The 115,343-nt window shown below is 54.3% G+C and carries 105 protein-coding genes and 4 tRNA genes (2 of these 109 cut by a window edge); 57 read left to right on the forward strand and 52 right to left on the reverse strand.

Annotated elements, in window-relative coordinates:
- Window positions 1-1,499, forward strand: partial view of a hypothetical protein gene (locus ACSC94_RS03375; protein ID WP_435641656.1) — the 3' end only. Its footprint begins 2,377 nt before the window's first position; only the last 1,499 of its 3,876 coding nucleotides appear in the window; the start codon falls outside the window, past its left edge; it ends in the stop codon at window positions 1,497-1,499.
- A gap of 32 nt (window positions 1,500-1,531) precedes the next feature.
- Complete coding sequence (locus ACSC94_RS03380; protein ID WP_435641657.1) at window positions 1,532-2,443, forward strand: EamA family transporter; 912 nt, start codon at window positions 1,532-1,534, stop codon at window positions 2,441-2,443.
- On the opposite strand, the gene ACSC94_RS03385 is transcribed toward ACSC94_RS03380, so the two are convergent.
- On the reverse strand, window positions 2,409-3,185 hold the full coding sequence (locus tag ACSC94_RS03385; RefSeq protein WP_435641658.1) for a glucosamine-6-phosphate deaminase: 777 nt from the start codon (window positions 3,183-3,185) through the stop codon (window positions 2,409-2,411). The genes ACSC94_RS03380 and ACSC94_RS03385 overlap by 35 nt on opposite strands.
- Before the next feature lie 150 nt (window positions 3,186-3,335).
- On the opposite strand from ACSC94_RS03385, the gene ACSC94_RS03390 reads away from it, so the two are divergent.
- Complete coding sequence (locus tag ACSC94_RS03390) at window positions 3,336-4,274, forward strand: TIGR01459 family HAD-type hydrolase (protein WP_435641659.1); 939 nt, start codon at window positions 3,336-3,338, stop codon at window positions 4,272-4,274.
- Between the two features lie 35 nt (window positions 4,275-4,309).
- Here ACSC94_RS03390 and ACSC94_RS03395 read toward each other — a convergent pair whose 3' ends face one another.
- On the reverse strand, window positions 4,310-5,281 hold the full coding sequence (locus ACSC94_RS03395; RefSeq protein WP_435641660.1) for a patatin-like phospholipase family protein: 972 nt from the start codon (window positions 5,279-5,281) through the stop codon (window positions 4,310-4,312).
- 162 nt (window positions 5,282-5,443) lie between these two features.
- On the opposite strand from ACSC94_RS03395, the gene ACSC94_RS03400 reads away from it, so the two are divergent.
- From ACSC94_RS03400 to ACSC94_RS03445, 10 genes are all read left to right on the forward strand, one after another.
- Window positions 5,444-5,716, forward strand: coding sequence for a hypothetical protein (locus ACSC94_RS03400; RefSeq protein ID WP_435641661.1), 273 nt, complete (start codon window positions 5,444-5,446; stop codon window positions 5,714-5,716).
- Between the two features lie 11 nt (window positions 5,717-5,727).
- A complete protein-coding gene (locus ACSC94_RS03405) occupies window positions 5,728-7,500 on the forward strand; it encodes an ABC transporter ATP-binding protein (protein WP_435641662.1) in 1,773 nt (590 codons plus the stop codon).
- The gene (locus tag ACSC94_RS03410; protein WP_435641663.1) at window positions 7,500-8,342 is read left to right on the forward strand and encodes an alpha/beta hydrolase; all 843 of its coding nucleotides are present in this window, start codon (window positions 7,500-7,502) and stop codon (window positions 8,340-8,342) included. Before ACSC94_RS03405 ends, ACSC94_RS03410 begins: the two co-directional genes overlap by 1 nt.
- Window positions 8,343-8,437: 95 nt before the next feature.
- Window positions 8,438-8,905 (forward strand): CBS domain-containing protein, encoded by a 468-nt coding sequence (locus tag ACSC94_RS03415; RefSeq protein ID WP_435641664.1) that lies wholly within the window; start codon window positions 8,438-8,440, stop codon window positions 8,903-8,905.
- A gap of 5 nt (window positions 8,906-8,910) precedes the next feature.
- Window positions 8,911-10,254, forward strand: a complete 1,344-nt coding sequence (locus ACSC94_RS03420) for an SLC13 family permease (RefSeq protein WP_435641665.1) — start codon at window positions 8,911-8,913, stop codon at window positions 10,252-10,254.
- Between the two features lies 1 nt (window position 10,255).
- Window positions 10,256-10,747, forward strand: coding sequence for a DUF192 domain-containing protein (locus ACSC94_RS03425; protein WP_435641666.1), 492 nt, complete (start codon window positions 10,256-10,258; stop codon window positions 10,745-10,747).
- A gap of 24 nt (window positions 10,748-10,771) precedes the next feature.
- A tRNA-Pro gene (locus ACSC94_RS03430) sits at window positions 10,772-10,848 on the forward strand.
- Between the two features lie 168 nt (window positions 10,849-11,016).
- Window positions 11,017-11,274 carry a GIY-YIG nuclease family protein gene (locus ACSC94_RS03435; RefSeq protein ID WP_435641667.1) on the forward strand — a complete coding sequence of 86 codons (258 nt, stop codon included), beginning with the start codon at window positions 11,017-11,019 and terminating at the stop codon, window positions 11,272-11,274.
- 19 nt (window positions 11,275-11,293) lie between these two features.
- Window positions 11,294-11,602, forward strand: a complete 309-nt coding sequence (locus ACSC94_RS03440) for an ETC complex I subunit (RefSeq protein ID WP_435641668.1) — start codon at window positions 11,294-11,296, stop codon at window positions 11,600-11,602.
- 14 nt (window positions 11,603-11,616) lie between these two features.
- Window positions 11,617-11,693: transfer RNA gene (locus tag ACSC94_RS03445), tRNA-Arg, on the forward strand.
- Between the two features lie 488 nt (window positions 11,694-12,181).
- On the opposite strand, the gene ACSC94_RS03450 is transcribed toward ACSC94_RS03445, so the two are convergent.
- The 6 genes from ACSC94_RS03450 to ACSC94_RS03475 form a co-directional block, all read right to left on the reverse strand.
- Complete coding sequence (locus ACSC94_RS03450; protein WP_435641669.1) at window positions 12,182-13,033, reverse strand: sulfurtransferase; 852 nt, start codon at window positions 13,031-13,033, stop codon at window positions 12,182-12,184.
- Window positions 13,030-14,202, reverse strand: coding sequence for an adenylate/guanylate cyclase domain-containing protein (locus tag ACSC94_RS03455; RefSeq protein ID WP_435641670.1), 1,173 nt, complete (start codon window positions 14,200-14,202; stop codon window positions 13,030-13,032). The genes ACSC94_RS03450 and ACSC94_RS03455 overlap by 4 nt, the downstream gene beginning before the upstream one ends.
- An 89-nt stretch (window positions 14,203-14,291) precedes the next feature.
- Window positions 14,292-15,431, reverse strand: a complete 1,140-nt coding sequence (gene chrA / locus ACSC94_RS03460; RefSeq protein WP_435641671.1) for a chromate efflux transporter — start codon at window positions 15,429-15,431, stop codon at window positions 14,292-14,294.
- A 45-nt stretch (window positions 15,432-15,476) separates the two neighbouring features.
- Window positions 15,477-15,551, reverse strand: a tRNA-Asn gene (locus tag ACSC94_RS03465).
- Window positions 15,552-15,675: 124 nt separating this feature from the next.
- Window positions 15,676-16,641 (reverse strand): magnesium/cobalt transporter CorA, encoded by a 966-nt coding sequence (gene corA / locus ACSC94_RS03470; RefSeq protein ID WP_435641672.1) that lies wholly within the window; start codon window positions 16,639-16,641, stop codon window positions 15,676-15,678.
- 67 nt (window positions 16,642-16,708) lie between these two features.
- Window positions 16,709-16,782: transfer RNA gene (locus tag ACSC94_RS03475), tRNA-Cys, on the reverse strand.
- A gap of 406 nt (window positions 16,783-17,188) precedes the next feature.
- On the opposite strand from ACSC94_RS03475, the gene ACSC94_RS03480 reads away from it, so the two are divergent.
- The 5 genes from ACSC94_RS03480 (at window position 17,189) to ACSC94_RS03500 (ending at window position 23,374) form a co-directional block, all read left to right on the forward strand.
- On the forward strand, window positions 17,189-17,848 hold the full coding sequence (locus tag ACSC94_RS03480; protein WP_435641673.1) for a protein-L-isoaspartate O-methyltransferase family protein: 660 nt from the start codon (window positions 17,189-17,191) through the stop codon (window positions 17,846-17,848).
- A 43-nt stretch (window positions 17,849-17,891) separates the two neighbouring features.
- Window positions 17,892-19,583 carry a TolC family outer membrane protein gene (locus tag ACSC94_RS03485; protein ID WP_435641674.1) on the forward strand — a complete coding sequence of 564 codons (1,692 nt, stop codon included), beginning with the start codon at window positions 17,892-17,894 and terminating at the stop codon, window positions 19,581-19,583.
- A 76-nt stretch (window positions 19,584-19,659) separates the two neighbouring features.
- Window positions 19,660-20,274 (forward strand): DUF2497 domain-containing protein, encoded by a 615-nt coding sequence (locus ACSC94_RS03490; protein WP_435641675.1) that lies wholly within the window; start codon window positions 19,660-19,662, stop codon window positions 20,272-20,274.
- Between the two features lie 54 nt (window positions 20,275-20,328).
- Window positions 20,329-22,989: a valine--tRNA ligase gene (locus ACSC94_RS03495; RefSeq protein ID WP_435641676.1), complete on the forward strand. Its 2,661-nt coding sequence runs from the start codon at window positions 20,329-20,331 to the stop codon at window positions 22,987-22,989.
- 34 nt (window positions 22,990-23,023) lie between these two features.
- The gene (locus ACSC94_RS03500; RefSeq protein ID WP_435641677.1) at window positions 23,024-23,374 is read left to right on the forward strand and encodes a hypothetical protein; all 351 of its coding nucleotides are present in this window, start codon (window positions 23,024-23,026) and stop codon (window positions 23,372-23,374) included.
- A 53-nt stretch (window positions 23,375-23,427) separates the two neighbouring features.
- Here ACSC94_RS03500 and rpmE read toward each other — a convergent pair whose 3' ends face one another.
- The 4 genes from rpmE to ACSC94_RS03520 all read right to left on the reverse strand — a co-directional run bounded on the left by rpmE (window position 23,428) and on the right by ACSC94_RS03520 (window position 25,836).
- Entirely contained in the window at window positions 23,428-23,670 is a 243-nt protein-coding gene (gene rpmE / locus ACSC94_RS03505; RefSeq protein ID WP_014102706.1) for a 50S ribosomal protein L31, read from the reverse strand.
- Window positions 23,671-23,826: 156 nt separating this feature from the next.
- A complete protein-coding gene (gene fbaA / locus ACSC94_RS03510) occupies window positions 23,827-24,924 on the reverse strand; it encodes a class II fructose-bisphosphate aldolase (protein WP_435641678.1) in 1,098 nt (365 codons plus the stop codon).
- A 108-nt stretch (window positions 24,925-25,032) separates the two neighbouring features.
- Window positions 25,033-25,272 (reverse strand): hypothetical protein, encoded by a 240-nt coding sequence (locus ACSC94_RS03515; protein ID WP_435641679.1) that lies wholly within the window; start codon window positions 25,270-25,272, stop codon window positions 25,033-25,035.
- 9 nt (window positions 25,273-25,281) lie between these two features.
- Window positions 25,282-25,836, reverse strand: coding sequence for a MarR family transcriptional regulator (locus ACSC94_RS03520; protein ID WP_435641680.1), 555 nt, complete (start codon window positions 25,834-25,836; stop codon window positions 25,282-25,284).
- Window positions 25,837-26,035: 199 nt separating this feature from the next.
- Between ACSC94_RS03520 and ACSC94_RS03525 the strand changes: the two genes are divergently transcribed.
- Window positions 26,036-27,586: a hypothetical protein gene (locus ACSC94_RS03525; RefSeq protein ID WP_435641681.1), complete on the forward strand. Its 1,551-nt coding sequence runs from the start codon at window positions 26,036-26,038 to the stop codon at window positions 27,584-27,586.
- 48 nt (window positions 27,587-27,634) lie between these two features.
- Window positions 27,635-29,137, forward strand: a complete 1,503-nt coding sequence (locus ACSC94_RS03530; protein WP_435641682.1) for a hypothetical protein — start codon at window positions 27,635-27,637, stop codon at window positions 29,135-29,137.
- A gap of 53 nt (window positions 29,138-29,190) precedes the next feature.
- Here the strand turns inward: ACSC94_RS03530 and gap are convergent, their stop codons facing one another.
- Window positions 29,191-30,201 (reverse strand): type I glyceraldehyde-3-phosphate dehydrogenase, encoded by a 1,011-nt coding sequence (gene gap / locus ACSC94_RS03535; protein WP_435641683.1) that lies wholly within the window; start codon window positions 30,199-30,201, stop codon window positions 29,191-29,193.
- 165 nt (window positions 30,202-30,366) lie between these two features.
- Here gap and ACSC94_RS03540 point away from each other — a divergent pair, with 165 nt between their 5' ends.
- Both ACSC94_RS03540 and ACSC94_RS03545 read left to right on the forward strand, forming a co-directional pair.
- Entirely contained in the window at window positions 30,367-31,050 is a 684-nt protein-coding gene (locus ACSC94_RS03540; protein ID WP_435641684.1) for a class I SAM-dependent methyltransferase, read from the forward strand.
- A gap of 5 nt (window positions 31,051-31,055) precedes the next feature.
- The gene (locus ACSC94_RS03545; RefSeq protein WP_435641685.1) at window positions 31,056-31,943 is read left to right on the forward strand and encodes an alpha/beta fold hydrolase; all 888 of its coding nucleotides are present in this window, start codon (window positions 31,056-31,058) and stop codon (window positions 31,941-31,943) included.
- Between the two features lie 130 nt (window positions 31,944-32,073).
- On the opposite strand, the gene tkt is transcribed toward ACSC94_RS03545, so the two are convergent.
- Window positions 32,074-34,080, reverse strand: a complete 2,007-nt coding sequence (gene tkt, locus ACSC94_RS03550) for a transketolase (protein ID WP_435641686.1) — start codon at window positions 34,078-34,080, stop codon at window positions 32,074-32,076.
- A 305-nt stretch (window positions 34,081-34,385) separates the two neighbouring features.
- Between tkt and ACSC94_RS03555 the strand changes: the two genes are divergently transcribed.
- The 5 genes from ACSC94_RS03555 to ACSC94_RS03575 all read left to right on the forward strand — a co-directional run bounded on the left by ACSC94_RS03555 (window position 34,386) and on the right by ACSC94_RS03575 (window position 37,259).
- Entirely contained in the window at window positions 34,386-34,631 is a 246-nt protein-coding gene (locus ACSC94_RS03555; RefSeq protein ID WP_435641687.1) for a hypothetical protein, read from the forward strand.
- Between the two features lie 4 nt (window positions 34,632-34,635).
- A complete protein-coding gene (locus tag ACSC94_RS03560; protein WP_435641688.1) occupies window positions 34,636-34,989 on the forward strand; it encodes a cell division protein ZapA in 354 nt (117 codons plus the stop codon).
- 39 nt (window positions 34,990-35,028) lie between these two features.
- Complete coding sequence (locus ACSC94_RS03565) at window positions 35,029-35,526, forward strand: hypothetical protein (protein ID WP_435641689.1); 498 nt, start codon at window positions 35,029-35,031, stop codon at window positions 35,524-35,526.
- 319 nt (window positions 35,527-35,845) lie between these two features.
- Window positions 35,846-36,424, forward strand: a complete 579-nt coding sequence (locus ACSC94_RS03570) for a 5-formyltetrahydrofolate cyclo-ligase (RefSeq protein WP_435641690.1) — start codon at window positions 35,846-35,848, stop codon at window positions 36,422-36,424.
- Window positions 36,425-36,440: 16 nt separating this feature from the next.
- Entirely contained in the window at window positions 36,441-37,259 is an 819-nt protein-coding gene (locus tag ACSC94_RS03575; RefSeq protein WP_435641691.1) for a TIGR00282 family metallophosphoesterase, read from the forward strand.
- A 93-nt stretch (window positions 37,260-37,352) separates the two neighbouring features.
- On the opposite strand, the gene ACSC94_RS03580 is transcribed toward ACSC94_RS03575, so the two are convergent.
- Window positions 37,353-37,919 (reverse strand): hypothetical protein, encoded by a 567-nt coding sequence (locus ACSC94_RS03580; protein WP_435641692.1) that lies wholly within the window; start codon window positions 37,917-37,919, stop codon window positions 37,353-37,355.
- A gap of 21 nt (window positions 37,920-37,940) precedes the next feature.
- Window positions 37,941-38,579, reverse strand: a complete 639-nt coding sequence (locus ACSC94_RS03585) for a response regulator (protein ID WP_435641693.1) — start codon at window positions 38,577-38,579, stop codon at window positions 37,941-37,943.
- Window positions 38,580-38,854: 275 nt separating this feature from the next.
- Between ACSC94_RS03585 and ACSC94_RS03590 the strand changes: the two genes are divergently transcribed.
- From ACSC94_RS03590 to tolB, 10 genes are all read left to right on the forward strand, one after another.
- On the forward strand, window positions 38,855-39,607 hold the full coding sequence (locus ACSC94_RS03590) for a YebC/PmpR family DNA-binding transcriptional regulator (RefSeq protein WP_435641694.1): 753 nt from the start codon (window positions 38,855-38,857) through the stop codon (window positions 39,605-39,607).
- A 17-nt stretch (window positions 39,608-39,624) separates the two neighbouring features.
- The gene (gene ruvC, locus ACSC94_RS03595; protein WP_435641695.1) at window positions 39,625-40,134 is read left to right on the forward strand and encodes a crossover junction endodeoxyribonuclease RuvC; all 510 of its coding nucleotides are present in this window, start codon (window positions 39,625-39,627) and stop codon (window positions 40,132-40,134) included.
- Window positions 40,135-40,256: 122 nt separating this feature from the next.
- Window positions 40,257-40,547, forward strand: coding sequence for a GIY-YIG nuclease family protein (locus tag ACSC94_RS03600; protein WP_435641696.1), 291 nt, complete (start codon window positions 40,257-40,259; stop codon window positions 40,545-40,547).
- Window positions 40,548-40,568: 21 nt separating this feature from the next.
- Window positions 40,569-41,207, forward strand: a complete 639-nt coding sequence (ruvA, locus tag ACSC94_RS03605; protein ID WP_435641697.1) for a Holliday junction branch migration protein RuvA — start codon at window positions 40,569-40,571, stop codon at window positions 41,205-41,207.
- Entirely contained in the window at window positions 41,204-42,244 is a 1,041-nt protein-coding gene (ruvB, locus tag ACSC94_RS03610) for a Holliday junction branch migration DNA helicase RuvB (RefSeq protein WP_435641698.1), read from the forward strand. The genes ruvA and ruvB overlap by 4 nt, the downstream gene beginning before the upstream one ends.
- A 118-nt stretch (window positions 42,245-42,362) precedes the next feature.
- Window positions 42,363-42,809, forward strand: coding sequence for a tol-pal system-associated acyl-CoA thioesterase (gene ybgC / locus ACSC94_RS03615; protein WP_435641699.1), 447 nt, complete (start codon window positions 42,363-42,365; stop codon window positions 42,807-42,809).
- Window positions 42,775-43,584: a protein TolQ gene (tolQ, locus tag ACSC94_RS03620; protein ID WP_435641700.1), complete on the forward strand. Its 810-nt coding sequence runs from the start codon at window positions 42,775-42,777 to the stop codon at window positions 43,582-43,584. The genes ybgC and tolQ overlap by 35 nt, the downstream gene beginning before the upstream one ends.
- Window positions 43,585-43,586: 2 nt before the next feature.
- Window positions 43,587-44,027, forward strand: coding sequence for a protein TolR (gene tolR / locus ACSC94_RS03625; RefSeq protein WP_435641701.1), 441 nt, complete (start codon window positions 43,587-43,589; stop codon window positions 44,025-44,027).
- A gap of 59 nt (window positions 44,028-44,086) precedes the next feature.
- On the forward strand, window positions 44,087-45,064 hold the full coding sequence (locus tag ACSC94_RS03630) for an energy transducer TonB (RefSeq protein ID WP_435641702.1): 978 nt from the start codon (window positions 44,087-44,089) through the stop codon (window positions 45,062-45,064).
- Between the two features lie 16 nt (window positions 45,065-45,080).
- The gene (gene tolB, locus ACSC94_RS03635; protein ID WP_435641703.1) at window positions 45,081-46,412 is read left to right on the forward strand and encodes a Tol-Pal system beta propeller repeat protein TolB; all 1,332 of its coding nucleotides are present in this window, start codon (window positions 45,081-45,083) and stop codon (window positions 46,410-46,412) included.
- 143 nt (window positions 46,413-46,555) lie between these two features.
- Here the strand turns inward: tolB and ACSC94_RS03640 are convergent, their stop codons facing one another.
- From ACSC94_RS03640 to ACSC94_RS03720, 17 genes are all read right to left on the reverse strand, one after another.
- Window positions 46,556-47,044, reverse strand: a complete 489-nt coding sequence (locus ACSC94_RS03640) for an RNA pyrophosphohydrolase (protein WP_435641704.1) — start codon at window positions 47,042-47,044, stop codon at window positions 46,556-46,558.
- A gap of 131 nt (window positions 47,045-47,175) precedes the next feature.
- Window positions 47,176-48,309: a divergent polysaccharide deacetylase family protein gene (locus ACSC94_RS03645; protein WP_435641705.1), complete on the reverse strand. Its 1,134-nt coding sequence runs from the start codon at window positions 48,307-48,309 to the stop codon at window positions 47,176-47,178.
- A gap of 83 nt (window positions 48,310-48,392) precedes the next feature.
- Window positions 48,393-49,892, reverse strand: coding sequence for a S41 family peptidase (locus tag ACSC94_RS03650; RefSeq protein WP_435641706.1), 1,500 nt, complete (start codon window positions 49,890-49,892; stop codon window positions 48,393-48,395).
- Window positions 49,893-49,929: 37 nt separating this feature from the next.
- Window positions 49,930-51,132 (reverse strand): murein hydrolase activator EnvC family protein, encoded by a 1,203-nt coding sequence (locus ACSC94_RS03655; protein ID WP_435641707.1) that lies wholly within the window; start codon window positions 51,130-51,132, stop codon window positions 49,930-49,932.
- 19 nt (window positions 51,133-51,151) lie between these two features.
- Window positions 51,152-51,598, reverse strand: coding sequence for a 23S rRNA (pseudouridine(1915)-N(3))-methyltransferase RlmH (locus ACSC94_RS03660; protein ID WP_435641708.1), 447 nt, complete (start codon window positions 51,596-51,598; stop codon window positions 51,152-51,154).
- A 68-nt stretch (window positions 51,599-51,666) separates the two neighbouring features.
- Window positions 51,667-52,071, reverse strand: coding sequence for a ribosome silencing factor (rsfS, locus tag ACSC94_RS03665; RefSeq protein ID WP_435642145.1), 405 nt, complete (start codon window positions 52,069-52,071; stop codon window positions 51,667-51,669).
- A 271-nt stretch (window positions 52,072-52,342) separates the two neighbouring features.
- On the reverse strand, window positions 52,343-52,960 hold the full coding sequence (locus ACSC94_RS03670; RefSeq protein WP_435641709.1) for a nicotinate-nucleotide adenylyltransferase: 618 nt from the start codon (window positions 52,958-52,960) through the stop codon (window positions 52,343-52,345).
- A gap of 122 nt (window positions 52,961-53,082) precedes the next feature.
- Window positions 53,083-53,577 (reverse strand): F0F1 ATP synthase subunit B family protein, encoded by a 495-nt coding sequence (locus ACSC94_RS03675; RefSeq protein ID WP_435641710.1) that lies wholly within the window; start codon window positions 53,575-53,577, stop codon window positions 53,083-53,085.
- An 11-nt stretch (window positions 53,578-53,588) separates the two neighbouring features.
- A complete protein-coding gene (locus tag ACSC94_RS03680; RefSeq protein ID WP_435641711.1) occupies window positions 53,589-54,242 on the reverse strand; it encodes a F0F1 ATP synthase subunit B family protein in 654 nt (217 codons plus the stop codon).
- A 52-nt stretch (window positions 54,243-54,294) separates the two neighbouring features.
- The gene (locus ACSC94_RS03685) at window positions 54,295-54,519 is read right to left on the reverse strand and encodes an ATP synthase subunit C family protein (protein ID WP_435641712.1); all 225 of its coding nucleotides are present in this window, start codon (window positions 54,517-54,519) and stop codon (window positions 54,295-54,297) included.
- A 68-nt stretch (window positions 54,520-54,587) separates the two neighbouring features.
- On the reverse strand, window positions 54,588-55,337 hold the full coding sequence (locus tag ACSC94_RS03690; protein WP_435641713.1) for a F0F1 ATP synthase subunit A: 750 nt from the start codon (window positions 55,335-55,337) through the stop codon (window positions 54,588-54,590).
- A 44-nt stretch (window positions 55,338-55,381) separates the two neighbouring features.
- Window positions 55,382-55,759: an AtpZ/AtpI family protein gene (locus tag ACSC94_RS03695; protein WP_435641714.1), complete on the reverse strand. Its 378-nt coding sequence runs from the start codon at window positions 55,757-55,759 to the stop codon at window positions 55,382-55,384.
- Window positions 55,756-59,229 carry a chromosome segregation protein SMC gene (gene smc, locus ACSC94_RS03700; protein ID WP_435641715.1) on the reverse strand — a complete coding sequence of 1,158 codons (3,474 nt, stop codon included), beginning with the start codon at window positions 59,227-59,229 and terminating at the stop codon, window positions 55,756-55,758. The genes ACSC94_RS03695 and smc overlap by 4 nt, the downstream gene beginning before the upstream one ends.
- A gap of 48 nt (window positions 59,230-59,277) precedes the next feature.
- A complete protein-coding gene (locus ACSC94_RS03705; RefSeq protein WP_435641716.1) occupies window positions 59,278-60,027 on the reverse strand; it encodes a DsbA family protein in 750 nt (249 codons plus the stop codon).
- 287 nt (window positions 60,028-60,314) lie between these two features.
- Window positions 60,315-63,188, reverse strand: a complete 2,874-nt coding sequence (locus ACSC94_RS03710; protein WP_435641717.1) for a nicotinate-nucleotide--dimethylbenzimidazole phosphoribosyltransferase — start codon at window positions 63,186-63,188, stop codon at window positions 60,315-60,317.
- Window positions 63,189-63,254: 66 nt separating this feature from the next.
- Window positions 63,255-64,058, reverse strand: coding sequence for an inositol monophosphatase family protein (locus tag ACSC94_RS03715; RefSeq protein WP_435641718.1), 804 nt, complete (start codon window positions 64,056-64,058; stop codon window positions 63,255-63,257).
- A gap of 100 nt (window positions 64,059-64,158) precedes the next feature.
- Window positions 64,159-64,644 carry a DUF721 domain-containing protein gene (locus tag ACSC94_RS03720; protein ID WP_435641719.1) on the reverse strand — a complete coding sequence of 162 codons (486 nt, stop codon included), beginning with the start codon at window positions 64,642-64,644 and terminating at the stop codon, window positions 64,159-64,161.
- Between ACSC94_RS03720 and mutY the strand changes: the two genes are divergently transcribed.
- Both mutY and ACSC94_RS03730 read left to right on the forward strand, forming a co-directional pair.
- Complete coding sequence (gene mutY, locus ACSC94_RS03725; protein WP_435641720.1) at window positions 64,643-65,779, forward strand: A/G-specific adenine glycosylase; 1,137 nt, start codon at window positions 64,643-64,645, stop codon at window positions 65,777-65,779. The two genes, ACSC94_RS03720 and mutY, sit on opposite strands and share 2 nt — an antisense overlap.
- Window positions 65,780-65,828: 49 nt before the next feature.
- A complete protein-coding gene (locus ACSC94_RS03730; protein ID WP_435641721.1) occupies window positions 65,829-66,809 on the forward strand; it encodes a DUF4852 domain-containing protein in 981 nt (326 codons plus the stop codon).
- An 11-nt stretch (window positions 66,810-66,820) separates the two neighbouring features.
- On the opposite strand, the gene ACSC94_RS03735 is transcribed toward ACSC94_RS03730, so the two are convergent.
- Both ACSC94_RS03735 and ACSC94_RS03740 read right to left on the reverse strand, forming a co-directional pair.
- Complete coding sequence (locus tag ACSC94_RS03735; protein ID WP_435642146.1) at window positions 66,821-67,903, reverse strand: site-specific DNA-methyltransferase; 1,083 nt, start codon at window positions 67,901-67,903, stop codon at window positions 66,821-66,823.
- A 300-nt stretch (window positions 67,904-68,203) separates the two neighbouring features.
- Window positions 68,204-68,821 (reverse strand): ribonuclease HII, encoded by a 618-nt coding sequence (locus ACSC94_RS03740; protein ID WP_435641722.1) that lies wholly within the window; start codon window positions 68,819-68,821, stop codon window positions 68,204-68,206.
- A gap of 191 nt (window positions 68,822-69,012) precedes the next feature.
- Between ACSC94_RS03740 and ACSC94_RS03745 the strand changes: the two genes are divergently transcribed.
- Window positions 69,013-69,816, forward strand: a complete 804-nt coding sequence (locus tag ACSC94_RS03745) for a hypothetical protein (protein ID WP_435641723.1) — start codon at window positions 69,013-69,015, stop codon at window positions 69,814-69,816.
- 160 nt (window positions 69,817-69,976) lie between these two features.
- Here the strand turns inward: ACSC94_RS03745 and pepN are convergent, their stop codons facing one another.
- From pepN to rplU, 4 genes are all read right to left on the reverse strand, one after another.
- Window positions 69,977-72,577, reverse strand: a complete 2,601-nt coding sequence (pepN, locus tag ACSC94_RS03750) for an aminopeptidase N (RefSeq protein ID WP_435641724.1) — start codon at window positions 72,575-72,577, stop codon at window positions 69,977-69,979.
- Between the two features lie 193 nt (window positions 72,578-72,770).
- Window positions 72,771-73,838 carry a GTPase ObgE gene (gene obgE / locus ACSC94_RS03755; RefSeq protein WP_435641725.1) on the reverse strand — a complete coding sequence of 356 codons (1,068 nt, stop codon included), beginning with the start codon at window positions 73,836-73,838 and terminating at the stop codon, window positions 72,771-72,773.
- 79 nt (window positions 73,839-73,917) lie between these two features.
- On the reverse strand, window positions 73,918-74,202 hold the full coding sequence (gene rpmA, locus ACSC94_RS03760) for a 50S ribosomal protein L27 (protein ID WP_435641726.1): 285 nt from the start codon (window positions 74,200-74,202) through the stop codon (window positions 73,918-73,920).
- A 46-nt stretch (window positions 74,203-74,248) separates the two neighbouring features.
- Window positions 74,249-74,539, reverse strand: a complete 291-nt coding sequence (gene rplU / locus ACSC94_RS03765) for a 50S ribosomal protein L21 (RefSeq protein WP_014102759.1) — start codon at window positions 74,537-74,539, stop codon at window positions 74,249-74,251.
- A gap of 177 nt (window positions 74,540-74,716) precedes the next feature.
- Between rplU and ACSC94_RS03770 the strand changes: the two genes are divergently transcribed.
- The 10 genes from ACSC94_RS03770 (at window position 74,717) to ACSC94_RS03815 (ending at window position 91,361) form a co-directional block, all read left to right on the forward strand.
- The gene (locus ACSC94_RS03770; protein WP_435641727.1) at window positions 74,717-76,252 is read left to right on the forward strand and encodes a sensor histidine kinase; all 1,536 of its coding nucleotides are present in this window, start codon (window positions 74,717-74,719) and stop codon (window positions 76,250-76,252) included.
- Between the two features lie 2 nt (window positions 76,253-76,254).
- A complete protein-coding gene (locus ACSC94_RS03775; protein WP_435641728.1) occupies window positions 76,255-76,668 on the forward strand; it encodes a response regulator transcription factor in 414 nt (137 codons plus the stop codon).
- 142 nt (window positions 76,669-76,810) lie between these two features.
- Window positions 76,811-77,698, forward strand: coding sequence for a mechanosensitive ion channel family protein (locus ACSC94_RS03780; RefSeq protein WP_435641729.1), 888 nt, complete (start codon window positions 76,811-76,813; stop codon window positions 77,696-77,698).
- Between the two features lie 209 nt (window positions 77,699-77,907).
- Complete coding sequence (locus ACSC94_RS03785; protein ID WP_435641730.1) at window positions 77,908-80,706, forward strand: calcium-binding protein; 2,799 nt, start codon at window positions 77,908-77,910, stop codon at window positions 80,704-80,706.
- A gap of 54 nt (window positions 80,707-80,760) precedes the next feature.
- Window positions 80,761-82,449, forward strand: a complete 1,689-nt coding sequence (locus ACSC94_RS03790) for a peptidase domain-containing ABC transporter (RefSeq protein ID WP_435641731.1) — start codon at window positions 80,761-80,763, stop codon at window positions 82,447-82,449.
- Window positions 82,446-84,713 (forward strand): peptidase domain-containing ABC transporter, encoded by a 2,268-nt coding sequence (locus ACSC94_RS03795; RefSeq protein WP_435641732.1) that lies wholly within the window; start codon window positions 82,446-82,448, stop codon window positions 84,711-84,713. The genes ACSC94_RS03790 and ACSC94_RS03795 overlap by 4 nt, the downstream gene beginning before the upstream one ends.
- 14 nt (window positions 84,714-84,727) lie before the next feature.
- Window positions 84,728-86,074, forward strand: coding sequence for an HlyD family type I secretion periplasmic adaptor subunit (locus tag ACSC94_RS03800; protein WP_435641733.1), 1,347 nt, complete (start codon window positions 84,728-84,730; stop codon window positions 86,072-86,074).
- A gap of 30 nt (window positions 86,075-86,104) precedes the next feature.
- Window positions 86,105-87,052 (forward strand): response regulator, encoded by a 948-nt coding sequence (locus ACSC94_RS03805; protein ID WP_435641734.1) that lies wholly within the window; start codon window positions 86,105-86,107, stop codon window positions 87,050-87,052.
- A gap of 148 nt (window positions 87,053-87,200) precedes the next feature.
- The gene (locus tag ACSC94_RS03810; protein ID WP_435641735.1) at window positions 87,201-88,289 is read left to right on the forward strand and encodes an efflux RND transporter periplasmic adaptor subunit; all 1,089 of its coding nucleotides are present in this window, start codon (window positions 87,201-87,203) and stop codon (window positions 88,287-88,289) included.
- A gap of 3 nt (window positions 88,290-88,292) precedes the next feature.
- Window positions 88,293-91,361 (forward strand): efflux RND transporter permease subunit, encoded by a 3,069-nt coding sequence (locus tag ACSC94_RS03815; RefSeq protein ID WP_435641736.1) that lies wholly within the window; start codon window positions 88,293-88,295, stop codon window positions 91,359-91,361.
- On the opposite strand, the gene ACSC94_RS03820 is transcribed toward ACSC94_RS03815, so the two are convergent.
- From ACSC94_RS03820 to ACSC94_RS03870, 11 genes are all read right to left on the reverse strand, one after another.
- Window positions 91,362-92,411 (reverse strand): aldo/keto reductase, encoded by a 1,050-nt coding sequence (locus ACSC94_RS03820; protein WP_435641737.1) that lies wholly within the window; start codon window positions 92,409-92,411, stop codon window positions 91,362-91,364. It lies immediately after the preceding gene.
- 5 nt (window positions 92,412-92,416) lie between these two features.
- Window positions 92,417-94,144 (reverse strand): SulP family inorganic anion transporter, encoded by a 1,728-nt coding sequence (locus ACSC94_RS03825; RefSeq protein ID WP_435641738.1) that lies wholly within the window; start codon window positions 94,142-94,144, stop codon window positions 92,417-92,419.
- Window positions 94,145-94,207: 63 nt separating this feature from the next.
- Window positions 94,208-94,807 carry a hypothetical protein gene (locus ACSC94_RS03830; protein WP_435641739.1) on the reverse strand — a complete coding sequence of 200 codons (600 nt, stop codon included), beginning with the start codon at window positions 94,805-94,807 and terminating at the stop codon, window positions 94,208-94,210.
- A gap of 60 nt (window positions 94,808-94,867) precedes the next feature.
- The gene (locus ACSC94_RS03835) at window positions 94,868-95,941 is read right to left on the reverse strand and encodes an NADH:flavin oxidoreductase/NADH oxidase (protein WP_435641740.1); all 1,074 of its coding nucleotides are present in this window, start codon (window positions 95,939-95,941) and stop codon (window positions 94,868-94,870) included.
- Window positions 95,925-96,371, reverse strand: coding sequence for a Fur family transcriptional regulator (locus tag ACSC94_RS03840; RefSeq protein ID WP_435641741.1), 447 nt, complete (start codon window positions 96,369-96,371; stop codon window positions 95,925-95,927). The genes ACSC94_RS03835 and ACSC94_RS03840 overlap by 17 nt, the downstream gene beginning before the upstream one ends.
- 2 nt (window positions 96,372-96,373) lie before the next feature.
- On the reverse strand, window positions 96,374-97,684 hold the full coding sequence (locus tag ACSC94_RS03845; protein ID WP_435641742.1) for a pyridoxal-phosphate dependent enzyme: 1,311 nt from the start codon (window positions 97,682-97,684) through the stop codon (window positions 96,374-96,376).
- 2 nt (window positions 97,685-97,686) lie between these two features.
- The gene (locus ACSC94_RS03850) at window positions 97,687-99,210 is read right to left on the reverse strand and encodes a pyridoxal-dependent decarboxylase (protein ID WP_435641743.1); all 1,524 of its coding nucleotides are present in this window, start codon (window positions 99,208-99,210) and stop codon (window positions 97,687-97,689) included.
- A 1-nt stretch (window position 99,211) separates the two neighbouring features.
- Window positions 99,212-100,180 carry an ATP-binding protein gene (locus tag ACSC94_RS03855; protein ID WP_435641744.1) on the reverse strand — a complete coding sequence of 323 codons (969 nt, stop codon included), beginning with the start codon at window positions 100,178-100,180 and terminating at the stop codon, window positions 99,212-99,214.
- Window position 100,181: 1 nt separating this feature from the next.
- Complete coding sequence (locus ACSC94_RS03860; RefSeq protein ID WP_435641745.1) at window positions 100,182-101,354, reverse strand: cysteine desulfurase family protein; 1,173 nt, start codon at window positions 101,352-101,354, stop codon at window positions 100,182-100,184.
- A gap of 92 nt (window positions 101,355-101,446) precedes the next feature.
- Window positions 101,447-102,484 (reverse strand): hypothetical protein, encoded by a 1,038-nt coding sequence (locus tag ACSC94_RS03865; RefSeq protein WP_435641746.1) that lies wholly within the window; start codon window positions 102,482-102,484, stop codon window positions 101,447-101,449.
- Window positions 102,485-102,528: 44 nt separating this feature from the next.
- Complete coding sequence (locus ACSC94_RS03870; RefSeq protein ID WP_435641747.1) at window positions 102,529-102,915, reverse strand: DUF2946 family protein; 387 nt, start codon at window positions 102,913-102,915, stop codon at window positions 102,529-102,531.
- Window positions 102,916-103,092: 177 nt separating this feature from the next.
- On the opposite strand from ACSC94_RS03870, the gene ACSC94_RS03875 reads away from it, so the two are divergent.
- From ACSC94_RS03875 to adiC, 6 genes are all read left to right on the forward strand, one after another.
- Window positions 103,093-104,229, forward strand: a complete 1,137-nt coding sequence (locus tag ACSC94_RS03875) for an AI-2E family transporter (protein ID WP_435641748.1) — start codon at window positions 103,093-103,095, stop codon at window positions 104,227-104,229.
- Between the two features lie 155 nt (window positions 104,230-104,384).
- A complete protein-coding gene (locus tag ACSC94_RS03880; protein WP_435641749.1) occupies window positions 104,385-105,377 on the forward strand; it encodes a M48 family metalloprotease in 993 nt (330 codons plus the stop codon).
- Window positions 105,378-105,437: 60 nt separating this feature from the next.
- A complete protein-coding gene (locus tag ACSC94_RS03885; protein WP_435641750.1) occupies window positions 105,438-106,772 on the forward strand; it encodes an amino acid permease in 1,335 nt (444 codons plus the stop codon).
- A gap of 107 nt (window positions 106,773-106,879) precedes the next feature.
- Window positions 106,880-108,280 (forward strand): alginate export family protein, encoded by a 1,401-nt coding sequence (locus ACSC94_RS03890; protein ID WP_435641751.1) that lies wholly within the window; start codon window positions 106,880-106,882, stop codon window positions 108,278-108,280.
- A gap of 35 nt (window positions 108,281-108,315) precedes the next feature.
- Entirely contained in the window at window positions 108,316-110,664 is a 2,349-nt protein-coding gene (locus ACSC94_RS03895) for an Orn/Lys/Arg decarboxylase N-terminal domain-containing protein (RefSeq protein ID WP_435641752.1), read from the forward strand.
- Window positions 110,665-110,682: 18 nt separating this feature from the next.
- Window positions 110,683-112,167: an arginine/agmatine antiporter gene (gene adiC / locus ACSC94_RS03900; protein ID WP_435641753.1), complete on the forward strand. Its 1,485-nt coding sequence runs from the start codon at window positions 110,683-110,685 to the stop codon at window positions 112,165-112,167.
- Window positions 112,168-112,215: 48 nt separating this feature from the next.
- Here the strand turns inward: adiC and ACSC94_RS03905 are convergent, their stop codons facing one another.
- Complete coding sequence (locus tag ACSC94_RS03905; RefSeq protein ID WP_435641754.1) at window positions 112,216-112,662, reverse strand: CBS domain-containing protein; 447 nt, start codon at window positions 112,660-112,662, stop codon at window positions 112,216-112,218.
- Between the two features lie 257 nt (window positions 112,663-112,919).
- On the opposite strand from ACSC94_RS03905, the gene ACSC94_RS03910 reads away from it, so the two are divergent.
- Window positions 112,920-114,740, forward strand: a complete 1,821-nt coding sequence (locus tag ACSC94_RS03910) for an N-acetylmuramoyl-L-alanine amidase (RefSeq protein WP_435641755.1) — start codon at window positions 112,920-112,922, stop codon at window positions 114,738-114,740.
- Here ACSC94_RS03910 and nhaA read toward each other — a convergent pair.
- Window positions 114,728-115,343, reverse strand: the 3' portion of a protein-coding gene (gene nhaA / locus ACSC94_RS03915) for a Na+/H+ antiporter NhaA (protein WP_435641756.1). 752 nt of this gene lie beyond the right edge of the window; the window shows 616 of its 1,368 coding nt (coding positions 753-1,368); the start codon falls outside the window, past its right edge — the gene reads right to left on this strand; the stop codon is at window positions 114,728-114,730. The two genes, ACSC94_RS03910 and nhaA, sit on opposite strands and share 13 nt — an antisense overlap.

Here is a 115,343-nt window from a genome sequence, read left to right on the forward strand (position 1 = left end):
CCTCGGCCGCTGTGGTCAGTGTCCGTGAAGCGTTGGAAAAAACCGCAACCGGTTTTGAACCACTCTACACTAAAACAGTGGAGCAGGTTGGCGATATGCAGAAACGGTTCGAAGTTCTGCGCCAGACTTACGACGACAGCGCGACCAGCAACCTCGACAAGCTGAAACAGATTGGCATCGTCTTTGATGATCGTCTGCAATCCTTGCGCGGTGGCGCGGATCAGGCGGCAAAGATCCTGAAAATCTCCAGCGAAGATCTGCAGGAACGCGTGATGGATATTGAATCCGCCGCCCGTTCGGCCAGCGACAAGATGCGCGACATTCAAATGTCGCTGGGCGATCAGTCGTCCGACATCCACCTGATCACCGATCAGGCGTTGCTGAAGATTGAAAGCATCCAAAAAGCGATTAACGAGCAATTCCACGAATTGTCCGAAGCGGTGGGCCAGGCCCTGACCCGTATCGACACCGTGGGCGATGCGTTGGGCAAATCGGCGGAAACCGTCGATCTGGCCGCCGAACGCGCCGTGGCCCGTTATACGGAAGTGGGCGAAATGGCCCGTGCCGAAACGGAAGAACTGAACCAGGCCTCGGCCAAATCGGTCAAATTGACCGAAGTGCTGGTAACGCAGGTTCAGGCCGAAGCGGAAAAACTGCTGACATCGTCCCGCGATACGCTGGTCGAGCTGAAGAAGACCAGCGATGGTTTCGCACAGCGCAGCCGCGAAGTATCCGAACAGATGAAGGCGTCTTTGCAGACATCGCAATCCTATGGCGCCGAATTGCGCCAGCAGGTTTCGATTGTGGCCGAAGCCTCCGCCGAAGCCGGGGACAAGGTCAGCCGCGTCGTCTCCGACCTGAACAGCCGTTTGGACGATATTCGCACCGCCACCACCGATACGATGGTGAAGGTCGAAAAAGTCCGCGATGGCCTGTCGGTCGAATCCGATCGTTTGATTGCGGTTTCTTCCTCGGCCATCAAAGCCGCGGACGAAGCGGCCGATACGTTCAGCCGCCAATCCAATGCCCTGTTCAAAGCGGTGCAGGATGCGGCAGATCATGCCGAGAAAATCCGCACAATGGATGCCCGCATCCAGCGCGAAGCGTTCCTGTCAGCGGCAAAATTCATCGTGGAATCCCTGCATTCCCTGTCGGTGGATTTCACCCGCATGCTGGACGGCGAAGTGCCGGAAAAGACATGGAAAGCCTTCCAGAAGGGCGATGTCGGGGCCTTTACCCGCCGTCTGTCCCAGTTGGGCGACGAATTACCGATGGACAAATTGCGCGAAAAATTCGCAAGCGACAGCGAATTCCGTACCTATGTCCAACGCTTCCTGCGCCAGTTCGAAGACATGTTCGAACAGGCCAGCGCGAACGATCATGGCGACCTGTTGTCCTCGACCTTCGCATCCAGCGATCTGGGCCGCTTGTATGTCGTCCTGTGCGGTGCGGCTGGCCGTGACGCAAAACTGACCCGCGAAGATCGCCGGGTTGCGTAATATGAGTTAAAGGGCGAAGGGGCCCGGCTTTTATGAGTTGGGTTTTCTTCGCCTTTTTGCCGCCCTTTCTCTGGACGATGAACAATGTCATCGACCAGATGCTGGCCCGGGATTTGTTTCACCGCTCGGCCTTTTCCTTCCTGATTATTTCCGGGGCTTTGACCCTGCCAACCGCCATTTTCATGGCGGTGGCCCACCCGCAGGTTTTTGACATTCCGTGGGAAACTGTTTTGCTGCTGTTTGTGGGCGGGTTGTTCGGTTTTGCCGGGGCGTGGCCCTATGTCATGGCTATTCAGAATGATGATGCCGCCAGCGCGGTGCCCATCCTGCAAACCGTTCCGGTGTTCGTTTATTTGATGGGGTTTTTCCTGCTGGGGGAAACGCTGAATGCGGTCAAGCTGGCCGGGGGTGGGCTGGTTGTTGCCGGGGCGATGGTGTTTGCGTGGAATCCAGATACGCGGAAACTGCACGCGCGGACATTGATCCTGATGCTGATCAGCGCGCTGATCTGGGCGGCGTATGGTGTGTGGATCCGGTACTGGACCCAAGATTTGCACTGGGTGACGGTGATGTTCTGGATCTACGTCGCGTGGGTGATCTTTGGTGCCGTTGGGTTGGCGTCGGTGCGCGAAATTCGCAATGATGCGCGGCTGATCCTGAAATCCGGGAAATTTCTGACGGTTCTTCTCCCTCTGTTAATGCTCCAGCAGGTGATGCTGTGCCTTGCGGATCTGGCCACGGCCAAGGCGATGTCGATTGCGCCCACGGCGGTGCAGGTGTCGCTGTTCAACGGGTTACAGCCGGTCATTATCATGATTTTGTGCGGCATCTTCTACCGCTTCCGCCCGGATGTGTTTGAACCCATTCGCATGGGGCCGCGGCTGTATTACCGTTTGGTCTGTGTGGCGGTTATGTTTGCGGGGATGGTTCTGCTGCTGAAATAGCCGCCTGATCCGCGATAATCGTGACATTCCGCATCCGCCGTAACGCCGTGGCGGGCAGGGCGGTTGAAATCGGGTCGTGCAACATACGGTGCAGAATATCGGCCTTGTGTGACCCCTGCACCAGCAAGATGGTTTCCCGCGCCTGCATAATGTGGCCGAGGCCGAGCGTGTAGGCTGTATGCGGCACGTGATCAATTCCACCCCAATAGGCCGCATTAGCGGCCAGGCTATCCGCCGACAGGTGGATCAGGCGTGTCTGCGCATCAAACGCGCTGCCCGGTTCGTTAAACCCGATATGGCCGTTGGTGCCCAATCCCAAAACCGCAATATCAATGCCGGATTCATCCAGCAGCGCATCCATACGCGCGCATTCGGCGGATGGGCTGGGGGCGGCGCTGTTAAAAATTGTGCGGTGGGATGACGGGATGGACAGGGGCTTCAGAATATCGCGGTCCAGCCAGTTGGAAAATAACCGGCGATCATCCGGAGCCAGCCCCGCATAATCATCCAGCGCAACATAATGGAACCGGTCCCACAAATCGCGGCGGTGGGCGTGGTGCGCAATCAATTCACGGTACAGGCCCAGCGGGGTGGACCCGGTCGGCAAAACCACGCGGATCGGGCCGTTTTTGGCCGCTGCCCGGTCCTGCATTCGGTCCAGCGCCCCCATGAAAATATCCGCCGCCAAGGTGTGAAAGGCGGCATTGTTGGGGGCAATTTTGAGGGTCGGGGCCGTGTCCATTCCTCCTTTATGGCATTTAACGCATTGATTTTCAATAAGATTTTAGAATTTGCGTATTGTTCCGCCCCCGTATGCCGTGATAATCTTTTGGTAGGATTTATCGCCTATTCTTGATCCTAAGTTATTGACGCATAAGGGGCATCACACGTTATGGGCAAGACCAAATTCTGCCAGGGCATTTCGGATATTTCAGACAGCTATATGGCGTTCATCATCGACCAATGGGGCGTGCTGCATAATGGCGAGCGCGCTTATGATGGCGTGATCGATTGTTTGAAGGAACTTAAGGGCCGCAAGAAACAGATTATCATTCTGTCGAACTCCGGCCGCCGCGCCAGCGAGAATGCCGACAAGCTGAAAGAAATGGGCATTGGCCCCAGCCTGTATGATCAAATCGTCACGTCCGGCGAACTGACATGGCAGGGTCTGCACGACCAGAATGAAGGCGTGTTTGAAAATATCGGCACGAAATGTTTTCTGATCAGCCGTAACAATGATCGATCCATCATTGATGGTCTGCCTGAAATTGAATTGGTGCATGACATCGAAGAAGCGGACTTCCTGTTGATCAGCGGGTCCGATGCGCCGGAAAAAAATATGGTTGATCATTATGAACCGATTTTGAAGAAGGCCATTCGTCGCCGTTTAAAAGCGATTTGCGCCAACCCGGACAGTCGCATTCTGATCGGTGCCAATTCCGCCCTCGGCCCCGGCATGATTGCCCGCCGGTATGAAGATTTCGGCGGTGTCGTGCATTATATCGGCAAGCCGTTTAAGCCAATTTTCCAGCATTGCGTGAAATTGCTGCAGGAAAAACAAATTTACCCCGGTGAAACCGTGATGATCGGTGACACGATGGCGCATGATATTGTCGGCGCCGCAGCCATGAACATTGATACGTGTCTCGTCCGGGCCGGATTGCATCTGGGTGCGTTCAAACAAGCCCATACGCCATCCGAAGTGGACAAGGTTCTGAATGTTCTGGTTTTGCAATACCACAACGTGCGCCCGACTTATCTGGTCAACACGATGGTCTGGGGTAAGGCTTTGCCGGATCGAAAGCACAAGAAGCGTAAAGTGACCGCTTAAATTTTTTATCCCCGCTGCGGCGGGGATAATTTTTTTTAAGATGATTTCGGCGGGATCAGGATATTCACCGCCGCATGAATTTCATCCAGCGCCCGTTCGGCGGCCAATTCGCCCTCATGAATCATCTCACGCGCGCGTTCAAATTCCAGCATGCCAATATGCCCGATGCGCGGGCGGATATGCACATCTGGCGGGTCACCCGCCAGACGGGATCGCGTTAAACGGTCCTGAATAATCGTCAATGCGGATACCATCACGCCGAACAGGCTGGGGGCATTGGGTTCGCGGTTGAAAATGCGGCGGCCCAGCCCGGCGGCAAAGGGTTTTTGGTCTTCCGGATCGACATGCTCCGGGTTGAACACATCGAAACCCAGAACGCTTTGATATGATGTGCCCGGGCGGCGTGATTTGCCGATCATATCGGCGTTCAAATCCACGGCGATGGTCATGTGCGCGCCGTATGAATGCAGCGGCGATACCGGAACCGGGTTCAATAACGCGCCATCAACCAGCAAGCGATTGTCTAAATCCACGGGCGGAAACACACCGGGCAGGGCGAATGACGCGCGCATCGAATCCACCAGCGATCCACGGCGCAGCCAGACCTCGTGCCCCGTGGCCAGATCGGAGGCAACGCAAACCAGCGGGATGGGCAAATCCTCAATCATCATCTTACCGAAATGATCGTCCAGAATGGCATTCAAACGGTGCCCGCCAATGATCCCGGCGCTGCGCACCCGGAAATCCAGATAACGGAAAATTTTGCGGCGGTTCAGGGACAGGGCCCAATCTTCCAACTCAACCAGTTTCCCGGCCAGATACGCCCCGCCGACCAGCGCGCCAATGGATGTTCCGGCCACCAGACCGGGGCGAATACCATGGCGGGTCAGGGCCTTTAACACGCCGATATGCGCAAACCCCCGCGCCATCCCGCCACCCAGAGCCAGCCCGATCAACGGGACAGAGGATGGAGGTTGTTTTTGTGTTGAATCAGGGGCTTCCGGCACTTTTTATGGTCCTTTCAGGCTGGCGCAGCGCAGAAATTCATTGTATCACAATCACGCTATAAACAGACAAAGCGGGGGTAAAGGCGGGTTTTTCTTGCTGTGGCCGCGGTGGCGGCGTATGCAATTCATCCCGTTTTATGGATAAAAACAAGGAATTCAATCATGCGTTTTTCGCTGCTTTTCAGCATTCTGGCTCTGGCCGCACCGCAGGCTTTTGGTATTGCCCGGGTCACCATGGCGTTCCAGCGCGCCCAGGCCCAATGTGGTTCACAAGGCCCGTTAAAAACATGGCGTTCTTACCAAGACGACCATCCAAATAATCATGTAAAATATGACGCGCGTATGCGGGGCAATGCGGGTAAACTGCATTCCTTCGTTCCGCCCTGCCGCCCGTCGCGCAAAAAGGGTTACACGCAGCCGCGTAACTTTCACTAAGGACTGATGTTTTGACCACCACGCCCCAGCCGACTTCGCCGAAACGGGATTCAACCTATGTCATGGTGCGCCGTCTGGTGCGCGATTATGTGCGGCCGTATTTCGGTACGCTGGGGTGGGCGATCCTGTTCATGCTGATCGGTGCGGGGACGACGGCGGCGTTTGCCGGATTGATCGAACCCGTGATGGACCATGTGATGGTGGCCCAGAACAAGGGCATGATCCTGCCGCTGGCTGCGGGCATCCTGCTGTGCTTTTTCCTCAGCGGTATGGCCACCTACGGCCATTCTGTTTTGATGAACAAAGTGGGCCAATATATCCTGACCGATATTCAACGTGATTTGTTTGCGCGTTTTATGGGTATGGATCTGGCGTTCTTTCATTCCAACCCCAGCGGCCAATTGCTCTCGCGCATTATCAACGATGTCAGCGTGATGCGCGCGGCGGTGGCCGATGCGCTGACTGGGATCGGGAAAAGCTTCCTGACGCTGATTTTCCTGGTTGGCGTGATGTTTTATCAGGATTGGAAACTGTCCCTGATCGCCTTCACGGTGTTTCCGCTGGCGGCGGGCATGGTGGCCTATGTCGGGCGTCGCCTGCGCAAAGTGTCCGGGAATATTCAAAATGAAACGGCGGGTCTGTCCGACATGCTGTCGCAAATCTTCCTCGGCGTGCGTCAGGTGAAAGCCTACGGCATGGAAGGGTATGAATCCGAACGGGCCGGGCATGCGATTAAACGCGTGCGGAATTTGGTGATGAAATCGGTGCGGATCGGCAATCTGACCGTTCCGGTCAATGAAACGCTGATTGGTTTGGCTGTCTTCGGCATTATCGTCTACGGCGGCTATAAAATTGTCGACGGGCAAACGACCGTGGGGTCGTTGATGTCGTTTATTGCGGCCTTTGCGTTGGCGTATGAACCGATCAAGAAGCTGGCAAAACTGAACAACTCCCTGCAAATGGGGTTGGGCGCTACAGAACGCGTGTTCCAGATGATCGATATGAAACCCGCCATTCGCAATATGCCGAACGCGGTGGAATTGAACACGCGTATGCCGGAAATTCGTCTGGAAAACGTGGTGTTCCAGTACGAAGGTGGCGATGGCCCGGCCTTGCAGGGTGTGACCCTGATTATCCCACCGGGCAAGGTGACGGCCTTGGTTGGCCCGTCCGGCGGTGGTAAATCCACCATCATGAATTTGATCCCGCGTTTCTATGACGTGAACGAAGGCGCGGTCAGTGTGGATGGATATGATGTCCGCGAACTGACCATGGAATCTCTGCGCCGTCATATCGCGCTGGTGTCACAAGATATTACGATTTTTGACGATACGGCGATGGCCAACATTGCCTATGGCCTGCAAGGGGCGACGTTGGACGAGGTAAAGGCGGCGGCACGTGCGGCCGAGGCCGATACGTTTATCAGCGCACTACCCGAAGGGTACAACACCCGCCTTGGCGAAAACGGCGTGAAATTGTCCGGCGGCCAACGCCAGCGCATTGCCATTGCCCGCGCCATTTTACGCGATGCGCCGATTTTGTTGCTGGATGAGGCGACATCTGCACTGGACAATGAATCCGAACAGGCGATCCAGCGCACGCTGAATAAACTGCAAACCGGACGCACGACGCTGGTGATCGCCCACCGCCTGTCCACTGTGCAGAACGCGGACCAGATTGTCGTTTTGAAAGACGGTAAAATCGCGGAGCAGGGCAAGCATGATGATTTGCTGGCACAAGGTTTGATCTATGCCCGGATGTATCAGGCGGGATTGAAGGAATAATGATCGCCTTCCTCAAACGCTACACCGCAAAGGATTTTAAACGCATGGCTTTTGCGACTTTATGCGGCTATATCGCGCTTCTGGTTATCCTTTATGCCACACAGCGTAATTTCATCTACATTCCTGACCGCCATATGGAAGCGCCGGAATTTTATGGCGTTCAGGATTATCAGGTTGTTCCGGTGACAACCGATGACGGCCTGACATTATCCGGCTGGTACCATGCGCCATCATCACCGGATCGGCCTGTCATTGTCTATTTCCACGGCAATGGCGGATCGTTGATCCAGCGGACAGAGCGCGCCAATTTATATGCACAGGCCGGATATGGCGTGTTGTTCGGTGAATATCGCGGTTATGGCGGCAACCCCGGAAAACCCAGCCAAAACGGCTTGTTTTCCGATGCACGGGCCTATATCGACTGGCTCCGCGCGCGGGGTGTGGCCGAGAACAATATCATTTTGTACGGCGAATCTTTGGGGACTGGTGTCGCAACCTACGTTGCGGCGGAATATGCGACAGGGGTGCGCGGGCTGGTTCTGGAATCGCCGTATACATCGCTGAGCGATATTGGGCGGATACGGTTTTTCTTCGTTCCCATTGATCTGTTGATGAAGGATAAGTTTGATACGAAATCACGCATTGGATCGGTGAAAACGCCCATTCTTGTCCTGCACGGATCGCGCGATATGGTCGTCCCGTTCAAATATGGCGAGCGTGTTTTTGAAGTTGCGCCGCAGCCCAAATATTTCCACGAATTTCCCGAGGCCGGGCATAATGATTTGTACGCAAATGGTGCGTGGCCCGTGGTGCGTGGTTTTATAGACGCGCTGCCGCAATAAAACGTCATTGCCATAATTCCAATTCATCCGCTTTGGCTTGCCTCATATAGAGGCGAACGCGTACCATGTGCGTTGCTGACCAAGGGGGAATTCCAATGCCGTGTATGAAAGCCATGTTAACCGATGTTATCAGCGTCCGCCCGGATCAAACCGTGGCCGATGCGATCCATTCATTTGAGGATCAGCATTTGCGGTCCGTTCCAGTGGTGGATGCGGATGGAAAATTCCACGGCATGTTGAGTATTCACGACCTGATGAAATTCCTGATCCCGCCATCTTACTTTCTGGCGCATGTGCCATGGCATCTGGATTTCATTATGGGGGCGACGGAAGACAAAGCCCGCATTCTGGCCGATTTGGAAAAAAAGACGGTGCGTGAATTGATGAACGAAGAAATCGTCACGGCCAAACCCGACACGCCAATTTCCGAAGCCATCCGCCTGTTGTTCCAGAATGGCAGCCCGCTGCCCGTCGTGGACCAGAATAAAAAATTGGTTGGTCTGGTGTCGGAACAATCGGTTTTGCAGCATCTGAAAGACACTTTGCACGATAAAGGGGAGTAAGCCCGATGGTTGTCGATCACGCCGCCGTGCCCGAAGTGTTGTTCGGGATGAATCCGATGATGGTGTCCACCGCCATCCTTATTTTTGCCTATGCCTTTATCATTTCCGAAAAAATCAACCGCACCATCATTGCTTTGCTGGGTGGGGCGTTGATGATTTTTATGGGCGTGTTGAATCAGGATATGGCGATCAAGGGGGTGGATTTCAACACCATTGCCTTGCTGACCGGGATGATGGTGATTGTATCCATCACCGAAAAAACCGGTGTGTTTCAATATGTGGCGATTTTATCGGCCAAGGCCGTAAAAGCCAACCCGCGCGCGTTGCTGGCCGTCATGGGCATTATCACGGCGGTGTTTTCGGCATTGCTGGATAACGTGACGACGGTTTTGCTGACGGTTCCCATTACGTTGCTGTTGACCGATCAATTGAAAATCAATCCGTACCCGTTTTTGTTTGTACAAATTTTTTCTTCCAATATCGGTGGTACGGCCACGCTGATCGGGGACCCACCAAATATCATGATCGGGTCGCAGGTGGGCCTCAGCTTCATGGATTTCGTCAATAATGTCGGGCTTCCGGCGTTGGTGTGCCTGATCTTTATCATGGTGTTTTTTGATTTCTTCTGGGGCCGGAAAATGGTGGCGGCGGAATCCGCGCGCGCGGCCATTATGCGTTTCGTTCCGGTGGAAGCGATCGAGGATAAGGGGCTGTTGATCAAATCGCTGCTCGTTCTGGCGCTGGTTCTGGCCGGATTTATTCTGGGCCATGACCATGGGTTGATGCCGGGCACGGTGGCACTGGCCGGGGCGGCCTTGCTGATGCTGCTGCAATGTGCCGGGCTGAGTGCGGAAAAACAGTCGCACAAGGTGCATGAATCATTCCAGAGCGTGGAATGGGGCACCATTTTCTTCTTCATCGGCCTGTTCGTTCTGGTCTCTGGGGTTGAGGTGGCCGGGGTTTTGAACCTGATGGCGACCAAGCTTCTCGACATCACCAACAATGATTTGTTTATGGCCAGCATGATGGTTTTGTGGTCATCGGCGGTGTTGTCGGCGATTGTTGATAATATTCCGTTTGTGGCCACGATGATCCCGTTGATTAAATCGACCACGGCGGCCTTTGGCGGGCCGGACGCGGTGATGCCACTGTGGTGGAGCCTGTCGCTCGGCGCCTGTCTGGGCGGGAACGGATCGTTGATCGGGGCCAGTGCCAACGTGATGGTGGCGGGCTTTGCCGAACGGGCGGGGCACCGTATTTCATTCCTGAAATTCATGGCGCTGGCGTTCCCGCTGATGCTGGTGACGATTGCGATTTCAACGGTCTATGTCTGGTGGGCGTTTTTCTAGAATGATGAAATTTGTTTTGGTGGCCCTGATGGCTCTGGCCCTTCCCGCCGCGTCGGCGTGGGCGCAGCAGGACGTGCCCGTTGATTATTCATCCCCGCTGGTGATCGCCACGGCGGATGGGGCGCGCCACGAATTCATGGTCGAGGTGGTGGATTCCGGCCCCGCCCGGATACAAGGCCTGATGTTCCGCAATTCCATGCCGCCCAAGGCCGGAATGCTTTTCCTGTTCCCGGAAAGCACTGAACGTTCTTTCTGGATGAAAAACACGCTGATCCCGCTGGATATCGTTTTTATTCAGGGGAATGGGGTGATTCACCATATTCACGAAGGGGCCAAGCCGCTGGATTTGACCCCGATTCCGTCCAATGGCCCCGTGCCCGTGGTGCTGGAATTGAATGCGGGGACGGCCAAGGCTCTGGGGATTAAGGCCGGGGACCGGGTTCTGCACCCGGACGTGGCCAATTCGCTTGCTACAGACGCAGGAAACCAGTAAAACACCCCAGTCCGATGGGAATCACGGGGCGTAGCGCAGTCCGGTAGCGCGCCTGCTTTGGGAGCAGGATGCCGGGGGTTCAAATCCCTCCGCCCCGACCACCCTTCGCCCTTACGGGCTTCGGGTGGCTTACGCCTCGGAGCGTAAGCGGAGGGGCGCAAGCTGGCCGAAACCGTTTAGGCCGAAGGAGTGCCGCCCGAAGCTCCGCAGGAGCGAAGGGGGGCGATGAAGGGCCGAGAGCTGTCTAGCCTCTCGGTGTGTTGAGGAAGATGTATTACGTCTACCTGATCCAGAGCATAAATTCTCCCGAACAGCGCTATATTGGTTATACCAAAGACCTGCAATCACGCATGCGGGCGCATAATGCAGGTGAATCCTCGCATACGGCTAAATTTTGTCCTTGGGAATTGGTGGTTTATCATGCATTTAAAGATAAAGATGCCGCGCAGAAGTTTGAGCATTATTTGAAAACAGGGTCGGGTCAGGCATTCGCAAATAAGCGTTTTTGGTGTAAAACCGATGCGTAATTAAGGATGAGCGGGAATCATGAAAGTCACCATCTTCAAGCCAAGTCGTAATGTCATGCAAGCCGGGCTGGGTAAAACCAAGCTTTGGGTGCTGGAATACAATCCGGCGACGCCGCGTGGGCCGGAGCCGCTGATGGGCTGGACGGCCTCTGGTGACACGTTGAATCAGGTGCGCCTGACTTTTGCCAGCATGGACGAAGCCATTGCCTATGCGCAGAAAAAGGGCTGGGAATACGCCGTTCTGCCCGAGCATACCCGCCGCGTTGTTCCGCGTAACTATGTCGATAATTTCGCATATGTTCCGCCTGAAAAAAGCGCCAAAGCCTAAATTCCACTCAAGAAGCGCCCGTAGCTCAACTGGATAGAGCATCCGCCTTCTAAGCGGACGGTTGCAGGTTCGATTCCTGCCGGGCGCGCCATTTTCTGCCTAACCAATAGGGGTTTTATAACGGTGCATGATGATGCGCCGTTTTTGCTTTTTGGGCTGAATTTGGATTCCGCACAAAAAAAGGTCCGGAGAACCTTTTGGGAACTCCGGACAAACGGCGGTAATAGAGGGTGTGTAACTCTTTTGTAGCCCAATACCGGAACCGGTGCAACACAAAAAACACCAAAAGGCAGTTTTTTTCTGCCATATCCGAAACTATCTGCAGTAAATACAAATAAACGAGTAATAGTGTTTAAAAAATATAGTACTCGAATACATTTTTCTTATTCATCAAGTTAATGAAACTGGTGTTTTGAATATATAGATTGGCTGTTTTCTTTGTCTGAATTACTTGTATTCCAGTAAATACAGTAGAAAACGGTTCGGATGTGGGTGTGGGTGCGCCCCGATACTTGCCGTGCGGGGAAGAGGCTAGGCTAAACTTGTGAATAGGAAGTTAAAGCGGCGCGGGGGTGAAAATCAGCCCACAGAAATGGCGGAGTTCAGGGCTTTTTGTCCCCATTCACACCATGATCCGTCATAGACGGCCACGTCATTCCGGCCCATTTCATGCAGGGCGAGGGCCAGAACGCAGGCGGTGACGCCGCTGCCGCAGCTGGTGATGATTTGCTTTCCGGCTCCGGCGCGAATCATCTCTGCCGTGGCGGGATGATTGGGGATTAAGCGGGCTGTGCCGGGATCAATCATGTCCATAAAGAACAGGTTGCGGCTGTTGGGGATATGGCCCGATGTTAAATGCGGGCGCGGTTCGGCAACGGTGCCGGCAAAGCGGTCCGGGCTGCGGGCATCGAGGATCAAATATTCGTCAGGACGCGTGCGGGCGTCATCAACAGCGGCATGGTTGCAGACCAGATGCGGGCGATAGGCGGCGCGGAATGGCGTTGCGGCGGGTGTCGGTGTGGACGCCGGGCCAACATTCATGGGCAGGCCCATCGCCACCCACAGCGGCAATCCGCCATTCAATACGCGCACATTATCGTGCCCATACAGACGGAACATCCACCATACGCGCGCGGCGGCCATGGCGATGCCGCTTTGGTCGTAGATGACAATCTGGCTGTCATTCCGAATGCCCATGGCGGTGACGGCGGCGGCAAAATCATCCGCATCCGGCACCATATGGGGCAGCGGATTATCATGGTCCGCCACGTCATCAATATCAAAGAAAACGGCATTGCCGATGCGGGCCTGCGCATAAACGGGGTTCATCACGCCGTATGTCGCATCGACCAACACCAGATTGTCCGGGGCCTCGGCCAGCAAACGGGCCAGATCCTGTGGTTCAATCAAGGCGGAAGAGGGCGTGGTCATGCGGCGGCCGCGGTGGCGTTACGGTTTTGGCCGTTGATCGTGTAAACGGTAATGCCTTCGGTTTTGCCACGCACGGCCTGATGGCCCATGGCTTCCAACTGGGCTTGCCAGTTCTGGCTCAGGTCACGGAGCAGCGCATCCGACAGCAGAATTTTCGTGCCCAGTTCCTTGTTCATCTGTTCCAGACGGGCGGCGGTGTTGACTACGTCGCCATACACGCCGAGGAACAATTTTTCTTCGCCAATTTGTTGCAACACGACCGGGCCGGAATGGATGCCAATGCGGAAATCAGGCACGATTTTGTAAAGCTTGCGGTATTCATGGCGGCTGGAATCCAGTTGCGCGCGCAGGGCGATCACGGACATCAGCGCGCGGTCCGCCTGTTTACGGGGCCATAAAACCACCAGCCCGTCGCCCGTGTAATTGACGATATCGCCGCCATGGATACGGAAGATAGCGGTGGCATCGAAAATAAAGCGGGCAATCAAATCCATTGCTTCTTTCGGGGCCAACCGTTCGGCATTTGCGGATGATCCCACCATATCGAGGAACATGACAATGCGTTCGCGTTCCACCGGGTGGTGGTATGTCCCGGACAGGAATTGCACGAAGTGGTTCGGCCCAACCATGCCAATGATTTTCAGCAATCCAATCGAAATGGTCGGCACGGTCACGGCGATGGCCAGGAAATACATATAAAATTCCGTCGGCAGCCGTTCAACCAGCGGCATCAGGCCATAGATGAAAACGGTCAAGCCAAAGCTAGCCGACAAAGCGGCGCCCAGCATGATGATATACAGCCCCAGACGTTGGCTGGGCGATGCGCGGCGCAGCGACAGGCCGTGGATGGATTGCGTAATCTCAATATAAATCAACCAGCACAGGCCATAGAGCGCCCAGAACGTCAAATGCACCTTGTCATCCACGGGCAGGGACACATCGCTGAATTTCAAAATGCCGAACGCGGCCATGGCGGTGATAACAAAAACACTCAAGCGCGTGGCAAAGAAGAACAGGGCCGTCGCGCCAATCAACGCACATTCACCCCAGTAAATCAGCGCCAGCGACCCGACATGCAATTGGTCCATATAAAACGCACCCAGCGGAACCAGATTGAGCAGGATCAGCAGGGGGATCAGGAATTTCGGGCTGAGGAGGAATTTAGGCATTGGTGTGCTTTACAACTCGGTTGTCGTGTTCGTCCATCGGCCCCGCACACCGTTTTTATTATTATGGGGCCATTTATCACTGCAATCTATCATAGCGAAAGCCCAAACCCAAGGCATCCCGATACAATAAGCGTCACGGGAATAACCCATTTCCAACGAATCAGGCTGATGGCGGCCAGTGCGGCCAGAGCCAGCACGACGGGCACAGGGGCGGTCAGGGTTTGCAGGGCGATGGTGGCCGTTGTCACGGCAAACAACCCGATGACCGCGGCGGCAATCGCATGCAATCCGCCGTGCCAATGCGGGTTTTCGATGATTTTTTCCAGATGATTGTGCCCCAGCAGGGTAAAGGCAAAAGCAGGCAGGAAAATGCCCAGCGTGACCAGAATGGCCCCGCCAACCCCATCAACCAGATACCCCAGATAGGTGCCAAAAATCACCATCGGCGCGGGGATGATGCTGGACAGGGCGATGCCATCCACAAAATGCTGCATCGTAATGTTGGGGTACAAACCCACCATGCTGTTTTCCAGGAACGGAATGGTGGTATAGGCCCCGCCGAAGGAGAGCAGGCCAGCCTTCAACCCCTCAATAAACAATCCGCCATGACGCAGGGCGGACAAGGGAACGGTGGGGGATGCGAATGTTGTCGAGGCAATAAAGCCCGCAATAATAATCGCGCTGGCGATCAGCATGATAGGGCGGGGCCAGGCGTGATCCATGTAATGGATGGTCAGCGCCGCCGCAAACACGACCAGAAAATGCACGCCAGCAAAGGTCATCGCACACGAGGCCAGCGCAATAAACCACAGGATCGGCGCATCCAGCGTATGCCGCCCCATGCGATAGAGTGCGCGCACGATCAATGCAACAACCGCGGGCGCAACGCCCACAAAAACGGGCAGCAACACATCCGCCCCAAAACGCACATACAACGCCGACAGGATGAGCATGAAGATAAAGCCGGGCAGCATGAATCCCAACCCGGCCAACAACCCACCCAGCCGCCCCATGCGCACCATGCCCATATACACGCATAATTCATGCGCCTCTGGTCCGGGCAACGCCTGATACACGGCCAACGCGCGGCGGAATTTATCGGGCGCGATCCATTGTTCCCGATCCACCAACGCATGACGGATCATATCAATCTGCGCAACGGGGCCGCCCCAGGCGTTCAGGCCGAATTTCAGGAAGGTCCAAAACAGAGCGAGATAAGAGCGCATCATTATGTCTGCTGAATGTTTTGGGGGATGAAATGAAGAAAGAAGAAATGGCTCCCTGAGCAGGATTCGAACCTGCGACCAATCGATTAACAGTCGATTGCTCTACCGCTGAGCTATCAGGGAATGCTCATATGCGAACGGGTAGATGGATAGGATATTTTCCCGCGGACTTCCAGTCCTTTTTTACAAAAAATCAAATTATTAACAGTTTTCATATTCTTGGGCGGGTGCGGAGGGGCTGGAAAGCCTACAGCCATCGGCGGTGGCGGAAATAAAGGTAGGGTAAAATGGCCGACATCAGCATGGCGATCAGCGCGATGGGATAGCCGAAGGGCCAGTCCAGTTCCGGCATAAAGTGGAAGTTCATGCCATAGGTGGAGGCGATCAGGGTCGGCGGCAGGAAGATGACCGCCGCGACGGAGAAGAATTTGATGATCGTGTTCTGCTCAATATTGATCATGCCCAATGTGGCTTCCAACACGAAATTGATTTTGTTGGACAGGAAGGAGGCATGGTCGGTCAGGGCGCGAACATCCTGCTCCAGACTGGCGAGGCCGTGTTTCATCTCGGTGTTGAGGGTGTTTTTGTCGATATTGTAGGTGAGGAAGCTGATCACGCGGTCGAGGCTGAGCAGCGTTTCCTTGACCTTGGAATTCAAATCGCCCTTCTGGCCGATGATGCGCAAAACTTCGTTGAAATCGGTCTTTTTCTTGCCCGTGCCGTTGCGGAAAATTTCGTGCGAAATGCGTTCGATTTCATTGGCGACATTTTCCAGCGGATCGGACAGGCGGTCCACGATGGTTTCCAGCAAGCCAATCAAAACATCTTCGCCATTGCTGCAACGGGGCAGGGACCGCTGGGCGCGCGTGGAGAAGAGCTGGAACGCTTTCGGTTCGTGATCGCGCACGGTAATCAGCTTGTGGTTGGTCAGGATAAAGCTGACCGGGCTGAGCAAGGGTGCGGGTGTGTCTGTGCCAACGACCAAAGTGGCCGTCATGAACAGGGCGCCTTCGTCCTTGTACAGGCGGTTTGAAAGCTCGATGGCCTTCATGTCTTCTTTTGTGGGAACGTCGAGGACGAGGGCGTCTTCGACCAGTTTTTCCTCTGCCGCGTCCGGCTGCAGCATATCGACCCACAGCACCCCGTCATGCAGGGCATCGGCGAGGTCTTCTTTTTTAATCTTCTTATGATCTGCGGAATAAAATGACAGCATGCCCGTGATCTTATCCGATCCAAGGCGGTGTGCAATACGGGGACGTGTGGGGAATCTAACGCATCTTTGGAGGCACGAGCCGGAATCGAACCGGCGTACAAGGATTTGCAGTCCTCTGCCTAGCCACTCGGCCACCGCGCCACCCAAAGATATGCGTCAGGGCTAGGGATATGCCCGAAGTTCTGCGGGGCGTCAATGGTTGGTTTTCCGCGAAAGGCGATTTTGCGAAGGAGGGGCTTGACGGATTCATCCGGTGGCGTAGTTTATGCGGACATAAACTGATTGGTTTAGATTTTTGCTAATTCTGCATTATGTTAATACTGGTTCTGTTCACGGGCGTATTCAAAGCCATGTCGCAAATTGACACGCACGGTCGGGCAAGGCAGTGAAGGAGATGTGGAATACAAGTCAAAGTGGTTGCTGGCGTTATGTTTAACCTGTGGAAAACTGCTGGTCAGCGAGTCGGTGATAGAGTAAAAAGGAAGAGGCCCGTTCGGGACCGTTTCTGTTCTGTTTCTTCTAACGTTTAAGTTTCTTGGTGTTGTCGATGAACTTTTCTCAGGCGCGCAGCGCGATGGTTGAATCCCAGATCCACACAATGGGGGTGATTACACCCGCCATTCTGGAGGCGTTTCGGATTGTCCCACGCGAAGCTTTCGTCCCGCCGCATCTGGCGGGCATTGCCTATATTGATGAAGATATTCCGCTGGGCGATGGCCGCGTGCTGATCGAGCCCGCCGTTCTGGCGCGCATGATCGAGGCCGCGCAGGTCAATGCCAATGACGTTGTTTTGAATGTTGGCGACAGCACGGGATATTCGTCCGCGGTGTTGTCGTTGTTGGCCACCACGGTGGTGACGATGGAATCCCATCCCGGTCAACTGGATGCGGCGCGTCATGCGTGGGCCGCGTGCGATTATTGCAACATTGCGCCCATCACATGCGACGCGACCGAAGGGTGCCCGGAACACGCGCCGTATTCATTGATTGTCATGAATGGTGCGGTTGCAGAAATTCCTGAAATCTTTGTGGCGCAATTGTCCGTGAACGGGCGATTGGTGGCTGTTTTGAAACCCAACGCGAATGCACCCGGCCATGCCGTGATCGTGCAGCGTGTTGGCAATGAAAAATATTCGACCACCAAAGTGTTCGACGCGAGCATGCCGTACCTGCCGGGGTTTGAACCGCGGCGCGATTTTGTTTTCTAAACGATATTCAACTTTTGGACCAAACCAAGAAGGACCTGCGCAAATGATCCGTAACCGTAATAAGTTTTTGACTGGTGTAATGGCGTTGATGATTGCAACGCCTTTGGCCGCGGCCAGCGCGCAGGATTACACGCCGAAACCGGGTGTCGGCATGGCGCCGATCCTGGACGGTCCGGGAACGTCTGGTGTGAGCAAGCCAAAATCGGAACCGGTTGTGACGCATTCGTCCGGTGCGAATGATGCCTATATGGGCGGCGCGACGGTGCCGGGCACTGTGTCAAAAGATGCGTCGAACGTTGATGTATCTAAGGATTCTAGTGGCGAGAGCCTGAGCAGTGTGGCTGCGGCGCAGGCTGAACGAACCGAAGACATGGATATCAATATCCATACCATTCAGACAGCCGACAGCAAGGCTCCGGAACAAACGCTGGGTGCTGTTTTGCGCTGGTCGTATGACAACAACCCGACCATCCGCGCCGCGCGCCAAGAGCTGTATTCAACGCAGGAAAATCTGCCGCAGGCACAAGCGGGATGGAAGCCGACCGCGAATGCCAATGCTGGCGTGACCAAAACGTGGCTGGATGGTTCGGGTGAGCCGGATGGTTCAACGGAAAAAGGTGTTGGGGCGGATATTCAACAGCCGCTCTATCGTGGTGGCCGTACGGTTGCATCGACCGACAGCGCCGAGAACTTAATTCTGGCGCAACGCGCCTTCCTGAAGGCAACGGAACAGGACGTGATGATCTCTGTCATCACCGCGTATATGAACGTGTTGCGTGATCAAGCGCTGTATGATCTGTCCGTCAACAACCGTGAAGTGATTGCGCGTCAGTTGGAAGCATCCCGCGCGCGTTTCGATGTGGGTGATGTAACCCGCACCGACGTATCGCAATCCGAAGCCCGTTTGGCCGAAGCCGAAGCCGGCGTGACCAACGCGATTGGCCAGTTGCGCTCCAGCCTGGCCGTTTACGAACAGGTTGTGGGCATGCCCGCTGGCCGTCTGGCTTATCCGAAAGTGACAGTCGCCATCCCGGCATCGCGTGATGCGGCCGTGTCGCAGGCTGAAACCGATAACCCGTCCGTTGTTGCGGCTGAATTCCTGCGCAACTCGGCGGAACATGATATTGACCGCGTCTTTGGTGAATTGCTGCCGGAAGTGGGTTTGTTCGCACAATGGAACCAGGCGTGGGACCCGTCCCCGGGTCTGTATGATGATACATCAGACACCGCTGTGGGTATTCGCGCGACCGTTCCGCTGTACGAAGCAGGCGCAACGCGCTCGCGCGTCCGTCAGGCCAAGCACGCGGAAAGCCAACGCCTGATGCAAATCAGCGAAGCGCGCCGTCTGGCTCGCCAACAGGCTGTCAGTTCTTGGGAAGAGCTGGCCGCCGCTCGTGCGGAAATCACCTCGCGTGAAGCACAGGTCGTTGCCACGCGCGTTGCCCGTGATGGTGTGAAGCAGGAAGCCGAACTGGGCACCCGGACCATTCTGGACGCGTTGGATGCGGACCAAGAATATCTGGATGCGCAAACGGCTCTGGTTTCCGCCCAGCGGGACGAAGTTGTGGCCCAGTATTTCCTGGCCTCGACCGTTGGCACGCTGACCCCGGATTCGCTCGGTTTTCCAGAACTCAACCACATGCCTGGCTATGATGCCCATTTGGATGACATAACAAGCCGTGTTTTCTCTATGGATACAGAAAATACGGTGGATCACGGCGATAACGGCCTTTGACAAGGGTGGAGCAATGTAAGAAACTGATTTCACAGAGATAAATTTTTGTGAAACATCTTACGGAATATTGCGCTGAATGAACGCGACCGCCCCAGATCAGGAACCCTCAATCGAGGAAATTTTGGCCTCCATTCGTCAGATCATTTCTGACGATGATGAGGATGGTACACCTGCGCAAGCCGCAGCGCCCGAACCTGTGAAGGAAGAGCCGAAACCTGCGCCCGCACCGGCACCGGAACCTGTGAAGCAGGCCGCGCCGAAGAAGGACGATGTTCTCGAACTGAAAGATCCCATTCCTGAAGAAGAACCGGAAGCACCGGCACCGATTATCGACATGGAAGACGCCGTAGAGGAGGAGCCCGTTGTTGCGGCTCCGCCACCGCCGCCTCCACCACCGGCACCGAAGCCCGCACCGGCTCCTGTTTCTATGCCTAAAGTGGATATCGATGAAGAATCCGTTTTGGGTGAGGTTGCGGCCTCTGCCACGTTTGCGGGTTTTGCGCGTCTGGCCAACAACATCGCCGTAGACCGCCGTCGCCAGACAGCGGAAGGCGTGACGATCGAGGATATTGTCCGCGATATGCTCCAACCGCTGCTGCGTCAGTGGCTGGATGACAATCTGCCGCCAATGATCGATCGAATGGTCCAAAAAGAGCTGGAAAAGCTTGCCCAGCGCGCTTTAGACGACTAAAACAATCATCAGAAATTACTGGTTTTTTTGTACAACTCTGCACGGGGACGATCCATGCTGGAAAAAACATTTCAGCCTGAAAAGGTTGAGGCGCAACATTACGAATTGTGGGAACAATCCGGCGTGTTCAAATGCAATCCGGAAAGCAACAAGACTCCCTTTGCTGTCATGATGCCGCCGCCCAACGTCACGGGCAGCCTGCACCTCGGCCATGCGCTGAACGGCACGTTACAGGATATCCTGACCCGCTATTACCGGATGAAGGGGCGCGATGCCCTGTGGCAACCGGGCACTGACCATGCCGGGATTGCGACGCAGATGATTGTTGAACGCAATCTGGCCGCCGAAGGTTTGAACCGCCGCGAAATGGGCCGCGAAAAATTCCTCGAAAAAGTGTGGGAATGGAAAGAATATTCCGGCAGCACGATCACGCGCCAGTTCCGCCGCCTCGGCACATCGCCGGATTGGGAACGCGAACGCTTCACCATGGACGAAGGCCTGAACCGCGCCGTGCGCCGCGTGTTCGTTCAGCTGTTCAAGGAAGGGCTGATCTACAAGGACAACCGCTTGGTCAACTGGGACCCGAAATTGCAGACCGCCGTTTCCGATCTGGAAGTGGAGATGAAGGAAAGCAAGGGCCATATGTGGCACATCCGTTACCCGATCGAAGGGGAAACGGAACGGTTTATTACCATCGCAACGACGCGCCCGGAAACCATGTTGGGTGATACGGCGGTTATCGTGAATCCGAACGATGACCGGTACAAGGATTTGATTGGCAAATTCGCGATCCTGCCGATCGTTGGTCGTCCGATTAAAATTATCGCCGATGATTATGTCGATCCGGAATTTGGAACCGGTGCGATGAAGGTGACCCCGGCGCACGATTTCAACGACTTTGAAATCGGTAAACGCCACGGGTTGGAATTCATCAATATCTTCGACCGCACCGCGCATTTGAACGAAAACGCGCCGGAAGAATATCAAGGCATGGAACGCTTCGAAGCCCGCAAGAAATTGCTGGAAGAGCTGGAAGCCCAAGACCTGCTGGTCAAGATCGAAGACGTCACCCACGCCATTCCGTATGACGAGAAAAGCAAAAGCGTCATTCTGGAACCGTTCATGACCGAACAATGGTATTGCGATGCCAAAACGCTGGCCCAGCCAGCGATTGAGGCCGTGCGTTCGGGCAAAACGGTGATTATTCCGAAATCGTCCGAAAGCACCTATTTCCACTGGATGGAAAACATCCAGCCGTGGTGTATTTCCCGCCAATTGTGGTGGGGACACCAAATCCCCGCATGGTACGGCCCCGAAGGGTCCGTATTTGTGGCGGAGACGGAAGAGGAAGCCTATGCCGAAGCCAGGGCGAAGTTTGGCGATGGTGTAACGCTGACCCGTGATGAAGACGTTCTGGATACGTGGTTCTCCTCCGCTTTGTGGCCGTTCTCGACACTGGGCTGGCCGGACAAGACGCCGGAACTGAACAAATATTATCCGGGTGATGTGCTGACCACGGCCGCCGATATTATCTTCTTCTGGGTTGCGCGGATGATGATGATGGGCATTCACTTTATGGGGGATGTGCCGTTTAAAACCGTTTATCTGCACGGGCTGATTCTGGACGGGAAGGGGCAGAAAATGTCCAAAACCCGTGGCAACGTGATTGACCCGCTGGATACCATTGAAAAATACGGTGCGGACGCGCTGCGCTTTACGTTGGCCGCATTGGCCACGCAGGGGCGGAACATTAAACTGTCCGAAGACCGTGTGGAAACATACCGCAACTTTGCCACCAAATTGTGGAATGCGGCGCGGTATTGCCAGATGAACCATTGCACGGCTGGGCGCAACTATAACCCCGCCAACGCCACGGCGACGCCGAACAAATGGATCATCAGCGCGCTGAAGGAAACGACGGAAGCGGTGAATGTGGCGATTGAATCGTATAAATTCAACGATGCCGCCAATGCTCTGTACCAATTCGTGTGGGGCACGTTCTGCGACTGGTATCTGGAATTCACCAAGCCGATCCTGTCGAGCGATGACAAGGTTCAGGCCGAAGAAACCCGTGAAACCACCGGCTGGGTGTTGGACCAGATTTTGCTGATCCTGAATCCAATTATGCCGTTCATTACCGAGGAGCTGTACACGGCTCTGGCTGAGCGTCCGTTGAACACGGCGTTGATTTCGTCGCAATGGCCAGAATATCCGGAATCGTTTACGCATGCGGATGCAACAACGGAAATGAACTGGCTGATCAAGTTCATCACCGAAATCCGCAGCGTGCGGGCCGACATGAACGTCCCGGCTGCGGCGAAAATCCGCCTGCTGGTCAAGGATGCGAATGCGGGTACGCAGGGCAGCCTGAAATCCTACGATGACGTTCTGAAGCGCATGGCGCGTCTGGAAACCATTGAAACGTTCAATGGCCAGTCCGTTCCGGCGGGTTCGATCCAGACGGTGGTGAACGAAGCCACATTGATTATGCCGATTGCCGACATTATCGATCTGGACAAAGAACGCTCCCGTCTGCGCAAAGAGATCGAGAAGCTGTCATCCGACATTGAAAAGATCGAGCAGAAGCTGTCCGACAAGAAATTCGTCGATAATGCCCCGGCGGAGATTATTGAAGAACAGCACAAGCGCAAAGAAACCGCCGAAACCACCCGGACGAAACTGTCCGCGGCGCTGAAGCAGTTGGAAGCGGCGTAGGCTGTGAAGGCTAAGCTAGATAGGGCACGCGGGTATGCTTAAAGATGTTAATGGGTCTGGGGACACTGATTTTTCGAAGCTCGCTGTTCTTTGGACATCTCTGTGTAACCCTATTGCCTTGTCTATTTGTGTTACAGCCGTTGTTAATGGTGATCGTTTTGGGGCTGGTGAACAAAACTTAGATTTAAGATTTTTGTATATGTACCTTGCGGGCATGTTTTCATCGGCCGTTCTTTTTGCTGCGGCTCATATTTTACGATCTGAAGAAGAAGGCTGGAAAGCAAATGTAGCCTATCACGCGCATCCATTATCTATGCAGTTCTCATTGCTAATGTTTTTTTTGGCGACATATCAAGCGCTTCATCTTTTAAACGAGCTTTACTAAAAACAAAAAAGCCGCCCAATGGGCGGCTTTTGTATGTCGTATCGCTACAGAAATTATTTCTTGTCGCCAGCTTCTGCGCTGAGGCCGAAACCTGCGTAACGCTTGGAGAATTTGTCCAGCGCGCCGCGTTCGGTAATTTTCTGTGCGCCGCCGCTCCAAGCCGGGTGGCTGTAGCAATCAACGTCCAGACGCATAACGTCACCCGGTTTGCCCCAGGTGGTGCGCATCGAATATTCTTCGCCCTTGGTCGTCACGACTGTGATTTCGTGGTAGTCCGGGTGTATGTCGGCCTTCATGGCGTATCTCCTATAAATCAGGCGCACTTTTTATCGTTAATACCCCAGCAATTCAAGTACTTTTTCGGAAAAAAGCACCTAAAACGGCTCGCCGGGGTCAGGGTCACTAGGTTTTTATAAAAAACCGTTTGTTTGCAATGTGTTAGTCTTGTGGGCCTAAGCGCACTTCACCTTTGAATCGCATTCCCCACAGGCCAATGACTTCCCGGCGGAGCGTAAATCGGTGAAGGCTTCGTCCAGACGGGCTATGATTCCCAGTTCGCCCTCGCGCAGCCATTTGCGGGGGTCGTATTGTTTTTTGTACGGGGTGCCGTCGTCCGGGTCGATCTGGTACTTGAACGCCTTGGCGTTGGCTTCGACGAATTTGCCGACATATTCCGAGAACGCGAACTGCGTATCCGTGTCGATGTTCATCTTGAAAATGCCATAGCCGAGCGATTGCGCGATCTTGTCCTTTTCCGACCCCGAACCACCGTGGAACACCAGATCCAGCGGGTTGGCCGCCGTGTTGTGGGTTTTCTGGACCAGCTCTTGGGAGTTTTTCAGGATTTCGGGGCGCAGTTTGACGTTGCCCGGTTTGTACACGCCATGCACGTTGCCGAACGAGGCCGCGATGCTGAAATGACCCAGCGGCAGTAATGTGTCATAGGCGCGCAGAACATCTTCCGGCTGGGTGTAGAGTTTATCGTTATCGACATCGTCGGACCCGACGCCGTCTTCTTCACCGCCGGTCACGCCCAGCTCGATCTCAATGCTCATATCAATCTTTGCCATGCGTTTCAGCAGGCGGGCGCATTCGGACAGGTTGAAGTCCAAATCGTCTTCGGACAAATCCACCATGTGGGAGGAGAACAGCGGCTTGCCGGTTTCTTTGTAGAACGCTTCGCCATGTTCGATCATCGCCTCAACCCACGGGATCAATTTTTTGTTCGCGTGATCGGTGTGCAGGACGACGCACACGCCGTAATGTTCGGCCATCATGTGGACGTGGCGGGCGGCGGATACGGCGCCCAGAACCTTGGCTTTAAAGCTGTCGGCGCATCCCTTGCCCGCGTAAAATTCCGCGCCGCCGTTGGACAGCTGGATGATCACATCGGCTTTGTTCTTCGCCGCGGCTTCCATCACGGCGTTGATGGAATTGGTGCCAACCACGTTGACGGCGGGCAGGGCGTATTGACCGTCTTTGCAGGCCTTAACCAAAGCCAGATAGTCCGCGCCCGTAACAACGCCGGGTTTCAATTTCGTGGTGCCCATGATGTGATCCTTTTTCAAATGCAATGATGGGAAAACTATAGAACCCGCGCGGCCAAACAAAAAGCCCCAACTTGCGCGGGGCTTTTGAAAAATTCTGTTTTACCGGAATTACGGTGCCGGGGCCGGACCACCGCCGCCGCCTTCGCCACCCGACGGGGCCGCGCCACCATCAGAGGAACCACCACCGCCAAAGCTGAATCCACCAAAGGAGAAGCCAAAGCCGCCACCGGATGATCCGTCCGCGCCAAAGTCCAGAGTCAGCGCCGCCACGTTGGGATCAACCACCGGAGACGGGAGGGCATCGAATGCGGCCTCAAACTGTGCTGTAAACTCAAGTCCTATTGTCATCGTTCCAAATCAATCATTTCCGGTCTTCTGCAGGATTCCCGAGGCAATAAGGTTGTTTAAAGCCCGGTTGTCCGTGGTCAGCGGCCCGTTATACAAAACATCAAAAACATCTTGGCGTTTCACCGTTTTCAGACTGCCGACAGTCGCGACAATCTTGGCGTCCCGCAGAGTGGGGCGGTGCTGACCGAACAGATTGATATAGTGAATCAGGAAGTTTTTCAAGCTTTTATGCGATTTTTCGAAGTAATCCAGCGCCAAATCCATGTTTTTCTTGGCATAACCGGCGATATGCAGGCGGATTTCCCGCCCATCCCGGCCCGATTGCTGGCGCATGATGCAGCCATAGTCGTACAACCATTCAATATCACGATTCAGCGCGGATTTATGGGCGCCCAGACGCTCCATGATCTCGGCCTGGGTCGTGCCCGGAAATTGGTCAATGTCCGCCAGAATAACCGCCCGGCGTAGGGTGCAGGCCGGTTCCCCGCCCAGTGCATCCACCAGATGGTCGATAATATGGCCGATCCGCTCGGCCTTTTCCTTTGGGTCCATCGCTTGCGTCATGTGCGCCTTTTCACCGTAAATCCCGGTTATTGAACACCATTTTGGGGGTAAATGTCTAAGAATGTGTTTCTGCGAGGCGTGTTTTATGGAGGGCTTTGATTTTAAAGGGAAAATCGTTCCGTTGAAGGGGTGTGTTTATATTTGACATATTCATGCGCAAGGGCGTACATTCTGGCAAATATTTTTGAGGGACGCTTTCATGGCTGTAACTTTCGATTCTGGCGACAAGCCACCCCAAGAGAAAAAGCCCGGCTTTTTCAAACGGTTTTTTAGATTCCCGAAAGCAGAGAACACCGTCCTCGGCAGAGCCATCGGTCTGGACAATGACAAGCAGGCTCTGGCTCTCTCTGGGCCTTCTTCTGTTAAGCAGTTGCCCGCAGGTGTGACGCCTGATGAACCATGGCCGAGAACACCTGAAGTCGTGGTCAAGCCATGGGAATTGACCGAATTGGAAGGAACCTTCAAATCACAGTCCAAACGATCATTCCGCACGCGCGCGTTTAAAAATCACGCCTTGCCAAACCAGCCGCATGAATATCTGGAAGCGGATTACAGAGACAGCACGTATTCATGGCGCATCACAAAAGTAACCGTGACCGAAGCACGGGCGTTGCCTGCTTTATCCGTCGGTGCGGATGAGCAGGGAAAAGTTTCGGCCAAAACATCCCAGATTCTGGAAGGCAGCGTGTGCGCGATGCGGGCGCTGCATAAAATGGCCCTGTTTGAATTTGGAACGGATGCGCACAGCATGCATTCCACACGTGAGGAAGTGACCGAAGATTTAACCGGATCGCACTTCATCGATTTTGCGCATGGTGAACATATTATTTTCGACGTCAATGGCCACCCCAGCCTGACCAGCGAAGGAAAACCCATTCGGAATGGGACATATCCGGACAGTGAATTGCAATTCGCGGCCAAAGTTTACGAAGATATTGTGGCAGAGAAGCAAGCGGCTGTCCGCCTGATCGATCTAGCCCGGCTGGAAATTCATTCCAAACCGCAGTCCGATGATCCGATGAAGGACTTTGAACACTTTGCATCCATTCAGGCCGCTGCGGGTGATGTTGCGAAGAGTGTTGGCAACAATAAAATATATTATTGGGGGGCGGTGTCTAAGGCCTTATTTGATTCTGGTGGTTTTTTTGCAGGCGAGCGGCTTGTAGCCTCGCCGTCACCATTGTCGTGGAAAGAAAGAAAATCACTTGATGTGGCGGGGATGATGGCCGGTGTAAAATCTGCGATCATCGCTGTGCAAAAACTGGTTGATCTTGCCAATGTTTATGCGGAAGAGGTCGAGACAAACGAGGTTCTGCGAAACAGTGCTTTAAGCTTTATGGTTCATAACGCGGCGTTTCTTTATAGCGGTTACCAATGCTATGGGAAGGAATTTTTGGCGCTGGATACGGTAGAATTTGCGCAGTCTTTGGCGCGTGAAGCCGATACATTGATGGATGCTTTTTCCTTTGATGATGAAAAGAAAAAATCTGTTCGTGCCTTTATCATGCAACCGCACGAACCAGAAGTCATCGCCAATGGAATGGTAAAATTAGGTGATGCTTTGAATAACCTGCGCGATGTGTTTCACAGGCAATCGCTTGCGGTACTGGAAGGGCAGAAACCAAAATTGGAATTGCCGGATTATCGTAATTTGGCGTCGGAGTTTAATGCCGCTACACGCAAGAAAGACGCCCGGAACGATTTTGTATTCAAAAAGGCGTATCGCCATAGCCATAGGCTCGATCTGTAATTGGGGTTATAGCCCAGAGATTTTTTATTATTATTCAAGGGGGCGGACATGGCCAATGGTGGCGGTTCTATGAACGATACAAAGTCGGGGTTTTTGAAGCGCCTGTTTGGCGGGGGTAAGGCTGTGCCGGCACCTCTGCCTTTGCCGGCACCGGAGGTGCCCGTGGTCAAGCTGTGGGAGCTGACGGCGCAGGAGGAACATTTTTTAGCGGGATCAAAAAAATCATTCCGCACGCGCGCCTTTAAAAATCTGTCGCTTCCTGATCAACCGGACGAATATCTGCAAGCCGATTTTGCATTAACGTCTAACAATTCGGACGAGTGGACGGTCAGGAAAATTTCCGCTGCCGACGGGCGGGCTTTGCCGGTCTTGTCCGAAAATGCGGACGCGCAGGGGCGGGTTCCGGTCCAATCATCAATGACTTTGGAAGAGCATGTGTGCGTTATGCGTGCCCTGCATAAAATGGCTTTGTTTGAATTTGGAACAAATGCGCAAAGCGCACATTCTTTGCGCGAAGAGGTGGTTGAGGATTTAACCGGGTCCCATTTTATCGATTTTGCGCACAATGAAGGCATTGTTTTTGATGTCAACGGTCACCCGAGTTTTACGCATAATGGGCAACCTGTGCGCGATGGGAAATACCCGGCCAGCGAGCTGAAATTCGCGGCTGCGGTGTATGAGGCGGAAATGGCGAAGAAGGCGCCTGTTTTAAATTTGATTTCCTTTCCAGCGCTGGACGTTGAATCTGATCGGCGGAGTGGTGATCGGATGAAAGATTTTGAATATTTTTCTTCTGTCTACGCGACGGCCCAAGGCCTTTCCGCATCGATCATGAACTGCGAAAAACATATTTATGGCCAAATCTTTAACCAGGGTGGCCGCATGGTGCCTTCGTATACGCAGACATCGAAGACACCGTTGCCTTGGGATAAAAGGCATCGTTTCACGGTCGATGGGATGCGAGAAAGCGTGAAGGAAACGCTTCCTCTTGTGCAAAAAATGTTGGATTTGGCAGATTGCCGCCCGGAGTTGGTGGATGAAAATGAGTGTCTGCGGAATATGGCCGTGGGTTTTTTAAGCTATCATGCGGCCTTTCTCTATAGTGGTTATCAGGCGCGCGTGGCAGATTTTTTATCTGCGGATTCGATCTTGTTTGCGCATTCTTTGGTGCGCGATATTGACAAGATGATGGAGCGTATTGGCTTTGAAGAAGGCCAGAAAAATTCTATGCATAAATTTATTCTTTCCCCGCATAAGGCAGAGTTTCTGGCTCAGGGATTTATACATTTAGAAACTGTTTTAAGAGATTTGAAAAATGCGTTTCATATGCATTCGTGCGCCGCTGTGGCGGAGGAGTCCCCCAAGGTAGAGCTTCCGGATTATCGTGATTTAACATTGCGGTTCAATGCGATTGCGTTGGGCGAAATCGAGCAGGAATCCGTTCCGAGCAAGGCGGAAAAAATCCAAAAATCTTCTCTTTATACCGATGAAGAGATTGACCGGGATGTGAAGGCGTTCCACAAACGCCTCAGGTCGGGGCACGCCTTGTAAATAAAAACGGCGCCATATTCGGCGCCGTTTTTGTCTGTTCATCTGGCCCAGTATTACAGGCTGGCCATTTTCACGGCTGTGTCCAACATGCGGTTGGAGAAACCCCATTCATTGTCGTACCACGCCATCACGCGCACCATGGTGCCGTCGATGACTTTGGTTTCGTTGATGGCGAACATGGATGAATGCGGGTCGTGGTTGAAATCGCCGCTGACCAGTTCGTCGGTGTAGTAGCCGAGAATGCCCTTCAACTGGTTGCTGTTGGCGGCGGCTTTGATCAGTTCGCTGATTTCTTCCACCGTCGTGGCGCGTTTGGCGACGAATTTGAAATCGACCAGCGACACGTTCGGGGTCGGCACGCGAATGGCCACGCCGTCCAGCTTGCCTTTTAATTCCGGCAAAACTTTACCAACGGCCTTGGCGGCTCCGGTGGATGTCGGGATCATGTTCAAAGCGGCGGCACGGGCGCGGTGCAAATCCTTGTGGTTGGAGTCCACAATGTTCTGGTCGCCGGTGTAGGAGTGAATGGTGGTCATGAACCCATGTTCAATTCCGATTGCGTTGTGCAACACGGATGCCACAGGGGCGAGGCAGTTGGTGGTGCAGGATGCGTTGGACACGATTTTATGATCGGCGGTCAGCTTGTCGGAGTTCACGCCGTACACAACCGTAATATCTTCGTCCGTTGCCGGGGCGGAGATCAGGACCTTTTTTGCGCCAGCAGACAAATGCTTGGCCGCATCATCACGTTTCGTGAAAATGCCGGAGCATTCAAACGCAACATCAACGCCAACATCTTTCCAAGGCAATTGAGCGGGGTCGCGGACCTGTACGCATTTAATCTTGTGACCGTTGACGATCAGAACGTCATTGCCTTGCGTTTCCACGTCGAACGGGAAGCGGCCATGGACCGAGTCATATTTCAACAAATGCGCGTTGGTTTTCAAATCGGCCAGATCGTTGATGGCGACAATCTCCAGATCATTGCGACCGGATTCATAAAGTGCGCGCAGGACCAGGCGGCCAATACGGCCAAAACCGCTGATAGCGACGGATGTTGTCATAATCTATACCTCTGTTGTAAGGGTGTGGAATTCCGCCCCTTTTAGATAAACCCGCGCCGGGGCCGGGGCAAGGGGCGAATATTTAAGGGGGTGCCTTATAAATGGGACTTGACCAGTCCGGTATCTAAATGCGAATGATTTGCATTATTGCCTAAGGAGCGTTTGATGAGCACAGCACCGAAATTAGATACATGGACCACGTCACAAGCCGAGGAAGACCGCATGGTTCCCGGCCATATGCACCATTGGCAAACCATGATCGGCCATGTGCGCGAGCGGGATTTGCGCCATAAAACCATTCTGGATTTTGGCTGTAACCAGGGTGGTTTTATCCAGATGCTGTTCAACACTTTGCCATTTGCCCGGGCCGTGGGTGTGGATATTGCCGAAGGGTCACTGGCCAAGGCCCGCGCGCGGAACCAATTCGCCCCGGCCGATTTTTACCATTCCAGCCAACTGTCCAGCATGGCCAGCACGTTCGACGTGGCCTTCAGCCACGAGGTCATTTATTTGTTGCCCGATTTACACGCCCATGCCAAAGACATGGCGCAGGTTTTGAAGCCGGGCGGGGTGTATTACGCCGCCACGGGGTGCCATACGGATAACCCCCATTGGGCCGAATGGCACAAGGCGATCAGCGATTATTCGAACATCACTGTGCCGCATTACGCGTTGGATGATTACGCGGGCGCATTTGCCGCGAACGGGTTCGCGGTCGAGGCCAAACAGTTCCGCAGCGATGGGTTCATCGCCGTGGAGCCGGATGACAAGGTGTACTACCCAAAGCTGATCGACAAACTGAACTATTACAGCCAGACGAAAATTCTGTTCCGTTTTGTGAAGGTATAAGACAGATGAAAAACGCATTTCCGCACACCGGTATGGTTGATGCCGCCGATGGTTCAGGGCACCGGATTTATTTTGAATCCTATGGCCCCGCCGACGCGCCTGCCTTTGTCATGGTGCATGGAAATTCCGGGAATGTGTTTGATACGTCAAAATTATCGATGTGGGATTTGTCGTCACAGCGCGTGATTATCATTCATGCGCGCGGCGTTGGCCTGTCGACCCCGGCGGGAAGCGTGAAGGAAAACCTGTATCCCAATCTGGCCGATGACATTGAAACCGTGCGTACCCATCTGGGGGTAGGGCAGGTCAGCTTGTTCGGTTGGTCCGCCGGGGCGGCTGTGTGTGCGCTTTACGCCAATAAATACCCGCAAAATGTGCGCGACATCGTGTTCTATGGCGCGTTTATGGGCGGACGAAAAGAGCTGGAAGGCTATTACCAGCGCAGCCAGCAACAATACCCTGATGGATGGAAAAAATTCTGCGCCAATTTTGGTCCGCAAGGGGCGTTTTTTGCCGTTCTGGCCGCGAATACCTACCTGTTGTGGGGGACGGCGCAGGAAAAACGCGATGTAACATTGGCGTATGAACGCGTTTTCGGCCCTTGCAACGTCAGCGGGGCCGCGTTGGACCGCCTGATCGCCAACCGTGTCGTTTTCGCCAACATGGTTGATCAGAATTTCGGTGTTCCGTTCCGAGCCACACTTCCCGTTCCGCAAAACGCCAAATTCATTCGTGGGGCCAATGATTATATTGGCACACCCACCAACGGCGAAACCATCATAGACAATGCGGGTCATGATGTGCATGACCCGCATGTTCAGGCGTTTTTGAAGGGCGTTATGGCGGGTATCGGTGTGCCATCAGCACCCACGCCACAAATGCCCCAGCCATAAACAGATTTGTCATCCCGACAGAGCGAAGCGACGAGGGATCTCATCTTGTGTGTGAAGATGAGATCCCTCACTTTCGTTCGGGATGACGCGGGTGTCCGGGAATGCATTCCTTCTCCCATGGGGAGAGGGTTTATTTTGAGAGTTTTGCCTGCACCTTCTCCACAACCGCCTCAGCCGTAATGCCGAAATGTTTGTAGAGAACTTCCGCCGGGGCTGACTCACCGAAGGTGGACATGCCGACGAAGATGCCATGCGGGCCGATCAGGCGGTCCCATGGCATGCGGATGGCGGCTTCGACCGCGACCTTGATCGTGTCATTGCAGACGAAGGACATGAAGTAGTCCTTGTCCTGTTCCATGAACAAATCCAGACACGGCACGGACACGACACGGGTCGGTGTTCCGGCGGCGTCCAGTTTTTCCTTGGCATCCATCGCAATTTCAACTTCGGACCCGGATGCGAAAATCGTGACCTTGGCATCTTTCGCATCGGCCAGAATATACGCCCCGCGGGCGGAGAGGTTTTCATCCGTGTGCGTGGTGCGCAGGACTTTCAGGTTCTGACGTGTCAGGGCCATGATGGACGGTGCATCCGCCTTGTTAATCGCCAGTTCCCAGCATTCCGCCGTTTCCACGCCGTCGCATGGACGGAACGTGTACGTGTTCGGAATAGCGCGCAGGGCGGCCAGATGTTCCACCGCTTGGTGCGTCGGGCCATCTTCGCCCAAGCCGATGGAATCGTGCGTCATCACATGGATGACACGTTGTTTCATCAACGCACCCAAACGAATGGACGGACGGCAATAATCGGCGAAGGACAGGAACGTGCCAGCATACGGAATAATTCCGCCATGCAAGGCCATACCGTTCATCATCGCGGCCATGCCGTGTTCGCGCACCCCGTAATGGATGTACTGGCCGTTATAATCGCCGGGGGTGATGTTGGCCGGGCCTTTGATCTGGGTCATCACCGAACCTGTCAAATCCGCCGAACCGCCGATCAGTTCAGCGACAGCCGGAACCAGCTTCTCCAGCACTTTGCCCGATGTTTTACGTGTGGCGTCGGCTTTGGCATCGCTGGCGAATTGTTTTTTCAGTTCATTGACCAGCGGGGCAATGTCTTTGGCAACATCGCCGGACAGGGTTTTCAGGAATGCGCCCTTGTTCGCGGACGCGTCCAGACGTTCATTCCATGCGGCATAGTTGCTGGCGCCACGGCGGCCAGCATCGCGCCATGCGGCCAGAACGTCGTCCGGGATTTCGAACGGCGCGTGCGGCCAGTTGAGGTTTTTACGCGCGCCCGCAATTTCATCCGTGCCCAGCGGTGATCCGTGGGACGATGATTTGTTTTCTTTCGTCGGTGCGCCGAAACCGATTTTGGTTTTGCAACGGATCATGCTCGGCTTGTCGGTTGTTTTGGCGTGGGCAATGGCGTGTTCAATCGCGGCCATGTCGTGCCCGTCAACCGTCTGCACATCCCAGTGATAGGATTCAAAGCGTTTGGTCACATCGTCGGAATAAGACAAAGATGTCGGGCCATCAATGGAAATGCCATTATCATCATACAGAACGACCAATTTCGAGAGTTTCAGGTGCCCGGCCAGTGCGCAGGCCTCGTGGCTGATGCCTTCCATTAAATCGCCGTCGGAGGCGATGACATAGGTCCAGTGATTGACCAGATCATCCCCAAACCGCGCATTCAAAATGCGTTCGGCCAGCGCAAAGCCCGGCGCGGTGGAAATGCCTTGGCCCAGCGGGCCGGTGGTGATTTCGATGCCTGCGCTCGGCATCACTTCCGGGTGGCCGGCGGTGATGGCGTGCAATTGGCGGAAATTCTTGATCTGGTCCAGCGTCATCTTCTCATACCCGAGGAGGTAGAGCAGGGCGTATTGCAGCATCGACCCGTGTCCGGCGGACAAGATAAAGCGGTCACGGTCGGCCCATTCCGGATGCTTGGCGTCAAAATTCATGAATTTGGTGAACAGCACCGTGGCCACGTCGGCCATACCCATCGGCATGCCGGGGTGGCCGGAGTTGGCTTTTTCCACGGCATCCATAGCCAGAGCGCGGATGGCGTTGGACATGGTTTTCAAATCGGGGGTGGCGTTCGTCATGATTTTGGCACTCGCTTGGGTCATTGGGGGCCTCGTTTGGTGAAGTGTGGACATACAATGCCGGGGGGATAGGGGCGGGTCAATATCTGGCCTTCATATCATGGTGTCATTCCCGCGAAAGCGGGAATCCAGGGCCAAGTGGCGCAAAACTGTCCCGGTCCTCTGGATTCCCGCTTTCGCGGGAATGACAAAGGGGGGAGGAAAAGGCCTGTGGATGCAATTGTGGACAACGTCCGCCCGGTCTTGACCCAGCGGCTGGAAGGCTGATAATGGCCCGGTTTTCGGGTGTTGTATTACCGTTTTTTGAGACGATTTAGAGGGGCTTTCACGTGTCCACAGCGATCCTTAATGCCTTGAGTGGCCTTGACGATGTGATTGATCGGCTGGAGCAAAATATGGCTCGCCGGGAGAAGGAAACCAAAAGCGTTGCTTCGAAAAAGTCCGGCCAGCCGGATTTGTTCAGCGTTCCGCAACCGCGGACCAGTGGCACCGTTGTGACGCTGGATTCTGCCGTTTTGGCGCGCAAACTGGACGTGGCCATCAGCCGCGTCGAAGAATTGCTGAAAGAGGGTTAAGAACATGGCCGAGGTCAGCCTAGCCATTCATGGTAAATCCTACGGCATTGCCTGTGATGACGGGCAAGAAGCCCGCGTGCGTGAATTGGGCAAGTATATTGACGCCCGTATGCGCGAAATCGCCTCCGCCGGCGCGGCGACCAACGAACCGCATTTGCTGGTTCTGACGGCGCTGGTTCTGGCGGATGAGGTTTATGATCTGCGCGGGGCGTTACAATCGCAAATGGCCGCCCAGCACCAGCAGGAAATGGCCCACGCCGCCCAAATGGATTCCGAAGAGGAACGTCAGGTCGTTGATGCAATCAACCATCTGGCCGCCCGCATTGAATCCGTTGCGGCGCGTTTGCAGAAGATTTAACCAATTTTTTCTTAAACACCGCAAGGGCAGGATCCAACGATGTCTGTATGGAATCGTATTCGCGCGTTTTTTAATAACAGTGCTGCTGAAAAGCCTGCAGTGCGAACTGCACCCGCGGCCCCTGTCGTTGAGGCCCCGGAACCGGTCAAACCGAAACGTGATATCTATGATTTCTCTGACCTGAACACGCTGCGCATGGATAGCTTCCCCATTCTGGAATGCTATCAGGGCCAAGAGCGTCTTTTTTTATCGAATTGCATTGCCAAAGCGCGCACGGGCGGCCCGGATGATGTGTTTGCGTTGGGCAAAGCGCTCCTTGGTTTGATGACGCTGCATTTGGCTGGCACGTCCCTGAATGGAACCACCCAAAAACAAGCGGGTTTCCTGTTCGAAATCGCTGCGGCGGCGGGACATAAAGACGCCGCCCAACTGGCTCAGGAATGCCGTGACCGCCCGCCGATGGAGCCGCCGCATGTCAGAATGTTTATCCTGAAAAAGGACAAATTGGAGCCTTACTCCCCCCGGAACACCCCCTGAGAAGAGTTGCGGGCGATGCCCGAGGGCTCTAATTGCCTGTTTTTACGGTGAAACGGGCTGATCCCTTAGAAAGTTATGGTTTTTCGCCATTTTCTTCTATAATCATAGGTAGGCAAAAGGACCGCTGGGGCTCTCGAGTACACCTTAATCCCTCGGGCCGATAGTCTTTTCGCGCGGGTGCTGCCTCTGTCCGGACCGTGGTCTGGTTATGTGGTGCCCAACCTGGTGAGTTGGGCCAGTAGCGGATAAGATGCATGTGCACGGTTCGTCTGGCACCTTTTGCTCCTTTCTTTTCACTTTCTGACGCCTGATCCTTCTCATGACTGACAATCCCAAGGATAGTATGCGCCGCGAAGCGAAGCGCCACCGTGACCGGATTGATCTGGTCGACGGGGATGCCGATGCGGCAGCCGATTTGTTCATGGAAACAATCGCGCCGAAGCCGGGCCAAATCATCGCCCTGTACTGGCCCAAGGGGCGCGAATTCGATACATTGCCATTGATGGAACGGCTGCTAGCTGCGGGGATCATCTGTGCCTTGCCCGTGGTGATGAAGGATGAATGGCTGTTGCGCTTTGTTGCGTGGGGCGATGGTGACGCGCTGGTTGATGGTCCGTATGGATTGAAACAACCGCCCATTGATGCCAATACGGCTTTTATTGACCCGGATATTTTCATCGTGCCGCTGCTGGCTTTTGACCAGCGCGGAAACCGTTTGGGATATGGCGGCGGATATTATGATGAAACGCTGCGCCATTACCGCGATATGAAAGATGTTATCGCCGTTGGGTACGGATATGCGGAGCAGGCGGTGCTGTTCAACCTGCCCGTCGAAGACCACGACCAGAAACTGGATTACATGATTACACCGCGCACGGTGCGGCGTTTTACGGCTTAAGAAGAAAGAATCAACAATGCGTATTTTATTTATCGGTGATGTGTACGGACGAACAGGGCGTGATGCGCTGGCCAAGCATTTGCCGACATTGCGGGAAAAGCTGAAACCCGATGTCGTGATTGTGAACGGCGAAAACGCCGCGCACGGCATTGGCATTACCGAATCCATCTGCAAAGAATTTTACGGGATTGGCACCGATGTCATCACCACGGGCAATCATGTGTGGGACCAGCGCGAAATTATTTCCTATATCGACCGTGATCCGAAATTGTTGCGCCCGCTGAACTTTCCAAAGGGCACACCGGGCAAGGGGGCGTATAAACACACGCTGCCCGATGGACGCACCATTCTGGTCGTCAATGCCATGGCGCGGATTTTTATGGACCCGCTGGATTGCCCGTTTGTGGCGATGAATGAATTGATCAATTCTTACCGCATGGGGCCGGGCGGCGTGAACGCTATTCTGCTCGACTTCCACGGCGAAGCGACCAGTGAAAAAATGGCCATGGGTCACCATCTGGATGGTCGCGTGTCGGTGGTTGTCGGCACGCATACCCATGTGCCCACGGCAGACGTACAAATTTTCAACGGCGGCACTGCATACCAATCCGACGCGGGCATGACCGGCGATTACGACAGTATTATTGGCGTGCGCAAAGACATTCCCATTGGCCGTTTCATCCGCAAAATGTACACGGAAAAATTCGCCCCGACGGATGGCGAAGCTACAGTGTGTGGGTTATTCGTTGAAACGGATGATCGCAACGGCTGGGCTAAAAATGCAGGCGCAGTTCGCATCGGCCCGCGATTGAAGGAAGAGATTCCGACGTTTTAAGCGCAACCGTTATTTGTCATCCCGGCGAAGGCCGGGATCTTCCAGACATAAGGGATGAAGACCCCGGCCTTCGCCGGGGTGACGATTGGTGATTTAAACCCGATTGATATAATCCAAATCCACCCCATGCCGTTCCGGATGTTTGTCAAAATACCGGGCACAGGCATCGTTGAGGGCGTCGATCAATTCGTCCCCCTGTTTTCCGCCATGGCCCGTCATACCACCCAGAATAATGGCCCGGATGGTGGCGTGGAAGGCGGTGACGATTTCCATGGCGTCGGGGTCAGCGTTTTCGATGACCTCCAGGAATTGCACAAGACGGTCGGAAATACTGGTGATCAAGGCGTAATGGAACATGCCGCCATTGGCCTTTAGCTGCATCACAGGATAGATCACGCCGGCGATTAATTCTTCCGGGTCATCGCTGGGTTTGCGGGCTTTGACACGGTCGATGCCCTTCATCAGGGAGGCCAGATAAATTTCCGCCAGCGGTGCAAAATCAACCGGGTTGTTTTCCAGCAGGGTTTGCGCTTTCTCCAGAATGTCATCACCAATGCCGCCCGTGCCGACTTTTTCTTTCAGCAGGTTTGGTGGGCGGATAAACTCCGCTTTGCGACGTTGGGGTTGAGAAAAATGCGGGGTGTTGGCGTTGTTGTCCATGGTCGGCCTTCCGCTTAACGCTTAAATAAAATCAATATCTTCGGGACGTAAATCAAAACGGTCGCCTTTGCGCATACCGGCATTTTCGCGGATACGGCGCAGGCTTTCATGCGCATCATTCACCTGTTGCTGACGCATCGATTGCATCAGAACGGCGCTCGGGTTGTCTGTATCGCGGCGGAATGGGCCGGAATGAACGCCGCTCGGGGCTGCGCGATTACGACGACGATCAGGCCCAAAGAAATTGCCCGAGCGCACAAACTGGCGTGGGCGTTCAATCACCTGCGCCAGACGTTTGTACAAATCGCGAGCGTTAAACGGTTTGACCAGAAATTCGGTAACACCCGCATCCCGGGCCTGCAACACGCGGCGACGTTCGCTGAACCCCGTCATCAGGATCACGGGCACATACGGGTTCGGGCTTTTTGGATCATTGCGGATTTTGCGGGTGAAGGTGATGCCGTCCACCGGCTTCATCATCCAGTCGGCAATGACCATGTCCGGGTTATATTTGCAAAATTGGTCAAAACCGGATTCGCCGTTCGGGGCGCTGATCACCGTGCCAACGCCAAAGGTGGTCAGCAAGGCCTTGGTAATTTCCAGCATCGGCTGGTTGTCTTCGACAACCAGAATGGTGATGCGGTTAAGCTGATACGTCATGATTTGACCGCTTGTCGTATGGTTTTGGCGTGAATGTGAAGATACCCGGCCCACTTCTCCCTTTATCTTAAAGGGGTTAGCTTGCCAGAGATTTAACGATTACGGAAAACAGGAACGCGGCACACAGAAAATCGTACCACATTTGTGTGGGTTGGCAAACGTGCTATTCTGAAAGGGCCTTGCGAAAGGCGCGGGAATCCGGCATTTTTGGCCGTTTCCGGTGATCCGGATTCTCTTTTTGTTCACGGTCTGAAACCCCCAATAAAGATACGCACATGGCAGGTCATTCCCAGTTTAAAAATATTATGCACCGCAAGGGTCGTCAGGACGCCAAGCGGGCCAAAGTCTTCACAAAAATCGGACGCGAGATCATCGTTGCCGTGAAGGGCAGCGGCCCGGACCCGGCGATGAACCCGCGTTTGCGGGCCGCCATGTTGTGGGCGCGTGAAGAAAACATGCCGAACGACCGCATCAAACGCGCGATTGACAGTGCGATGGGCGTGGGCGCGGATGATAACTACGAAGAAATCCGTTACGAAGGCTACGGCCCGGGCGGCGTTGCCATCGTGGTTGAGGCCTTGACCAACAACCGCAACCGCACGGCGGGCGATGTGCGCGCCACGTTCTCTAAATACGGCGGCAATCTGGGTGAAACCAATTCGGTCAGCTTTATGTTCGACCATGTCGGCCAGATTTTATACCCGGCCAAAACGGCCAGCGCCGATGCCATGTTCGAAGCCGCCGTTGAATGCGGCGCCGAAAATTGTGAAAGCACCGAAGAGAACCATGAAATCACATGCCAGCCGGATGATTTTGCGGCTGTGCGTGATGCGTTGGAAGAAAAACTGGGCGCGCCGGAGAAATCCGCACTGGTCTGGAAACCCAACGTGATGGCTGAGGTCAACGAAGATCAGGCGAAAATGCTCCTGAAGCTTCTCGACGTGCTGGAAGACAATGATGACGTGCAAAACGTCACCACCAACTTCGAAGTGTCCGACGAAATCATGGAGCGTTTGCTCGCGTCTTAAACCGGAAGGGATACCGCATGCGTATTTTGGGCATTGATCCGGGTTTGCAACGCACCGGGTGGGGCGTGATCGAAGCCGAGGGCAATCGTCTGCAATATATCGCGTGCGGCACCATCGCAACCAATCCCACATTGTCCACCGCCGAACGGCTGGCGGAAATTGATGCGGGTTTGGTAGCGGCCATCAATACATGGACACCGGACAGTGCGGCGATCGAAGAAACCTTCGTCAATCGCAACCCGGCGTCAGCCTTGAAGTTGGGCGTAGCCCGCGGTGCGGCCATGGTGGTTCCTGCGCGGATGGGTTTGTCGGTTGGGGAATACCCGGCCAATCTGGTGAAAAAATCTGTGGTTGGCACCGGCCATGCGACCAAGGACCAAATCGGCATGATGATCCGCACCTTGTTGCCCTCTGCCGGTAAAATGGGCGCGGATGCGGCGGATGCCTTGGCCATTGCCATTTGCCACGCCCACCATTATTCCAGCCGCCAAAAAATGGGCGGCATTATGAATGGCGGGGTACGATAAAACACTGTCATGCCCGCGCAGGCGGGCATCCGGCATTGAATAAAGCGCGCGGCTGTGCCGCGCACATATCAGGGGCCAGACCCCCGCCTGCGCGGGGGTGACAATTGGGAGAGGATGTAAGTTTGGAACGTAAAAATTTCTGTGTTTACATTCTTGCCAAGGGACGAAATCAGACATTCTACGTTGGTGTGACATCGGACTTAAAAAAACGCATATGGCAGCACAAGAATGAAATCGCCGATGGGTTTACAAAAGAATATGGTTTGAAGACATTGGTCTATTACGAAGTGTTTGACGATGTAGAACAAGCTATCTTGCGCGAGAAGCGTCTGAAAAAATGGAACCGCACGTGGAAGATGCGGGTTGTGGAAGAAATGAACCCGGATTGGAAAGATTTGTATGATGATCTGTGATGCTAAATCGGGAGGCGTACGATGATCGCAAAACTCAGCGGTATTCTGGATTCTGTTGCGCTCGATTGTTTGATTATCGATTGTGGCGGCGTGGGATATCAGGTGTTTGCCAGTGGCCGCACGCTGTCCCGCGTGGGCCAGCCGGGTGATCCGGTCAGTGTGTTGATTGATACGCATGTGCGCGAAGATCATATCCACCTATTCGGTTTTTATGACGCGGCGGAACAGGCATGGTTCCGTTTGTTGACCAGCGTGCAGGGTGTTGGTGCAAAAGTCGCATTGGCGATTTTAAGCGTTTGCCCACCGGACAAGCTGGGTTACGCAATCGCGGCGCAGGATGTCAGCGCGTTGCGCCAAGCCGATGGTGTAGGCCCGAAACTGGCCACGCGTATTGCGACGGAATTGAAAGATAAAGCAGGCAAGGTTGACCTGACCCCGATGCGCGGCGCGGTCAAGGCCCCGTCGATGAAGACGGATAAACCCGCCGCCGATCAATCCGGTGTGGATGGCGATGCTGTGTCGGCTCTGGTCAATCTTGGCTATGGCCGAGCCGAGGCGTTTGCGGCCATTGCACAATTACGCGCGGCGGGAACCGCGAATGATAATAGCAGCCTGCAAGATCTCATCCGTCTGGCGTTGAAGGAATTGTCACAATCATGAAACAGGCAACCGAGCGCAACCCGGAACTGGAAACCATCAAAACCGAAACCGATGTGGAAGATGCCGCCATCCGCCCCGCACGGTTGGAGGATTTTGTCGGACAAGATAAATTAAAAGACAATCTGCGCGTCTTTATCGAGTCTGCCAAAGGCCGTGGCGACGCGCTGGACCATGTTCTGTTTTTCGGCCCGCCGGGATTGGGTAAAACCACACTCGCACAAATCGTTGCACGGGAATTGGGTGTGGGGTTCCGCGCAACATCCGGCCCGGTTATTGCGCGCGCGGGTGATCTGGCCGCAATCCTGACCAATCTGGAACCGCATGATGTATTGTTCATTGATGAAATTCATCGTTTGAACACCCATGTCGAAGAAGTTTTGTATCCGGCGATGGAAGATCGCAAGCTCGATCTGGTCATCGGCGAGGGGCCAGCGGCCCGGTCGGTGCAGATTGATCTGCCGCCCTTCACCCTGATCGGGGCGACAACGCGCAGCGGGATGATTTCAAACCCGTTGCGGGATCGTTTCGGCATTCCGCTCCGTCTGGAATTTTATGAAGCGAAGGATTTGTGCCGTATCGTTGCGCGCACAGCCGGAATTTTGAATATGAATTTGGCCGATGATGGCGCGATGGAAATTGCACGCCGGTCCCGTGGTACGCCGCGTATCGCCGGGCGTTTAACACGCCGTGTGCGTGATTTCGCACATGTATCCGGGGCAGGGCGTATTGATGCGAAAGCGGCAGATGCCGCACTTCAGCGTCTTGATGTTGATGCGCAAGGGCTGGATGGAATGGATCGCCGTTACTTAACTTGCATCGCCGATAATTACGGCGGCGGCCCGGTTGGCGTTGATACGCTGGCGGCGGCGTTGTCGGACCAACGTGACGTGATCGAAGATGTGATCGAACCGTATTTGATGCAGCAAGGGTTTGTCCAACGCACGCCGCGTGGCCGGATGTTGGCGGAGAAGGGCTACGCCTATCTCGGCCTGACACCGAAGAAGCCGTTGCAGGTCGATTTGTTGGATGAGGCCTAAGCTATGGTTTTCGGGCGCAGCTTTTCCTTTTCGTCATTCCGGCGAAGGCCGGAATCCATACGATCTATTCCATGGATACCGGCCTTCGCCGGTATGACGGATGGTTGGGGAATAAACTATGGCCGCACATGAAATCACCGCCCGCGTGTATTACGAAGACACCGATGCCGGCGGCGTGGTGTTTTACGGCAACTACATGAAATTTGCCGAACGGGGCAGGACGGAATTGCTCCGCGCCATTGGGTTTGAGAACAGCACGCTAGCCCGCGAAGCCGGGGTTTTGTTCGTTGTCCGCCGAATCACGGCCGAATATATGAAACCCGCCCGGCTGGATGACCTTTTGACTATAAAAACCGCCTTAAAAAAGGTGAATAACGCCAGTTTTGAGATGTTTCAGTCGATTTTTTGCCAGAATCAGATGATATTCTCCATGGACGTAACGCTGGTAACCATCAATATGGATGGCAAGCCGGTCCGCCTGCCCGATGATCTTCGGGATAAACTATCCAATTTTTCTGTTTTAAGGATGAATGACGATGACACAAGCTGTCGAACGCGCTGTTGATGCAACCGCACTGGCCGGAACTGCGGTCCATGACTTCACCATGTGGGGCATGTTCATGCAGGCCGACCTGGTCGTGAAGGCGGTTATGCTGGCGCTGGTCTTCGCGTCGGTCTGGAGCTGGGCCATCATTCTTGAAAAACGCCACACGGTAAAAAACCTGAACCGCCGCGCCGATCGGTTCGAAGATGCGTTCTGGTCGGGTGAACCGCTGGATAAACTGTATCAACGTGTGAAGAAGGGGAAACAAGACCCCGTTATCCGCACCTTCGCCGCTGGCATGGAAGAATGGCAAAACGGTGTTGCCATGGGCATGCCGGGCAAGGAAAGCGTGGCGGCCAGCTTGCGCCAGCGTGTTGAACGCGCGATGTCCGTGGCGATTAACCGCGAAATGAACCGTCTGGAGCGCGGCATGACGTTCCTGGCCAACGTGGGGTCCACGGCACCGTTCGTTGGTTTGTTCGGGACCGTCTGGGGGATCATGCACAGCTTTACCGCCATTGCGTCCAGCCAGAACACATCGCTGGCCGTTGTGGCCCCCGGTATTGCCGAGGCGTTGTTTGCGACCGCTCTGGGCCTTGTCGCTGCTATCCCTGCGGTTATTGCCTATAACAAGTTCACGAACGATCTTAATCGCTATGCGGACCGTCTGGATGCGTTTATGTCCGAATTTTCGGCCATTCTGTCCCGCCATCTGGACAGCTACGAGAATAGTCGCGGTGGGGTCGGCTCTCACGGAAAAAAGTCTGATTCTGACACGGAAGTGAAGGTGGCTTAACCATGGGTGCATCATTATCATCAGGTGGCGGCCGTTCCGGGCGTCGCGGGCGGTCTTACCGCAAAATGTCAGACATTAACGTCACGCCGTTCGTGGACGTTATGCTGGTTTTGTTGATCGTGTTCATGGTCACGGCGCCGTTGCTGACCGCCGGGGTTCCGGTGGATTTGCCGAAGTCCGAGGCGAAACAGATCGCGGAAGAAGATAACAAGCCGCTGGAAATTTCCGTTATGAAAGACGGTAAAATTTTCATCGGTGAAACGGAAGTTGAACGCGACCGTTTGATCCCGCTTCTGTCCTCCATGACCAACAACGACCCGGACCGCCGCATTTTCATCCGCGGGGACCAAGGGTTGCCGTATGGTGATGTGATGGACGTGATTGGTTCGGTGAACAAGGCGGGTTTCCGCAAGGTCGCACTGATCTCTAACCCGTCGAAATAAACCGATTTTCACAATCTTGCCTTAAAAACGCCCCGTCGGGCGGGTATTTAGTACACACGATGAACGCAACTGCGCCAAACGATATGCTGACATCCGGGCCACCGCCCAAATATGCGATGCATGCGCCGGATGAAAACCAAATGCCCGCCGGAATGAAATCCGCGCTGATCGGGTCTTTGGTCGTTCATCTTGTTGTGGTTGTTATCGGTACGATGGGGCTGCCGTTCTTTAAAAAAGATTACGTCGACATGTCGCCGCCCATCGCCATTGAGATGGTTGAGGTCGCAGACATCACCACGCGCACAAAGCCCGTTGAGGATTCCAAGCCGGTTGATAAAAAAGAACCGGCCAAGGAACAGTTGAAACCACAACCCGATCGCACCAAACCAACACCGCCGCCACCCGCCGCGAATGACGACGCTCCCGATCGCCCGAAAGAGCCCGAGGCCCCTACGCCTGTGGAGGAATTGGCCGAGCCGGTGAAGAAAAAAGAAGAAAAGCCGAAGGACCCACCCAAGCCCAAGGCCGAGCCGAAAAAAGAACAAATCAAACCAAAGCCAAAGCCGGTTGAAACCAAAGCCGACGCCAAACCGGTTGAGCAGGATGATGCGTTTAAATCCTTGCTGATCGATCTGGCGGAGAAAAAACCGGAATCCACCGATAATACGGGGGACAAGGCGGCGGCGAATACCAGTCCGACACCAGATGCGCCAATTTCTGAACGCCTGACCATGAGCGAGATGGATGCCGTAGTGCAGCAACTGGGCCAGTGCTGGAAATTGATGGCCGGGGCGCGTTATGCCGAGAATTTGATTGTCGAAGTGCGGATGTTCATGAATCCGGACAAGACCTTGCGTGAGGCTCGTATTGTCGATCAGCTTCGTTATAATACCGACTCGTTCTACCGGGCCGCGGCGGACAGCGCCTTGCGCGCGGTCCACAGCCCGGATTGCAACCCGCTGCGCCTGCCGGATGGCAAGTACAATCAGTGGAAAGATTTGAGTATCACCTTCGACCCCAGTGAAATGTTGATGTAAGGGAACACGGATAAAAATGACCCGTAAGTTTTATGCAGTTTTTACTTTGGCTCTGGTTCTGGTGGGGATCGTCCTTTCGACGTCGGCCCAAGCGCAAACCAGCCTGACGGTTAAGAGGGGCGATATTCGCAAAATTCCAATTGCGATTACCAACTTCAACCCGCAATTGCCCCAGCATCAGCAAATCGCAACCGAGATGCCGGATATTATCCGCAACAACCTCGGATCCTCCGGTTTGTTCGAACCGGTGAGCCAGCAATCTTTCATTCAAACGCCGCAATCCATTGCGACCGATGGTGTTCGTTTCCCGGAATGGCGCGCAATCAATGCTGAGGTTCTGGTGACCGGAACGGTCAGCACGTCGCCTGATGGTAAAACACGCGTTGAATTCCGTTTGTGGGATGTGGCTGCGCAAACGCAAATGGCGGGCATGGCCTATACCACCACGCCGCAAAACTGGCGCCGTATTGCCCACATCATTTCGGATGAAATTTACAAACGTCTGACGGGTGAAGATGCGTATTTCGATACCCGTATCGTTTACGTGGCGGAATCCGGTCCGGCGACCAAGCGTAACAAACGTTTGGCGATCATGGATCAGGATGGTTACAACAACCATTATCTGACAGATGGCAGCTATATGGTTCTGACCCCGCGTTTCTCCCCGAACACGCAGACCGTGGCGTATCTGGCCTATTACAACAAAAAGCCGCGCGTCTATATCTACAACATCGACACGGGCCGTCAGGAAGTTCTGGGTGATTTCCCGGGCATGACATTCTCTCCGCGCTTCTCGCCGGATGGGTCCAAGGTCATTATGTCGCTGGCTGAAAACGGGAACACTGAGATCTATACGATGGATCTGAAATCCCGCCGCACGCAACGTCTGACCAATAATGCCGCCATTGATACGGCCCCCAGCTTCTCGCCGGATGGTCAACAGGTGACATTTGAATCCGACCGTGGCGGCACACAGCAATTATATGTGATGAGCGCAGCCGGTGGCGAAGCAAAACGCATTTCCTTCGGTGAAGGCCGTTATGCCAGCCCGGTCTGGTCCCCGCGTGGTGATTTGATCGCGTTCACGAAGCTGTACAAAGGCCAGTTCTATATCGGCGTGATGCGTCCGGATGGTCAGGGTGAGCGTATCATCACCACGGCCTACCACGTTGAAGGTCCGAGCTGGTCCCCGAACGGTCGCGTTCTGACGTACTTCAAGGAAAGCCCGATGAGCGGTGGCGGTAAAACGGCCCGTCTGTATACCATCGACATCACCGGCTATAACGAACGCGTGTTGAAAACGCCGGGCGATGCATCCGACCCGGCCTGGTCGCCGCTGAACCCGTAAGGGATTTGATCAGATAAATAAAAAGGCCGGATTATTTCCGGCCTTTTTTATTTCAATTGTCATTCCCGCGGAGGCGGGAATCCATAGTGATTATACGCTATTCTGTATGGATCCCCGTTTTCACGGGGATGACATGGGATGGGCTAGGGGTTTGAAATATCCGAAAACGCCGCAATCACTTCGCGGTATGTATCGCGTTTGAATGGAACAATCAGGTCGAGGATTTCGTCGAACGATACCCATTTCCATGTTTTGAATTCCGGATCAGCACCGTTGTGTCCAGTGTGGATGACAATATCGCCTTCGGTTCCGGTAAAACGGGCGGCGATCCAGATTTGTTCCTGTCCGCCATATTGCCCATTCCACAATTTCCCCAGCAAATGCGGGGGCAGGGCATAACGCAACGGGCGATCCATGATTCGGAGAATGTCGGCCTTATCCGTGCCGATTTCTTCGACCATCTCGCGGTAGAAGGCAACCTTGATATCCTCACCTGCATCAATACCACCTTGCGGCATTTGCCACGCGCCGGGCGTGTCGATGCGTTCGCCGACAAAGACTTTGCCTTCGTCGTTAAACAGGGCAATGCCGACGCATGGGCGGAACGGGAGGTTTGAGAAATCTTGGGTCATGCTTGTACGCTTTCTTCGTTATTTTTTCTTCAATGTCATTCCCGCGAAAGCGGGAATCCATGGTGGTCATCCATTCCTCTGTATGGATTCCCGCTTTCGCGGGAATGACGTTTGAGGGGGTGTTGCGGAATTTATTTTGCCATCCGCGTCGCTGCGGACAGGGGCGCAAGCACCAAGCCCTTTTTCTGCAAGGTCGGGGCCCATTCGGCCAGCGCCTTCAAGGTCAGGGGATTGGCGTTTACAAACCCAATCGCCGTACCGTTATTGGCGGCGGTGCGTTCCAGTGATGTCAGGGCGGCGGCAATCGCATCCGGCGTCAATGTATGATCGATCCAGAGATTGGTGGAGGCATAAGGCGCATCCATACCCACGGCCATGGTGCGCGGAACATCGGTCGGTTGAATATCACCATCCACAAAACCCAAACCGCGATGATAAATGTCGTTGATCATCGGGCGCATATCGTTCAGCGATTTGATAAAGGCCGGTTCACGCCCCGTCACCACGCCCACATATCCCGTACCGCGTGACAAAGCCCAATAGAGCTTGTTGAAATTCTGTTTTTCAATCGCGTTGATCAGCAATGTCTGCGGCCCCGGATCGCTTAAGGGGTAATCCGCACTTTCAACGGGCAGTTTCAGCCAGACTTCGTGCCCCGCCTCACGCGCGCGGTTCATCCATTGATCCGGTGCGGTGGCGTATGGTGTGATGGCCACGGAAATTTCGGGTGGAAGGTCTTTTAAAACCGATTCCCCAAGCGCTTCAGAAATACCAACATCACTCACCAAAATGGAAATAATCGGCGCGCCCGAGGCCCCAACAGGGCGGAACGGACGGCGATAGGCATCGAATGGGCGTAAACGGTCACCTTCACGCAGGGTGGGCAATTGACCATCGGGCGTGACCTGAAACAATCCCGTAATCGGGGCTTTGGCCATGCCGTTTTCCATGTATTCAACGGCGGTTCCGGCAACGGGTGGTTCGGTTTGCCCGCTTTCAATGGTGGCGGTGGTTTCTTCGGGCTGTGCCTCCGGCGTTACAACGGGGGTTTCCGTTGTTGCGGCGTGATCGTCTGACGCTTCGGTCGCGGGTGTTGTTTCAGCGGGTTCGGTTGTTGTTGCCCCCGGACGTGTTGCGGGTTTTTCCGCGCGCACAATCACCGTCGTTTGTTGTGGCAACGTGGCGTCCAACTTGGCCAGTTCGGCGCGATCCTTCCACCACGCCCATCCGGCAACCAAGGCATAGACGAGAATAACCACAGCCATTCCCCGCATAAATGCGCGGGGAAAACCCGATTTTCCGGTGGGCCCAGTGGCTGTGGTTGAAAGCGCCATGGTCGCGTTACGCCTTACTCTTTCTTCTCATCCGGTTTTGGTGTTTCGGCTACCGGATTGGCGGCGGGTGTTGCACCCTCCAACCGTTGTTCATACAGCATGATGCCCTTCACCAGATCCAGCGCGCGGGCCAGTTGGTAATCTTCCAACCCTTCGCTGGTGGCATCCTTGGCATTCGGATCATCTTTTTTCTTCTGCGCGTCGGCTTCGGCCTTCAGGTCGGCGGGCAGGGAGGATTCAGCTTCGTCCTTCTTCAGCCCGTTATCCAACGCACCGCGCAGATCGGCTTCACCAAAGGAAGAACCTTTTACGGTTTCCAATTTGGCTTGTTCAATGGCGATGTCTGGTTCAATCCCGGTGGCCTGAATGGAACGGCCAGACGGTGTGTAATACCGCGCCGTCGTCAAACGCATGGCACCATGACCCGGCAGCGGGATAACGGTTTGAACGGACCCCTTACCGAAGGATTTCGTGCCTACGACCAACGCCCGGCGGTGATCCTGCAGCGCGCCGGATACAATTTCCGATGCGGATGCAGACCCGCCATTGACCAGAATAACAATCGGCTTGCCATTGGCGATGTCGCCCGGTGTGGCGTTGTCACGTTTGGTGTTGGATTCATCGCGGCCACGGGTGGATACGATTTCGCCCTTGTCCAGGAACAGGTCAGACACGGAAATCGCCTGATCCAGCAAACCGCCCGGGTTGTTGCGCAGGTCGAGAACGTAGCCCTTCAACTTGTCACCGGTTTTGGCTTTGATTTCTTCAACGGCGGTGCGAACGCCGGTTTCGGTGTTCTGGTTGAATGTGGTGATACGGATGTAGCCCAGCGATTCATCGTAAACTTTCCAGCGCACCGATTGAATTTTAATCACGTCACGCACGATGGTCAGTTTAATCGGTTCGGCGGCGCCTTCGCGGCGGATGGTCAGCTCAATCGGCGCGCCAACTTTGCCGCGCATTTTATCGACGGATTCATTCAGGCTGAGACCCACAATGTTTTCGCCGTCCAGATGGGTAATATAATCCCCGGCCAGAACGCCAGCGCGGAAGGCGGGCGTATCGTCAATCGGGGATACAACTTTCACAACGCCGTTATCGGTGGTGACTTCGATCCCCAGACCGCCAAATTCACCGCGGGTCTGCACTTGCATGTCGCCGAAATCTTTTTCATCCAGATAATCGGAATGCGGGTCGAGGTTGGTCAGCATGCCGTTAATGGCAAATTCAATCAGCTCTTCGTCCGTTTTCGGTTCAACATATTGCGCGCGCACGCGTTCAAATACATCACCGAACAGGTTCAATTGTTTGTATGTGTCGCTGCTGTCCGGTACGGCGGTTTGTTTCGGGGCACCGGTGCCGGCCGAGCGGTCATCGCCATTGGTTGTCGGTTTTTCCGGTGTCGTTTGCGCGGGCGCATCGTTCATCGGGGCCGCGTCTTGCGCAAGGGCATGACCCGAGAAAGCGAAGAGGGCAAAAGCAGCAACAGACAGAGCAGACAGACGGGAGATCATTGAAGTGAAGTCCTTTTCAATGTGTTTAACTTAAGGCTTAGCTGAGGCCCGGAATTTTTCGGGACGGATCAACGGGTTTGCCATCATGGCGCAATTCGTAATACAGCGTGCCGGAGCCCCCAGAGCCCATGGATCCAACAGGTTCCCCGGCGTTCAAACGGCGCCCGACCACTGTATCAATTCTGGACATTCCTGCAACCAGACTGTGGTACCCTTTCTGGTGTTCGATAATGACCATATTACCGTAATTTTTGAATTGCCCGGTGAAGCGGACAATGCCGCCCATGGGGGCCGAAACGATGGCGCCGGGGCGGGTTTTCAATTTCAAACCTTCGCTTTTCGCACCGATATTATCGTTTTGTCCGAAATGGACCAGAACGGTACCGCTGGCGGGCATACGCCCGTCGCCTGCTTTTGGTAAATCGGGTTCATTTTTACGGAAAGGCTTTGTGGGGTTGGCTTTGGCCTGCGCGGTGCGCTGTGCGGCGGCGCGTTTTTCGGCCTGCGCAATTTTACCCATCAAATCCTGCAGGCTTTGGGCTTCGGCGGCCATACGGGTCACGGCTTCGGCCTGATCCTTGTAATCGCTCTGGCTCTGGCGATACAGCGCTTCGCGTTTCCCGAGCAGGGTTTTCAATTTGGCCTGTTTGCCCTTCAAATCGGCGGAGGCATCTTGTGCGGCCTTGCGGTCTTTTTCCAATGACGTGCGCAAATCTTCCAGACGGTTCAAATCGGCGGTGACCGTTTCAACGCGCGTGTTGATGGCGGGCAGGATGCCTTGCAATAACATCGCACTCTGTGCGGTTTCCAATGGCGCGCCGGGACGCATGATCAATGTTTCGGTGGGAACGCGACGAATGCGTTGCAGGGCCAGGATCAATTCTGAAATCGACCCGTAATCTTTTTCCAGACGGGATGTCAGGGAATCTTTTTCCGTCTGTAATTTTTTGATCCGCGTTTCAATCGTGGTCATGGCGCTTTCGGCGGCCTGGACCTCGGCGGTCAGCTTGCTCATCTCATTCCGGGTGGATTGCAAATCCCCTTCGGCGGATTGTGCTTTTTCTTTCATCGCGTCCGCACGCGCTTCTTCCTGTTTCAGGCGCGCGTTGAGTTGGTCCAGCGCTTCGGCCTTGCGCCCCGGCATGGGCGCGGGTTCGCTGCGTGCGGGCAGGGGGGCCGCAACGGACAAAAACAAAAGGACCATAACGGTCCCGGTGATGTGCTTCATAAGGCGGATCATCAAGGGTACTTTTTCCGGGTCAGGATTCCCGGTGATAGGGGTGCCCGGCAATAATCTGCTGGGCCCGGTAAATCTGTTCGATCAGCATAACGCGGACCAGCATGTGGGGCCAAGTCTGAACACCGAAAGAAAGCAGGAAATCCGCAGATTTTCGCAGTTCATCCGACAATCCATCCGCACCACCGATGATAAAGCGGATTTTGGTGGTGCCTTCTGCCGACAGGCCTTCCAGCTTGCGGGAGAAATCCAGACTGCGCAGGGCTTTGCCGCGTTCGTCCAGCATGATGGTATAGGTGCCATCACGGGTGATTTTTTCGGAAATTTTGCGATGTTCGTCGGCGGTGGATTTGCCGTCCAGCTCGATCAGGTTGATCTTCCAGCTACACCGTTTTGCGTAATCAGCCCACAAGGCCGCAAACGGATCTTGCTTCATGCGCCCGACGGCAATGATATCAATATGGAACATATGCGCGCACACACGCCCGGCAGGCGGGCTGCTTATTTTTATGAATATAACCGGCGGCTGGTTTTAGATCAGCGCGCGGTGACCAGCGGGCTGCTTACGCCGCTGATTTGTGGTGTCGGTGTTGACCGCCACATTTTTTCGATGTTGTAGAAGCTGCGCACTTCCGGGCGGAACACGTGAACGATCACGTCCAGCGCATCAACAACGACCCAGTCGCCTTGCTTTTCGCCTTCCATCCGCACATCGTTGTGGCCAACACCCTTCAGACGTTCGCGCAATTTCTCACACGCCGCGGCAACGTGGCGTGAAGATGTGCCCGAGGCAACGATCATATAATCGGCGATCGCGGTCTGGTTACGCAGGTCAATGACTTCGATGTCCTGGATCTTGTCACTATCCAGAGATTCAACAATCAGATCCCGCAGGGATTCCGGACTTTCTAGTCCATTTTCATAGTGTTTTAAAATGTACAGCCTCCTATGGGTTTATGTGAACAGCACCATAATAAAAAACGCCCGGGCGCGCAATCGGCTCCGCGCGTTCGGGCGTTATTTTGTACCATGGCACATATGTACAGCAGGGTGTTTGATGACCTTCGCAAGCGTCAGCAACCCTCCTGTCCATATAGAGATGCAAAATGTGCTTTTCTCATACCCCCATTATAGGACGGATCGGGCAAAGCGTGCAAACCAAAGGTAAGAATTTGCTTGATGCAGTGCATTAAGTGTCTGAAATAACTTATTGTTATTCTGTGTTATTTCGAATTTGTGTGGAGGACAGATCGACCATCCGCGTGTGTAATAAATAGAACCGGTTGCGGGGCGCCAGCGGAGCCGCGGTTGCAGAATCGGGCACGGTCCGGTTCCGCACCGGCAAACGGCGCAACGGGGCCCGTTTGACCAGATCCAGCGCCGGGGGCCGGGCCACATGGGCCGTGGCGACCAATTCGGGAATATCCCGCCAATGCCGCCATGTATGGATGGTTTGCACAATATCAAACCCGGTCAGCAGGACGAAATCAGTCCGTTTAAACCGGGTTTTCAGCATATCCAGCGTATCTATGGTCCGGGTCAGGCCCAGATCGCCTTCCAACCCGCACACCAGCATTCTGGGGTGTTGGGCGGTCATGGCGCGGCAGGCGGCAATGCGCGCGGCATAGTCCATCGTATCGCCATTGGATTTATAGGGGTTTTGCGGCGTGACCATCCACCAGACATAATCCAGCTTCAGAGCCGCCAGCGCCACGCGTGCATTATGGATATGTCCGGCATGAGGCGGATTGAACGACCCGCCCAATAACCCAATCCGCAGACCCGCCCAGCGGGGACCGTCCAGCAGATGCGGTTCGGTGATATAGGACATTTGCCGTCTGATTCCTGTCGTGGCCAATGATGTGGAAATTTACCGTGTGTGAGGACTGAATACCAATGAAAAAACGGCGCGGAATAACCCGCGCCGTTTTTAGAAACTTGATAATGCCAGTCTTAATTCATATTGGACGGCAGGGTTCTGATCGCTTGGTCGATCAGCTTGGCATTGCCCGCATCATCCAGACGGTTGGCAATGATTTCCGCAGTAGCCTTTACAGCCAGTTCGGACGCATAGGCGCGAATTTCGGCCTTGGCACTGTCTTCCATCCGTTTCAGGCGGTCGGCCAGTTGCTTTTCCTTGCGGTCAATCATTTCGTTCAATTCGGCTTCGGCCGTTTTGCGGATTTCCGTCGCGTGGTTGCGCGAGTTCGCAATGATGGCTTCGGCTTCGTTCTGGGCATCGCGCTGTTTGCGCTGATACTGGGCCAGCAGTTCCTGTGCTTCGACGCGCAGTGTTTCGGCGGTTTCAATATCGGTGCGGATTTGTGCAATCCGGCCATCCAGCTTGGCGAACAGCGCGGCTTTGCCAGCCTTGAATGCCAGTCCTACAAACAGGGCGAAGGACAGCAGAACCCAGAAACCGGTATCGTTCAGCAATGTTTCAATCATGGCGTGGTCCCTTACGCGGCTTCTGCCAGTTTGTTGACGACCGTTTTGGCCTGATCAATGTTGGTTTCGATCCCGACGAGTTTCTTCGCGGCGGCTGCGGCGACTTCGGCGGCGATCGTGTTCATTTCGTCCATTGCGGACTGTTTCCCGGCGTTCAGGCGGGTATCCAGCGCGGCAATTTCACGGTCGGCTTTTTCACGGGCGGCGTTCAACGCGGCATCAAAGTTGGATTTGATTCCGGTTTCGGTTTCCGTGCTGATCCGTGCGGCTTCTGCGCGGGCGTGGTTCAGGCTGGCCTCATAGGCGGCTTGAACGGCTTCGGCTTCGTCCGTCAGACGTTGGGCGGTGTTACGGTCGCCCGCAACATGTTCGTTCCGGTTTTCGATGACGCTGGAAATCTTTGGCAGAACCCGGCGTGCGAAAATCAGGTACAGAATAGCGAAGGTCAACAGCATCCAGAAAATCTGGCTGCTGAAAGATGAGGGATCGAACTGTGGCAGTCCGCCACCGCCGCCATGGTCCGCACCGTGAGCAGCAGCATCTGCTGCCCCGTGGGCAACATCGGCAGCAAAAACGCGCTGGATACCAAACATCATTGCACAGGCGAAAGCCATTGCGGCGGTGCCCAGCATCCAGATCATTTTTTCAAGCAGGGTACGTTGCATACAAGTTCGATCCCTTATCAGAGTCCTTTAAACGCAGATCAATTATTCGGTATTAGCCGAACAGGATGATCAGCGAGATCAGCAGTGCGAAAATTGCCAGAGCTTCGGTCAGAGCGAAGGTCAGGAAGAATTTCTTGTCCAGCAGCTCGGAAGCGCCCGGGTTACGGCCTACAGCTTCGTTATAGGAGGAAAAGATCAGACCCAGACCAACACCAACACCGATAATCGGCATCAGAGCAATAGCGGCGGCGATCAGTTTTGCGGCTTCGAGTTCCATAGTCAGGTCTTCCTTCTTCTTGGTTTTACGTTGGTTAGTGTAGGTTCAAATACCCGTTGGGCCCGCCCTTAGTGGTGCAGGTCAACGGTATCCTTCAGATAGATGCAGCTCAGCACCGTAAAGACGTAGGCGTGGATGAGTGCGATCATCAATTCGAATGCGGTCAGGATGGTGTTGAACGCCAGCGGGAGCAGGCCAGGCACCAAGCCCTTGGCCCCCAGAGCGGCGAACATGGCCACGCTGAAACCAGCGAACACTTTCAGCATCAAGTGACCAGCCATCATGTTTGCGAACAAACGGACAGACAGGGTCACCGGGCGGATCAGGAACGAGATCAATTCAATTGGAATGATCAGCGGGAACAGCCAGACCGGCACGCCCGGCGGCACGAACAGCGAGAAGAAATGCATGCCGTGACGCGCAACGCCCAGAACCAGAACGGTGAAGAAAATCACCAGAGCCAGTGCGGCGGTTACGATCAAATGGCTGGTGTACGTAAAGGAATACGGAACCAGACCCAGCAGGTTGCCCATGAGGACGACCATAAACAATGTGAAGATCAGCGGGAAATATTGACGGCCAGCGGTGCCGATATTTTCACGGACCATTCCGGCGATGAATTCATACATCATTTCGGCCATGGCTTGCGCACGGCTGGGGACCAGCGATTTGCGCTTCATGCTCATGGTCAGGAAGACGGTGGACAACACCGCACCGATCACCATCCATAAAGATGAGTTCGTAAAGGACAGATCGATCCCGCCGATTTCAATTGGAATAATCGGGGTTACGACAAACTGGTGAAGCGGATCAGCCACGGTTCAAACTCTCCGGTCCCTAAAGGGGGTTACTGTTAGGCGATTCAGTCTTTTTCCGCGGGCTTTTTAGCCGTTTTTTCGTCCTGATGCAACCTTGCAAATCCAACGGACGACCCGGCGTTCTGGGTAATGCGGTAAACTTCCCAAAAACCGGTGAAAATCCCGGCCAAAAGGAAGATAATCAGGAAAACTGGCTTGGTTTCCAGCCATTTATCCAGACCCCAGCCAATCAGCCCCCCGGCGACCATGCAGGTGACCAGTTCGGCCCCGGCGCGGACGCCGTTGCTCATATTATCGGCATCTTTGCGAATCCCGGCCTGGCGGGCTGATTCCGCGTCATCCTTGGCCTTCATATCGGCCAGGGTGTCGGACAGGGCTTTCAGCCGTTCGTGGTCGGGCTCGTTGCGGTTATCGTTGCTCACGCTGCTTCATCCAGGAAGTCGAGCTGTTTATTCAAGTCGACGGACACCAGTTGCGATACACCGCGTTCGGCCATGGTCACCCCGTACAAACGGTCCATCCGCGCCATGGTCAGGCGATGGTGGGTGATCAGGATGAAGCGGGTTTCGCCCTTGGCGGCGAATTCGGTCAACACGTCACAGAAACGATCGACGTTGGCATCGTCCAGCGGGGCGTCCACCTCGTCCAGTACGCAGATCGGTGACGGGTTCGTCATAAAGATCGCGAAGATCAACGCCGTGGCCGTCAAGGTCTGCTCACCACCCGACAGCAGAGTCAGGGATTGCAAAACCTTACCCGGCGGCTGGGCGAAGATTTCCAGACCGGCTTGCAGCGGGTCATCGGCTTCGACCAAGGACAAGTGCGCACTGCCACCACCGAACAGGCGGGTGAACATTTGCTGGAAGTACGTGTTTACTTCGTTGAACGCGGTGTTCAGGCGTTCACGCGCTTCCTTGTTCAGCGTGTTGATGGCGGACCGCAATTCGTCGATGGCTTGCGCCAGATCGTCGCGTTCCTTCAGCATGTTGCCCAGTTCGGTTTCCAGCTCTTCGGCCTCAACATCGGCGCGCAGATTGACCGGGCCAATCATGTCGCGGTCGCGGACAGCTTTTTCGCGTTCGTGACGCAATTGCTCCAGAACCGGCGGGCTGTCCGGATTGATTTCGGCATGGGCGGAGAGTTCTTCCGGTGACATGTCGAATTGATCGCGGATCTGCTGAATGATCGTTTCGATCTGTTGCTGACGCGCGGCGACGGTGGCCTGTGCGTGGGCACGGCGTTCTTTCGCTTCGGTCAGTTCGTTCTCAGATGCTTTCAGCGCTTTATTTGTATCGTTCAAATCGGATTCAGCGGCGGCCAGCTGGTCGCTGATGACGCTTTTTTCCGATTCAATTTCGGCGATACGGGACAGCAGGCGTTCCTTGATGTCGCGGATTTCGCCCGGGCGCTGTTGCAGGGATTCAATTTTCTGCGTCAGCGTTTGTTCACGTTCGCTCAGTTCCGCCAGACGCTCGGTCGCACGGGCGCAACGGTTTTGCAGGGAGGTGCGTTCATATTCGATCGCCTGCAAACGGGAGGCGCGGCGGGCATGTTCTTGACGCACCTGTTCCAGTTCACGAATGGCGTCGTGCATGGATTCACGCGCGGTGGCCAGTTCGGCACGCAGGGTTTCAATTTCTTCCTGCTGCGCGGCCATGGCCACTTCGTCGAATGTGTCCAGTTCACGGGCGTTTTCGGCGACGCGTTGTTCCAAGGCTTCGGAATCGATCCGGGCCTGAGACAAAGCTTCTTCCAGTTTCGCCAGTTCGGCCTGCAACGCGGATTGGGATTCAATCGCGCGGTTCAATTCCGAACGCTTGATACGAATATCCTGATCCGTGGATTGCAGGGTGTTTTGTGTTTCGCGGCGTTCGGTTTGCAGCGTTTCGACTTTCGCCTGAACATCTTCAAACGCGATTTTCGCGGCGGCCAGTTCGGCTTCCAGCGCCGGAACCATCACGACCAGTTCGGCCAGACGGTTTTTCTGTTTCAACTGAATCGCGTGACGATCGGCGGCGGTGGCCTTCATATACAAGCCGTCCCAACGCCAGTATGCACCGTCACGGGAGACGAGGGCCTGACCCGGTTTCAGTTGCTGGCTGACGCGGTGGCCTTCGTCTTCATTTTCAACGACACCGATTTGCGACAGGGCCAGTTTAATGGCACCCGGGGCCTTAATGCGCGGCTCCAGTGCAGACATACCAGCGGGCAGGGCGGGCATGTCGGTTACGTTACGTGTTTTCCAGACAACGGGCGCGCCTTCGTCCAGCGAGGCCATCAACGCATCGCCAAGGGCTTTGGACAAAGCGGTTTCGAACCCTTCATCAACGCTGATATCTTCCAGAATCGGTTTGAAATTGCCCTCGGCATAGGCCTCAACAATTTCGGTCAGCGTTGCGATTTCGGCGTCCAGCTTGCCTTTTTCGCGTTGCTTCTGTTGGAAGGTTTCGCGTGTGGTATCCAGTTTGGAACGGGATTCCGTCAGGTTGCTTTCCAGCGATTGCATCGCGGCGCGCAGCGTTTCGGCTGTTTTCTCCAGAATTTCCAGCGCTTCACGCAACGGCGTGGCTTGATCGCCAGCACGCAGCGTTTCCTGTTTTTCAGCCAACTGGGTTTCAACGCGGGCCAGACGGTCACGCAGTTGTTCCAGACGGTTGCGGTCCGTATTGATCTGGTTTTCCAGGCTTTGACGGCGGGCGCGGACATCGGCGAATTGTTCGGTCAGCGTTTGCAGTTTTTCTTCCAGACGGCTGACTTCTGCATTGCGCGCATCTTTCTGCGCTTCTTTTTCCTGCAGCTTTGCGCCTTCATTTTCATGATCGGCTTTCAGCGTGGCTTCTTCGGCATCCAGACGCTCGATGATCGTGGTGTTTTCGGTCAGCGTCGTGGTTTCGTGCGCGTGGTCCAGTTGGGCTTGGTCCAGTTGCGCCTTGGATTCACGGATTTCGTTGGACAGGCGCTGCTCTTCGTCTTCCAGACGTTGCAAAGCCAGCTTCTGCGTCTGCAGGGAGGCCGCAAATTCAGCGTCTTTCATGCGCAGGTCAGGCAGGTCTTGCGACTGGCTGTTTTGCGTTTCGGTCAGGCCAGTCACGACCAGCAGGCGTTCAGCCACAAGGCTTTCCGCCTCGCCATACACGCGTTCAATATCGCGCAACTGGGCATAGGCGTTGCGGTAATCCAGCGTGGCAATCATCACTTCCAGCTGGCGGATCTGGGTGGCCAGTGTGCGATATTTGCTGGCCTGACGCGCTTGTTTTTTCAGGCTGTTCAGGCGCGTATCCATGCCGCCCAGAACGTCTTCAACGCGTTTCAAATTGTTGTCGGTGGCGCGCAGGCGCAGTTCGGCCTCGTGACGGCGGGCATACAGACCCGTGATCCCGGCGGCTTCTTCCAGCAGAACGCGGCGTTCGGCCGGTTTTGCGGTGATCATCTGGGTCATCTTGCCCTGAGAAATCAGGAACGGGGATGACGCGCCGGACATCATGTCCGCGTACAGCAATTGCACATCGCGGGCGCGCATCGGCTTGCCGTTGATTTTATAGCTGGACCCGTGGTCGCGCTCGATACGGCGGACGACTTCGATCTCGTCGCAATCGGCATATTGCGGCGGGGCGGAACGGTCGGTGTTGTCCAGAATAACGGTGACTTCGGCAAAGGAACGGCGCGGGCGGGATGCGGTGCCGTTGAAAATAACGTCTTCCATGCTGCCGGACCCGCCGCGCATGCGTTTGGACGATGTTTCACCCATGGACCAGCGAATGGCTTCGACCAGGTTGGATTTACCGCAACCGTTCGGGCCAACAACACCGGTCAGCCCCTGAACGATATCAACGTCGGTTTTTTCAACGAAGGATTTAAAGCCGTTCATACGGACGCGTTTAAAATGAACCATGGGCCTGTTCTTTCCGTTTTTACAAAAACTGTTTTGTTACGCTGATTATTATTTATTCAGCTCTTCAATCTTGCTGGCAAAGCTGTCGATGGCTTGCGCCCCGGTCATGCTGTCGGCCCCGTCATTGAAAATGAAGCTGGGGGTCGAACTCACCTGATATTTATCGGCCTTTTTCTGCATCGTGTCGGCAATGTGCTGTTTCAGCTTGTCATTGGCCAGGCAGGCATCAAAGGTTTCATCGCTCATCCCGGCCAATTTCGCGCTCTGGCGCAGGACTTTGGTCGGGTCTTGGCTGAAGGCCCATTGTTCCTGCGTTTTAAACAGCAGGCCGAGGAAGGTGAAATAACGCTCACCCGGCATGCAACGGGCAATCATGGAGGCCTGCAACGCCGGAGCGTTCAACGGGAAGTCGGTGAAGGTGAAATACACGACACCCGTGTCGATGAATTTTTCTTTCAGGGCCGCGAATGTATCATTGTGGAAGTGCGCACAATGGCTGCAGGTCAGGGACGCGAACTCTTCCAGTTTCACCGGAGCATCCGGGTTGCCCAGCGTGCGCGGCGCGAACGGGTCGCTGCTGACGTCGTATGTTTTGGATTCTACTTTTGCGGCGGCAACGTCTTCGGTACCTGCGGCGGCCGGGGCCACTTCGGTCAGGTCGGTAATCACATCGCTTTCAGCGGTGATGGACGTGTCCACATTGCTCATCTTGTTTTTGAACAAGGCAAAGGATCCGCCCGCCAGAACAACAGCAGCCAGAATCAGAACCACGAAGAGAGTCTTGTTATTGACGGTCATTGTGTGCGCCCCATAACGCGTGACAGCCCCGGCTAAGGGTTTGCCATAAAAGTTGCCATCGATGTGTAAACAGGAATGGCCCTAAAATCAAGGTTTATGACCAATTTGTCAATGAATCCGCGCCTTTTGGATGTGTTTATCCACAATTGAAGGGGGGTGGCTGGGGCGGTTTTTCCCCCCTATGTACGGCATCCCCGTGAAAACGGGGATCCATTGGATTTGGTCGCCCATCACCATGGATTCCCGCTTTCGCGGGAATGGCAATATTTTGATTTATTATCAGTGGGTTAGTTCTGCTCTGCGCCAACCACGACCATATCGACACGGTCCGTTTCCGGGCTGTCCGGGTTCACACCCAGAGCGCGGACGTCCATGCGGGACGGGTCGATGCCGTTCGCCATCATCCACGCCCGTACATTCAGGGCGCGGGACAGGGAGGTCCGGCGGGACCCCGACTGGCTGTTATCAACCGGGCTGGCAAAGGCCACGATCTGGACGCGCAGGTCGGCATTATCCTTCATCCGGGTCAGCAGGTCGCCCATGGTTTCGGCCAGCACGTCATCCGAAACGGTGCCCACGCCCTTGTCGTAGGACAGGCTGACGGGGGAGGTTTCGCTGGTAACGGCGGCGGCTGGAACGTCTTCGGTCACAGACTCTTCGGCGCTGTCGCCCTTGGCGGCGGGCTCAATGGTGTTGAGTGCGGCGCTGTCTTCGGCGGTAACCGTTTCAGCAACGACGTTTTCCGCAAACGGTTTACGCCCCGGGCGCGGTGCGTCCGGGCGTTCCGCCGATACCATGGCGGTTTCTTCGATTTGCGTATCCGTGATGGCTTCGGTGCGTTTCTGCGCAGGCTCTTCCGTCGCCGGTTCTGGCTCGTTCACAACGGGCGGGCGCGGGGGCACGGCCAATGTGCGCGGCTTTTGCACGGGGGCTTCGGTTGTAACGGGTGCTTCGGACGTGACGAGGGGCTGTTCAGTGTCCGACTCAACGGTCGCTTCGTTCTGGGCCAGTTCAATGGCTTCACGCTCTGCGGCGGCTTCTTTTTCGCGCTCTTTCGGGCGGAAGATGAAACCACGTTGCACCACGGGCATCTGGTCATACGCCGTGCCATACGGGCGGGCGGAATTGTTTTTGATCATCGATCCGGTGCCGGCGGCTGTTTCGATGTTGTTCAGGGCCACAGCGATATCTTCTGCCGACATGTCGACAACCTGACGCGCCAGCGGGTCACTGCCCAGATCGGCAACGCTTAAGGTCGGGGCCGGAACGGCGCCGCCGCTGTACGATGCGGTGACCTTATAGGTCGGGGTGTTTGTTTCTTCAGCAACAACGTCCGCATCGTCCCCACGTGTGGCGACACGATACACTTCGCCAGCCTGATAGGTGCGGCGGGCGCGTTCAACAAATTCAATCGAGGCGTTCTGGATCGCCGGGCGGCGTCCCGGAACCGGGGCATTGACCGCAATTTTTTCGGCGGGCTCTTCGACGGGTTCCTCGGCGGCGGTAATAACCGCTGCATCATCAGCACCGTCATCTGTTGCTACAGATTCTTGTTCGCCTGCGGCCGGGGCAATGGCGGCCATATCGGCGGCGCTATCATCCACGAGATCTTCTTCAACTTTGGCTGTAACCGCCGGTTTTTCTGCCGGAATTGGTGCGTTCTTTGCGATTTTCTGAACTTTGATAACGCGTGTTTTAATCGGTTCCGCTTTTTCCGCGATGATCTCTTCCGGTTGCTCTTCTGCGTCCGGCGCTTTGCTCAGAATAATCGGCGCGGGTTTGGCCTCTTCCGGCTCAACAATCTTTTCGGCGACAATTTTCGGTGCCGGGGTTTCTTCAACCGCTTTTTCGGTTTCTTTTACGGCCACGGCGGCAACCACGGGCGCTTCCGGTTTTTTCTCCGGTGCGGGTGTTTGTTCTTGCGCCGGCGCTGCGGCCACGGTTGCAACGGGTGATGCCGGAACCGGCGGAACGGACGGGTCAGCCGATTGAACTTTGGACAACGTAATCGTATCGGACGCAATGCGGCCCGTCTGCATCAACACGCGGTCAATGCCCGGCGCATCGGTTTTACCCTTCATGCTGATCGGGAATGATGTGGTCGCGCCAACATCCGGTGCGCGGGGCGCATTGGCGGGCATGCTTTCGATTTGTGCGATAACTTTTTCGGCTTCCGGCGGCAGCGGTGGTGGCTCGGCCTTCACGACTTCCGGTGCGGGTTTGCGCACGGGGGCATTTTGCGGCTTTGGTGCAATGATGGCCGTGTATCCATCGGGGTTTTTGCTGACCGTTCCCTGTTTCGGGGCGCTGGCCGCAACGACCACATCGCGGATTTCAACCTTTTGTTTTTGCGCCAATTGCTGCGGGGCGGGTGCCGATATGGGCTTCGACGGAACCGTCTTCACAACTGGTTCAGACGGCGCAACGGCGACCGTTTCAGTTTTTGGTGTTTCAATCTTGGCGGCCGCAATTTTCGGCGCCGGGGCTTGCACCGGAACACGGACCGGAGCGGGTGCAATGACAGGCTTTTGTTGCGCTTGTGCGGCCACAGGTTCCGGCGCCGTCAGCATGCCGGAGAACGCGGCGCTTTTTGTGGTTTTAGCAGGGTGTGTTTCCGATGAAATTTCAATCGTTGCCGGTGCATCCATAATCGGCGCAACGGGTTTCGGTTGCGCCAGTTTCTGAACCGGTTTTTGAACCGTTTTTTGAATGGGCGCAGGCTGGGGCGCTGCATCACCACTCAACACACCCAGATCAATTTCCACCCCATCAGTACGCGGAGCCGGAATATTGCGGATATTGGTTGTCGGCGGAACGGCGGCCACGGCGCGAACGTGTTGTTCTTTGACGGGTTTTTGTTCAACCGGTTTTGCTGCTCCCGATAAAACCGCGCCAACATTGCTGGGCACGGCAATAGCTGGGCCCGTCATAGACGGGCCTGTCAGTGACATGGGGGCTTTTGTCGCAGGTGCGGCGGCGGCTGGGGCTTTCGCTTTTGGCGCAGCCACAGGGCCTGATTGCATCTGTTCAAAAGCCTGCATCGTCAATTCGTCGGCAGACAGGGCGTTATCGGCCGCCATGGCGTGCGAACCATACCCGACCGTGCCGAGGGCGATGGCTGTCCCCGTCATCAGTGTCAGTATGGTGCGCGATAATGTCATGGCGGTATTCCCTGTAAAAAATTTATTCTTTTATGCCGTCTTTAAACAAGAGTGGAATGCGGCGCGTTATTCGTTCGCCGCATTCGCCAAAATTTTGCGCAGTGTTTCAAACAGCGAGTCATTGGTGGCCAGAACATCGCCGTCATAAATCGGGTTGCCCTTGCCGGGATTTTTGATCGTGCCAATGAAACCACCGGCTTCCTTGACGATCAATGCGCCAGCGGCAACATCCCACGGCTTCAGATCGGCTTCCCAATAGCCTTCGAACCGTCCGGCGGCGACATAGGCCAGATCCAGCGAAGCGGCCCCGTTGCGGCGGAAACCAGCCGTTTGCGACAAAATGGCGTTCAATTGACGCATATAGGTCGGGCGATCACCACGGGTCAGAGCCGGGGCCCCGCCAGCAATAACCGACAGCGTCAGATCACGACGGCCAGACACGCGCAGGCGTTTGTTGCGGACGAACGCACCGCCGCCTTTTTCCGCGCGGAACATTTCGTCCTTGATCGGGTCATAAATAATCCCGGCGACGATTTCACCGCGTGTTTCCAAGCCGATTGAAATGGCCCAGTGCGGCAGACCGTGCAGGAAGTTGTTGGTGCCATCCAGCGGGTCGATAATGAAACGGTTTTCACCGTCACGGCCTTTAACCTCGCCGCTTTCTTCCATCAGGAAGGAAAAGTCCGGGCGGGCTTTGGACAGTTCTTCGTAAATAATGGATTCAGCGCGACGGTCGGCGGCGGACACGAAATCAGCCGGGCCTTTCATCGACACTTGCAATTGTTCGACTTCGCCAAAATCGCGAAGCAGGGAACGGGCCGCTTTTTCTGCAGCCCGGAGCATGACATTGACGTTTGGCGATAGGGCCATGGTTTTACTCTCTTTGTATCTGTCTGGTAATGAGAACGAGGTTTGTCCCTGTTACGTTTTTTGTCTGCTCTCGTATTTCGATAAGTCGGATTCTTATACCCTAGGTTTGGCGGTCTTGTAAAATCGAAGTTCCAAGCCGGGCCAGCCGTTCTTTTATGTCAGGATCTTCTACTTTTTCAAGGAGTTGATTGAGTTCGAGGTGCTGGGTCGCCGACAAGGGTTTGCGGGGACGCAGGGCAGAGGCGCGTTTCTTCATATCCTGCTCGCTCACCACCAAGGGGACGAAGCGGATGGCGGCCACCAATTGTTCGCCAAAAATCTGGTTAATTCGCTCTAGAATCAAGTCCTTACGGTAATGGAGCAGGGTGGCATCGGCCGACCCGGCGGCGATGTCCAGCGAGACTTCGGCGTGCTTCTGGTTGGGCACTTTCCGGAATCGCAATTCAGCGGGATGGCAACGATCGGCCACATCCGCGCCGACAATGTCGGCCCAGTGCGTGACAAGGCGGCCCAGCATGATATATTTCCGGCTGAAAATTTTGCCGGTCACCTTGGGGATCGCTTCTGAAAGCTGACGGAGACTCATGCCATCGACTATGCCGATCCAGCGCCCTTCGCACAAGAAAAAGGAAAGGGCCCAAACTGACCTTTTCCGGGCGCAAATGCTGGCCTGGTACGATACTCATGCGCGGGTTCTGCCATGGCGCGCAAAGCCCGGTTTTACGGCAAATCCGTATCATGTATGGCTGTCCGAAGTGATGTTGCAACAGACCACGGTTCAGGCGGTTATCCCCTATTTCGGAAAATTTGTGGATAAGTGGCCGACCGTTCATGATCTGGCAATGGCTCCGTCGGAAGAGGTCATGACCGCTTGGGCGGGTCTTGGGTACTATGCGCGGGCCAGAAATTTGCATAAATGCGCCCAGGTTGTTTCACGTGAAAACAAAGGGAAATTTCCTAACGCATTGGAAAAATTAAAAAAACTTCCCGGCATTGGCGATTACACGGCGGCGGCGATTGCGGCCATTGCCTTTGACCGGCCTGCGACGGTCATTGATGGAAACGTGGACCGGGTGATCAGCCGATACTACGCCGTGACCGACCCATTGCCCGGATCAAAGCCGGAAATCCGCGCTTTGGCCGCTGGATTGGCCGAGGGTCGCACAGATCGTCCGGGGGATTTTGCCCAATCGATGATGGATTTGGGGGCGACCATCTGCATCCCGAAAAACCCGCGCTGTGATTTATGCCCGGTGCGGGATGGGTGTGCGGGCCGGGCGCAGGGCATTGCGGCGGATTTACCCGCCAAAGCGCCAAAGAAGGCCCAGCCGCAACGTTGGGGCCTGATTTACTGGATTACCAATCCTGCGGGGGATGCGGTGTTGCTGGAACGGCGTCCGGATACCGGGATGCTGGGCGGCATGGTTGGTCTGCCCACTACGGAATGGGCCGATCGCCCGGTGCCCAAGGGGCGGAAAAAGCCCGATATTAGCGATTATGTCACCGACCGGTATCCGGGGCTGGAACGGGTGCGGGATAATCCCGGCGCGATCCGCCATACCTTTACCCATTTCGATCTGGATCTGATCGGGGTGGCGTGCCGGGCCAAAAAGGGCTTTGCCCCGGAGCCCGGCCAATTCTGGCATACGCTGGCCGCATTGTCAGAAATCGGATTTCCAACTGTGTTTAAAAAATTCGTAAATCTTTGTATTCTAAAATAATTCTGTCATCCTTGGCGGGGTGTGCAGGTTTTTAGAGGGGATTTATAGAATGTTTTTTCAAAACTCTGATGTGAGTATGCGGACCCGCCTGTGCGTGATCCCGACATTGATGGTGATGGCGCTGGTTGGGGTCTCGCCCAAGGCCGTGATGGCGCAGGATGCGGTCGTAGATGCTGCTCCGGTTGCTGATCCGCTGATGGGTGATGATGGCAAGCTGAAGCCGATCACGGATCAATATATTGAGATGAGCATTGAGAATTTGTCCAAGATGTATTGGGCGCTTGGGTTGCCCAGTCTGGACCGTGAGGCGGATATTGATACTTATCTGCTGATCAATGAATGCGACATGTATCGCAAATTTTATCACAACGATTTTGAATGGCAGGAAATTCGCCGGGTAACGCGCGATGCCATCCAAAAAAGTCTGGGGACCTATCCGCAGAAATTTGAAGTGATTATGCCCCTTTATCTGGACCGTTATGATCTGGGGACTGAACGTTTCCTGATCCAGCCAGATTCACAGTTTGTGGGGGTTACGCGTCTGGATACACGCTATAATGCGACAAATGAAGAGATTTGCGGTTCCAAAAGGATGCTTGAAAACTATCCGCGAAATCTTGTTCTGAATTTTACATCCCCCTTTAATCTAAAGGATATTCCTGTAAAGCCCGAAGTGGCGGAATTTTATATGCAGGAAGCCATGCGGCAGTATGAAGGGTTGCCACCGAAACTGAAAATGGCGGCGTATGAACGCGTCGCCTTTGTGCGGCTAAAGGTGTCGATGTTGCAATTCAAAGAATTCAGACGCGTCGGCCAGGGGCCGTTGAAAGGCGTGTTCTTCTCCCAGATTGACGGCTATGAAATTTTCGCCGATCAGGACAAGCGTCTGCTGATGTATTCCGAAGACTTCTCCAATGGCCGGATTAAACGTCGCCGGGTCGGACCTGACGGCGTTATGGCGGAAGATACGGGGCCCATCATTCCATCGGACGAAAAGTCACTTTTAAGCCCGACGAGACTGGAACAGTAACCTTTAAAAGGTTACTGCAATGTCCTTGCCTCGGTGCCCGCCGCGTCCGGGCGCTTGGCCAGTTCCGTGCGCAGTTTCTGGCGCAAATTGTCGATGGGTTGGTAATTCTTGCCATCACGGTAATGCCAATAGGTCCAGCCGTTGCAGGACGGCGCGCCTTGGGCTGCGGCGCCCATGCGGTGGATGGATCCGCGCTGCTGGCCGCCTTCGGGTGTGTCGGTGACAAGGTTGCCGTCCGCGCCGACCTTGGCCGTGATTTCATGTTTTGAATCGGTCAAAACCGCCCCGGGTTTCAGCAAGCCACGTTCAATCAACCAGCCAAACGGGATCCGTTGTTCCTCGCGCTTGGACACGGTTTGCAGCAAATCATTGTCGATTTCGGCCTTGGTTTCGGCAATGCGCTTGGTCGCGGCCTTGATATAGGAATCCTCACGATCAATGCCGATCCAGTTGCGTTTCATCTTTTTCGCCACGGCGCCTGTGGTGCCGGTGCCAAAGAATGGGTCCAAAACCGTATCGCCCGGCAGGGTCGAGGCCATCAGTACGCGGTAGAGCAGGGCTTCCGGTTTCTGGGTCGGGTGGGCTTTTTCGCCGTTATCATCCTTCAACCGTTCGCCGCCCGTGCACAGCGGCAGGAACCAGTCGCTGCGCATTTGCACGTCTTCGTTCAAGGCTTTCATGGCGTCATAGTTAAAGCGGTATTTGGATTTTTCGGATTTGGCGGCCCAGATTAGGGTTTCGTGCGCGTTGGTAAAGCGGCGGCCGCGGAAATTGGGCATCGGGTTGGCCTTGCGCCAGACAATGTCGTTCAGCACCCAGAACCCCAGATCCTGCAGGATCGCGCCCAGGCGGAAGATGTTGTGATAGCTGCCAATGACCCAGATTGACCCGTCATCGGTCAGCAAATCGCGCGCAGCCGAGAGCCAGTCTCTTGTGAAATCATCGTAAGCTTTCAGGCTAGAGAATTGATCCCAATGGTCATCACAGGCATCGACCTTGGAATTGTCCGGGCGATGCAATTCGCCCCCCAATTGCAGGTTATAAGGCGGATCGGCAAAGATCATATCCACCGACCCCTTGGGCAAAGACCGCATCACCGCCGCGCAATCACCCTTTTGAATGGTGTTCAGGGGCAAAATACCGTTTGATTCCAATGGCTTTTTTGTTGTTTTTGCCTTGGTGACCGAGGTTTTTGTAGTGGTTTTGCCGGTGGTTTTCTTCGGAGCCATGATTGTGCCTGTTCTGTGGATAAGTAATCCCAGAATCATGAATCATTGGCGATTCCCCGTCAACACTTAAATTCGATTCAATGTGTAGAGTCAGTGCGTTATGGGTGAGTCTTGAGTCCAAAACAAAAGAAGAACGGAGTCAGATTTCCGTGGTTTTTGAGTCCGTTAGCGGGCCGCGCCAGCAACCTTTTTAATCGGCGCAAAACTTTGCCGGTGATGGGGGGTGATACCATGTTCGGCGATGGCGGCCATGTGAATGGCCGTGCCATAGCCCGCATTCTTGCTCCAGCCATAGACCGGGTATTGGGTGCATAGGCTCTCCATGATCCGGTCCCGTGTGACCTTCGCCAGAATGCTGGCGGCGGCGATGGAGCGGCTTAAGGAATCTCCCTTTACCACCGTCTGGATGGTGCAGGGGAGTTTGGGTTTCTGGTTCCCATCGACCAAGGCTTTCCAGCCTGGCTGCCCTCCGGCCACCTCAAACGCCTTGGTCATGGCGTGCAGGCTGGCGCGCAGGATGTTCATCTGGTCAATTTCATCGACGCTGGCCTCGGCAATGCCGCAGACGCAATGGGTGAGGATCAGGTCGAACAGGGCATCGCGCTTCTTGGCGGTCAGCTTTTTACTGTCATTCACCCCGGCCCAGAAATCCAGATTACGGGCGGCGGGCGGGACATGGACACAGGCCGCCACAACCGGGCCAGCCAGCGGGCCGCGCCCGGCTTCGTCCAGCCCGCATACGGGGCCGTTGAAACCGTCTTCCAGATCGAATGAACAGGACATAAGGTGTTTTTTAATGGGGGGCCGATGGTTTGAACAGACATCAACGCTGCGTCATCCCCCGGTTTATCCGGGGGATCCATGGATTGCCCGGATAAACCGGGCAATGACGCGGTTGTGGTTTTGGGGATTTTTCTTGCCCCCTGTGGATAGGGCTGGCATGGTCGATTTTCTGTTTTCATAAGGTTTAATTGATGACCCTGAACACACGCCCCTTTACCATTCCCGATGCCTTGTTGCGCGATCTTGCCGCCGCTAAGGGCGAGGGTATGACCGCGATCCTGCATGACCATGCCGGAGCGTTGGGGGATTATGATGCGGTGAAGGGATGGTATAAACGTCTGTCCCGGGAATTTAACTGGGTCGGCGCGACGCTGATGTTCAATGTGGTGAAGGATTACCACGACCGGGAAATGGCCGGGGATATGCGGTACCGCCAAACCATCACCATGAAGGATGGCGTGCCCGCAGCCTATAGCCGTTTTCTGCATCTGTCCCGTGACACGCAAACCCGCCGGATGGATTGTACGAAGGTGGAAGAAACCATCATCGCCGATCCGGCCGATTTGCGTGATTTATCGTTGTTCCGGTTTATGTATGACGACATCACCGCCGCATCCGCCGCCATGGGCCGGGCGCGGGTGATTACTGAACTGGGCGTTGGGTTGGCGCAACGCAAATTCCGCGTGATGGCCAAACAGGCCGCACAAGGGGATGCGCGGGCGCAATCTCTGCTTAATCGCGACTGGATTGCGGTGACGTTGAAATTCGTTGAACGGATGGGGTTTACACCCACGGACGTGATCGTGCCGGATACGGATTCGCCCGATGCCACACCGCAAATTCGCATTTCGCGTGAAACTGGCGTAGGCGCACCGCTCCCTCTGGCACCTTATGTCGCGGATAAGCGTATTTGTGTGCCGTATGATGGCGGGCGTGGATTGGATGTGTTGCGGGATTATTTGCAAACACAACGGCTCAGCGCGAATACTTTTTAAAACCACAGATGGACACGGATAAACACGAATAAAGGGCTGAAACCCCGCCATTCGTCATCCCGGCGAAGGCCGGGATCCACTCAATAGATCGTATGGATTCCGGCCTGCGCCGGAATGACGGAAAAATCCGTGTTTATCCGTGTCCATCCGTGGTTGATTCTTACTTCAACGTCTTGCTGACAATTTCAAACACATCCGGGGACAGGTTTTCCTGGGCCAGAATACGCTCCAGCGCTGCTTTCATCTTTGCCTGACGATCCGGCGTATAACGGCGCCATTCGCGCAAAGGCCCTAATAAACGCGCGGCGATTTGCGGGTTTTTGGTGTTCAGGGCGATGATGGCATCGGTGAGGATATCATAGCCGCGCCCGTCTTTGGCATGGAAACACACCGGGTTATTCATGGCAAAGGCCGCGAACAAAGACCGCACACGGTTCGGGTTGAGCAGGGTGAAGGCCGGGTGGTCTTTCAGTGTCGCGATCCGGTCCAACGTGGACGGGATCGGGGCGGAGGCCTGCAGGCTGAACCATTTATCGATGACCAGCGGGTATTGTTCAAACCGTTTGAAGAAATCATCAAACACCGCATCGCGGTCCGCACCATCCGTCTCCGCCAGAACCGACAGGGCCGCCACGCGGTCGGTCATGTTGTTTGCGGATTCATATTGCTGGCGCGCCAGTGAAACCGGTGGGTTCGGGCCTTTCATCAGCAGACGCAGGCATACATTTTTCAACGCGCGGCGTCCGGCGGATTCTGCGTCGTTGCTGTAGGTCGTGGGCGTGTTACAGGAATCGTAAATCGCCTGAATCTGGTCACGGTAGCGGGCGGCCAGATCGTGCAGGACACGGCGGCGAACCGTGAAAATCGGGTCCGGATCAACGATTTTGCGTTGTTGCGCGATAATCGCCAGATCGGGCAGAGACAAAGCGCGCGCCATCAACGCGCGGTCGGCATTGCCCGCATTGGCCTGATCCAGCATCAACCCGTAAGAGTCGATGAAGGCCGGGTCGGTGAGAGCCGCGCCACCGGATTCCACCGTGTCAATCATCCGTCCCATCATGCGCAGGGCGAGGATCTGGCCGGATTCCCAACGGTTGAACCCATCGGAATCATGCACCATCAGGAAGCGGTAATCATCATCGCTCAAATTCGTGTGCAATTTCACCGGGGCCGAAAAACCGCGCAGGATTGACGGTACTGGTTTCACCGCAACGTTCTTAAACGTGAAGGTTTGTTTGGCGTCTTTCAATTCCAGCAATTGCTGGTCCAGATCATGCCCGTTCGGGCCGACCAAACCAACCATCACCGGAATGTGCATTGGTTTTTTATCCGGCTGGCCCGGTGTGGGCGGTACAGTTTGGGACAGGGTCAGGTGATAGGTTTTAGCCGCGGCATCGTAATGGCCTTCGGCGGTTACTTCCGGTGTTCCGGCTTGGGAATACCACAATTTGAATTGGGACAGATCGACACCGGATGAATCCTGCATACATTGCAGGAAATCATCGCACGTGACGGCCATGCCGTCATAATGATCGAAATACAGATCGGTGGCTTTGCGGTATTTATCATCGCCCAGCAAGGTGTGTTGCATGCGAATGACTTCTGCACCCTTTTCATAGACGGTCAGGGTATAGAAATTGTTGATTTCGATGTAGTTGTCCGGGCGGATCGGGTGGGCCATCGGGCCGGCATCTTCCGGGAACTGCATATTGCGCAGGCGGACGACGTCATCGATGCGTTTGACGCCACGCGAATTCATATCGGCGGTAAATTCCTGATCCCGGAAAACGGTCAGGCCTTCTTTCAACGACAATTGGAACCAGTCGCGGCAGGTGACGCGGTTGCCGGTCCAGTTGTGGAAATATTCGTGGGCGATCACGCCCTCCACCCGTTCGAAATCCATATCGGTGGCGGTTTCGGGCCGGGCGAGGACGAGGGCGGTGTTGAAAATGTTCAGCGATGTGTTTTCCATCGCGCCCATGTTGAAATCGCTGACCGCGACGATGTTGAACCGGTCGAGCTGGTATTCGCGGCCATAGGTTTTTTCGTCCCATTCCATCGAACGTTTTAGGGATTCCATGGCCCAGTCACATTGGTTTTCATCGCCCGCGCGGACATAAATGCGCAGATCGACAATGCGCCCCGACATGGTGGTGAATGAATCGCGGATATGCACCAGATCGCCCGCGACCAACGCGAACAGATAGCAGGGTTTCGGGAACGGGTCGTTCCAGACCGTGTAATGGCGGCCATCGCCGCAATCGCCTTCCTCAATCAAATTGCCGTTGGACAGCAAAACGGGACAGGTTTTCTTGTCGCCCTCAACCCGGGTGGTGAAAATGGTCATCACATCGGGGCGGTCGGGGAAATAGGTGATGGTGCGGAAGCCCTCGGCTTCGCACTGGGTGCAATAATTCCCGCCGGACATGTACAGGCCTTCCAGCGCGGTGTTTTCCTCTGGGCAGATTTCTGTTTCAACGCTCAGGGTGAAATCATTGCCGGGGTGCGGGATGGACAGAGTTTTATCATCCACACTGTAATCGGTTGTGGCCGCACCGTTGATGGCAACGGATACCAACTTCAAACGCTCGCCATTCAAAACCAGCGGTTCGGCGCCGTCATGGTTTTTGGTGAAATGCGTCGTGGCCTTCACCAGCGTCTTGCCCGCAAAAATCCGGATATCCAGATGAACGTCCACAACCTTGTATTTCGGCGGTTGGTAATCTTTCAGGAGGATGGTTTTGGGGGTGTCGGTGCGCATGGGAGCCACTGTTTGTGAGGGGTGGATTGATTTGTCACCATGCTACGCCGTTTTTACCACGGTGTCATGCCCGCTTTAGGCGGGCATCTGGCGAGAAAGTAAAGCGCGCGGCTTTGCCGCACACATATTTGTTGCCGGATCCCCGCCTGCGCGGGGATGACAAGGGTGATAACGCGGGAATGCAAATGGAGATTTACTGCCCGTCGGCGTTGGGGCCGGCGTAGACTTCCGGTTTGTACCCGGTTTCGCGTTCTTCTTCTTCCTTGCGGTACGCGCGGATGGCGGCGCTGAGGGCGAAGAGGACGTCGCGGACGCCTTCGCCGGAGACGGCGGAAATCTGGTAGATTTTTTGGTCGCCGACGACGGCCTGCAATTGCTTGGCTTGATCCGCCGACATTTCGGGGCCCATGGCTTCGCATTTATTCAGGGCGATAATCTCGGCCTTTTCAGCCAGCCCGCCGCCATAGGCTTCCAGTTCCGTGCGAATGGTGTGATATGCGCCAACCACGTCATCTTGCGTCACGTCGATGATGTGCAGCAAAACGGCCGTGCGTTCAACGTGGCCGAGGAAGCGTGTGCCGAGGCCGTGGCCTTCGTGTGCGCCTTCGATCAGGCCGGGAATATCGGCCAGAACGAATTCAGTGTTATCAGCCGATCGCACCACGCCCAGATTGGGGTGCAGTGTGGTGAACGGGTAATCGGCAATTTTCGGTTTTGCCGCGGTGGTTGCCGCCAAGAATGTAGATTTACCAGCATTCGGCAAGCCAATTAGGCCCGCATCCGCAATCAGTTTCAGGCGCAGCCAGACGGCGCGTTCTTCGCCGGGCCAGCCGGGGGTGAATTTACGGGGGGCCTGGTTGGTGGAACTTTTGTAATGGGCGTTACCAAAACCGCCATCGCCGCCGCGCATAAACACGACGCGTTCGCCAGCGACGGTAAAGTCGGCCAGAACGGTTTCTTTGTCTTCGTCCAACACTTGCGTGCCGACGGGAACGCGCACGACGACATCTTTGCCGCCCGCGCCGGTGCGGTCACGGCCTTGGCCATGGTGGCCGCGTTCGGCTTTGAAATGCTGGGTGTAACGGAAGTCGATCAGCGTGTTCAGGTCTTTCACGCATTCAAAAATGATGTCGCCGCCTTTGCCGCCGTCGCCGCCGTTGGGGCCGCCCATTTCGACGAATTTCTCACGGTGAAAGCTGACGCATCCGGGGCCACCGGAACCGCTTTGCAGATAGATTTTTGCTTCGTCGAGAAATTTCATCGTTTTTACTTTTCGTTTTGCAAAGAAAAGGGGGAAAGGTTTACGACCTTCCCCCCTCCAAAAACTTTAGGGCTGCGCCTTATTCAGCGGCGGCAGCGGCAGATGCGTCGTTTGCCGGGACGATGTTCACCATGCGACGGCCGGTACGACCGTGGCTGAACAGAACTTCGCCTTCAACCAGCGCGAACAGCGTGTGGTCTTTGCCGATGCCGACGTTTTTGCCCGGGAAGTATTCGGTTCCGCGTTGGCGAACAATGATGTTGCCAGCCAGAACAGATTCACCACCGTAGCGTTTTACGCCAAGACGACGACCAGCGGAGTCACGACCGTTCCGGGAACTACCGCCTGCTTTTTTATGTGCCATTTTATAATCCTCTTAAAACGCGTTGTTCTTTGCGTGCGAAGCCGAATTAAGCGGCTTTCACGTCCGTGATCTGGATCAGGGTCAGCTCTTGGCGGTGACCTTTGCGACGACGATAGTTCTGGCGGCGCTTCTTTTTGAAAATGACAACCTTGTCGCCACGGATCTGTTCGATCACTTTAGCGATTACGGTGGCTTTCTTTCCGCCATCGGCGAACAGAACATCATCCTTTTCAAAGGTCACGGTTTCGCCGGCCTTCGCATCGATTTTCTCGATCTCGATCTTGTTATCTTTGGCAACGCGGTACTGTTTACCGCCGGTGCGGATCACTGCAAACATGGTATTAATCCTTGGTTTTCTATCCGGATTTAGAGGTGCGAAATATACATGCCGGTCTGGTTCTGTCAAGTAAATGTATCGCACATTCGTATCTTTTATCGATACGGGGTATCTTTTAGCACAAGCCACTCTTTTTATTAAGCATTTTTATGCATGATAAGGGGCGTGAGGAACCCTATGCCAGCCGCAGTCAGCGAACAAAATCAAAGCCTTATCCTGATTTACGGGGATACGCCGGACCACCAGATGGGCCGGATTTTGTGGTCGCAGCTAAGCGGGCAGGACGTAAAAATCGAATTTCCGCAAACAATTCAAGAACTTGATGAATATGCCCCGAAGGCGGTTTTGATCGTTGTTGTCATTGGGGCGGATGGGGAAAACGCCGATCTGGCCCGCCGATTCACCACCCGTCCGGATATTCCGGCGGAAATCATGGGAATCGACCCAGAATCTGATATCCCGGCACGTCTGCGCCATCTGGGGGCCGGGTTTGACACCATCTTTAATCTGGAGATGCTGACCTGTGCTGATTTTCGTAACATATTGATTGTAAAGCTGGAAAAGGGGCGCGTGCGCCAGAAAAACGCCTTCCAGCGGGACGAATACCGGCGATTCCGGGCCTCTCTGGCGGCCAGCCCGGATGCGTTTATCGTCTTTGATAATGAAAAACGCCTGTTCTTCGTCAGTGAACATTACAAGCGATTCTATGGTCCCTATGCCAGCCGTCTGGTGCGGGGGCTGCCTGTGGCGGATGCCTTTAATCTGGCCTTTGAATTTCATGGCCTGACCGAGGATCATCCAATCTACGAATTATCGGCGGCATTCTGGTTGAACCTAGAGGGGCAGATTGAATTCCCGTTACCGGATGGGCGGATCTGGCGCTGCAAGGCCACGCCGCTGCCGGATGATCAGGGGACGATTATCACAACAACCGACATCACCGATTACCGCGCCCAGCAAAAAGAGTTGCGGGAAAAGACGGAGGAGCTGTCGGAGGCGTTGGAGAAAGAACAGGAAGCCAGCGCCCTGCAAAAACAATTTATCGGGATGGTCAGCCATGAATTTCGCACGCCGCTGACCATCATCGACGGCCATGCCCAGATTTTACAGCGCCGGGCGGATCAGATTGATGCGGACACCATTCGCAACCGCACCAAAACAATCCGCAGCGCGGTATCGCGTCTGGTGAATATGATGGAAAGCGTTTTGTCATCCAGCCTGTTGACCACGGGGAAGATGGAACCACATCCCGAAGAATTCGATTTATCCGCATTGATCACCGAATTGTGTGATGAGCAGGCCGAATTGGCCAGCGCCCATAAAATTTCATGCGATGTCACCGGATTGCCCGCATCCGTGCGGCAGGATCGCAAAATGATGACGCTGGTTTGCACCAATATTCTGGCGAATGCGGTGAAGTTTTCACAGAATGATCCGATAATTCAGGTAACGGCCCGCGTGAATGGGGCCGATATTGAGGTCAGTATTCAGGATAATGGCGTGGGCATTCCGGAATCGGAAATTGACAAAATTTTCGATCGTTATTTCCGCGCCAGCACCGCATCGGGTATTCCGGGGACGGGCATTGGTCTGTCACTGGTGCGTGATCTGGTGCAGTTGATGGGGGGACGCATTCATGTTGAAAGCGTCATGGGGCAGGGTACAATGATTAAAATTATTGTACCTGATTTGAGAAATGGGAGTGCTGCGTAATTATGCCATCTGGTTCTTTTTCGTCTTTTCCATCCCGGTCCCGCGGCACCATTCTGGTGGTTGAGGATGAACGCGATCTGGTCGCCTTGCTGCAGGATGAATTATCGATGCAGGGATACAAGGTCGTCGCCGCCGAGAATGGCAGCGAGGGGCTGGAGTTATTGCAGGTGTATGAACCCGACCTGATCATCTGTGACCGGATGATGCCTGCCATGAGCGGGACCGAATTGCTGGCCCGGATACGGGGCGTTTTCCCACAGTACCGGGATGTGCCCTTTATCTTCCTGACCGCCCTGAGCGATCAACGGGACCGGGACGAGGTCGCGGACCTGAAACCCTATGCCTATCTGGCCAAACCCGTCGATTTTGACCAATTGCAGAAAACGGTCGAGGGGGCCATGACCGCCCGCCTGTAAGGGTGGCGTAGGCTTGGCATGCACATATAGAGAGGGGTGCCATGCGTTTTTCGATGGGGCGTCGCCATATTGATTGCACAATTTCATGGTTTTCTGTTGCCCAACAATAAGAAAACCATTCCGACGGTAAACAGAGCACATCATGGAAACAATACCCGCCTGGGCTTATGAGCTTGTAACCTCCGCTATATTCATTGCGGTTATTCTGGTTGCGCGGACATTGCTGGTCCGGGTGATCCGCCGCCAGTCCGAGATATTGAGCAAGGAACAGCGCCGCTGGATCAACCGCATCCGCAACGGGGCGTGGGTTCTGGTTCTGATCGGGTTGATGATGATCTGGTCCACCCAGATCCATACCTTCGCCCTGTCCATTACCGCCTTTGCCGTGGCACTGGTTGTTGCGACCAAGGAAATGATCCTGTGCCTGATGGGGTCTTTGTTCCGGGTCAGCACGCAGCCTTATAAAGTGGGTGACTGGGTCATCATTGATAATGTCCGTGGCGAAGTCATGGATATTGATGCCTTCACCACCAAGGTGCAGGAAATTGAAGCGGGCCAGACCGGGTACCAGTTCACGGGCAAGGTTATCGCCATCCCGAACGGGAAATTGTTCACAGCAACAGTCGAGAACGCCAATTTCTCGAAAAACCACATGTTTCAGGATTTGTCCGTGACAATTCCGGCCAATACGGACGATCCGGCAATTTTATTGCCGTTATTCCGTGACGTGATTGAGAAGCATACGGCACCGGGGCGTGAAGATGCGCAGAAATATATCCGCCGGGTTGAACGCAAAAGCGGTGTCGACCTGCCGGACGCTGATCCGCAGATCAGTTTGAAAACCAGCGATCTGGGGCACGTATCTTATAAAGCGAAAATCTTCACGCAAACGAAAACGGCCAGCGACGTAGCGGCGGCGATTACGGCTGACTTCTTGTCACTGGTTTATCAGCGCAAGCAAATTGCAGAAGGCGTTAAAACTGCAGAGCAAAACGCGAATGTGGCAAAAGCCGGCGAAAAGACGGCATAAATGCAGGCACATTGTGGCCTTATACAAAACTATCCAGCATTTTAAGGATATCGCGGATGCAAGATCGGAGTGATTCATCGCATCCTGCACACACCTTCGCATAGTTGTATGCCTAAACCATAGAAAACCCCAAGTTTGTAAGCTGGCACAGCGGTTGCAAGCCTCACCCTGAGATCATTCGTTTTGAGTTTGAACCCAGGGGCGTAAAAATGGCAAGCGATACCACAATTACAACTGCCAACAATCCCGAACCGGCATTGGGCGCGGATAGCAGCTTCTTTGATTTTCAGTCTGATATACCTGCGTCTGCGCTGAAAGCGGATTTGTATGCGGCTGATGATATTGATGGTGTGACCGAAGGGCTGTCTGGCTCTGGGAACCTGAATTACATGATTGCGCAAACGCAGCAGACGAATGATGCCGCGATGACGAGTGATCCGTTCAGCAATAAATCCATTACAGATTTGTTTGATGATGTCCCCGGTCTGGCTGGAAATCAGGCTGGCGCGGGCGGTGATGGCGCCGCTATCGGTGCAATTCCGGGATTTGGTGGCGATGATGCGGATGCGGCTTTGGCATTTCTGGTGAACCAGCCGGGCAACAATGATGCCTTGCTGAATGGTGGCGGCGGCGGTGGTGAAGGCAACTTTGCCTCCAATGTCGGCGCGTTGGGTGCATCATTTTATGACACCAATGGCGCCAGCGAAACATTCAATAATAACAACACTGAAACCGCCGAAAATGGCCGCGATGGTGATAACGGCGACGACGGCGATGATGGTGACGATGGCGATGACGGTGATGATGGTGACGACGGTGATGATGGCGACCCACCAGACGATCCACCACCTCCGGGCCCGGATGGTGACGTCGACCTGACCACGGATGTGGATTCTGACATTATTGATATCGATCTGGATGCCAACCTTGATCCGCTGGAATATGTTCTGGGCGACATTGATATCGATATTGATGCCATTCTGGGCGATGTTTTGGATTTCGATGATGGCATTCTGCCAAATCCGGAAGTGATTATTGATGCGTTGATTGGCGGTATCGAACTGATCCCGGTTGAGATTGGGCCTCTGCTGGACCCGGTTGAAGAACTGCTGGGCGGAATCATTGATGACGTGAACCCGATCCTGGACACGTTGCTGGGCGATATGTTGCCTGTGAACGTGATCGATCTTCTGGATGGATTGCTGGGTGGCACGGAAGGTGACCGCGACCTGTTCGTTGATCTGGGGCTTGATGCTCTGGGTCTGGGGCTGGAAGGCCTTGATATCCTGAGCAATCTGGCGATTGATGTCCCCTTGGACGTTGTTGAGGGATTGTTGGGTGACATTGATATTGGCCTTGATATTGACGGCGTTATCAATGGTCTTCTGACAGGCTCGGCTCTGGATATTCCGGACTTGACGCTGGGACTGATTACGGCGGGCGATATTCTGCCTGACCTCGATACAACATTATTGTCCACCAATGCGTTGACGGAGCCTTTGGCCCCGTTGCTGGATCCGCTTTTGGATGCAACGGCTCCACTGTCCGATGGTGTCAATGGAATTACCACTGGATTGCTGGAAGCGTTGAGCGAATCCGTGGGTGATCCGTTGCAAAACGTGACGGGTGGTTTGTTGGACAACGACCTGACTGGCGGATTGCTGGAAACGGCCGGTGGTCTAACCGAAACATTAAATGAAACACTGGGTGATGGTTTGCTGGATCCTGTTGGTGATGTCCTGACCGATATCACGGGCGGATTGAGTGATGCCGTATCTGGTGCCCTGGGCGATACACCGTTGGATGGGTTGCTGGGCGATCTGACCGGTGGTGAAGATGGTCTGGGTGGTGTTATTGGCGATCTTGCTGGTGACACATTGCTGGAAGGCACAGGTCTTGACGATCTGACCGATGGCTTGTTGGGTGATGACAGTCCGGTTGGCGATATCCTTGAAAACACGCTTGGCGGTGATCTGCTGGGTGGCGATGAGGGTATTACGGGCCATGTTGGCGATACGCTGGGCGATTTGTTGGCCGGTGGTGACAATGGCGGTCTGGACAATATTGTTGATGGCGTCCTGGGTGATGATGGCCTGATTGGCGGCATTGGCGGCGATCTGCTGGATGATAGTCCGTTGGACGATCTTCTCGGTGGTGACGATGGCATTGGCGGTGTTGTCGATGATTTGCTTGGTGGTGATCTAGGTGATGGCCTTGGTGGCGATCTCTTGGGCGACTTGCTGGGCGGTGATGATGGTGTTGGCGGTATCGTTGATGAAGTTATCGGCGGCGAGCTTGGTGATGGGCTGGGCGGTGACCTGCTTGGCGATCTGCTGGGTGGCGATATCGGTGGTGATGATCCGCTTGGCGGCATCATTGGCGACGATGGTTTACTGGGCGGTATTACCGGAGATGATGGCCTGTTGGGAGGATTGTTGAACAATCCCAATCCCGAAGCGGGCGGTGCCGACACGGATCTTGATATCGATACCGGCCTGAATCTGGGTGGTATGGAGGATATCGCGGTTGATGCCGTTTTGGACCCGGTTGAAAACATCATTGGTGATGTCGACATTGGTGTTGATGTCAGCGGTATTGTTGATGATCTGACCAGTGGCAACATTGGCGGTATCACAGATGATCTGCTGGGAACACTTGAGAACGCAATTGATCTTGAGCTTGATTTGTTCAATCCGGAACCGGATCAGGATAGTGGCATTGATGCGGATATTGCTGGCCTTGCAGGTGATCTGCTTGGCGGCGATCTGTTGGGCGGTCTTGGCGGTGATGGTGGCAGTCTGTGGCCCGAAGCCAGCATTGGTGACGGTCTGTTGGATGGTGCCCTTGGTGGCGGTCTGATGGACGGTGCACTTGGTGGCGGCTTGTTGCCAGAACCAGAAGGTATTGTGGCTGATGGCTTGGGAATGCTGGGCGGCATTCTTGGCGGCGGAAACGACGATGCGGCCAGCGGTGGCGGCGGTGGTCTGCTCGGCGGTCTCTTCGGCTAAATAAAACGTGTGTAACTAGGTTTTTCAAAATTCCTCAATCGGCGGAGGTTTCGCATGCGCGATTCACTCGATATACGGGCAGGCCTGTTTCCTGGGCGCTATGCGTTCAGCACGCTGGTTCTGCCAACATTGTGCATCAATATTCTGTCTCTGGCTCTGCCGTTTCTGACCTTGCAGGTCTATGACAGGATTTTGCCGAACCCTGATGGTGGCACGTTGTCGGTTTTGATTGCCGGCATTTTGGTGGCCATCATGCTGGAAACCGTCCTGCGCATGGGGCGGGCCTATGTCATGGGGTGGAGTTCTGCATCCTTTGAACACCGCACATCCGTTGCCGCCATTCGCCAGATGATGAATGCGGAATTATCCGCCGTAAACCAGATGGGGACAGGGGAAGCCCTGAACCGTCTGGCCGCCGTTGGTAAAATTAAAGACTTCCAGAACGGCAGCATTCTGGTCACCGTCATTGATGCGTTGTTCATTCCGGTGTATCTGGCCGCGATTATTTATATTGCGGGTGGATTGGTTTTAATCCCCGTGGCCATTCTGACCCTGTTCATTATTTCGTCCGTGTTTCATGGCGTGCGTTTGAAAGCCGCCTTGCATGACCGTGAGGAAGATGACGATGCCCGTTACAACTTCCTGATTGAAACATTGCAGGGCATTCACACGTTGAAATCTTTCGCGCTGGAAAAAGTATTCCAACGCCGTTATGAAAAAATTCAATATAATACGACACTGGCAAACTACGCCGTGACCGAAGAAACGGCCAAGTCGTTTAACAGTGCCAACGTTTTTGCCAGTCTGATCGTAGCCGCCGTGATTGCCGGTGGCGCATGGATGGTTGTGACGGGCCGCATGTCGTCCGGCGGTATGATTGCCGCCATTCTGCTGTCCGGTCGTTTGATGTTGCCGGCACAGAAAGTTCTGGGCCTGTGGATCCGGTATCAGGATTACCAAGTGGCCCGCGACAAAATCAATACATTGTTGCACATGCCGCAGGTCGCGCGAGATCAGAGTGTAGAAACACCGATGTCGCAGGGTATTGTTGAGCTGCGTTCTGTTGGTTTCCGTTATACGGATGCATCGCCGTGGTTGTTTCGCGATGTTGACCTTGCCCTGCACCCCGGTCAGGCGATCCGCATTTCCGGCGCGCATGGTGCGGGTAAAACGGCTTTGCTGAAACTGATCGTTGGTCTTTATCGTCCGCAGGAAGGTGAAGTTCTGGTTGATGGGGTTCATCCGTCCGTGTTCCCCGATGGTCATTTGTTGAGCCATATCGGATATATTCCGACCAAAGGAACGTTATTCCGTGGCCGTATCCGTGACAATTTGACCCGCTTTGGCATGGTGCCGGAATCCGACGTGCGTGCCGTGACCGCCATGCTGGGGATTGATCGTGACGTTTCTGCCTTGCCCAAAGGGTTTGATACGTGGGTTGAAGGGACAGAAAACGATGTTTTGCCACCGGGTTTGCGCCAACGCATTGCCATTGCGCGCGCGCTGGCCGGTCACCCCAAAGTGATTTTGTTTGACGATGCTGACCGCAACCTGGACCGCGACGGATATCGTGCCGTACACACCATGCTGGGCCGTCTGAAACATAAGGCATCCATCATTATGGTCAGTGATGACCGTAACATGACGTCTCTGTGTGATCGGCACTATCGTCTGGATATCAATGGGCTGATCCCGCAAATGGATGAACGCACATCCCTTTATGATCTGGAGTTACGCGCATGACATCCGCTTCGAAAATCACAGGTATGATGGCCGCGCCCCAGCGGTCAAAAACCCGGTACAGCGATATTAACGACGGACAAATAAAATCCACGTCCGAGATTGCCGCACTGGATGGATTGATGCAGCGTTTGCAGGAAACGACATGGTCCGGGCAAAACCGTGGTGTGCATCAGGGTGCATGGGAGCGGTCACTGTGCATGACATTGCTGGCCATTGATCCGGATATTAAATTTCACCGCATTGCGGAATCTTTATCTGCGCCGGAACGTCAAATGGACCGTGTTGATTTTATGAACACGATGGCCAATCTGGGGTTCCGGGCCAGTACATTTGAATCATCCATCAATAATGTTGATGACCGTGTGAAGCCGTGCCTGTTTATTCCGGACGGCGAAACGGAAACCCCGTTCGTTATCCTGCCGGGCAGCCGTATTTATGACGGCGAACAACACCGGATGAAAGATACAAACGGCAAACGCGGTGGGATGAGTGGCAAGGCCATTAAATTCACCACCTATGATGAATCGTTTGAATATACGTCTAAATTCATGCGTAAGGGCACGGGCCATAGCTGGTTCCGCGCGTTGTTGACCCGTTTTTCCGGAACGATCTGGCAAGTCCTTGCCACCGGGATTGTGCTGAACCTGATTGCGCTGTCCACGCCGTTGTTCATTATGATGGTGTATGACCGCGTTGTGTCGGCTCATGCCTTGGAAACATTGCCGATGCTGACCGCCGGGGTGATGATTGCCATTGCCGCGGAATGGATGTTGCGCACCATTCGGTCCCATGGTCTGTCGTGGTTGGGCGGACGGTTGGACAATATTGTCAGCAATCGCATTTTTGAGCATTTAATGAATTTGTCGCCGTCTTATATCGAACGGGCCCCGATCCCGTCACAGGTGGCGCGTATTAAAACATTTGAATCCGTGCGTGACTTCTTCTCTGGATCCGCCTTCCTGTCGGTTCTGGAAATGCCGTTTATGATTATTGCCTTGCTGGCCATTGCGTTTATTGCGGGGCCGTTGGCTCTGGTTCCTGTGTTTATGATGGTTTTGTACGCCATTCTGGCCTACATCACATGGCAGCGTGTGAAAGTGGTCATTCGTCTGGCCGCAAAAGCCAGCTCGGCCCGCCAGCAATTTGCTTTGGATACGTTTGACAAGCTGGAGGATATTCGCGCCAACGGTCTGCAAAATATCTGGATGGAAAAATTCCGTGATTTGTCTGGCCGTGAAGCCATGGCGCAGTTCAAACTGGCTTGGTCCGGGAATATTGGTGAAACGCTGGGGCATGCCATTACCATTTTGTCCGCCGTTGCGGTTGTGTATTTCGGTACGCATCTGATCTGGGATGGTGTGATGACCACCGGTGCGCTGGTGGCCAGCATGATCCTGGTCTGGCGCGTCCTGACCCCGTTCTACAGCCTGTGCACAATGGTTCCGCGTCTGGAACAATTGCGCAACAGCGTGCGTCAAATTAACTCTCTGATCGATATTGATACGGAAGACCAAGCCAACCGCAATGCTGCCCGTCCGGGTCATATGCGTGGCCGTGTGACCTTTATCAATGCCGGATTGAAATATGATCAAGACCAGAACCCGGTCTTCGCGGGCCTGACCTTTGATGTGAAACCGGGCGAAATTTGTGCCATTACCGGCGAAAATGGCGCGGGTAAAACCTCGGTTCTGAAACTGATCAAGAAAATGTACATCCCGCAGGCGGGCAGTATCCGGATTGATGGGTTTGATATTCGCCAACTGGATTACGGCGATCTGCGCCGCAACATTGCCTATGTTCCGCAATCGCCGGAGTTTTTCTATGGATCGATTGCGGACAATATCCGCTTTGCCAACCCGTTGGCGACGGACAAAGAAATCAATATGGCGCTGGAACAGGCCGGTATTTTGGGCGAAGTTCAGAATTTGCACAGCGGCCTGAACACCAAGATTGGTCAAGGGCCGGATTCAATCAGCCTGCCATCCGCCATGGCCATTCGTCTGGGACTGGTGCGTGCCTATTTGCACGAAGCGCCAATTCTTCTGATCGATGAATTGCCGAACTCGCTTCTGAATGATGAGGCTGGCCAGTTCCTGCATGAAACCATTATTCGTGCGCATGGCCACCAGACCGTTTTCATGGTGACCTATCGCCGTGACTATCTAGAAATGGCGGATACGATTGTGCTGCTGCGTCGTGGTTTACAGCCACAGGCAGGGGCCGGTCCGATCATGATGGAACGTTTGAAAAAAATGCAATGGTAACCGAGGAGGGAACCATGATGGATAAATCAGTGATGAAAAAATCAGCCATTCAACAACCGCAATTGCGCTTTCTGGCGCAATCGGCCCGGTTGGAGGAAGAAATCAACCCCCGTTTGATCCGCCTGACATCCGGTGCGATTGCACTGTGCATTGGCGTGTTCATCGTATGGGCCAGCTTGACCAACGTGAATGAAATTGCCCGCACACCGGGTGAAATCATTCCCGCCGGGATGCAGAAAGTGGTCCAGCATTTAGAGGGCGGTATCGTCAAAGACATTAGAGTAAAAGACGGCGATATGGTGAAAGCCGGACAGACGCTGCTGGTTCTGGAAGAAACTGGCGTTCAGGAAGATTTGAACCGGGCCTTGACCCACGCCAGCTATCTGGCCGCACAAAAAGAATTGTTACAGGCCTTTGTGGATGGCCGTGACCCAAATTTTTCGGACATGAAAGATGTTTCGCCGGAAATGATTGAAGAACAGAAAAATGTGTTCAGAAGCACAGCCGAATCTCGCCTGAAAGAACGTAAAATCCTGCAGGATCAAGTGGCTCAGAAAGAACAGAGCATAAAATCACTGCAAGCCCGTCAGGCCGCAATTGGCCAGAATTTGAAGCTGGCGCAGGATATGTATGAACGCCGTCAGGGTTTGTATCGTAACGGATATATTTCCCACATCAGCTTCCTGCAAACGGAACAGGAACTGAACACGCTGAAAGGTGAACGCAGTCAGGTGAATAGCCAGATTGAAGAAGCCAGAGCCACGTTGCAGGAGTACCAAGGACGCCTGCAATCGCTAGAGGCGCGCAACCGCGATGATGCTTACCAACGCCTGAACGCGCTTGAAAACGAAATCAAACAAAACGCCGAGGTTAAAGATCGTTTGCAAAATCGTCGCAATCGGTTGGAAGTGGCCGCGCCCGTTGATGGTTTGGTGAAAGGCTTGAGCGTGAACACGATCGGTGCCGTCGTTGGCCCCGGCCAGGCTTTAATGGAAATTGTGCCGATGAATGATGATTTGTTGGTCGAAATCCGTATTCCGCCACAATATGCCGGTCACCTGACGCTGGGTCAGGAAGTGCAGGTGAAAGTCAGCTCGTATGATTTCTCCCGCTATGGTGCCGTGCCGGGTAAATTGACCTACCTGTCGCCAACAACCTTCGTCGGTGAGCGGGGTGAGCGTTTTTACCGCGGTCACGTGGCGCTGGATCGCAATTTCGTCGGTGGTAAAGGTCAGGAAAGCAATAAAATCATGCCGGGCATGACCGTGATGGCCGATATTGTGACGGGTCGTAAAACCGTGATGCAATATCTGATGAAGCCGATTCATACATCATTGATGACCGCTTTTTCCGAGCGTTAATCGTAGAAAACAGGAGACGCAACTATGGTAATGACCGTACAAGATTTGGAAGAAGCCGCAAGCGCCCCCAGTGCCACGCGTTCTGTCCTGATTGTTGATGATGATCGTATTTCATTGAAGTTTCTGGACCATCAGGTTCAGGCGATGGGGTACAGAACCGTTCTGGCCAGTGATGGGCATGAAGCTTTGACCATCTTGCAACATTCACCCGACGCCTTCGGGGCAATTTTGCTGGACCGGATCATGCCGCATGTGGATGGTTTGACGGTGATGCAGAAGGTGAAGGATAATCCGTATCTGCGCGATATTCCCGTCATCATGCAAACCAGCGCGAAAAGCCCGGAAGAAATCGAAGAAGGGATTGATTCCGGTGTTTTTCATTACCTGACCAAACCGATCAACATTGATATGTTGCGGGTGACGTTGCGGTCCGCCATGCGTACCTTTGAAACGCACAGCACGCACAAACGCGCCCGCACAAATTCAACAGCCGGTTTTGGTATGTTGCAAAGTGCCCAGTTCAATGTACGGACACCGGACGAGGCCAAAGTGCTGGCGGCGTTCCTGTCCGAATGTTTCCCGGAACCGGACCGCGTGTTGCAGGGGATTGAGGAGTTATTGTTCAATGCCATCGAACACGGCAACCTTGGGATTGATGGCCCGATGAAGGCGCAATTGACACAGAACGGAACATTGCGCCGGGAAATCGAACAACGATTGAGTGATCCACGCTTCGTCAACAAGGCTGTAGATGTCACGCTGACGCGTAAGGATGGTGGCGTTTATGTCGTCATCAGCGATCAGGGCGATGGATTTAACTGGCGCGACCATTTGAAAATCGATCCGGTTCATGCCGGTGATCGGTATGGACGTGGCATTGCCATGGCCGGGTCCGTGTGTTTTGACAAATTGATGTATAACGACAAGGGCAACAAAGCGGTGGCCTATGTCGCGGACGGTTCTGCGTTAAACTGGTGATTTAATTGCGATAACACTGCGTTTTCTGATTAAACACTGCTTGATTTTTCTATTCCGGGTTATAAATGACTGGCGGAGCACCCGTGTATGGTGCCCCGCCAGTCGCGTTTAATGTTGCGCGTTTAACATTTGAAAACCGGATATCCTGATGTCTGCAAAAAAGACTGTTTTTGCTGTTGTTTCTGTTTTGCTGGTGGCGGCTGTCGCGTCGGCGTTCTTTGTAAACGGGTATATGTCCAAGCCAGATGAAGCGCCTGCGCCCGCAGGTGGTGGTGTTCAGGCCGTTGCGGTAGAGGCCGAGGCCCCGACCATCGGGTCCATCAATCGCACGATCGAAGCCGTGGGCACCCTGATCTCCGATGAATCCGTGGTGCTTAGCCCCGAACTCGCTGGCCGCGTCAGTGCCATCACTTTTAACGAAGGTGAAGCGGTAGCCATCGGCCAATCGCTGATCAAGCTGGATGCGACGGTGAATGCGGCGGAACTGGCCGAAGCGGAAGCCGCTATGGCTTTGAGCATTGCCAACCATAATCGCGCGGAACGTCTGTTTAAAAGCGGCAGTGGCACGGAACGGGCGCGCGATGAAGCCGTATCCGCCATGAATGCCGATAAAGCCCGCGTTGATCTGGCGAAGGCGCGTCTGGATAAAATGGATATCAAGGCGCCATTCGATGGTGTCGCGGGCCTGCGCAATGTCAGCGTGGGGGATTACGTCACGCCGGGGCAGGCCTTAACCAACATTGAAAAAATTGATGTCCTAAAGGTCGATTTCCGCATTCCGGAAGTGTATCTGGGGTCCATGCGGCATGGGCAGAAAATCAGTGTGCGCGTCGATGCGTTCCCAAATCAAATTTTTGATGGTGAAGTGTTCGCCGTGAACCCGAAGATTGATGAATCCGGGCGCAGCATTATCCTGCGCGCGCGGCTGGACAACGATGAAATGATTTTGCGCCCCGGATTATTTGCACGGGTGAATTTGATTGTTGAAAACCGCGACAACGCCCTGATGATTCCGGAACAAGCCCTGTGGCCGCAGGGCAATCAGCAGGCGGTGTATACGATTGTTGATAACAAACCCGTTCTGGTCATCGTTCAAACCGGGCTGCGCCGCAATGGCATGGTGGAAATTACCGAAGGATTGAACACCAATGATATTGTCGTGACCGCCGGGCAAATGAAAATTCGCCCCAATTCATCGGTGACGATTATTCCCACCAACGCCGCCGCAGGGGAATAAGCCATGAACCTGCCCGCGCTGTGTATCAATCGTCCGGTCTTTGCCACGGTGATGAGCCTGATGCTCGTCCTGATCGGTCTCATTTCCTACGACCGTTTGACGGTGCGGGAATACCCGAACATTGACGAACCGATTGTCACGGTTTCCACCACCTATGGCGGCGCATCGGCGGAGATTATCGAAAGCCAGATTACCCAGCCGCTGGAAGATTCCCTGTCCGGGATTGAGGGTATTCAATACATCACATCCGTCAGCCGGGAAGAGCGCAGCCAGATCACGGTCACGTTTGAAGTCGACCGCGATGTTGACGTGGCCGCCAATGATGTGCGCGACCGCGTTAGCCGCGCGCGCAATGATTTGCCCGATGATGTCGATGAACCCGTCATCGCCAAGGTTGAGGCCGATGCCCAGCCGATTATTTATCTGGCCTTTTCCAGCGACCGCATGAGCTCGCTCGACGTATCCGATTACGTTGATCGCAATGTAAAGGACCGTTTGCAAATCATTCCCGGCGTTGCCGAGGCCACCATTCTGGGGGAGCGCCGTTATTCCATGCGCCTGTGGTTGGACCGGGCACGGCTGGCGGCCTATAACATTACGGTGCAGGATGTTGAAAATTCCCTGCGCCAGCAGAATATTGAAATTCCCGCCGGGCGCATTGAAAGCGTTGAGCGGGAATACACGGTTTTAAGTGAAACCGACCTGCGCAGTGTCCAGCAATTTGAAGACATGATTTTGCGGCAGGATGGTGGGTATCTGGTGCGCCTGCGCGATGTGGCGCGCGTGGAGTTGGGGGCGGAAGATGAACGCCGCATCACCCGCTTTAACGGCGAAAGCGCCGTGGCCATCGGGATTGTCAAACAATCCGTGGCCAACCCGCTGGAAGTATCACAGGCCCTGCGCGCATTGCTGCCTGAATTGGAAACACAATTGCCCGAAGGCATGCGCGTGGCCATTGCCTATGACTCATCCATTTTTATTGAGGAGTCGATCAAGGCGGTTTACCACACCATTGGTGAGGCTGTTGTTCTGGTCGCTTTGGTCGTGTTTTTCTTCCTGCGCACGGGCCGGGCTACGATTATCCCGCTGGTCACCATCCCTGTGTCCCTGATCGGGGCGATGGCGATGATGTATGTGTTCGGGTTTTCCATCAACACACTGACCTTGCTGGCCATGGTTCTGGCGATTGGTCTGGTGGTGGATGACGCCATTGTCATGCTGGAAAATATCTACCGCCATATCGAAATGGGTAAAAAACCCATCGAAGCGGCGATGCAGGGCAGCAAGGAAATCGTTTTCGCCATTGTTGCCATGACCATCACGCTGGCGACCGTTTATGCACCCATTGGGTTTATGGAGGGGCGGACCGGGCGATTATTTACTGAATTTGCGCTGACGCTGGCTGGGGCGGTTCTTGTTTCGGGGTTTGTGGCCCTGACACTGACGCCCATGATGTGTTCACGCATGTTGAAACACGAAGAAAACCACAGTTGGTTTTACCGTTTTTCTGAAAAACTTCTGAATGGTTTGACCGATGCGTACAAAAAATCGTTGGAAGCGGTTTTGCATGTCCGCCCGCTGGTGATTGTTGTTGGGCTGTGCGTTGCCGGGTTGGCCGGGTGGTTGTTTACACAAATTCCGTCCGAATTATCACCCACGGAAGATCGTGGAAATATCGTGGCGATTGCGTCCGCTCCGGAGGGGGCGTCAATTGAATATACGGACCGCTATGTCCGCCAGATGGAGGAATTGGCCAACACGCTGCCGGAAGTAAACCGCGTTTTTGCCGTTGTCGGGTTTCCGCAAGTCTCCAACGGGCGCATGTTTATCCGTATGGAAGATTGGGATGACCGCGAGCGGTCACAACAGGATATGGCCGCCGAACTGGCCCCGAAAATGCGGCAAATTCCCGGCGTGATGGCATTTCCAACCAACCCGCCATCATTGGGGCAACGCGCCGGGACGAAACCTGTGCAGGTTGTTGTGATGTCAACGGATACGTACCCGGAAATCAACGCGCTGGCGGAACAGATTGTTGATCGTGTTGCCGATCATCCATCCATGTCGGGGATCGAAACCGATCTGAAACTGAATAAACCGCAATTGCGTGTCGATGTTGACCGCGATAAATCCGCCGATCTGGGCATTGATGCCGCAACATTGGGCCGCACCATGGAAACCATGCTGGGCGGACGGCAAGTCACACGGTTTAAACGTGAAGGCAAGCAATATGACGTGATATTGCAGGTCGCCGACGTTGATCGCAAAAATCCGCAAGACATTACGAATATTTACGTGCGCGGACAGGGGGGTGACATGGTGCCATTGTCCAACCTGATCAGCGTGCAGGAATCTGTCGCGCCGCGTGAATTGAACCACTTCAACAAATTGCGGGCGGTGACGATTACCGCCAACGTGAACGATGGCTATACGCTGGGTGAAGCACTGGCCGTGATTGAAAAGGCCGCGAACGATGTCCTGCCCGCCACCGCACAACTGGATTACAACGGCATTTCGCGTGAGTTTAAGGAAAGCAGTTCCAGCCTGTATGTCACATTCGTGCTGGCCTTGTTCTTTATCTATCTGGTTCTGGCGGCGCAGTTTGAAAGTTTCCGCGATCCATTCATCATCATGCTGACCGTTCCGTTGTCGATGACCGGCGCGTTGCTGGCGTTATATTTCACCAATGGAACGTTGAATGTGTACAGCCAGATTGGCCTTGTGACCCTGATCGGGTTGATTACCAAGCACGGTATTTTGATCGTGGAATTTGCCAATCAGGCACAGGAATCCGGGAAGCGCCGGGCCGATGCGGTCATTGATGCCGCGGTTCAACGCCTGCGCCCGATTTTGATGACCACCGGGGCCATGGTTTTAGGGGCGTTGCCATTGGCGTTGGCCAGCGGTGCCGGGGCCGAAAGCCGTCAATCCATTGGCTGGGTCATCGTGGGTGGTTTGCTGGTGGGGACGTTGTTCACGCTCTACGTCATTCCCACCGTGTACACGTACCTGTCCAGCCGCAAATGGATGCACGCGGCCAGTGACGATGCCACACCCGTCGCGGCGGAATAATCAATACGGAATGGGGTAATTGCGATACACACGGTCAATATCGGCCAGCGTGTCGCGCGATAATTCCAGATCAAACGCATCCATATTGGATTTTAATTGATCCATGGATGTTGCGCCGATGATCGTGGACGTGACGAAGGGCTGCGTATCACAGAATTTCAACGCCATCTGGCACGGGTCCAGCCCGTATTTTTTCGCCACGTCATGATATGCGGCAACGGCCTTGTGTGCGTTTTCGCTGTCACGATGCAAGGGGCGTGAATCCAGCGACCAGCGTGATCCCGTTGGGCGCGCGCCGTTGGCATATTTCCCCGCCATAAATCCACCCGCCAACGGCGACCACGGCAGGTACGCGATATTTTCACGCACGCACACTTCCGCCAGCCACGGTTCATCGACACGGTTGAGCAGGGAATATTCATTCTGCATCGACACCATCGGGGTCAGGCCATTGTCCCGTGCAATACGGTTATAGGCCATCACGCCCCACGGTGTTTCATTGGATAATCCCGCATGGCGGATTTTTCCGGCGTGGACCAGTTCGGTCAGGGTTTGCAAAACCTCCAGGAAATTATCTTCAATTTCCGCCGTGGTGTTCGCGGTAAAATCCACCGCGCCGCCCCAATGGTTGCGGAAATGGGGGTAGGGGCGGTTGGGCCAGTGCAGTTGATACAGGTCAATATAATCGGTTTGCAGGCGCTTTAAGCTGCCCTCGACCGCTTCCAGAATATTGGTGCGATCAATCGTGGCTTTACCACCGCGCACCCACGCCATGCCGGACCCGGCAATTTTTGTGGCCAGAATAATTTTGTCGCGGTTTTTACGCGCCGCAAACCATGTGCCGATAATCTGTTCAGTCTTCCCATACGTATCCGGTGTTGGCGGCACGGCATACATTTCCGCCGTGTCGAAAAAATTGACCCCGCGGGAGGTGGCATAATCCATCTGCGCATGCCCTTCGGCCTCCGTATTCTGTCGCCCCCATGTCATGGTGCCAAGGCAGATGCGCGATACGGATAATCCGGTGGTGCCCAATGTTGAATGACGCATGGTTGTTACTCTTTCGTTTCAGTGGCGATTAAATCGGCGGCCCGTTTAACGCCTTCGGCAAAATTATGCGTCAGGATCAGATCCGGGTAATGTTGGAACAGTTTCATGTTGAACATGATTTTCATGGGTTCCGGTTGAATCCCTGTCAAAATCACGCGGATATTGGCACGGTGGCACCGGCGAATAAATTCCTCCAGCGCGGTTTCGCCACTGGAATCAATCATTGGCACTTGCCCCATGCGCAGGATAAAGATTTTTGGTTTGACCACCATCTGGTCCAGAACATCCAGCAGGCGGGACGATACGCCGAAGAACAAGGGCCCGCGCAATTGATAGGCTTCAACCCCCTCCGGTAAATGGGACCGCATGTCGTAATGCTGGTCTTCATGCCGGATCATGTCGGCCACATCCGATTCAACCAATGTGATATGTGTTTGCATTTCAAAGGCGTGGGTCATGCGCACCATGAATAAAATGGCGGCCATCACAACACCAACTTCAATCGCCACGGTCAAATCCACGGCAACGGTCAGGAAGAAGGTGATCAGCAGGACGGCCTTGTCCCCCCATGGGGATTTCAGCAGGTGAATGAATTTTTCATGCTCGCTCATGTTCCAGGCCACGATGACAAGGACCGAGGCCAGAACCGCCAGCGGAATGTATGAGGCCAGCGGTGCCAGAAACAGGATAAAGCCCAATACAAAGATGGCGTGCAATATGCCCGACACGGGTGATTTCGCCCCGGACCGGATGTTGGTGGCGGTGCGGGCAATGGCCCCGGTCGCGGGCATGCCACCGAACAACGCGCTGGCGCAATTGGCCACACCTTGCCCGACCAGTTCGCAATTCGATTTATGCCGCCGCCCGGTCATACCATCGGCCACAACGGCGGAGAGGAGGGATTCAACGCCCGCCAGAAACGCAATGGTCAGGGCGGATGGAATTAATTCGGCAACACGCGCCGCCGTAATACCATCGGGCCATGACGGCGCGGGGATGGTGTTGGGAATACCGCCAAACACAGACCCAATGGTCGGCACGTCCATTTTTGTGAAATAAACAAGGGTAGAGGCCAGAACAACCGCAACCAGAAAACCGGGGATTTTCGGCGCAAAACGGCGCAGGCCGATAATGGTGGCAAGGCCCAGCCCGGCAATCAGAACACTGCCCTGCATCATTGTATCGCGCGCATGCCAGAAGGCACCGACCTTCTCAAAAAACTCACCCGGAACGTGATCCATCTGCAACCCGAACAAATCTTTGATCTGGCTGGTGAAGATAATCACGGCAATACCGGCGGTGAATCCGGTGATAACGGGTTGCGGGATATATTTTATCCATGTGCCCAGTCGTGCGAGTCCGGCAACGACCAAAATGGCCCCGGCCATCAATGTGGCGATGACCAGACCGTCATATCCAAATTTTTCGATGACGTTGTAAATAACAACAACGAAGGCCCCGGTGGGACCGCCAATCTGAAACCGGCTGCCGCCCAAGGCGGAAATCAGGAAGCCAGCGACGATCAGGGTAATCAGCCCCTTGTCCGGTGTGGTTCCGGATGCAATGCCCAACGCCATGGCGAGCGGCAGGGCCACAATCGCCACCGTTAAACCCGCAATCACGTCATCGCGAAAATCAGATGCTCGGTATCCCTGTTGCAGGACGACGAACAATTTCGGGATATAAAGATGCCACCATTTTGCGGTGATTGCTTGGGTCTGGGACGAGGACATGGGCGGACGACTCCTTCAATGCCGTCAGCATAGGCCCCGAAACACTGTTTTTAAAGGAGATTTTTAGGGGGTTTTCTTGGGAAGCGCATTCAACGCCGGGTTTTTAATGGCTTTGTTTTGATTGTCGGCCAATTGGGTAAAGCGATCCTGAAATTCCGATTCCAGACCGAAATGGGCCTCGCGGCGTTCCCCGTCATTTGCCGTGAAGCGGAGATAGCTTTCCATGATATTATAAACATATTCGCATGCAATATGCGTTGACCCCACGCACATACGCAGGCCGTCAAGATGATGCGGGCCGACGTAGCGCTGTGTTGCTTCTGCGCTATGATCATGCGCGGCGGCCGGTGCATGCAAATGATCATCCATCATCTGGTGCAGCCGATCATTGACATCACTGCGGATCAGCATGGAAATTTGACGGGCTTGCGGCGCATACGCATTCCAACGGTCAACGCGGTCTTTCAATTCCTGCATGTCACTGGCAAAAACCCAGTAGGTTTTCTTTTCCGCCAGTTCAGACAGTAGCCGCGTGATGGCCGTGGGGGCGACCCATTGAATATCTGCTTGCGGAATAACATCGGTTTTGATCGGGGCTGGAAGCGTAACAGCCTCAACCGTTTTGACAAAAGCGCGGCGTAATAAAGCGGGCAATCGAAGCATGGCATTCTCTTTTTGTTTGAATGCCCTGACTTTAGTAATTTAATATTACTATGTCAAATATTACGCCCGCGCATATTGAACGGGCAGCTTCACAGCATCGGCATGGCCCAAGGATTTGGCCGCATTGACCGCCCAATACGGATTGCGCAGCAATTCACGGCCCAGCAAGACCAGATCGGCTTGGCCTTCACGGATGATGGCGTCCGCCTGTTCCGGGGTTGTGATCAATCCCACGGCGGCGGACAGGATGCCGCCTTTGTTCCGCACGGCATCGGCCAGCGGGACCTGATATCCCGGTCCGACCGGGTAATGTTGTGCATCACCGGACCGTAATCCGCCGGATGAACAATCGACCAGATCGACCCCAGCGGATTTCAATGTGCGGGCGAGGGTGACGGAATCCTCAACATTCCATCCGCCGTCCACCCAATCGCTTGCGGAAATGCGGACAGTCAAAGGCAGGTGGTTCGGCCAGACGGTTTGCACGGCGGCAACAACCTCCATCAACGCACGGCAACGACTATCAAATGATCCGCCATATTGGTCATCGCGTGTGTTGGTCAGGGGCGAAAGAAAAGAATGCAGCAAATATCCATGGGCCGCATGAATTTCCAGCCATTCATATCCGGCCTTGACCGCACGGGCCGCGGAATCACGAAATGCGTTTACAATCGCGGTGATTTCCGCGTGGTTCAATGCGTGGGGAACTTTGTTTTGATGGCCGCCAAAGGCTTCGTTCGTAGGCGCAACAACATCCCATCCGCCTTCATTATTGCCGATGTGATGCCCACCGTCCCATGGCACAGCGGAACTGGCCTTGCGTCCGGCGTGACCAATTTGAATGCCGGGTACGGCGCCATGATGTTTAATCATCGCGTTGATGCGGGCCAGTGGTTCGATCTGGCTGTCCACCCACAATCCGGCGCAGGCCGGGGTGATGCGTCCGTCCGGTGTCACGGCTGTGGCCTCGGCAATCACCAATCCAACACCGCCAATGGCGCGTGTGGCCAGATGCGCCAAATGCCAGTTATTGGCATGACCATCCACCGACGAATATTGGCACATCGGTGACATGCCAATGCGGTTGCGTAAGGTGACAGATTTAATCGTCAGCGGGTCAAACAGATGGGGCATTATGATCATCACATTTCATGCACACGCCACGGATTTCCATGGAGGTGGCGAGGGGTTTAAAACCAACCCCCTTAAAATGTGAGTCTTTGAGGATCTTTTCAAGGGCTGGAATCTGCATTTCCTGCACATCACCGCATGATTGGCATATGGCAAATTGCGCGCTGTGTTCGTGCCCGTGCCCGTCACAGCACAAAACATAGGCGTTCAGGCTCTCAATCCGGTGGATCAGATGAACGGATTCCAGAAATTCCAACGCCCGGTACACGGTCGGCGGTTTTGTCCCTTCCGGCATCAAGCGCAGAACGTCATAGGCCCCGACTGGCTTGTCGGCTTTGGCAATGACGGCGAACACATCGCGGCGCGGGTCGGTTAAACGCGCGCCAAGTTCGGCACAGATGTTTTCAAGGTTCTTTGATACGCCGCATGCCATGATTACGCCGCCCGCTTTTGCTGTTCATTGCGCCAGGCCAGCATCCCGCCACCCAGACCGAAGGCCTTATACCCGCGTGATTGCAGATAGGCAGCATAGCGTGCCGTTTTTTCACCAACGGGGCAGGTCAGCAGGATCGGCCGGTCTTTCGCAAACGGGTCCGCTGCATCAATCATGGGTTCCAACAATTCCCATGGAATATTGATAGAACCGGGAATGGACATCATTTTAAAGGCCAAATTTCCGCGCACATCAATAATCAACGGATCATTTTCGGCAATCCACGCGTTGGCTTGCGCGGCGGGTACGGCGAATTGATCGTTGGATACAGTGTATTCAAACGCCTGCAGGCTGCCCTGTTTTTTCTTCTGGTTAAACAGATGCGGGCGGCGTTGGCGGACATAATCCGTATACCATTCGCCACGATCGCAAACTATAAACACAGCGGATTTGCGTTCGCTCAAACCATCATCGATGGTGCGCAGATATTTCAATGCGCCGAGATAGCTCGCGCCACTGGTCGGGCCGCACATGATGGCGCATTTTTTGACCAGATCCATCATGGCATCCACGGCTTCACCGGAATCGACATAAACGAAATCGGCGTAGTGTTCTTTGGTGAACAATCCGGATTCCCACATTTGATCCATCGAACGAATGCCGGGAATAAAATCATTCTTGCTGGCGCAAATGCCGATGGTTTTCAGGTCGGTGCTGCCTTCATCACGGATGCGGCGGGCGGCTCCCAAGGTGGAGCCGGATGTGCCCAGTCCGCCGAAGAAATAATCAACGCGCCCCAGATCATCGGCAATTTCCTTGCCCGTTGTCTGGTAATGAATATCCGGGTTTTTCGGGTTGGTGAATTGCGACGGGAAATAGGCTTTTTCCGGGTCGTCCTTCACCGCCTTTTCGATCAAGAATTGCGGATCATTCGGGTCATTCGGGTCGAAACATTCGCTGCCGCCCAGAACTTCCTCAATCTCCGCGCCCAGCATGCGGATGATATCCTTCACCCCGTCCACTTTGGCCAGATAGGTGATGAGTTTTGTTTCCACGCCATAGGTGCTGGCGATCAGTTGCAACGCCTTGGCCGTGTTGCCCGATGAATTTTCGTAGATCGTCTGGCCCTTGGCCTGAATATCCGCGATATCATCACGGATCATGCCCCATGCCACGCGGTCCTTGACCGAACCGAACGGGTTCATCATTTCCATTTTGGCGTACAGGTCGATATTTTTCAGCCCATGCACCTCCGCCGGGATTTTCAGCAGGGGGGTGTTGCCGATCATGTCGGTAATACGGTCATAAATCATGATTAGTACGCTCCAATTTTCAGGGCGAGGGGGTTGTAAAGATCATCACGGAACCAGCGGAAGCCGGATTCCGTTTCAACAACGGCGATTTTTTCGGCAATGCGCTGTTGCAATACATGGGTTTCGGCGAAATCCATCTGGTACGCCGCCGTGTTAATAAACGCCACAATATCGCCCGTTTCCGGGATGAAATCCGGGAAGGTTTTGTGATACTGAATCATGTCATGGGTCAGACAGAGGTTGCCCACATACATAACCCCATCATCTGCCGCTTTTCGGTTTTGGGTACGGTATAAAACAACCGGGTCCGTCATCAATTTTAACTGGGTGGCGTTCAAATTGGTGCGGTTCATATCCAGAACCACCAATTGTTCACCCATCATGGATTGTTTGTTCAAATTGACGCGGGACAGGGTGATGCCGCATTGATCCAGCAACGCCCGGCCCGGTTCCACATACAGATCCATCAAACTGTCGGACAGGATGCGGGACAGGGATTGCCCGTCAAATAACGGCAAAGGCGCATCAATGACGGAGGCCAGATCCTGCGGGCCGTCATCCTTGTGGTAATGCTCCATAAAGTTCGGCGCACCCTTAAGAACGCCTCCTTCGTTGCGGAATCCAAGGCCGGAATCATTCCATGTCAGGCTGTCGCGTTGGCCAAGGACGGAGGCCTTTAATTCCTCAACATACGCGTTCCATTCATCCTGGGATGCGGCATAACGAATGCGGTATCCGCCGCCAATATCAATGCCGCGCGGGGACAGGCCACGATTCATGCATTCAAAGGTCAGTTGCAGAATGGTTTCAATGGCCGGCGGACGGCGAATGTAATCGCCCGCGTTGAAGTGGAAACTGAACCCATGGAAATCCAGAACATCCTTATGCGCGACCAGATAATTAATAATCGCCGGGGCGTGTTCGACGTTGTTGGCGAATGCACTGTCCTGCGCCGTGAATTTTACGCGGTCGGGTTTAAACCCATCCAGACGCACGAGGATACGGGCTTTCTTCCCGGAGGGCAGCAAGGATTGCATGACGATTATCTGTGCCATTTCCGTCATGTTATCGACGTTAATCAACACATCTTGTTGCAGGCAGAGGGACAAGTAATCGGCGTTTTTCGGGCCTGTGGCTTCAATGCGGGATGGATGAAATCCGGATGCGAGGGCATTTTTCAATTCACCTTCGGATGAAACATCCAAGCCAACATTGGTCAGCGCCGCACGTTTTTTCAGTGCGGCGGATTTGTTGGGTTTGGATGTGTAAAAAATCCGCCCCTGCAATTGCCGGTCATCGTAGATTTTTTGGAAAGAGTTAATTGTATCGGCAATGTGGTCCGGGAACATAATGTTCAACGGCGACCCAACGCCATCAACCAGCGAGAATACAAGGGATTGATCGGCCAGAAACCGTTCAATCATCGGGTGAATGGCCGCCCGCACGCGGGGGCGGGCACGGTCAATCGCCGATCCCAGCATTTGGTCAGCCAAGCAAAGTTCGTCTTTACGGAGCGCATTCGACATCTTATGCCACCTTTGTAATTTTGAAATCCGGATCGATCTGGCTCATCACGTCGCCATAACCCTGTTGCACCCATTTCTTTTCATTCAGCTTCATGTGCAGGGCATAGAGCATGGCCATGCGATCATGGGCGGACAAAGCGGGCTTGGATGCGGCCAGCATGATTTTCTCCATCGCCGCCGCCATTTCACCCGTTACAAATTCGGTCGTAATGGCATCGCCACGCTGGCGCAGTTTTTTTAAGGATGATGTGTGCGGCAGAACGGCAATCGGCGTCAGGCCAGTGGCCTTCACGATAAAATCAATGTCGGATTCATCTTCAATTTTATTGGCGACCAGATGGATCAGGCCATCAATACCGGATTCACGGGCCAGCTCCATATACAGGCGGCACACTTCCGCCGATTCCGGCGTGGGTTCGGCAATCAGGACGATCGCATCGAATTGCAAATGCATGGAATAGGCAAAGGCATCGGTGCCCGCCACCATGTCACAGACAACCCAGTCATTATCGTTATCGAGCGCAATATGGGACAACAGGTTTTCGGCCACGAACAAATGGCTGTGGTAACAAGTCTGGCCAATGCCGCCCTTGTCATACGTTCCCACGCTCATCAAATTCAGGCTGGGCGCGTCATTGATGCGAACGGAATAGGGCGCCAGCGCCGCGTCATCGACGGAACGCACCAGATTTGATCCCTCACCCGGCGGGGTGGTGGGCAGGAATTTGGAAATATCGGCGACGCGGGTATTGGTGCCCTTGATATAATTGCGGATAACGTCGGCCACATCGGGGTTGGCCATCAATTTATCCATGGCAACCTCAACCCCCAGAAGGCCGGACAGGTTCATGTTCACATCGGCGTCAATGGCCAGAACATTGCGGTTTTGCACCGCATTCATATAACGGGTGAACAACGCGGATGTCGTGCTTTTACCCGAACCACCTTTTCCGGCGAATGCGATTTTCATGTTATGCGGCTCCTTGCATTTTTTGAATGGTTTGGACGGCGTTGATGATCATGTCCGCGGCACGAACAATTTCCATCTCCGTCGTAAAGCGCCCGAATGACAGGCGCATGGATTCTCGTGCGGGTTGATCGGCACCGGTCATGGCGCGGATAACATGCGAAATATATCCCGTGCGCGTAGCGTTACAGGCGGATGACGGGCTGAACGCCAGATCAGGCAAGGCGGCCAGAAGGTCTTCGTTCGTAATGCCGGGCACGCGGATGTTCAGAATATTCGCCGTGCGCCATTTCGCATCGGAATGGCCATTGATAACCAGATCCGGCAACGTTCCCTTTAATTTTTTGAGGAACAGGGTGCGCAGGGATTCCATTTTGGCCAGATCATCGGCCAGTTCGATGTGTACCAGTTCCGCCGCCTGCCCAAACCCCGCGCACAATTCCGTGGCGACGGTTCCGGCGCGCATACCGCCTTCATACATGCTGCCGAACAGCAGCGGTTTGATGTGGGTGCGGATGTGTGGGGCGATGTACAGCGCGCCCATGCCTTTTGGGCCATAAATTTTGTGCGATGACAATGTGACCAGATCGGGATTGCCGCATTGATCCAACGTGAAATGCATCTTGCCAACCGCTTGCGCGGCGTCGGAGTGAAAAATGATCCCTTCGGGTAAAATGGCACGAATTTCGGCCAAGGGCTGGATGGTGCCCACTTCGTTGTTCAACGCCTGAACAGATACGAGGCCCGTTTGCGGCGTAATTGCGGCGGCGATCATGTCACCTTCAACCATGCCACAGGGTTTGGGTTGAACGTAGGTCACAGTGAATCCGCGCTTCTCAATCTCCGCCATCGGGCCCAGAACGGATTTATGCTCAACCGCCGTGGTGATGATGTGCGTTTTTCCAATTGCGCGCAGATAATCCAGAACACCAAACAATGCCATGTTGTTGGATTCGGTGGCGCCAGAGGTAAAAACCAGTGTGTCCTTTTTCGCGCCAATGCAATCGGCCACCTGTTCGCGGGCCAGGTCGATATGGGCGGCGGCTTTCATGCCGAATGCATGCACGCGCGCGCCGGAATTGCCGAAATCGTTGCGCATGCAATCATCCATCACCGCATGAACGCGGGGGTCCAATGGCGTGGATGCGCCGTAATCCATATAAATGGGGTCGGTCATGACTTTTGAATCCATCAACGGGTTTGATGCCCGAAACTGTTACAGAATAACACTGTTATAAAGTAACGATCCCGGGCGTCAAGACTTGAGTTTTATGTGCGTGGGGACAGGCACATCGTTGATTTATCAGTCAATTTTTTCCATTCATCCGCGGGCAGGCCGGGATTTTGCATGGGCTGATGATGCTGGTGATGATTGTCATGGTTCTGGTGGTCATGTTCGCCACCACCATGGTTGTCGTGCCCGCCCATCAATGACATGCCGGCGGCAATGCCAAAGGCCAAAGCGGCGGAGCATCCCAATTTCAAGGCGGATGCCTTCGCACCACGCCATTTATCAATGCCATAGGTCACAGCCACGGCAATAACCGGGGCGGTCATCATCATCAAACCAGCCATAGCGCCAGCGGAGACAGCCGTACCCGATGCGGCGGCAATCGCGGGAATGGCGATGCAGCCAACGTGTGACACTGCCGCGCCGCCCGCACCACCGCCAACGCACATGGCGCAGCTTTTGAATGCGTTGCGCACGCCGCCCGGAATGCGTTCATATACACCAACCAGAGCCGGGTGCGCGGATTGATGGGCATCGGCAAAAATTTGCAATGTTGTGTTTTCAAAACGACGGGCCAGCGCCTTGAACGTCACCGGGTTTTGCATGAAGGTTTCAACGGCCGCGCGGATAGGCTCGAATTCCGGCTTGTGCGCTTGCGTTTTCAGGCTCAGTGGAATGGCGGCGTAACCCGGTGCGGTATAGCCTTCGTATAATTTTACGGTGGCTTCATCCAGAAAGGCCGTATCATTCACCGGGTTTTTGGGCAGGTTCAGGCCCTTGATGCTGAGGTTATGCTTGTAAGACGCAATATCCATGGCCCGTCGCAACGTTTCCATGTCGGCCTCTTTCGTGCCGTGGTGCCAGTTCATATTGCTGTTGGCCACGGCAATGCGGGCTTTGTCTGTGGCCATTTCATATTTGCTGTACCCATCACACCCGAACATGGACGGCATGGCTTGTTCAATGCGGAAGGTGGACAGGGCCACCAAGGCAACGGCATAGCGGGCCGGATCAAAAATACCATTGACGGGATTTGTGGCGATCTCACGAGCCACGGTTTTGTGGAATTTGCACATAATGATCATTCTTTCGTTTGTTGTGTTTGATGATGGTCTGTCAATCAAACGAAAGCAGGCGGGGCGCGGGATGATGCACGGGCGACGGCGTGGCGGTCACGAATATGGTCGGACCAGATTTCAACAAAGACAGAATAGGGCGCATTGATTGCGGCCAGCGTGACAGGTTCAGGTACATCGCTGGCCAGAACGGGGGCAAAGGGGCAATGTTCACCGGATTGTTGTTGTTCGCCAGTGATGGGTTGACCATGTTCATCAACCGTAATGGTTTGCGTCCCAAAACCGGAGCAGATCACCATGGTAAATGTGCCGTCATCGCGATCACCCGGCATATACCCGACCGGAACCATCGCGCGCACAAATACGGCCAGAACCACCAGGGTCACGGCCAGCATTTTGATCCAGCATTTTGCAGAAGACGCAAATGTCATGGCGCGCAGGATATCGGATTGGGTTCAAGGATGCAAAAAAGAAAAATGTTATATTTTTCAATATGTTGACGTTGTTGATCCCGGGGCTTGAGGAATGGGGCACACAATATATACATTGCGCCCATGGCGTGACAAAATGCGGGCCTTGTTGATCAAGACTGCATACGGAACGATATCATGCCGGACGAAACAATCCCGATGACACAGACAGGCTCTTCCAAATGGAAGGATCATTCCTTGTTCCTGCCCGCGTCCATGGCGCGCTGGCTTCTGGTCTTTTTGTTTATTGCCGGGGTGTATTTCTTTCACGGCTTTATTGTTCCGGCACTGACGGCGCTGGTCATTTCGGTGGCGACGTGGCCGCTTTATAAAAAATTGCTGGAATCGCTCAACTACCACAAATCGCTTTCGGCCACGATCGCGTTGCTGATCGCGATTGTGTTTCTGGTCGTTCCACTTGGTGTGTTGACGTCCTATGCCATCAAGGAAATTACCATCTGGCTGGCGTGGGCGGTCGAGGCAAACGCCAAGGGGGCCACCGTGCCGGATTGGATTGCGGCGTTGCCTGTGATTGGTGACTGGCTGGCGCAGCAATGGGATTTGTATATTGGCCACCCCGGCATGATTGGCACATTTGTACAACAAATCAGCGGATCAAATGTTGGTTCGATCTATAGCGGCGTGTTAACGGCCAGCGGCAGTCTTCTGCACATTGTTCTGACCCTGATTTTTATTCTGATCACGCTGTTCTTTATCTACCGTGATGGGCTGTCTTTCGTGGATCAACTGGACCGCATCGGGGAATATGTTTTTCCGGGCCGCTGGACGCGCATTTCACGCATCGTGCCTATGGCGATTAACTCAACCGTTGTTGGTATGGGCATTATTGCGATTGGTGAGGGGATTGTGCTGGGCACCGCGTATTGGATCGCGGGTGTGCCGTCCCCCGTTATGCTGGGTGTTTTAACCGGGGTTATGGCGATGATCCCCGGTGGTGCGCCGTTGTGCTTTACCCTTGTGTCCACCTATCTGGTGGCCAGCGGCGCGCCGCTGGAGGGGATGTTGCTGTTCGCATGGGGGGCATCGGAACTGTTCTTCGTCGATAAATTCCTGCGTCCGCATCTGGTCGGCGGCCCGATCCGCTTGCCGTTCCTGCCGACATTCTTTGGCTTGATTGGCGGGGTAAAGACGATGGGCTTTATCGGCTTGTTCATTGGCCCGGCTTTGATGGCGCTCATCATCTCCATTTGGCGCGAGGCGATTGATGAATTAAGTGGAAAAAATGAAGCCAGCAGCGCGGAAGAAGGCCGATAATTTCACCCATGAAGCGTTATGGCCTGATCGTTTGCTTTTTGTTTGCTCTTGCCCTCTCCGCCTGCATGTCACCGGATGCCGAGGCCCCGCGCGGCAGTGAGGCCGAATTGGAGAAAGAACGCCGGACGCAGGTGGAAATGGTTTTCAACACCCGCGTGGAAGAAGAGCGCCGGGTTCTGAGCATCGGATATAATATTTACAAAGCCAACGTCGATATCTGCCCCGTCTTTGGGTATGCAACGGGCATGTATATCTGGAATAAATATTATTTTGAGCGGGAAAACCGATCCATTGCCAAACGCGTCTTCAATATCGGTGAGACACTGCAAATCAAACATATTATGCCGGGAAGCCCAGCCGATGTTGCAGGATTGCAGGTTGGCGACCGCCTGGTCAGTTTGAATGACAAGGATATTAACAAGGGGCGTTATGCCTACCGTGATTTTTACCGTAACTTCAATAAATTATTCAAAGACCAGACCGTCAATCTGGTCGTACAACGCGGGACACAGAATATCCCGGTGACATTATCGCGCGATAAAATTTGCGGATTTGGTTTGGTTTATGATGAAACCGCCATGGAAATTAATGCATCCGCAAATGGCCACAGAGTCAAAATTAATCGTGGGTATTATAAGTTCACGGAAAATGACGATGAACTTGCCGAAGTGATTGGGCATGAACTGGCGCACAATGCCATGCTTCATATTAATAAAGGACAATGGAATTCCGCAATTCCAATCCTTGCGGGTATAGCCATTGATATGGGGAATGTCGTCAACGGCACGAATATAGATTCTGATGATGTGTATGATATTAAAAAATATACCGATCTGATTTATTCGCCATCATTTGAACGTGAAGCCGATTATGTTGGCATGTACATGATAGCCCGTGCCGGATATGACACATCCAAAGCGGCCCATGTTTGGCGCCGTAGTTCCGCCGAGGATAATGGCGGCGGGATTGAGGTGGATATTTTAAATTCGCATCCATCAAACCCAGACCGCTTCGTCTCCATGGAAAAAACGCATAAGGAAATCATGCATAAGAAACGCCATGGCTTGCCGCTTTTGCCAAAAATGGAGCAGGGAAAAACCCTGCCGCTCGTCAATCCGCCCGCAATTCGTAAGGGCGATATGCACTAGACAGCGTGTGCGGAACACGTACCATGATGATAGTTTTTATTGATCGCTATGGTATTTATTATGTCATCGGATACACAACCCCCCAAATCTGAAAAATCTATTGGTGTCGTGGCGGCAACGGCTTTGGTCGTTGGTAACGTTGTGGGGGCTGGATTTTTCCTATCGCCTGCGGCATTGGCGCCTTATGGATCGGTCGCGTTGATTGGGTGGGTTGTCATGTGCATGGCGGCCATGTGCCTGGGGTTGGTGTTTGCACGGCTGGGGCGCATCGTTCCGGCGTCGGGCGGGCCATATGGTTACGCGCGTATGGGCTTTGGTGATTTTGCCGGGTTTCTGGTCGCGTGGGGATACTGGATTTCCGTTTGGGCGTCATTGCCCGCGATAGCACTGGCGTTTATTGGCTATCTTCGCATCTTTGTTCCGGCCCTGCATGCCATTCCACATGGTGAAATGATCGTCGCGTTGGGCATTATGTGGGCCGTCGCATTGTTGAACATGAGCGGCGTAAAACGTGTGGGTCAGGCGCAAATTTTATTGGTCGGCGTTAAAATTATTCCCTTTCTGGCGATTGCGATTTGCGGGTTGTTCTGGTCCGGATGGGATAATTTAAAACCGCTGAACCCCAGCGATGTTTCATTTCCATTGGCCTTGGCGGCGACATTCCCGTTGACCATGTTTGCCTTTCTGGGGATTGAATCCGCAACGGTCCCGGCGGACAGTATCAAGAACCCGAAGAAAACCATTCCATACGCAACCATGATCGGCGTCATGCTGGCCGCCGTCATTTATATATTTGGCACGCTGGCGGTGATGAAGGCCATTCCGCGTGAAACATTGATGCAATCGGCTTCGCCCTTTGCCGATGCGGCCACGGTGATGTGGGGATCGTGGGGCGGGTATGTGATTGCATTTGCGGCTTTGCTGTCTTCACTGGGGGCGTTGAACGGGTGGACATTGCTGATGTCACAGGTGCCCATGGCCGCCGCGCGGGATCATGTATTGCCGAAAATATTCAGTGACCTGAATCGTTTTGGGGTGCCGGGCAAGGGCATTGCGCTGTCAATGGCCCTGTCGTCTGCGGTTCTGATTATGCAATCGACGGCGGTTGATACGCTGATGGCGTTGTATGACTTCATTGTGCAACTCAGCACGGTCAGCGGCATGATACCTTATGTCTTCTGCTGTCTGGTCGAGGGTGTTTTATTCTTGCGCATGAATCCCGCATCACGGGCTTATCGCATTGGACCGTATATGCCCATCGCCATGGTTGGGTTCATCTTTTCCATGTTGACCATTTATGGGTCGGGTCCGATGGCGGGCATGTGGGCGTTGCTTTTGTTGCTTGCCGGCATTCCGCTTTACGTCGCAATGCAATCCGGAAAACAGAATACATAATAAACGTGCGCTTGTATGACATAGCCATTCATAGTTGTTCTTTTCGATTGACGGCGATTTCGGTTCCTGTAGCCTGTTTGCGGCCCTCTCAATAAAGGAAACCCGCCATGAATCGTGTCCTCTCTCTGGCTCTGTGTTCTGCGTCCTGCCTTTTCCTTGTAACCCCAGCATTCGCGCAATCTACCAATAATGGTGGAAACCGTTATGCGGGCACAGAATGGGAAGGGCACTTCACTGGAAAGCCGCATGATGATGCAAGTGAGAGCGCCGGATATGATTTCAGTTTCAAGCCAACATTGGCCGTTGATGCGGGATTGTTCGTGCATGGCGATGCATGGTTTGGTGAGGCTGTTGCAAATATTGGCCAGGAAAGCGAATTCTGGCACGAAGGTGACATCAAAGCCGGGTTCGAGATTGAAAGCGGATTTTATGGTGACACCCATATCAAAGCCGTATTAAACGCGATCTATGCGTGGCAGGTGGGTGATACAGACGCCGCAGGGTCCACAGTGCCCGATGAAGATCAAAGCAAATTATTGCCCGAAGATGCGTACATCCGCATCGATTCCGGGAAAAATTTTCCTGAGTTGGGCGAGGGGGCACTCTATGCGTCGATTGGTCGCCAGCAATTCAAAATCGGCAACGGTTTATTGGTGAAAAGCGGCTCCAGCAATGGTGGCGATCGCGGCGCATTCTGGATTGGTCCGCGCAAGGCTTTTGAACTGGCCTCAATCTTCGGACTGGATACAAAGGAACTGGATGCGCAGGCGTTCTATCTGCAACCCGATGACAACCCAAACACGGATACACAGGTCGCTGGATTTAACGTCGATTGGGAACCGATTGAACAAACGAAACTTGGTTTCGCCTACATGAATTTTCTGGATGCAGACTCTCAGTCACGCGATGGTTTGAATGTTTATAACATCCGCGCCAGTACATATCCGTTTGAATCCATCCCGGGCCTTGGCTTCGGTGGTGAATATGTGTTCGAACGCAACGGCGATGATCTGGATGCCGATGGCGGATGGATCGGCGCTCTCTACAAATTTAATCAAATGCCATGGACTCCATCGCTCGGTTACCGTTATGCGTGGTTCGAAGGGGATGACCCGAATACCGCAGAAAACGAAGAATTTGACCCGCTATTCTATGGCAGCACCGATTGGGGCACATGGTATCAGGGCGAGATTCTGGGCGAATATGCATTGTCCAACAGCAATCTGGCCAGCCATGCGTTACGCCTGCGTGGCAATCCGAATGATAATGTTACGTTAACCGCAACGTATTATCATTTTAGAATACCCGAAGAAGCAACTTTCGCCACTGGCGTAACCGACGATCACTATGGTGACGAGGTCGATTTGCTCGTGGATTGGACCATCAACGATAATCTATCTCTCTCCGGTATGGTCGGTGTGGCCATGCCCGGCGATGGTGCGGAACAAGCAACGGGCGGGAACGATAACTGGACGCAAGGTCTTGTTTCCCTGTCTTGGACATTCTGATTTTTTTGCCTTTTTAAATTTTTTAGGAGATCAAAATGACTCTTCATGCCTCTCAACGTCTGGCTATGCGCGCTCTGGTCGTAAACGATGATTTACACAGCGATTGCGTTGCGGGGCGGGCGATCCGCTCGTTGGCCGATAATCTGATCGCGCGTGGCGTGAATGTGGTCGAGGCGTTATCCGCCAACGATGCCGCGTTGATCAGTACGGCGGATTCCGCCATTCAATGCGTGATCCTCGATTGGGACATCGGCAAGGGCGGAAAGGATGATCATAAAGATGCATCCAAGGTCCTGAAACAAATCCGTGCGCGAAATTCAAACGTGCCAATCTTCCTGCTGGCGGAGCGCAGCCGCGCATCATCCATTCCGTTGGAAGCCATGCAGCAGGCAGACGACTTTATCTGGTTGCTGGACGACACACCGGATTTTATCAGCGGTCGCATCGTTGCCGCGATGGAACGCTATCGCAATCAGGTTCTGCCGCCAATGTTCGGTGCTTTGGCGCGCTTTTCCCGCATTTATGAATATTCATGGCACACGCCGGGCCACACGGGCGGGACGGCCTTCCTGAAACATCCGGCGGGCCGTGCGTTCTTTGAATTTTTTGGTGAAGATTTATTGCGTTCCGACCTGTCTATTTCCGTGGGTGAGTTGGGTTCGTTGCTGGATCACACGGGCCCGATTGGCGAGAGTGAGAAATACGCGGCCCATGTCTTTGGTTCGCACCGGTCTTACCATGTCACCAACGGGTCATCGACGTCGAACCGCGTAATTTTGATGTCCAGTGTGACGCGGGATGATATTACGCTGTGTGATCGCAACTGTCACAAATCGGTTGAACATGCGATGACGTTATCCGGTGCATTGCCGGTATGGATGATTCCGTCACGCAATTATCTGGGCATTATCGGCCCGATTTATCCGGAACGCCTGACCAAAGCAGCCATCAAGAAATCTATTTCCGATAACCCAATGGTGACGGGCGACATCGACCCGACACCCATGCACGCCATTATCACCAATTCGACCTATGACGGGTTGTGTTACAACGTGACCAAGGTTGAAAAATTACTGGGGCAGAGCGTTGACCGCCTTCATTTCGATGAAGCATGGTACGGTTATGCCCGGTTTAACCCGATCTACAAAGATCGTCATGCCATGCACGGTGACCCAAAGGACCATGATCCGGATGGCCCAACCGTGTTCGCGACACAATCGACGCACAAATTGCTGGCCGCGTTGTCGCAGGCGTCGTTCATCCATATTCGTGACGGACGCAATCCGGTCGAACACCATCGCTTCAATGAATCCTTTATGATGCACGCATCGACATCACCGCAATATGCCATTATTGCATCCAATGATGTCAGTTCTGCAATGATGGATGGCCCCGGCGGTGTCACATTGACCACCGAGTCAATTCGTGAGGCCGTCGCCTTCCGTCAAACCATATCCCGTCTGAATGCTGAATTTGGGCAGAAGAAGGAGTGGTTCTTCAACGCATGGCAGCCGGACAAAATCAAAAACGGCGGCGGTAAAAAAGTGGCCTTCCACGAAGTGGCGGAAGAAAAACTGGTGACCGATCCGTCCTGCTGGGTTCTTCATCCGGGTGATGAATGGCACGGTTTCCACGATCTGGAAGATGATTACTGCATGTTGGACCCGATCAAGGTGTCCGTTGTTACACCGGGCGTTGGTCTGGATGGGAAACTGGCAAAATCCGGTATTCCGGCCTCTGTCATAACCGCTTATCTGGATCAACAGGGGATCGTGGTCGAAAAAACCACGAACTTCACCATCCTGTTCCTGTTCTCCATGGGGATTACACAGGGCAAGTGGGGCTCACTCATCAACGCGTTCCTGGATTTCAAACGTGATTATGATGCGAACATTCCGCTGAACCGGGCCTTGCCAAAATTGGTCAAGGGAAATCCGGGCCGGTATGAAAATATGGGCTTGAAAGATCTGGCCGATGAAATGTTCGAAGCCATGCGCACGATCAAATCGGTTGAATTCATGTCCAAGGCCTTCTCAATCCTGCCGAAGGTTGAGATGAGCCCGGTTCAAACCTATGAACGCCTGGTCAAGGGCGACATTGAACCCGTATCACTGGATAAAATCGCGGGCAGGGTGATGGCCACCGGTGTGGTTCCATATCCGCCGGGCATTCCATTGCTGATGCCGGGTGAAAATATTGGTCCGGCGGATGGCCCGTTGCTGGGCTATCTGAAATCGCTGGAAACATTTGATTCCCAATTCCCGGGCTTCGGTCACGATACCCATGGTGTTGAGAATATTGATGGAAAATATTTCATCCAGTGCCTGAAGAAAGAATCCTCTGCGTCAAAATCAAAAGCCAAATCCAAAAGCCGTAAAAAATAATAAAAAGGAATCGATATTATGAGCGCCGAAGGTAACAAAATCGGTCTTGTTCCCGCCACGCTGATGGTGGCGGGTAACATGATGGGGTCGGGGGTTTTTATGCTTCCGGCCAGTCTGGCCACGACGGGCGGTATCGCACTGCTCGGCTGGTGTATCACGATTGCGGGGGCCACTGCGCTGGCCCTTGTATTTGCGAAACTGGCTGCCATTGATCCGGCGGCGGGTGGACCATATGCCTATACGAAAAAAGCTTTCGGTAACTATATGGGTTACCAAACCAACTTGATTTACTGGCTGGCCAACGTGGTTGGTAACGTCGGTCTGGCGGTTGCAGGTCTTGGGTATCTCTCTCACTTCTTCCCGGAACTGCGTCAGGTTATTCCGCTGGCCATCGCACAAATCGCGGTGATCTGGTTCTTTACCTACGCCAACATGCTGGGGCCACGTTTCGTGTCGCGACTGCAGGCGATGACGACCATCTTCGCACTGGTGCCGATTATGGGTATGGCCGTGTTCGGATGGTTCTGGTTTAACCCGGAAGTCTATGCCGCTGGATGGAACGTATCCGGTGCCAGCCCGATCAGCGCGATCAGCGCCACGCTGACCTTCACACTCTGGGCCTTTATCGGGGTTGAAAGTGCGTCCGTATCCGCAGGCGTGGTTGAAAATCCGCAGAAAAACGTCCCCATCGCGACGGTGGGCGGGGTTATTCTGGCGGCCATCTGCTACGTGCTCAGCTCGACGGTCATCATGGGCATGATCCCGAACCCGGAACTGGTCGCATCAAACGCACCATTCGCGGATGCGGCGCGTCTGGCTCTGGGCAACACGGCGGCCAATATCGTGGCGGCCTGTGCGGCGATCGGATGTTTGGGCTCGCTGGCGGGGTGGACCTTGCTGGTTGGTCAAACGGCGAAGGCCGCGGCCGATGACGGATTGTTCGCCAAGGTGTTTGCGAAAGTGAATGCCAAGGGTGTCCCGTCTGCTGGTCTGGCCATCGTGGCGGTGATCATGTCGGTCCAAGTCTTGTTGACCATGTCCCCAACCGCGGGCGAGCAGTTCAGCAAGATTGCGTCCATCGCCGTGATCATGACGTTGCTGCCCTATATTTACTCCGCCATCTCGATCAAGGTGTTGGGGTATAAGAAGATGTCGGCGAAGCAATACACCTTCTACGTCACCATGGGTGTCATCGCCGCTCTGTACAGCCTGTGGGCCTTGGTTGGCTCGGACGGGGATCAGGTCCGCTGGTCTTTGATCTTCGTGGTTTGCACCATCATCTTCTATTCCGCGTCGGTCACACGCCAGCGCGAAATCGAGGAAACGGGTGTGCATCCGGGTGGGCAATCGCCGGTTTGGGTCCGTTATTTTGCCCTGACCGCAACCATCGTGGCCTTGGTTACCTTCTTCTGGGTGTCCATGTATGGTGGTCAGGAACATTCCCGGAAAATGCAACGGGCACCGTTGCCGGGCATTATGACGGACGCCGCCAAAACAGAATAAAAGAAAGGGCCGGAGAAATCCGGCCCTTCTTCATTCCATCACGCGCAATTACATGGGTCGTGCGCCGGCGCGGGCCCGCGTGGCATGTTGCACCACTTTGGATACTTCCAGCGGGTTAGCATCGTTGCGCAGGATATGGCCAAAGGTCAATATGCCCGTCACGGCACCGTCACTGTTGGTGACGATCAGGCGGCTGACATTATTTTCGCGCATCAGATCGGCCGCTTCTTCTAGGCTGTCATTCTCATCACAAGTATAGAGGACGCGCGTCATATAATTGGCGACCTTTTCCTTGGATGTGTCTTTGCCATTGGCGACGGCGCGTATGACGATGTCCCGGTCTGTGATAATCCCGGTGATATTGTCTTTCGCTCCGACGGGCAATATACCGCAATCAATGGCTATCATTTTTATGGATGCGTCTTTCAGGCTGGTTTCCGGTGATATGATGACCGGATCAGCCGTCATTATCTGTTTTACTGTCGTGGATCTCATGACTGATCTCCTTTCATTCTCGAATGATGGAATGTCAGATTGAATCTGGCGTGTTTTATATGATGAAACGCTAATGAAAATGCGCTCAGATGACAGGTAGGTGCAATGCACACAGGTTCAAGAGATAGATAAAAAGCCGCGGATTTATTGGTGTTTTTCAATGGATTCTGCGCGCTTTAAGGGGATGTTAGCCTTTTGAGAATAAGGTGGGCATTGAAAAAACAGAGTCTCAAAGAAGAACAATAAGGGACGTGCCTATGGCGGGGGTCAATAAATCACAGGCTGAACAGGCAATCGCGGCAACGCTGGCCCAGAAGCAGCCCATGACGTGGCAACAGGTTTACGACCTGCAGACCAATCTGCGTGCGCTGGATTACGCACCGGGAAAATCCGATGGTGATTTCGGTTCCCTGACCAGCAAAGCGGTTATGCGCTTTTATAACGAACATCCCGAACTGGCTGCATCCGCCGGATCACAGGTGCGCAGTTACCTGTCACAAAACGGTCATGCCGTTGAATTAAAAAATCTGGCCGACCAGAACGCGCCGCAAGATAAAAGCCTTTCCCAAACCTTCGAAAAATCAACGCAAGTTCCGCCAAGCACCAATGCGCTCGATGCTTTGATCGGCGGACCGAAGGATCTGACAAAGGCACAAATTAAAACCATTCAGAACGACCTGAACGCCCAGGGCATTCAGGTCGGTATTGATGACGGTATTCTGGGCCCCAAAACGGCCGGCGGCATTGTTCAACATCTGGCCAAAAATCCGTCTCTGGTCGATACGATGAGCCCAGATCTGATGCGCGATTTGATGCGCAACGGACAGAATGATGCGCTGGTCGCCATCACAAAGAATTCCCCGGCCCTTCAGGCCCGTATTGGTGAGATGATCAAGGCCAATCCTGATCTGGCGACCACGACCGACCACGCGATGGTCAGCGACCTGCAAACATTATTGATTGCAGGCGGTCATGGCAGTGGCGGCGTTGACGGTGTCGTGGGCAGCCAGACAATAAACGCCGTTGACCACTATATGGCGGCCAGTGGTGAGAAAATTGATCTGGTTCGCAGTGAGCCAAAAGCCGCAGGCCCAATCAAGGGCGCGGCCGACTGGCTGGCCCCGGCATCGCAACCCGTTCTGGGTGATAATGGATTTGGTGTACCCAACGCCACAATTGAACGCGCCTGGTCCAATGTCAGCCGGACGAAAGTGCCGCATGGCGCAGAATTTACGCCGGTTGGTTTACAAAATCCGGGCCGCCCGTTGGTCGTGATCGACCTTGGCCATGGCGAAGATGTGAAACGCAATAACAAACTGGATGACGGTGCCATTTCCGCCCACACCCACGGCCCGCACATGCAAAGTGGTCTAAGCGAAACCGAAGTTGTAGATTCCTTGGCAAAGCCCTTGGCCGCACGGTTGCAGGCACAGGGCTATGATGTGGCCTTCACCCGCAATCCCGGTGAACAATTCCGGTTGGAAGGGGACAAGGGCCAGACATTGCATAAACGCCCCGAATTTGCCCACACGCTGGCCCGTGAAATGGGTGCATCAGATGTCTTGTTTGTCAGCATCCACGCCAACAGCGCCAGCAACCCATCCGCCAACGGATCGGATGTTTATACGAATGGTGGAAACCGCGTTGCAACGTCACCGGATTCTCAGGCTCTGGCTGGAAAAATTGCCGGGTCGTACCATTTAACACCGGAACAAAGCACGGGCATCCATGCTGCCGATCTGGGTGTTTTGCGCCATTTTGAAAAGGGTGCGCCAGCGGCGGGTCATCATGCGGCGGTGCTGCTGGAAGTTGGATTTTTGAGCAATCCAAAGGATGCTAAAAATCTGGCCGCGATGGCCCAGAATCCGGATCGTCATGCACAGCAGATTGCCGATGGTATTGCCGCCTATGGTTTGGAAGCAGGCTTAAAACCCAAACCGTTGATGGCCAGCCAATCCCCCAACAGCGCCGCATTCAACATGGCGCACAACAATACGGCCAACGTCGATCAGGAAAACACCCCTGTACCGGAACGCGCGCCCCGTATGCCATCGCCAGAGATCAGTCATTCTTTGTAGGATGATGATGGGCTGCGCGTGAACATATAAAGCCACAGAGCGCCGAGGCTCGCCGACAGGATCGACGAGATAAGAATGCCAATCTTCGCCGGATCAATCATCTCCGCATGGCCTTCAAAGCTTAAGGCTGTAATGAACAATGACATTGTGAACCCAATACCAGCCAGAATACCAGCCCCGACCAATTCAAATTTTTGCATACCTTCCGGTAGTTTCCCCAGTTTTAGCCAAAGCCCCAAAAACGTAAAGAGGACAATGCCCAGTGGTTTGCCAATAACCAATCCGGCAATAATGCCCCACGTTACATGCGACGAGAGCGCGATCGAAATATTGCTGGATGATAAAACAATCCCCGCATTGAAGAGCGCAAAAAGTGGCAATACAAAAATGCCGACGGGATTGATAAGGAAGGCCTGCCAACGTTGCAACGGCGTTGATGCTGATTTTGCCATTTCCTCTACGTCGCTGGTTAAATTATGCTGGCGTGATGTTTCCAGCATGGTTTGATCTGGCTTATCGTTATGTTCAAAAGCTGACAGTATCGACCTGATTTCTTTTACAAAGCTTATTTTCCCCACGCGCGTACGTGCAGGGCTCATAATG

The sequence above is a fragment of the Micavibrio aeruginosavorus genome, assembly GCF_051245535.1.
Taxonomy (GTDB): domain Bacteria; phylum Pseudomonadota; class Alphaproteobacteria; order Micavibrionales; family Micavibrionaceae; genus Micavibrio; species Micavibrio aeruginosavorus_D.

What these genes read in the sequence shown, in the direction of transcription:
- ACSC94_RS03885 (WP_435641750.1), top strand. Translation starts at nt 105,438, where the DNA reads ATGTCATCGGATACACAACCCCCCAAATCTGAAAAATCTATTGGTGTC.
- ACSC94_RS03400 (WP_435641661.1), top strand. Translation starts at nt 5,444, where the DNA reads ATGCGTTTTTCGCTGCTTTTCAGCATTCTGGCTCTGGCCGCACCGCAG.
- ACSC94_RS03570 (WP_435641690.1), top strand. Translation starts at nt 35,846, where the DNA reads ATGACTGACAATCCCAAGGATAGTATGCGCCGCGAAGCGAAGCGCCAC.
- ACSC94_RS03745 (WP_435641723.1), top strand. Translation starts at nt 69,013, where the DNA reads ATGACCCTGAACACACGCCCCTTTACCATTCCCGATGCCTTGTTGCGC.
- ruvC (WP_435641695.1), top strand. Translation starts at nt 39,625, where the DNA reads ATGCGTATTTTGGGCATTGATCCGGGTTTGCAACGCACCGGGTGGGGC.
- ACSC94_RS03785 (WP_435641730.1), top strand. Translation starts at nt 77,908, where the DNA reads ATGGCAAGCGATACCACAATTACAACTGCCAACAATCCCGAACCGGCA.
- ACSC94_RS03410 (WP_435641663.1), top strand. Translation starts at nt 7,500, where the DNA reads ATGATCGCCTTCCTCAAACGCTACACCGCAAAGGATTTTAAACGCATG.
- ACSC94_RS03710 (WP_435641717.1), bottom strand. Translation starts at nt 63,188, where the DNA reads ATGACATTATCGCGCACCATACTGACACTGATGACGGGGACAGCCATC.
- ACSC94_RS03910 (WP_435641755.1), top strand. Translation starts at nt 112,920, where the DNA reads ATGGCGGGGGTCAATAAATCACAGGCTGAACAGGCAATCGCGGCAACG.
- ACSC94_RS03650 (WP_435641706.1), bottom strand. Translation starts at nt 49,892, where the DNA reads ATGATCTCCCGTCTGTCTGCTCTGTCTGTTGCTGCTTTTGCCCTCTTC.
- ACSC94_RS03515 (WP_435641679.1), bottom strand. Translation starts at nt 25,272, where the DNA reads ATGACAATAGGACTTGAGTTTACAGCACAGTTTGAGGCCGCATTCGAT.
- ACSC94_RS03385 (WP_435641658.1), bottom strand. Translation starts at nt 3,185, where the DNA reads ATGGACACGGCCCCGACCCTCAAAATTGCCCCCAACAATGCCGCCTTT.
- ruvB (WP_435641698.1), top strand. Translation starts at nt 41,204, where the DNA reads ATGAAACAGGCAACCGAGCGCAACCCGGAACTGGAAACCATCAAAACC.
- ACSC94_RS03790 (WP_435641731.1), top strand. Translation starts at nt 80,761, where the DNA reads ATGCGCGATTCACTCGATATACGGGCAGGCCTGTTTCCTGGGCGCTAT.
- ACSC94_RS03520 (WP_435641680.1), bottom strand. Translation starts at nt 25,836, where the DNA reads ATGACGCAAGCGATGGACCCAAAGGAAAAGGCCGAGCGGATCGGCCAT.
- tkt (WP_435641686.1), bottom strand. Translation starts at nt 34,080, where the DNA reads ATGACCCAAGCGAGTGCCAAAATCATGACGAACGCCACCCCCGATTTG.
- mutY (WP_435641720.1), top strand. Translation starts at nt 64,643, where the DNA reads ATGCCATCGACTATGCCGATCCAGCGCCCTTCGCACAAGAAAAAGGAA.
- ACSC94_RS03435 (WP_435641667.1), top strand. Translation starts at nt 11,017, where the DNA reads ATGTATTACGTCTACCTGATCCAGAGCATAAATTCTCCCGAACAGCGC.
- ybgC (WP_435641699.1), top strand. Translation starts at nt 42,363, where the DNA reads ATGGCCGCACATGAAATCACCGCCCGCGTGTATTACGAAGACACCGAT.
- ACSC94_RS03585 (WP_435641693.1), bottom strand. Translation starts at nt 38,579, where the DNA reads ATGACGTATCAGCTTAACCGCATCACCATTCTGGTTGTCGAAGACAAC.
- ACSC94_RS03860 (WP_435641745.1), bottom strand. Translation starts at nt 101,354, where the DNA reads ATGACCGACCCCATTTATATGGATTACGGCGCATCCACGCCATTGGAC.
- ACSC94_RS03815 (WP_435641736.1), top strand. Translation starts at nt 88,293, where the DNA reads ATGAACCTGCCCGCGCTGTGTATCAATCGTCCGGTCTTTGCCACGGTG.
- ACSC94_RS03865 (WP_435641746.1), bottom strand. Translation starts at nt 102,484, where the DNA reads ATGTGCAAATTCCACAAAACCGTGGCTCGTGAGATCGCCACAAATCCC.
- ACSC94_RS03840 (WP_435641741.1), bottom strand. Translation starts at nt 96,371, where the DNA reads ATGGCATGCGGCGTATCAAAGAACCTTGAAAACATCTGTGCCGAACTT.
- obgE (WP_435641725.1), bottom strand. Translation starts at nt 73,838, where the DNA reads ATGAAATTTCTCGACGAAGCAAAAATCTATCTGCAAAGCGGTTCCGGT.
- ACSC94_RS03795 (WP_435641732.1), top strand. Translation starts at nt 82,446, where the DNA reads ATGACATCCGCTTCGAAAATCACAGGTATGATGGCCGCGCCCCAGCGG.
- ACSC94_RS03560 (WP_435641688.1), top strand. Translation starts at nt 34,636, where the DNA reads ATGGCCGAGGTCAGCCTAGCCATTCATGGTAAATCCTACGGCATTGCC.
- ACSC94_RS03770 (WP_435641727.1), top strand. Translation starts at nt 74,717, where the DNA reads ATGCCAGCCGCAGTCAGCGAACAAAATCAAAGCCTTATCCTGATTTAC.
- ACSC94_RS03440 (WP_435641668.1), top strand. Translation starts at nt 11,294, where the DNA reads ATGAAAGTCACCATCTTCAAGCCAAGTCGTAATGTCATGCAAGCCGGG.
- ACSC94_RS03380 (WP_435641657.1), top strand. Translation starts at nt 1,532, where the DNA reads ATGAGTTGGGTTTTCTTCGCCTTTTTGCCGCCCTTTCTCTGGACGATG.
- ACSC94_RS03500 (WP_435641677.1), top strand. Translation starts at nt 23,024, where the DNA reads ATGCTTAAAGATGTTAATGGGTCTGGGGACACTGATTTTTCGAAGCTC.
- ACSC94_RS03705 (WP_435641716.1), bottom strand. Translation starts at nt 60,027, where the DNA reads ATGACCGTCAATAACAAGACTCTCTTCGTGGTTCTGATTCTGGCTGCT.
- ACSC94_RS03660 (WP_435641708.1), bottom strand. Translation starts at nt 51,598, where the DNA reads ATGTTCCATATTGATATCATTGCCGTCGGGCGCATGAAGCAAGATCCG.
- ACSC94_RS03420 (WP_435641665.1), top strand. Translation starts at nt 8,911, where the DNA reads ATGGTTGTCGATCACGCCGCCGTGCCCGAAGTGTTGTTCGGGATGAAT.
- ACSC94_RS03905 (WP_435641754.1), bottom strand. Translation starts at nt 112,662, where the DNA reads ATGAGATCCACGACAGTAAAACAGATAATGACGGCTGATCCGGTCATC.
- ACSC94_RS03820 (WP_435641737.1), bottom strand. Translation starts at nt 92,411, where the DNA reads ATGCGTCATTCAACATTGGGCACCACCGGATTATCCGTATCGCGCATC.
- ACSC94_RS03455 (WP_435641670.1), bottom strand. Translation starts at nt 14,202, where the DNA reads ATGCCTAAATTCCTCCTCAGCCCGAAATTCCTGATCCCCCTGCTGATC.
- ACSC94_RS03485 (WP_435641674.1), top strand. Translation starts at nt 17,892, where the DNA reads ATGATCCGTAACCGTAATAAGTTTTTGACTGGTGTAATGGCGTTGATG.
- ACSC94_RS03715 (WP_435641718.1), bottom strand. Translation starts at nt 64,058, where the DNA reads ATGGCCCTATCGCCAAACGTCAATGTCATGCTCCGGGCTGCAGAAAAA.
- ACSC94_RS03630 (WP_435641702.1), top strand. Translation starts at nt 44,087, where the DNA reads ATGAACGCAACTGCGCCAAACGATATGCTGACATCCGGGCCACCGCCC.
- ACSC94_RS03800 (WP_435641733.1), top strand. Translation starts at nt 84,728, where the DNA reads ATGATGGATAAATCAGTGATGAAAAAATCAGCCATTCAACAACCGCAA.
- ACSC94_RS03590 (WP_435641694.1), top strand. Translation starts at nt 38,855, where the DNA reads ATGGCAGGTCATTCCCAGTTTAAAAATATTATGCACCGCAAGGGTCGT.
- ACSC94_RS03640 (WP_435641704.1), bottom strand. Translation starts at nt 47,044, where the DNA reads ATGACCCAAGATTTCTCAAACCTCCCGTTCCGCCCATGCGTCGGCATT.
- ACSC94_RS03845 (WP_435641742.1), bottom strand. Translation starts at nt 97,684, where the DNA reads ATGATTTATGACCGTATTACCGACATGATCGGCAACACCCCCCTGCTG.
- ACSC94_RS03480 (WP_435641673.1), top strand. Translation starts at nt 17,189, where the DNA reads ATGAACTTTTCTCAGGCGCGCAGCGCGATGGTTGAATCCCAGATCCAC.
- ACSC94_RS03685 (WP_435641712.1), bottom strand. Translation starts at nt 54,519, where the DNA reads ATGGAACTCGAAGCCGCAAAACTGATCGCCGCCGCTATTGCTCTGATG.
- tolR (WP_435641701.1), top strand. Translation starts at nt 43,587, where the DNA reads ATGGGTGCATCATTATCATCAGGTGGCGGCCGTTCCGGGCGTCGCGGG.
- ACSC94_RS03575 (WP_435641691.1), top strand. Translation starts at nt 36,441, where the DNA reads ATGCGTATTTTATTTATCGGTGATGTGTACGGACGAACAGGGCGTGAT.
- ACSC94_RS03740 (WP_435641722.1), bottom strand. Translation starts at nt 68,821, where the DNA reads ATGTCCTGTTCATTCGATCTGGAAGACGGTTTCAACGGCCCCGTATGC.
- pepN (WP_435641724.1), bottom strand. Translation starts at nt 72,577, where the DNA reads ATGCGCACCGACACCCCCAAAACCATCCTCCTGAAAGATTACCAACCG.
- ACSC94_RS03735 (WP_435642146.1), bottom strand. Translation starts at nt 67,903, where the DNA reads ATGCGGTCTTTGCCCAAGGGGTCGGTGGATATGATCTTTGCCGATCCG.
- rpmA (WP_435641726.1), bottom strand. Translation starts at nt 74,202, where the DNA reads ATGGCACATAAAAAAGCAGGCGGTAGTTCCCGGAACGGTCGTGACTCC.
- smc (WP_435641715.1), bottom strand. Translation starts at nt 59,229, where the DNA reads ATGGTTCATTTTAAACGCGTCCGTATGAACGGCTTTAAATCCTTCGTT.
- ACSC94_RS03490 (WP_435641675.1), top strand. Translation starts at nt 19,660, where the DNA reads ATGAACGCGACCGCCCCAGATCAGGAACCCTCAATCGAGGAAATTTTG.
- tolB (WP_435641703.1), top strand. Translation starts at nt 45,081, where the DNA reads ATGACCCGTAAGTTTTATGCAGTTTTTACTTTGGCTCTGGTTCTGGTG.
- ACSC94_RS03645 (WP_435641705.1), bottom strand. Translation starts at nt 48,309, where the DNA reads ATGGCTGTGGTTATTCTCGTCTATGCCTTGGTTGCCGGATGGGCGTGG.
- ACSC94_RS03580 (WP_435641692.1), bottom strand. Translation starts at nt 37,919, where the DNA reads ATGGACAACAACGCCAACACCCCGCATTTTTCTCAACCCCAACGTCGC.
- ACSC94_RS03850 (WP_435641743.1), bottom strand. Translation starts at nt 99,210, where the DNA reads ATGTCGAATGCGCTCCGTAAAGACGAACTTTGCTTGGCTGACCAAATG.
- ACSC94_RS03495 (WP_435641676.1), top strand. Translation starts at nt 20,329, where the DNA reads ATGCTGGAAAAAACATTTCAGCCTGAAAAGGTTGAGGCGCAACATTAC.
- adiC (WP_435641753.1), top strand. Translation starts at nt 110,683, where the DNA reads ATGAGCGCCGAAGGTAACAAAATCGGTCTTGTTCCCGCCACGCTGATG.
- ACSC94_RS03835 (WP_435641740.1), bottom strand. Translation starts at nt 95,941, where the DNA reads ATGCCCCATCTGTTTGACCCGCTGACGATTAAATCTGTCACCTTACGC.
- ACSC94_RS03390 (WP_435641659.1), top strand. Translation starts at nt 3,336, where the DNA reads ATGGGCAAGACCAAATTCTGCCAGGGCATTTCGGATATTTCAGACAGC.
- gap (WP_435641683.1), bottom strand. Translation starts at nt 30,201, where the DNA reads ATGACAACATCCGTCGCTATCAGCGGTTTTGGCCGTATTGGCCGCCTG.
- ACSC94_RS03675 (WP_435641710.1), bottom strand. Translation starts at nt 53,577, where the DNA reads ATGATTGAAACATTGCTGAACGATACCGGTTTCTGGGTTCTGCTGTCC.
- ACSC94_RS03780 (WP_435641729.1), top strand. Translation starts at nt 76,811, where the DNA reads ATGGAAACAATACCCGCCTGGGCTTATGAGCTTGTAACCTCCGCTATA.
- ACSC94_RS03730 (WP_435641721.1), top strand. Translation starts at nt 65,829, where the DNA reads ATGTTTTTTCAAAACTCTGATGTGAGTATGCGGACCCGCCTGTGCGTG.
- rpmE (WP_014102706.1), bottom strand. Translation starts at nt 23,670, where the DNA reads ATGAAGGCCGACATACACCCGGACTACCACGAAATCACAGTCGTGACG.
- ACSC94_RS03895 (WP_435641752.1), top strand. Translation starts at nt 108,316, where the DNA reads ATGACTCTTCATGCCTCTCAACGTCTGGCTATGCGCGCTCTGGTCGTA.
- ACSC94_RS03655 (WP_435641707.1), bottom strand. Translation starts at nt 51,132, where the DNA reads ATGATCCGCCTTATGAAGCACATCACCGGGACCGTTATGGTCCTTTTG.
- ACSC94_RS03540 (WP_435641684.1), top strand. Translation starts at nt 30,367, where the DNA reads ATGAGCACAGCACCGAAATTAGATACATGGACCACGTCACAAGCCGAG.
- ACSC94_RS03530 (WP_435641682.1), top strand. Translation starts at nt 27,635, where the DNA reads ATGGCCAATGGTGGCGGTTCTATGAACGATACAAAGTCGGGGTTTTTG.
- ACSC94_RS03825 (WP_435641738.1), bottom strand. Translation starts at nt 94,144, where the DNA reads ATGTCCTCGTCCCAGACCCAAGCAATCACCGCAAAATGGTGGCATCTT.
- ACSC94_RS03870 (WP_435641747.1), bottom strand. Translation starts at nt 102,915, where the DNA reads ATGACATTTGCGTCTTCTGCAAAATGCTGGATCAAAATGCTGGCCGTG.
- ruvA (WP_435641697.1), top strand. Translation starts at nt 40,569, where the DNA reads ATGATCGCAAAACTCAGCGGTATTCTGGATTCTGTTGCGCTCGATTGT.
- ACSC94_RS03545 (WP_435641685.1), top strand. Translation starts at nt 31,056, where the DNA reads ATGAAAAACGCATTTCCGCACACCGGTATGGTTGATGCCGCCGATGGT.
- ACSC94_RS03680 (WP_435641711.1), bottom strand. Translation starts at nt 54,242, where the DNA reads ATGCAACGTACCCTGCTTGAAAAAATGATCTGGATGCTGGGCACCGCC.
- corA (WP_435641672.1), bottom strand. Translation starts at nt 16,641, where the DNA reads ATGCTGTCATTTTATTCCGCAGATCATAAGAAGATTAAAAAAGAAGAC.
- ACSC94_RS03855 (WP_435641744.1), bottom strand. Translation starts at nt 100,180, where the DNA reads ATGAAAATCGCATTCGCCGGAAAAGGTGGTTCGGGTAAAAGCACGACA.
- fbaA (WP_435641678.1), bottom strand. Translation starts at nt 24,924, where the DNA reads ATGGGCACCACGAAATTGAAACCCGGCGTTGTTACGGGCGCGGACTAT.
- ACSC94_RS03890 (WP_435641751.1), top strand. Translation starts at nt 106,880, where the DNA reads ATGAATCGTGTCCTCTCTCTGGCTCTGTGTTCTGCGTCCTGCCTTTTC.
- ACSC94_RS03670 (WP_435641709.1), bottom strand. Translation starts at nt 52,960, where the DNA reads ATGTCCTATATCACCGAACCGCATCTGCTGGACGGTCCCCGCTGGGCG.
- ACSC94_RS03450 (WP_435641669.1), bottom strand. Translation starts at nt 13,033, where the DNA reads ATGACCACGCCCTCTTCCGCCTTGATTGAACCACAGGATCTGGCCCGT.
- ACSC94_RS03565 (WP_435641689.1), top strand. Translation starts at nt 35,029, where the DNA reads ATGTCTGTATGGAATCGTATTCGCGCGTTTTTTAATAACAGTGCTGCT.
- ACSC94_RS03830 (WP_435641739.1), bottom strand. Translation starts at nt 94,807, where the DNA reads ATGCTTCGATTGCCCGCTTTATTACGCCGCGCTTTTGTCAAAACGGTT.
- ACSC94_RS03425 (WP_435641666.1), top strand. Translation starts at nt 10,256, where the DNA reads ATGATGAAATTTGTTTTGGTGGCCCTGATGGCTCTGGCCCTTCCCGCC.
- rplU (WP_014102759.1), bottom strand. Translation starts at nt 74,539, where the DNA reads ATGTTTGCAGTGATCCGCACCGGCGGTAAACAGTACCGCGTTGCCAAA.
- tolQ (WP_435641700.1), top strand. Translation starts at nt 42,775, where the DNA reads ATGACGATGACACAAGCTGTCGAACGCGCTGTTGATGCAACCGCACTG.
- ACSC94_RS03810 (WP_435641735.1), top strand. Translation starts at nt 87,201, where the DNA reads ATGTCTGCAAAAAAGACTGTTTTTGCTGTTGTTTCTGTTTTGCTGGTG.
- ACSC94_RS03875 (WP_435641748.1), top strand. Translation starts at nt 103,093, where the DNA reads ATGCCGGACGAAACAATCCCGATGACACAGACAGGCTCTTCCAAATGG.
- ACSC94_RS03415 (WP_435641664.1), top strand. Translation starts at nt 8,438, where the DNA reads ATGCCGTGTATGAAAGCCATGTTAACCGATGTTATCAGCGTCCGCCCG.
- chrA (WP_435641671.1), bottom strand. Translation starts at nt 15,431, where the DNA reads ATGATGCGCTCTTATCTCGCTCTGTTTTGGACCTTCCTGAAATTCGGC.
- ACSC94_RS03720 (WP_435641719.1), bottom strand. Translation starts at nt 64,644, where the DNA reads ATGAGTCTCCGTCAGCTTTCAGAAGCGATCCCCAAGGTGACCGGCAAA.
- ACSC94_RS03805 (WP_435641734.1), top strand. Translation starts at nt 86,105, where the DNA reads ATGACCGTACAAGATTTGGAAGAAGCCGCAAGCGCCCCCAGTGCCACG.
- ACSC94_RS03525 (WP_435641681.1), top strand. Translation starts at nt 26,036, where the DNA reads ATGGCTGTAACTTTCGATTCTGGCGACAAGCCACCCCAAGAGAAAAAG.
- ACSC94_RS03775 (WP_435641728.1), top strand. Translation starts at nt 76,255, where the DNA reads ATGCCATCTGGTTCTTTTTCGTCTTTTCCATCCCGGTCCCGCGGCACC.